Raw genomic sequence first — 115,343 nt, 5'->3', positions numbered from 1 at the left:
GCCATTCGTTTGGTAAGAGTAGTAACCAGTGTGCGTTCATCTTTTTCAGTCCTTTCATTGATTTCGGCAATTAAATCGTCAATCTGATTTAAGCTTGGGCGAACATCAATTTGAGGATCAAGTAGTCCTGTAGGACGAATTACCTGTTCCACCACTACACCTTCGCATTTTTCCAGTTCGTAATCAGCTGGAGTTGCACTCACATATATAGTCTGACTGGTTACTTCTTCGAATTCTTCAAATTTTAAAGGTCTGTTGTCCAATGCTGCAGGCAGTCTAAACCCATATTCCACCAAGTTTATTTTCCTAGAATGATCGCCACCATACATGGCACGAATTTGTGGAATAGTAACATGACTTTCGTCGATTACCATTAGAAAATCATCAGGGAAATAGTCGATTAAGCAGAAAGGACGAGTTCCAGCAGGTCTTCCATCGAAATATCTTGAATAATTCTCGATACCAGAACAGTGTCCGAGTTCTCTGATCATTTCCAGATCGAAGCTTACTTTTTCTTCCAATCGTTTTGCTTCCAAATGCTTCCCAATTTCTTTTAAGAAAGCAACATGAGCAACCATGTCATCCTGAATTTGATGTATGGCCGATTGTACTCTATCTTTACTAGTAACAAATATATTGGCTGGGTAAATGGTAATTCGGTCGTAATCTTCAATTTTTAATCCATTGATGGGATCGAAAGAATAGATTTCATCAATTTCATCATCCCAGAAAATAATTCTGTAGGCAAAATCAGCGTAAGCAGGATAGATATCAACAGTGTCACCTTTTACACGAAAATGTCCACGGTCGAATTCCACTTCGTTTCTTGAGTATAGAGCATCCACAAATGCAAAGAGAAGCTTGTTGCGCGAAATAACCTGACCTTTTTCCAAAACCGTAACATTGTTGTGGAAATCTTCCGGGTTACCAATACCATACAAGCAGGAAACCGAAGAAACTACAATAACATCTTTTCTGCCGGAAAGTAGGGCAGATGTTGCACTAAGTCTTAACTTTTCAATCTCATCATTAATAGAAAGGTCTTTCTCTATATATGTATCCGTTACAGGAAGATAAGCTTCAGGTTGATAATAATCGTAATACGAGACAAAATACTCAACGGCATTATCGGGAAAGAAATTCTTAAACTCTCCATAAAGCTGTGCAGCAAGGGTTTTATTATGACTTAAAACCAAAGTAGGCCTTTGAACTTCTTGAATTACATTTGCCACGGTAAATGTTTTACCCGATCCAGTAACCCCAAGAAGAGTTTGAAATGGAGAACCATCGTTCAGACCATTACTAAGTTCTTCAATCGCCTCAGGCTGATCGCCTGTTGGTTTAAATTTCGATACAATTTTAAAATCCATAACCCTCTTTTTCTATCCTACAAAGCAATGCTAAAATAGAGAAACAATATGAACAAGAAAATGTTTTTGATACAAAAAATGCCAACTATTTTAAATAGTCGGCAATACTTTATATTGAAATAAATCTATTCGGAAATTTTAAAGTAAACTGGAAAATGGTCACTGTATCCTCCATAGTAATTTGGACCACCGTAGGTTCTACTTGGAATAAGCACACCTTTCTTGTTTTTGTAACAAATCCACTCTTCTTTAAAAATCTTTCCTGCATCAAAAGAGGTGTGAAGATTGTTTTTTGCATTCAACAATGAGTTTGAAACAATTAAATTATCAAGCATGTTCCAATTGCCACGATAATTGTATGTTCCTTCTCCTTTTGCATCCATGTTATAAACAAGGTTGTATAAATATGAAGGATTTGATGAGTTTTGATTGTTGCCTGCATTTAACGTTTGGCTAACAGATTTATTAGTTGGTTCATCGTTAAAGTCACCCATGATGATGATGTTTGCAGTAGGATTTTTAGATTGAATCCCATCAACAGCACTTTTCAATTGTTCGGCAACAAATACTCTGTTCTTTTCCGATTTTTCCAAACCGCCTCGTCTCGAAGGCCAATGGTTTACAAAAACATGAACCGTATCTGTACCAATAATACCTTTTACATATAAAATATCACGAGTTTTGTAATTCGGTTCCCAAGGAAACTGAATGCCAATTGCTTCATGCTTTAGGTATTTAAAATCTTCTTTCTTGTAGATAAGAGCACAATCAATACCTCTTTTATCAGGACTTTCGCTATGTGCAATTCCGTAATTTCCTTCAAATAAAGTCTCTTGTTTGCAAAGATCTTCAATTACTTTTTTGTTTTCAATTTCGCATAAACCGATGATGCTAGGTAAACGTAATGTATCAATTGAAGAAAGAACCAAAGCTAATTTTTCCAATTTATCTTGATATCGTTCTCCATTGAACTTTAATTTTCCTTCAGGAGTAAAATCATCATCCCATTTATCAGGGTGATTAATGGTGTCGAATAGGTTCTCAACATTGTAAAATGCAATAGTGTATTCCTTTGTTTGTTGGCTACACGAAGTAATTACGAATGCAGCAGAAATGAATAAGAGTAATTTTCTGAACATGATTTAGTGTTATTGATTTAGTAATATGGAGTTACATCGGTAACCATCATTCCTGCTGTTTCAGCGGCCTGAATACCTAACAAACCATCCTCAAATACCTGGCAGAATTTAGGATCTACTCCCATTAACTCGGCACATTTCAAAAAGGTTTCTGGCTCTGGCTTATGATTGTTTACATCATCAGCACTAACCAAAATTGGAATGTATTTATCCAAACCAAGAATTTCCATTGTTTCTTGTGCTATATTCCTTTTACCTCCTGTACCTACTGCCATTGGAATCTGATTGTGGTATTTATATACCAAGTCTGTTACAGGTTTAATTTCAGTTATCTTATGCATCTCCCTTGCAAAAAATTCTTCTTTAATAACTGAGAATTCTTGCGGATCAATAGAATGGTTGTATTCTTTATTTAGTTTCTCAATAATTTTAGATGATGGCATTCCAGCACAAGCAGATAACCATTCAAACGAGTATTCAACTCCCATTACTTCTGCGGCTTTTTTCCAAGCCTCAAAATGCAATGGCATTGTATCCGCTAAAGTTCCATCTAAATCAAAAATTAAGGCTTTTGTATCGGTATAAAGTTTTATCGATTTCATATTCATACTCTTAATAGGTTCAACTTCACAATTAATTCGATTCATTATATCATTTGAGTAAATAATTAACAATATTAGTTCAGATCCGATATAAAAGAAAGCGCAAATTATTAATTATTTCTTAATTAATGCCATGCTTAACTTTATAATTTATAAATGCTTTTAGGAATTTTGTGCAGTTTTCTTAAGATGTGAATTATATTGATTGTCTGTTTGTTGAATTCTTTTATTTTTTCTAATTTTCTATCGATTTGTAAAACATTTTGCGAAAGCATACGTTTGAAGTAATGTCTACATTATTAGAATTAAAAGTGAGGTTTATGAAGTTTGTACAAAGAAGTTTGATTCTATTATTTGTTCTATTAAGTGTTTCAGTAAGCGCAAAAAAATTGTCGGAAGCCGAGAAAAGAGCTGACATTATTACCAAGTGGATGACCAAGAAGCTGGAACTAAGTACTGATCAAGTTTTAAAAATTCAAGTTTTAAATTTGGAATGTGAGCAAGAAATAGATCGTCTTACTAATGAAAAGGCTGGTTTTTCATGTATGCAAGCAGTTCGCGATAGTTTGCTTCAAAAAGAGGTTAACTTCAAAGAGATTTTAACAGATACTCAATTGGCCAGTTATAAAAAGTCGAAGTGTGAGTTAAAAGAGAAGCTCAAAAAAATGTTTAAAAGACTCTAACGTTAATAATATAACCCCATTCCCAATCGAAATTCGATTGGTTTTTTTTATCCCAAAACTCTCGTAAAGGAAAAAAAGATAAAAAAATCTGAAATATTTTAGTGTTTGTAACATCCGTTACACTTTTTACATACTCAATGTCGGATATTTGTAATGTCAAAAGGAGATAAAGCATGGCGAAAATAAATTCTTTCACTCCTTTTAGATTTTGTAAATTGATTAAACCAAAAATAAATAACACTAAAAAATACTATTATGAGCATGTTTTGTTATCAATGTCAGGAAGCAGCAAAGGGAACAGGCTGTACAATTAAAGGTGTTTGTGGTAAGACCGATGAGGTTGCAAACATTCAGGATCTACTAATGTATGTAATGAAAGGAATTTCATTGTACAGTGTAAAAGCTCGCGAAGCTGGTGTTGAAAATGAGAAAGTAAACAACTTCATCATGAATGGATTGTTTATGACGATCACTAACGCAAACTTCGATAAAGTAAAATTCGTTGAAGCAATTCGCGAAGGTTTGAAGTTAAGAGAAGAAATTAAAAAGCAAGCTGAAGAAGCTGGTGTTTCTTTTGGCGATCTTCATCACTCTGCAACTTGGTTTGCTGATTCAGAAAATGATTTTGATGCAAAAGCTCGTGTAGTTGGTATTTTAGCTACGGAAAACGAAGATGTACGTTCATTGCGTGAGCTTTTAATTTATGGTGTAAAAGGTTTGGCTGCTTATACTGAGCATGCTTATAACTTAGGTTTCGAAAAAGATGAATTGTATGCTTTCATGCAAGAAGCATTGGTTGCTACAACTGATGATACTCTTTCTGCTGACGATTTAGTAGGATTGGTAATGAAGTGTGGTGCTAATGGTGTAACTGCAATGGCTACTTTGGACGAAGCAAATACATCTGCTTACGGTAATCCAGAAGTAACTGAAGTTAATATTGGTGTTAGCAACAAGCCAGGTATCTTGATTTCAGGTCACGACTTGAAAGATATGGAAGAGTTGTTGAAGCAAACTGAAGGAACAGGTGTTGATGTTTACACTCACTCAGAAATGTTGCCAGCAAACTACTATCCAGCCTTTAAAAAGTATGAGCACTTTGTAGGTAACTACGGTAATGCATGGTGGAAGCAGAACGAAGAGTTCGAAACTTTCAACGGACCAATCTTGTTTACTACCAACTGTATCGTTCCTCCTAAAGCGAACTCAACTTACCAGGATAAAGTATTTACTACAGGTTCATCAGGATTCCCAGGATTTAAGCACATCGTTGCTGATGAAAATGGAAAGAAAGATTTCTCAGAAATTATTGAATTAGCAAAAACTTGTGCTGCTCCAACCGAGATTGAAAAAGGTAAAATCGTTGGTGGATTCGCTCACAACCAGGTAATGCAAGTTGCTGATAAAGTTGTTGACGCTGTAAAATCAGGTGCTATCCGTAAGTTCTTCGTAATGGCAGGTTGCGACGGTAGAATGAAAGGTCGTGATTATTACACAGAATTCGCTGCTAAGTTGCCACAAGATACTGTAATCTTAACAGCAGGTTGTGCTAAGTATCGTTACAACAAGCTTGAGTTAGGTGATATTGGAGGTATTCCACGTGTATTGGATGCAGGTCAGTGTAACGACTCTTACTCATTGGCAGTTATCGCTTTGAAATTGAAAGAAGTATTTGAGTTGAACGATATCAACGACCTTCCAATTGCTTACAACATTGCATGGTACGAACAAAAAGCAGTTATCGTATTGCTAGCTCTTCTTCACCTAGGTGTTAAGAACATCCACTTAGGACCTACATTGCCAGCATTCTTATCTCCAAACGTAGCAAACGTATTGGTAGAAACATTCGGAATTGGCGGAATTGGTACTGTTGATGAAGACATGAAAATGTTCTTGAACTAGTATATAACTAATAAATTTGCGCCCTGAGTGAAGTATGATTCGAGGGAGTTTGTACAGGGCGCAATTTCACTTACCTGTATAGGTTTAGTTTAATTTTAGGGTTAAAAGAAAACACTGTCTGATAGAAACACTTTCCGTTCTTTCAGGCAGTTTTTTTATGTTGTTATCTTTACGATATGGCTAAAAGCAAAACAATACAGTTTCTTAAAAAATATCACAAGTGGCCATCATTGGTGCTTACTCTGTTTATTATCCTGTTTTCCATTTCTGGGATTATCATGAACCATCGGGCTTTGTTTTCTTTCTGCGAAGTAAACCGAAAGTATCTTGGCTCAGAATATCAGTACAAGAACTGGAACAAAGCCGCTGTAAAATCAGTAGTTCATTTAAATAATGAGACTTCTCTGATTTATGGGAACATTGGAGTGTGGCAAAGTACCGATAGTTTAAAAAGTTTTACTGATTTTAATATTGGATTGCCTGAAGGAGTTGATAACCGAAAGGTTGAAAAGATAATTGAAACCCAGAAAGGAGAATTGTTTGCAGGTACTTTATTTGGCTTATATCAATACCAAAATAAGGAATGGAATAAGCTTGAACTTCCGGTGAAGGAGGAGAGAATTGTAGATTTTATGGAGATTGGAGAAGGTCTTTATATCCTGACCAGAAGCAATCTTCTTAAAAAAGTAGATGATACTTTCGAAACTGTAAACATTCCAGCCAGTACAGATTACGATGGCAAAGCAAGCCTGTTTAAAACCCTATGGGAAATTCACAGTGGCGAGGCTTTTGGCATATTGGGAAAGTTGTTTGTTGATTTTATTGGCTTGATATTTCTCTTCCTATGCTTTAGTGGTTTGGTTTATTTCTTTTTTCCTGATTGGATCAAACGTGTCAAGAAAAGGGGAGGAGTGGCAAAAAGAAAGATCAGCTTTTTAAAATTCAACTTGAAGTGGCACAACCATTTTGGGAATTGGTTAATTATATTTCTCATTTTAACCACCCTTACTGGAATGTTTCTTCGCCCTCCACTGTTAATTGCCATTGCCCATAGTCGTGTGGATAAGATTCCATTTACTCACCTCGATAATCCAAACCCCTGGTACGATCAGTTGCGAAGAGTTCTTTACGATGAGGACTTGAACAGGGTGATGCTGGCAACCAACGAAGGCATTTATTATAGCGATAACCTGTTTGAAACAGCTCCCGAAAGATTTGAGCATCAACCTCCGGTTTCGATAATGGGCGTAAATGTGCTCGAAAAGGCAGGTGAAGACCAATATTTGGTAGGTTCATTTAGTGGTATTTTTTATTGGATGCCCGAAAAAAATATGATCTTCGATTACATTACCAAACGCCCACATGTGCCAGTTCGCAGAATGGGACCACCCATTGCCGCACATCCTATTGCCGGCTATTTAAAAGATAAGGAAGGACGAGAAATTCTTTTCGATTACAATTTGGGTGCAGGTAACTTAAGTGATGATACCGGATTTGTAAGTATGCCAGCTGAAATACAGGAAAGCCCAATGTCTTTATGGAATCTATGTCTTGAGATTCACACTGGGCGCATTTACCAATACATATTTGGTAAAATGTACATCCTTTTTATTCCAATTGCAGGCCTAACAATTCTATGGATTCTAATTGTGGGATATCTGTTGTTTAGAAAGCAAAGAAAAGTTAAGACTTCGAAAACGAAATAGAAGTCAAGTGCCTTATATGCTAATAATGAGGTGTAATTAGAAAGTAATAAGTTGTTGGCTAGGTACTCAATGCAATTCCATTTTGCTACTAATTTATCTATAAATACCTTTTTTATGGACAATTTTTAAAGTGTAAAAACTCAATTTCATCGCAATAAAAAGGTCTTTGTCGAATTTTTATGAATCATTAGAGATAAGAAGATTGTTCTCGCTTAACATTATATATATTTGTCTTCACTCAAATGGTATCATAATACAATTACTTAAATTTTAGATGAATGGAATTAACTATTGAGAATTTAACAAAGACCTACAGTAATGGTGTTAAGGCATTAAATAATGTTAATATTAAAATAGGCACTGGAATGTTCGGTCTGCTAGGACCAAACGGAGCAGGAAAGTCTACATTAATGCGTACAATTGCTACTCTTCAAGAGGGTGATGGCGGACGTATTTTGTTTGATGGTACAGATATCATGGAAAACAAAATGGTGTTGCGTAATGCACTGGGATATTTGCCACAAACCTTTGGAGTTTATCCTAAAATGTCGGCTGAAGATTTATTGATGCACTTTGCCGAATTGAAAGGGATATCAAATAAACAAGAGCGTAAAGAGATTGTTAATGCAGTTCTTGAACAAACCAATTTGACAGAAGCAAGAAAGAAAAATGTTGCAGGTTATTCAGGAGGTATGAAACAACGTTTCGGTATTGCTCAACTTTTGCTTAACAACCCGAAACTGATTATTGTAGATGAGCCAACTGCGGGACTAGATCCGGCTGAGCGTAGTCGATTCTTGAACGTATTGCGCGAGATTGGCACCAACCATATTGTTATTTTTTCAACGCACATTGTAGAGGACGTAAAGGAATTGTGTACCGATATGGCCATTATGAATGGCGGAACCATTCTAACGCATAAAACACCAAAGCAATCGGTAGAAGAGTTGCAAGGTAAAATGTGGACCAAATGTATTGAGCGTTCTGCTTTAAACGAGCACAAGGAGAAATATGATATTCTTTCCAGTCGATTCAACGATGACAACAGTATGAATATAAATGTATATTCAGAAACGCAGCCCGACGAATTGTTTACACCAAAAGAAGCGGATCTTGAAGATGTATATTTTGTTACACTTAAAGCATCGAATTAATCATGAGCAAGTTTAATACATTATTTAAGTTTGAGCTAAAATACTGGCTCAAAAATCCTGCTACATACATCTATTCAGCGGTGCTTTTGGTTATTTCAACCTTGGTTATGGCTGGTAGTTTAGGGGTATTCGATTCTAATACAGCAAGTGTAGCATCGGTTCGTTTGGCCAATTCGCCTATTGCCTTGTTCAATAGTTTTGGTATTCTTACTTTGGGCTATTTTCTATTGCCTTCCATTGTTGGAGGTTCTGTGAATAGAGATTTTAGTTCCGAAATGCACTCTATTTTATATTCTTATCCATTTAAGAAATCGGAATACATTCCAGCTAAATTTCTAAGTTCAATTGTTGTTACTTTGGTAATTTTCTTAATATTTGGCTTGGGCTTTATGATTGCGCCATTATTGCCAGGGGTTAATGCTGAATTGCTTGGGCCATTTAGACCAATGGCATTTTTGCAGATATATGGTATGGTAATCTTGCCTAACATTCTTCTTTTTGGAGCCATTGTGTTTAGTGTAATTACTTTCACAAGAAACTTAGGTGCAGGTTTCATTACCATGATTATTCTGTTTTTTGTGCAAGCCATGGCCGATAATTACATGAGTCAGTTGGACAGTAAAACATTGGCTGCACTTTTAGATCCATTTGGAGCATCAGCCATTCAGAATGCAACTGAATATTGGAATGTAGCTGAACGAAATACGAATTTGCTACCAATGGGAGGCTTGGTTCTAATCAACAGAATCATTTGGATATCGGTATCATTATTGATTTTCTCGCTTACCTATTATAAGTTTCAGTTTACTCAAAATGCCTTGAGTTTCCGTTGGTTCTCTAAAAAGAGTGCAGTAGTTACAAAAGATAATTTCAACAACCTAAGAGATATCAATCTTCCGAAAGTAAACATCGACAATAGTTTCAGCTGGAATATCAAGTTGATGTGGAGCATCTCGAAAATGAATTTTAAATTCATTATTAAATCGGTGCCTTTTATGGTTATGGTGGCAGTAGGAATATTGTTCATGGTAATTGGTCACAATACTACGATGAATCTATTTGGAACAACTACCTATTCTACTACCTGGAAAATGTTGTTGATTCCAAGTTCAATGTTCAGACTGTTTATCCTATTGATTACCTTTTTGTATTCGGGAATGTTGGTGCAGCGCGAGCGCAGAGCAAAGATATTTGAACTGGTAGATGTTACACATACGCCAAACTGGGTTCAATATTTCTCTAAATTTATTGCCTTAATCAAGATGCAAGTGGTATTGCTATTTGTAGTGATGGTAACTTGTATTGTAATTCAGCTTTCAGAGGGGTATTACGATATTGAACCAATCCACTACCTAACTGAGCTCTTCCTGTTTATGCTTCCATCTTATATTGTATGGGCAGGATTATCCTTATTTGTTCAGTCGCTGTTTGCAAACTTCTACATTGGCTTTTTTGTTCTATTCATCTTCTCGATTATCAGTCCTTTTGTATCGAAAATTGGAATTGAGCAAAACATATTCAAATTCAATGCAGGACCATCTGTCAACTATTCCGATATGGATGGATATGGCAGGGGAGTAGCGGCCTTTATGTTTTACCGACTTTACTGGTTACTATTCTCTTCATCTTTATTGATTTTAGGTTTGGCCATTTGGCGTCGAGGTGTTAGAGAAACCGTTAAGATTCGTTTCAGAAGAGCAAAGGAGAACTTAAGTCGTGGGCTCTATGTTTCATTGGCAGTTTGTGTTATAGGATTCATCTCTATTGGATCGTACATTTATTGGTTCGATAATGTTTTTAACGAATACAAATCGGCTAAACAAAGCGAGTTGGATAGAGTAGAGTATGAGAAAACTTATTCGAAATATTACAACATTCCTCAGCCTCGTATTGTGGATGCCAAGATTGATGTTGATTTATTCCCTGAAACCAACGATTTAAAAGTTAAAGGGGATTATATCGTGAAGAATAAGAGCAATGAGCCTATTGACTCTATTCATATCAATTACCAATACAAGAATACTGCTGTTAGCTTTTCACGAAAGGCTGAGTTGATGAGTAAGGATACCGTATTCCAATACAATATTTATAAGTTAGAAAAGCCTTTAATGCCGGGAGATTCTATGCAAATGCATTTTACATTGAGCAATCAAGAGAATCACTTCCTAGAGTACAATTCTCCTGTAATTGGTAATGGAACTTTCTTTAATAATGGTAGTTTCCCAAGCTTTGGTTATTCTCGCTCGGGTGAGTTAACTGATAATACGGTGCGTAAGAAATACGACTTGCCAAAACGTGATAGAATGGCAGCTCCTACCGATACTTCGGCATTAGGAAACACTTACATTTCGGAATGTGCCGATTGGGTGAATTTTGAAACAACAGTAAGTACATCTGCTGATCAGATTGCAATTGCTCCGGGCTATTTGCAAGACAAGAGAGTAGAAGGCGATAGAGCTTATTACCATTACAAAATGGATGCTCCAATTCTGAATTTCTACTCATGGGTGTCGGGGAAATATGAAGTGTATACCGATAAGTATAAGGATATCAATATTGAAATCTATTATCACAAAGGTCACGATTACAATATTGCCGATATGGTTGAAGCGGTGAAAGCTTCGCTTAAATATTATGGCGAAAACTATTCACCTTACCAGCACAAGCAGGTTCGTATTATCGAATTCCCTAGAACTTACGGAACATTTGCTCAGTCGTTCCCAAATACAATTCCATTTTCGGAAGCCATTGGTTTCATTGCAAAAGAGGATAAGTCGAAAGAGGGAGCCGTGAATTATGCATACCATGTTACCGCTCACGAAATGGCACATCAGTGGTGGGCACACCAGGTAATTGGTGCAAATGTTCAGGGAGCTACTTTAATGTCGGAAAGTTTGTCGGAATACTCGGCAATTAAGGTCTTAGAGCAGAAATATCCTAAGAACAAAATCCGCAAGTTCATGAAAGAAGAGCTGAATGGATATTTGAGAGGAAGAGGTTCTGAACAGGTAAAAGAACAGCCTTTAATGTATAACGAAAATCAACAATACATTCACTACAATAAGGGTGCAATTGCCATGTATGCCATTTCCGATTATATGGGAGAAAACAACTTGAATCAAGCGCTTAGCGAGTATGTTAGCGATGTGGCTTTCCAGGAGCCTCCATACACTACATCTCTTGAGTTTGTTGATTTAATGAAAGAACACATGCCTGACAGTATGGACTATGTGATTACCGATATGCTTGAAACCATTACTCTTTTCGATAATAAAGTAGATAGTGCTTACGTATCGAAAACCAAAGATGGAAAGTATAAGGTCGATTTTGTTGTTGAGGCTCAGAAGTACAGGGTGATCAACAGCAAGAACGAAGAAAATAAAGAGCTTTCGAGTGACGATTCATCGGTTACCATCTCCATTAATACTAAGCAAAGAGAGGATGATAAGCAATATATCGATATGAATGATTGGATAGATCTTGCCATTTTTGTTGAAGACGAAAACAATGAAGAACAAGAGATTTTATTCAAGAAAGTTCATATTACTGCGAAAGAAAATAAATTCTCGTTTATTGTAGATAAGAAGCCACATAGTGTTGGTATTGATCCTTATCACAAATTAATCGACAGAAAAACAGCAGATAATACCGAGAAACTTAAGGAGAAGAAAGAGAATTCTACTACCAAAGACCAATCGGTATCATAGGCTGTAAAAAATAAAGTGTTTAAAGGCTATCTCGTAATGGGATAGCTTTTTTTGACTCTATACGATGGTCTTTTATATTATCTAAATGATATTTACTTTGTTCGAGGTGGGCATTGGAAGGTCAAGCTTCTTATGCACAGAAAACTTTTTAGTAAGACGGGGAAGCTGAGAACTTGTTCGAAGATCACCCCGCCGCACTTAAAGTTTTCACGTATAAGTGGTTTGAGCTTACGCGCCCTAGATTTTTTGCTTACTTTTTTATCAATGAAAAAAGTAAGAGCCATGCGGCTCGAGCAAAGTGAAATTAATGTTAGGAATGATGCGATGATTCATTTTATGAATCGATTAGATAAGTAATAAATATCTCTTTGTAATTTCTAAGACCTCTACTTTAAGAAATCATTCAATATTTAACGAAAGTGCGTATCTTTGTCAGGTTCTTAAAATAGTACCATATGTTTAACTTTGAAGAGATAAATCTTGACCGCATTGTAGTTCACAATGTTGGAAATAAACACCTTGAGGAGGATCTAAAGCTTTCTAAATCGGAAATTGATATTGATGATGATGATGTTAGAGATGTACTGCTAAAGTATTTTCTTACAGCCTTTAACAAGGAGGAATTCTACCATTTCCAAAACGAGGCTGGCTTAAACATGAACGAAGTGTATTGCTATGCTTCAGAGTTTTTTGAGAACAACGAGAGTTTCTACGATCAATCAACCAATATTGCGGTACATTTGTACGAAAAATCGAACCACCCCAATATTAAAGGAGGTGAGTTTTACCTGGTTGCCTTTTCGGGATGTGTGGTAGATGGTGAAGTTTGCAATGCATTGGGGATTTTCAAATCGGAAAACAAAGACACTTTCTTAAAGGTGTACCAAAAGAATGAAAACTTTGAGCTGGGCTGTGAAAATGGCATTAACATCAAGAAGTTGGATAAAGGTTGCCTGATTTTTAATACCGAAAAAGAGAAAGGTTATAAGGTTTGTATTGTCGATAAGACCAATCCAAACAAAGATGCTTTGTACTGGAAGGAAGATTTCCTGGATTTGAAACTTCGTGAGGATAATTTTTACCATACTCAGAATTACCTTGATATGTGTAAAGGCTTTATTGGCGATGTTTACAACGATGAGAATGAGGTTGCCAAGGCAGATCAGATTGATTTGATGAACAAGTCGATCAACTTTTTTAAGGACAAGAAAGAGTTTAACGAAGATTTGTTCAAACAAGAAGTAATTGAAGAACCTGAGGTTGCCAATGCTTTCGATGAGTACAAAGAATATTATCAGAACGAGCGAGGAACTTCTGTTGAATCGGATTTTGACATTAGTAATGATGCCGTTAAAGGAGAGCAGCGCCACTTTAAGCATGTGCTAAAGCTGGATAAGAACTTCCATGTGTACATTCACGGTCAGCGCAAGTTTATTGAGAAGGGTTACGATGCAGCTCGTGATTTAAGCTACTATAAACTCTTCTTCCGCGAAGAGAACTAGGTAAAGACGCAAGGCTTTGCGTCTGGATGTGAAAATAAATTGTTTGATGTAACAATTTAAAAGATATAATTAGAAGCTTTCTCCTACGGGGGAAAGCTTTTTAATTTACATGTTACTTTCCCAAGTCAATGCGTAATTCCTATGCGACGCATATATACCACATTGAACATTGTTGTTAAAATTCTAAAGTTCATTGCTCTACCTCTTTAATCTACTCATACTCTTATACTACTTGTAGCTGCAAGTTTAAGCAGTGCTGACGCTAGTTTATGAATTGTTGCTGGTACTTTAAGGCATTCCAAAGGCGCGGAATGATAGAATAGGGGTGACAAGTCTTTGGCTAAAGCCGGAACGTCATTGGCTAAGGCCGGAATGACATTGGCTAAGGTCGGAATGACATTGGCTAAGGTCGGAAAGACATTGGCTAAGGCCGGAACGTCATTGGCTAAGGTCGGAAAGACATTGGCTAAGAACGACAAGCCTTTGGCTAAGAACGACAAGCCTTTGGCTAAGACCAACAAGAGATAGAAAATGAAATACTTACTTCACATGTACCTTGTACCCAAGTGCTGGTACTCCATTAAAGTAAATTACCAGTTCATCACGTCCTTTTGCATTCGGATAAATGGTAAAGCCTAAGGTGTCAGCTTTGGAAACAGACTTTACTTTTTGTCCATACTTCTCTTTCTTAAAATGGTAGGCCACTTCGGTATTAGGTGGTACATTTTGCAAAAGAAATTGAAGACCAGAAGATTTTACAATGCTTACCATTCCTTTTTGTGGGGAAATTAGCTTAATATTTCTACCTAAAAAGGCTTTAAAAGGCATGGCTTGAGCCGCAAATTCGGCCTTGCTTTTTATCTTGCTGGCGAGAAGCCATTTGTTGTCGTCGGGCAGATGTTTCATGGCAAACTCATCGGGATCAGAGGCAAAGTAAGCCGATGAAAATTCCTTGTTGAATTTCATTTTTGAATAATCTACCCATCCGGCAGCCCAGGTAGCATCAATCAATTGCCAGCTTTTATTTATTTTTACTGCATTCCATGCGTGATTCGATGGTAAGTTTTCTCGACCTATCTCGGAAATCATTCTACGAGCAGTACCCGAAACAATTTCGCATTCCATATTCATGTGGCGACACAAGTTCTGAAATAGGGTAGAGTATCCTTCGCACAAAGCCTTGCGCCTTTTTAAAGTTTTTAGGGCCAAATCTGCTCGGAACTGTTTCTTTTTGGCTTCCAGCTCTTCTTGTGAGCGATAGGAAAAGCGCACTCTTTGAGGTTTTCCCAAAGCTTTGGTATCATAAGCAACATGCAATGCAATCCAGGTATAGGCGGCTCTTGCTTTCTCCAAATCTGTCGAAAAATCGCGTGTAATTTTAAGAGCAAGCTCCTCGGTAGAAGAAAAGTTAGCAGGATATCCTCCCACTACCTGATCGACTCTGCTTAAGTTTTGCGCATTTGCCGAAGCAAGTGAAAAGAATAGGATTAAGCCGAGTATGTATTTGTATAATCTCATATTTTTCTGCTTTCTGTTTAAAAATATGAAAAAAGATTACAAGAATTGGGCCCGAAAAAGTTAAAAAATAAAAAAGCCCACGCTCACGGAAGCTTGAGTATGGGCCTTTCGAGTAATATACTTAGAAGTATAATCTTTAATATCTTATCTTAAGTGATCTACTACCTTCATAATTGGTTGAAGAACTGATTCTCCTAGTAAAATACTACGGTCTGGTGACCAACCACATTCAGGTTCTGGTAAATCATTATTGTCCTTAAATGGCATTTCGATTGTCAAAGATAAACATTTAAATCGTTCCCCAATGTGTTTTGAGCAGATTGCTAAGTTTCCTTTGCCAGGTTCGTTCTTAGGATAGCCGTGAGTGTCTTGAAAATCAGGACAGGTAGCCATCCAAGTGTCGATGAAATTTTCTGTTAAATTTTTTAATCTTTCATCAAAAGAAGGAATTCCTTCAATACCAGAAATAAAGTTGTAAGGCAATGCTTCATCTCCATGGATGTCAAGATTCAAATCGCAACCATACTCATCCATTAAGTTACGGACATGGAATACCTCTGGACTGTCTTCGATGCTAGGCTCTGCCCACTCGCGGTTGTAGTTGAATCCTTTGGTGTTTACACGAAGGTTACCGGCAATACTACCGTCGATATTCATGTTAGGAACAATGTAGAAAACCGCTTTGTTTAGCAATGTTCTGGCAACAGCATCATCTTCATCCAATAACTTGCCCAATAATCCTTGCATGAACCATTCAGCCATACTTTCACCTGGATGCTGACGAGCAATTACCCAAATTTTCTTTTTGTTCTCATCTGGCTCACCAACAATTAGCATATCGATGTCTTTGCCTTCAACAGTTTTACCAATTGATACCAATTCGCATTCCTGCGACATTTGTGCGTTGTGAACCAAATCCAAATGTTGCTCATAAGTGTAAGGAGCAAAGTAAGCATAGTAAACCGAGTTGAATTCAGGCGTATGCTCAATTGTTAACTCTTTGCCATTGTAAAAAGTAGGAACTCTAAACCAGTACTCACGATCGTAAGAAGCAACCGCATAGTATTCCTGATATCCTTCAGGATAAGAAGCTTCGCTTGCATTCTGAATTGTCATTTTTACAGCTTGTTCCTGCATTCCTGATAAACGGAAATGGAACCACTGGAAATGCTCTGAGTTTGTATCGTTTGGAATTCGCAACTGAATGTTTTGTGGATCAAGAGCTTCAATTACCTCTATTTTGCCACTATCGAAATTCGATGAGATGTTCATGTGTGTAAGTTTAAAATTGTGTGATTCAAATATAACAATTATCAATTAGCAGTGAACAGTTATCAGTGAACAATTAACAATTCATAATGAGCAGTAAACAGAGAACTGTATCTAAATGAAGTATAAAGGTGATTTACATGCTATCAAAGATGGCATTGTTCGTACTCCGAACTTTAAATCATAGTACAAAAACAGAAGAATTCATCGAAGTTGAGTTCTTTTCTCCTTGAGGAGAAAGATAGAATGAGGTGGTTTAACGCGGAAATGAAGTATCAAGATGATTTACATGATACTAAAGATAAGTTGTTAGAATTATAACTTATCCCAATTGTGTATTTAAGGTGTGAAATATAAATCCAAGGGAATGCTTTATATTTTCCAATATTGTATGTAATTGGTGTAGAGACAGCATTAATGCTTTCTTTGCGAATGTTATAAAAAGATGTAATAATAGAAACTATTACAAATCATTTATTTTTCTTTTATTTTTGCGAACTTAGCATGTATAATCAAACCCTAAGCAATGATAAACTTTTTGCGATTAAAAAACATTCGTTCTAAAACAATAAGAATATTCCTGATTTCTGTGATGTTGATCTTGATTGTAGCAGGAGTCATTCTTTTTAACCTTTACACAAGAATTTTCTCACAAAATATTGACTTAAAAGGAGAGGCTACTGCGTATTTGTATATCCCAAGTTCGGCAAAGCAAGAACAGGTAATTGCTTTATTGGAAGAGCAGGGGTGGTTGAAAAATTCAAGCTCTTTGGAATGGGTAATGAACAAGAAGAATTTTTCGCATCACATTCATGCTGGTCGATTTTTGATTAAGGATAAAATGAGCAATAACGACTTGGTAAATTTGCTAAGATCAGGAGTGCAGGCTCCAATTCAATTGACCTTTAACAACACCAGAACCCTTGAGGATTTTGCAGGGAAAATAGCTAGGCAAATCGAGGCCGATTCCATTAGTTTGTTAACCGCTTTACGCGATGAAAAACTGATTGCAAAATATGGCTTTAAACCAGAAACTGTAATTGGCATGTTCATTCCAAATACTTACCAATTGTATTGGAATACCAATACCAATGCCTTTTTGGACAGGATGTACAAAGAGTATTCAAGATTCTGGAACGCCGATAGATTAAAGAAGGCTGAAAAGATTGGATTGTCGCCAGTTGAGATCAGCACTTTGGCTTCCATTGTTGATGAGGAAACCATTAAAAAAGATGAGAAGGCTCGTGTTGCCGGGGTGTATATGAACCGACTAAAGAGGAAAATAAAGCTGGATGCTGATCCGACTTTGAAATTTGCTTTGGGTGATTTTAGCATCAAAAGAGTACTGAACAAGCACAAAAGAATAGATTCTCCTTACAATACTTATAAGTACAGAGGATTACCTCCGGGACCAATCCGTCAATCTTCCATTTCGGGCTTAAATGCGGTTCTGAACTACGAAAAGCACAGGTATATTTATTTCTGCGCCAATCCTGACTTTTCAGGATATCATGTATTCGCACGCACACTTCGCGAACACAATCGCAACGCCAGAAAATATCAGAATGAATTGAATCGAAGAAGGATAATGAAATAGGGAATAAAAGTAAAGCCAAGGCATTGCCTTGGCTCTAACTATTATATTTTTATGTGAGAAGGATATTTTCTATATCGCATTCACTTCCATTTCCAACTTCACACCAAATTTAAACATTACCGATTTACGGATGTCATTGGCTAGTTTTAGGATGTCGTTGCCATTGGCATTGCCATAGTTTACCAGTACCAAAGCCTGATCTTTGTGAACTCCTGCATCGCCAAAGCGTTTGCCTTTCCAATCGCATTGTTCAATTAACCAACCGGCAGCCAGTTTGGTTTCCATATCGTTTACTTCATAGCTTGGCATGTTCTCGTATTGCGACTTTAGTTTGTCGGCTTTCTCCTTATCAACAATCGGATTTTTGAAGAAGCTACCAGCATTACCCAACTCTTCAGGATCGGGCAATTTACTTTCACGGATCTTAATAATTACCTCGCGAATGTTTTTCAGATTTACTTCGTTATATGCTTCCAGTTCTTTTTGTATTGCACCGTAATGGATTTTGAAATCAGCTTTCTTTTTTAATCGGAACTGAACATGAGTAATGATGAAAAGGTTCTTGTATTCGTTCTTGAACACAGAATTGCGGTAATCGAACTCACAGTGCGCATTACTAAAGATTACTGCATCTTTGGTTTCGATAGAGATGGCTTCCACATTCTCGATAACCTCTCTTACCTCAACACCATAAGCTCCGATATTCTGAACTGGAGAAGCACCAATCTTACCTGGAATTAAAGATAGATTCTCGATACCATAAAGATTGTTATCAACTGCCCATCCAACAAATTCATCCCACTCTTCGTTACAACCTACGCGCAACAGTACAGAGTCTTCATCTTCATCAAGCAATTCAATGCCTGTAATATTTGGATGAAGTACCAATCCATCAAAGTCTTCGGTAAAGAGAAGATTGCTACCGCCACCTAAAATGATATATTCGGTATCTATAATATCATTCTTCTGAAGGAAATCCTGTATTTCTTCTTCGGTTTCGAATTCAAAGAAATATTTGGCCTTTGCCTCAATGCCGAATGTATTGTGTTTTTTTAGAGAGTAATTTTCTAATAGTTGAGCCATTATTTTTAGCTGTTAGCTGTCAGCTGTCAGCTGTTAGCTGTGACTTTATAAGTCAATAGCTAAATGCTAATTGCCAAGAGCTTGATTATTGTAATAATATAATGCTACTTAATTAGCACTTAGTTCATTTTTCAATAATTCTACAAAACCTAGAATGTCTTCTTGAGTTGTATCGAAAGAACATAGCCAACGAACTTCACCTGCATGCTCATCCCAAATCCAGAAGAAATATTCTTCTTGCAGCTTTTCAATTTTATCTTTAGGAATCAAGGCCCAAATACCATTGGTCTGTACTTCTTGCGTAATGGTAACCTGTGGAATTTTTTCCACTTCATCTTTAAGAAGTTTGGCCATTGCATTGGCATGACGAGCTGTCTTTAACCAAAGTTCATTGGTAAGCATAGCATCGAATTGCGCTCCAATGTATCTCATTTTAGAGCAAAGCTGCATGCTTTGTTTGCGAATGTATTTGGCATTTTTCGATAATTCAGGATTGAAGAAAACCACAGCTTCGCCAAGCATCATTCCGTTTTTGGTACCTCCAAAACTTAGAACATCAATTCCCGCATTGGTAGTGATTTCTTTTACATCTACATCCAAACTAACAACAGCATTTGCCAAACGAGCACCATCCATATGAACATACATATCATGTTTGTGGGCCAAATCGCAAATAGCTTTCACCTCTTCAGGAGTGTAAACAGTTCCCAACTCGGTACATTGAGTAATTGAAATTACTTTTGGTTGAGAGTGATGTTCGAAACCAAAACCGTGCAACTGTGGTTTGATTAATTCCGGAGTCAATTTTCCGTTTGGAGTATCGATAGGAATAACTTTACAGCCTGTAAATTTATCAGGAGCACCACATTCATCAACTTGGATATGTGCAGTCGCCGGACAAAGAATAGAGTGGTAGGATTGCGTTAAAACAGATAAACCAATTACATTGGCTCCTGTACCGTTGAATGCGAAATAAACGTCAATATTCTCACCAAATAATTGTTTGAATTTCTCAATGGCCGAAGCAGTATAGTGATCGCCACCATATGCCATTACATGTCCTTGGTTCGCTTCGTTTATAGCTTCTAAAACTTCAGGCAGAACACCAGAAAAGTTATCGCTTGCAAATCCTCTCTTGTTCATTTTGTTTGTCTTTTGATTGAAAACGTAAAAGTAAGTTTTCTTCTCAAAAACATCATTCAAAAAAGATAAAAAGTGGGACTATTTGTTTAGGAGCTTTTTGATTTTATCGATGAGCAACATGCTCTTGTGAGATTGACTTTCCCCCTGATCCATAAATTGGATTTTGCCTTCCTTATCCAGTAAGAATACATAGCACAACTTCTTGTCTTCTACTCCAAAGTAGTTGTAATAATCGGAAAGCGGACCGTAGTAGGTCATCACATTTTTGTGCATAGAAGGAACAATTCCCCTTCTCATGCCATTGTCAATGTAATTGGAAATCCACGAATAGAACTTACTAATCATTGGGATTTCAATGAATCGGAAATCATCGTACATGCTGAACTCCTTCATAACTGGTTTGGTCCAGGTATCAATTTGTGGCTGGGTTCCTCTTTTAAAAGCAACAATTAATAAAGAAACTTTTCCCCTACAATGATCAGGTAAACTAATTTCCTTAGATGAAAGCAGTTCACCATGCATGGTAGGGAATTCATCTCCAATTTCAAGTTTCTTTACAGTTTGGGCACTCAGGTTTGAGCACATAAAAGCAAAGAAGAATAAGGTTGATAATGTGAATTTTAGCATAAAATCGGATTAGCTATAATAATCTTGCAATAGTTTCATGGTGTTATCAAGACATTTTTCATGATCTATTTTAGGATCATCTTTCAAGTAAGTTTTAACAGCCTTAACCAGATCAACTATTAAATCATATTCCTTACTTTTCTTCATAAAGTTCTCAGGTTTACCAATGTAATTCCCAGGGCTATCTTCTACAATAGGAGCAACGTTAACCCACTTTTTAGTAATTGTAAAAGTAATTTTTGCTTTTGGCTCGATATCAGAACTACCAAGAACAACATCTCCATCACGATTTAATCTCCAAAAATAATCTTTGGTATTTTTAAGTAATTTGTCAAGCATAAGTAAAAGTATTAAGAGATTCTACATAAAAATAGTTGAGACTTTTTTAATTTATAAAAATTATAGAACTTTTGCCCCTCAATTGATATTTAATTTTTCAATAAATGATTCGAGATATTTCAAGCGGTAGGTTAATGGTTGTGTCTGATTTACATGGTAACGGGTACGATTTCAGACAGGTACTAAAAACATTTCAGAAACTTAAAAAGAAAGGAAAAGCTGATTTGTTGGTATTTTTAGGAGATTTGGTTCATGCATATCCCGGAAAGCAAAAGGATGAATCGCTTGAGATGATTGAAGAATTAATGGACTTAAATGCCAATCAACCCGAAAGTGATGTGATATGCTTGCTTGGGAACCATGAGTTTGTTCACATTTACCACATTCCATTGGCGAAAGGTCCTTTGGAGTTTACTTCTTGGTTTGAATATCGAATTCAGAAATGCAGAGAGGTGGTTATGCAATTCTTTATGAATATGCCATTGATGTTGCGCACACAGGGAGGTGTTTTAATCAACCACACGGGAGCTTCGAATCGTTATGGAGCAGATGAGAAATTCGATTTGGATTACTTGAAGAATTTCAATCATCAAGATGAGTTTACAAAGCATATTGAGAACATTAAAAAATATGATCCTCAGATTGGTTCAGATTTTATGAACACTGAAAAAGGAGATTATTTGTGGGATATTTTAATGAATGGCAACGAAAAACAGTTTGGAGATCAATACCACAAATATGTTGACGAGCTGCTAGAGTTGGCAAGTTCGGATCGTAAGGATCAACCTTTAAACAGTTTGGTTTGTGGACATATTGCCGCTGAATATGGTGCAGAATTGGTTGGAGAAAATCATGTGCGTGTTTGCACGAGTGCTGGCGCTTTAGGCGACTTGGAAAAGAAGTTTTTGTTGATAGACGCTTCAAAAAAGTATGAGAATGCAGCAGAATTAATAGAATACAGTAGGGATCTGTATTAAGAAAAGCATACAAAAAAGGAGGAAATTAATTCCTCCTTTTTTGATATCTATTGTTCCTCGATAGGAGCAGTTTGTTCTAATGTGAATTGTGTTTCTTTTACATCTTCAGAATTCGTTCCGATGAATAATTTGAAATCACCTTTTTCCACTCCATAAGACATGTCTTTTCTATAAAAAGCCAAATCTTCCGGAGTAATTGTGAATTCTAATTCTACACTTTCTCCTTTAGGGATAAATACTTTTTGGAACCCTTTCAATTCTTTTACAGGACGAGTTACGCTTCCAACCAAATCGCGGATATAAAGCTGAACGATTTCTTCACCATCGAAATTACCTGTGTTGCGAACTGTAATTTTAGCCTTAATGTTTTCGTTAACACTCATGCTGGTTTTATCAAGACTAATTTCTGAGTACTCGAAGCTGGTGTATGATAAACCGTAACCGAAAGGATACAATGGAGTATTTGGACTATCTAAGTATTTTGATCGGTACTTGTCATTTGCATCGTATGGACGTCCTGTGTTTTTCATGTTATAGAAAATTGGAATCTGTCCAACATTTCTTGGGAATGTTACAGTCAGTTTTGCCGATGGATTGTAATCACCAAAAAGAACATCTGCAATTGCTGGTCCTGCCTGAACACCAAGGTGCCATGTTTCCAAAATTGCAGGTACGTTAGCAGCTTCCCAGTCAATTGTTAATGGACGACCATTCATCATTACCATTACTACAGGTTTACCAGTTTTAACGATTTCTTTAACTAATTCTGGTTGTACTCCAGGAAGTTCAAGATTGGTTCTACTGGCAGCCTCTCCACTTAAATGTTGAGGTTCTCCTACAACCAAAACAACAACATCAGCTTTATTAGCAGTAGCAATAGCTTCTTCAAATCCTGATTTGTCATCGCCTAAGAATTCACATCCTTTAGCATACAATATTTCAGTATTTGGTGAAACTGCATTTTTGATTCCTTCCATTACAGGAACTGATTTTTCCCACTTTCCTGCACCAGACCATGTTCCAACCAAATCTCTTTTGTTGTGTACTAATGGACCAATAACAGCAAGTTTGTCTACGTTTTTATCCAAAGGAAGAATTTGATCATCGTTCTTAAGAAGAACAATACTTCTTTTAGCCATCTCTCTTGATGCAGTAAGAAACTCAGGTTTCATAAGTGTTTTCTTAGCTCTTTCTGCATTGCTGTAACGGAAAGGATCATCAAACAGTCCTAACTTGTATTTCATTTTCAGGATATCCTTAACTGCTTTGTTAATTCGGGTTTCCAATACTTTTCCTTCCTTAACAGATTGAGGCAAGTGATCATTGAAAATACCACTTTGCATATCCATATCTACACCAGCATTGATAGCTACTTCACCAGCTTCTTTGTCATCTTTTACATTACCATGCTTGGTCATTTCCATAATAGAAGTGTAATCGGTAACAACAAATCCGTCGAACTTCCATTTCTTTCTTAAAATGTCATCCAGCAAGTATTTACTACCAGTACAAGGAGTACCATCCAATTCGTTAAAGGATGTCATGAATGTAGCAACACCAGCATTAATGGCAGCCTTAAATGGAGGAAGGTAGGTGCTCCAAAGTTCACGATTCGAAATGTCTACCGTGTGGTAATCACGACCAGCCTGTGCAACTCCATATGCAGCATAGTGTTTTGCACATGCTAAAATGGTATTGTTTTTATACAATTCATCTCCCTGAAATCCTTTGATTCTTGCTTTTGCTATTACGCTGCCCAGATAAACATCTTCTCCTGCACCTTCTGCAACACGACCCCATCTTGGATCACGAGCAATATCGATCATTGGGGCAAAAGTCCAATGCAAACCTTCAGAAGAAGCTTCTATTGCAGCAACTCTTGCAGCTTTTTCAAGCCATTCCAAATCCCACGAACATGATTCTGCCAATGGAATTGGAAATGTTGTCCAGTGTCCGTGTACTACATCGTAACCAAATAACAATGGAATACCCAGACGAGTATTTTCAAGGTTTTCTTTTTGTAAGCGGTAAGTAAAATCAGCACTATATGCATTGAAAATAGATCCAACTTTTCCTTTATTTACATCTTCTATGTAATTATTGTTGGTAATTGGTCCTGTAATATCCCAGTTGCTTGAGAAAAGAGTAAGCTGTCCAAGTTTTTCCTCAAGTGTCATGATATTGATAAGAGAATCCACGAACTGATCCATTTTTTGAAGATCTGGTGGCGTAATCTTATTCTTTTTTTTAGCATGACCTATATTAAGTCCACTTACTAATAATACCGTTATAATAAGTATTGATTTAAATCGCATTTTTATTGATGTTATTTCGTTTCAAGATTAACTGAAACAGTAAATTATATGTAATAATCTGCAAGAGCAATTGTATCCTGTTTGAAGGATTCAATGGCTGTCGAGAATGAGCAAATACATCCTTAAATGTTAGTGTCAATTAAGGAATAGATTTGACAATTTTTATTGAGTTAATTCCAAACCAGCCTTTTCAAGTGCGGTTGAAATCTCGTTGTTTTTCATGAAGTTTTTCCAAATTAATCCGCTTCGGTAATTTTCAATCATTACAACTATAGGTCCCTGATCAATGGCCAAATAGGATTTGGCTATCCAACCTTCATGAAAATTGAAGGCATCTTTAAAACCATACTTTCCAAAAAGATTATAGTTTGAAAGATCGTAATACATATGGCGAATTGCCTTTATTGATAACTCAGGAGTGTAAACAATAGAAGACAAGGCTGCTGTAGGACTGATTGTTCCATTATCGTTTCCTGGCGCATGGGCCATGTATCCAAACGGATCGTCGCTAGCCGTTAATCCCCAGCAATTTTCGCCATAGTATGAATATTTACTTTTTTGATTTATACACCACTCTCGGTTTAGTAATGTATGCTGTTTATTTCTGTCGAAATAAGATTGATATCCGGCCAAACTGATATGTTCATCTCTGATGTGAGGTGTCAACCCCAGATATGAGTAATGAGTGAAAAACAGTGGACCTCCGCGATCATTTCTTTTCTTAGGATCCAATTGTTTAATGTATTCTGAACCTATCCAGCCATTTTTATAAACAATTGGATCAATACCATGCGTTGGCGATGCCAATGCAAGGATATAGGTAATCATTGTTTCATTAAATGATCGAATTGGTAGGTTCATTTCAAATTCATAGTTTGGTGACCAGTGCCACAAAAGATGATCATCAGTTGGTGCATACCAATCCCATTCTACCTCTTCCCATAAACGGGTAATGGTGTTTCTAAGACTCTTTTCGTTTTCTGATTCTGAATTAAAATATTCTCTGGCTGTAAGAAGCCCTTGAATTAGAAATGAGGTTTCAACTAAATCACCTCCGTTGTCTTTTTGAGAAAAAGGAATGGTTTTTCCAGTACTTCCATTCAACCAATGTGCCCATGCTCCATGATAGCGAGTTGCTTTGTTTTCCAAAAAATCAGTAATCTTCATAATTCGATTTAAACCTTCTTCTCTGGTAATGTAATTTCGCTCGATACCAACTATAATAGCCATTACACCAAATCCAGTTCCTCCAGTTGTTACTGTGTCAATAGAGCCGTTGCTTCTTTCCCTTATCATTCCTGATTCAGGATGAGCAAAACCCCAGAAATAATCGAATGATTTTTCACTCACCAAATCCAATAATTCCTGATCTGATAATTGAGTGTTTTTATCGTCTTCTGGTTCTGGTAAATATTCATTAGAAGAACTACTGGAACAGCCGATAAGAAGCGATAAAATTAATGGTAAATATATTTTTAAACGATATAGCATGCCTGAGTAAATTGCTTGTAAATCCTTCGGGACAATGATCTGCCCCGAAGAAAAAATGAATGAAATTAATAACCTGGATTCTGAGTTAGAATACCACCACTAAGTTCGATTTGTGTTTGTGGAATAGGGAATACCTCATGTTTTCCGTCAACAAAGCTTTTGCCATGTGCTCTAAGAACTTCTCCAGCTCTTCCCTGACGAACAAGGTCGAAGAATCTATCATGCTCCATAGCCAATTCAATTCTTCTTTCATGCCAGATCTTTTCTTTTAGATTATCGCTGGTAGCATCAGTCAAACCTACTCTGTTTCTCACCTGATTCAAAGAAGTTAGTGCATTTGCTGTTTGTCCCAATTCGTTGGCAGCTTCTGCATTAATTAATAATACTTCTGCATATCTGAAAATACGTATGTTCTTATTCGACTCCCAATCGTTCCCATTGAAGGTTTCCATTGTTTTACTGATGTATGCCTTTTCGTTGTATCTTGGATTTGGAGTTGATGCGTTAATTTCAACACCATCCCACATTGTTTCACCAGGGAAAATGATCGTTGCATCTTTACGCGGATCAGCAGCTTCATAAGTATCTTCAAGATCTTTACTCGGAGTATTAAATCCCCATCCTAATTGACCTCTTACTCCTTGATGAGCAACATATCCTTGAATACCTTTATTAGGAGTAGTGCCTGATGCTTGAACCTCAAAAATGGATTCTGATGAGTTTTCTCCGCTTTCTCTCCATATTTGAGCGTAATCAGCTACTAAAGAATATTCTCCTGACTGAATGACTTCATTTGTTAATTTAAATGCTTCATCCCAGTTTTTCTGGTACATGTATACTTTAGCTAGGAAAGTTTTAGCAGCACCTTTTGTTGCTCTTCCCAAATCAGAAGAATTCATTGCACTTCTTTCCTGAAGATTTTCAATTCCAAATTGTAAATCGGAAATAATCAACTTGTATATATCTTCTTTAGAAGCTCTTGTTCTTCCATTTGTAATGTCTTCTGCATTTGCAGGATCAGGAATTTTGTCGATTTTTGGTACACCACCAAAACATCTAACAAGGTTCCAATAATAATATGCTCTTAAAAATTTAGCTTCACCTTCAAGTCTTTTTTTCAAAACATCTTCAATCTCCAATCCAGGAATGATATCTAAAGCTTGGTTGGCAAAAGAAATTCCTCTGTAGTTTGCCACCCAAATTTCGTTGAATGAAACGCTTGAAGCAGAAAAAGTGAAGTTATCTAATTCATGCTTGTCAGCTCCTGTATCTCCAGGATCACTACCCTTATCGGCATCATCAGAAGTTATACTGGATACGCCATTCCATGAAAATGAATGTTGATCCCATTGCAATAGGTTATTATAAACAGCATTTACGACTTCTGTAGCTGCGTCAGTAGATGATGAGAAGTAGTCTTCCGGAGTCTGGGTAACTTGTGGATCAATTTCTAAAAAATCATCACTACATGAAGTGTGAAAAAGTCCAGAAGCAACAAGTAATACCGCAGACAATATATATGTTCCTTTAAGGTTCATGTGTCTTAAATTTATTTGTTTCATAATTAGAATGTAATGTTCAATCCCATAAGGTATGTAGCCGATGCAGGGTGTGCATTCAACTCAATACCTGAGTTAAGAGCTCCTCCAGGAAGTTCAGGAGTATAGCCACTGTAATCTTGCCAGATTTTTGGATTGCTTGCAGACAAATACCATCTTACTTTTTCAAATCCAATTGCACTTAACCATTCTTTAGGGAATGTATATCCTAGAGTTATATTGTTGATTTTAAAATAAGAACCTGATTCAACATAGTAAGATGATGCAATAGGTACATTATTAGAAGCTCTTGGAGTTGTGTTTGATAGATTTGTAGGAGTCCAACGGTCGACTAGAGAAGCTTCGATGTTTTCATTTCCGAAACGCTGTGCTTTTTTACCATTGTACACCTTGTTTCCTGAATTACCATAAAAATCGATGCTGAAATCGAAGTTTTTATAGTTTACACCTGCATTGATACCATAGTATAATTTTGGTTGGTAAGATCCTTTGTAAACTCGGTCATCATCATTCAATACACCATCGTTATTGGTATCCTTGTATTTGAAATCACCAGGTTTTGCATTAGCTTGGATTTTTTCACCGTTTGAATTTGTATAAGCATCAATCTCAGCTTGATTTTGGAAGATGCCATCAGTTTGGTATACCCAAAAACTTCCGATTTCTTCACCTTCTTCTGTGCGAGTTGTTACCTGACCATTTTCAAGACTTCCACTTACAATCGGAAGACCTCCATTTACATTTTCAATTTTATTGATGTTATGAGTCATGTTTACCCCAACAGAAAAACTTAAGTCATCATTAATTTTTTCTCTCCAGTTTAGAGCTACCTCAAAACCTTCATTACGAACATCTACTTTATTGGTAAGGAATTCAGTATCACCAAAAATAGCATCAAGTGGAGCATTGATTAGTGCATCAGAAGTTAATTTATTGTAATAATCGATTTCCCCTGTAAGTTTGTTGTTTAGGATAGAGAACTCTAATCCAAGATCGTACTCTTCAGTTACTTCCCATTTTAAGTTAGGATCTTTAATATCTCTAACGATGGTACCTGGAACTACCGCTTGATCTGGACCCAATACGTAATTCAAGTTAGGAGCCATTGTTCTAATAAAAGCTGATGAGGAGATGTTATCATTTCCCAATTTACCCCAACTAGCTCTTAATTTTAAGTTGTCTAACCATGAAAAATTGTCCATGAATGCTTCCTCAGAAATTCTCCAACCCAATCCTATTGATGGGAATGTACCCCATCGTTGATCTTTTGATATTTTTGAAGATCCGTCTCTTCTGATTGTAGCAGTCAGTAAATACTTATTTGCATAAGCATAATTTAATCGTCCAATGTAGGAATTACGACTAAATTTGTCCCCACCATTACCATTGGTCATCGAAGATTCAGAACCTGCATCAAGATACCAGTAATCTTCATCGTTAGGAACATCTTGACGAGAGCCATTTAACCAATTGGTCTTCGTTTTTTCAGCAGTTACACCAGCCATTACTTTGAAGTCATGATCTTCGTTTAGCTTGAATTCATAGCTTAAGATATTATCCCAAATCCATGACTCAGAATCGTTTTTACCAATTGAAAGAGAAGATTTTTCATTTTTCTGATTGGCATTAACGTTGTAAACTGGATTGTATACTTTTCCTTGATTGTAGCTAGCATCTACACCAAAACTTGATTTAAATTTCAGGTTTTTAATCACTTCCAATTCAGCAAATACAGTTCCCTGAATACGAGTTCCCCAGCTACGATCGTTATTGTAATCTAAAGTGGCAACCGGGTTACCAACATTATTTTTTATTGTAGAACCGTAGTTTCCGTCTGTATCTTTAACCTGAACAGTTGGTGCTGCGCGATAAGCAGTTGTAAATGTGCTGTAAGGAGCATTGTCTGATTTGAATCTTGAAATGCTAATATTGTTGCCTACTTTAATTGCATCGTTAATTTGATAGGTGTTGTTTAAGCGAAGAGATAGTCTTTCATAGTCATTGGTTTTAAGAATACCTTCATCTTTCATGTATCCAAGACTGAAGAAGTAGGTGTTTTTCTCACCACCACCACTAACTGATAAATTGTGATCCTGAGTAAAGCTAGTTCTTGTAATTTCATCAAGCCAATTGGTATTGTGTTGCAAGTTTGCAAGATCATATGGAGCTTCTTGATTGTCGTAGGCTGCAGCTTCGTTTGAATATTCTGCAAACAATTGGCTGTCGGCCATATCTACTTCATTGATCATTTGGTGAAACCCAACTTTTGTATTGTAGTTGACTTTCATTTTGCCTTTTTTACCTGATTTTGTTGTGATAATAATTACACCATTTGCACCTCTAACACCATAAATTGCAGCAGATGAAGCATCTTTTAAAACATCTACAGAAAGAATATCGTCTTGATTAATGTTGCGAACATCGCCCGTTATTACTCCATCTACAACATATAAAGGATCTGCTCCTGCTAACATGGTACCAACACCTCTGATTCGAACCATTGGTGCAGCACCTGGAGCACCTGATGATACGATTTGTACACCGGCAAGTTTACCCTGAATGGCTTGAATTGGTGATGCAGATGAGGTGTTTTCAAGATCATCGCTTTTTACACCAACAATAGAACCTGTGATATCGCTTTTTGTTTGAATACCATAACCAACCACAACAACTTCTTCAAGTCCAGTAGTTGATTCTTTAAGAACTACATTAACAACAGATTGGTTGTTGAGAGTAATTTCTTGAGATTCCATTCCAATAAAACTAAAAACTAATATGTCATTAGCGCTTGCTGAAATATTATAGTTTCCATCAATATCTGTGACAGTACCATCTGATGTTCCTTTTATAAGAATACTTACTCCAGGAATACCAAATCCGTCGGATTGGTTAGTTACTTTCCCTGTAATTTTCAGATTTTGGGCATATCCCAAAGTGCTGAAAAGGGCAAGTAGAATGATAAGAATATTTTTTTTCATAGGTCTAAATTAAATTACATATCGAAGGATTTCTAGAAGCTCCCTTTGCAATGACATCGATTTCGAAGCAATGGAAAATTAAAGAGTCCTTTTCAAATTCATTTGTAGATATAGTCAGCTGAACTTTTTCCAATACAAATATCATAGCTCTATATCGTCAAAAAAAATAATGATCCAATACTTTACTACATCATTCAAGATGAAATAGTGGTGTATGGTTTGTGATGCCCAATAATATTGAGATGTAGGATGGTAATACGTTTGCATTGTTTTGGTATGTTTTTTATCGTGTTGTGGTAATGTTGTGGTAAATTATTACATTTGAGCACTGATTTTTAAGGAGGAAATTCATTTGCTGAACAACTCGCAAATACATTAGCTTAAAGATTCCTAATTATTATGAAATGAATATTTGGTATAAAAGAGATAGTGAAATGAAGAAAAATATCTGGCATAGAGTTCTGTTGTTTTCAATTCTTTTTCTCCTGTTTAAATCTGCTATGGCAGAAACATTAGATGGGAAGAATCTTTTATTACCTCATGTGGAAAATTTTCAGAAGGGAGATTATGGAGGAGCTAACCAAAATTGGGATGCTGCTCAAGCAAAAAATGGGGTTCTTTATTTCGCAAATTCAAGTGGGCTGTTGGAGTATGATGGGGAGTCGTGGCAGTTGTTCGAATTGCCAGGAAAACAGATTGTAAGGTCGGTTGCTGTAGATTCTTCGGGAAAGGTATTTGTTGGAGCTCACGAAGAATTTGGTTTTTGGCAATACAATGCCGAAGGACAGTTTGAATACCATTCTTTGGTACACTTGTTCGAATCAGAAGAAATAAAGAATCAGGATTTTTGGAAGATCAGAGTTGTAGGTGACAATGTTTATTTTCAATCATTTGCAAGCTTGTATGTTTACGATTATCATGGAATTCAAAAAACATCTGCGCCAAGTAATATTTTTTTCTTCTTTGTATTGGATGAAAGGATTTTGGTGAGTTTGATAGATGGAGGTTTATTTGAGTTAAAGAATGATCAACTTATAGAATTAAAAGGAATCAATCGTAATCTGCGAGGAAATATTTCAATTGTGCTACCATACTCCGAAAACAAACTGTTGATAGGAACAGATTTGGATGGATTGTTTTTATATGATGGTAGTAAAATGGAGGAGTGGTCTACCGAAGTTGGTCGTTTACTTAGGAAGCATCAGCTCAACAGAGGAATTACCGTTGATATCCACAATAGACGTTTGTATGTTGTGGGAACCATTACAAAAGGGGTGTTAATATTTGATTCCAATGGCAATCTGGTTTATCAGCTTTCAAAAAGTTCTGGTTTGTTGAATAATACCGTATTGGGAGTATTGGCTGACAAGCATCAGAACTTATGGATTAGTCTTGATAAAGGAATTGCAAATATTCATTTAAACTCACCTTTTGAATATTATGAAGATCGTAGAGGAGATATTGGAACATCATATGCTGCAGCGGTATATTCCGGGAGATTGTATTTAGGAACCAATCATGGATTGTTTGTGGCAAACTGGGATAAGGATGAACATCAGTTATTAAGTGATTTTGAATTTGTAAAAGGTACAGAAGGACAGGTGTGGAGCCTACAGGAAATTGATGGACAATTGCTATGTGGACATAATAAGGGAACATTTCGTATTAGCATTAATGACATTGATAAAATTTCGGATGTCTCCGGTGGTTGGGTGATAAAAAGAGCTGGTCCTGAACTGTTGATTCAGGGTACATATATTGGTTTGGCGGTTTATAAAAAGGTTAATGGTCTTTGGATTTATTCTCATAATATATCAGGTTTTACTGAACCAACGGAATATTTGGAGATTGATTATAAGGGAAATATATGGGCCAGTCATGCTTATAAAGGATTGTATCGTCTTAAGGTTGACTCGAAATATGAGAGAGTTACGGAAGTTAGGTTATTTTCTCAGCAAGATGGTTTACAATCTGATTACAATATAAATGTGTTTGAAGTTGATGAACAGATTGTAATAGCTTCTGGAGAAAACTTATTGTCCTTTAATTATTTGACAAAGCAGTTAGAAGAATTTCAATATTTGAACGAGCAACTTAAAGAATTTAAGGCATCACACAAAATTATAGGTTCGGGTGAAGGCCAGTATTGGTTTTTTAAGGATGATAAAGTAGCTCGAGTACAATTCAAGAATGGAAAAGTAGATAAATTGGATGCTTCTGAATTTCTGTTTTTTAAGGGGGAGAATCTAAGTGGTTATGAAAATATTAAAAAGCTTGATGATGGTTACTATATGGTTTGCTTGGATGATGGCTTTGCTTTATTTAAACAATCCATGTTGTATGATAGAACTAAAATTGAAGAACAGAAGGTAATGTTGCGCGAAGTAATAAGTACTTCTCATTTATTAAATGCTAGAAATAATATTCGCCTGGACACCACACCTGAAGTTCCTCAGCGAATGAATAGCCTGGAATTTAAGTTTGCATTGCCAGATTACCGATATGGTAATGTTAAGTATCAGTGGAAATTAGATGGATATGAAACGTTTTGGTCACCTCCGTCTATAAGCAATAAAGTGAAATATAATCAGATTCCTTATGGAACCTACACCTTTCAATTAAGAGCGGTAGATGATTATGGCAACTTTTCAAAAACAATTGAATATACTTTTAAAATATTGCCTCCATGGTATTTGTCAAGGTTTGCGATATTGGCTTATATTGTTTTGATTCTAGCACTTTGGTATGTGTTGAGGTTATTCTATAAAAGAAAGTTGGAGCGACAAAAAGAGAAATACTTTCAAAAACTTCAGGCAGAGAACCAAAAGCATATTATCAAACTAAAGAATGAGCATTTACAGGCCGAAATTCAAAATAAATCGAAGGAATTGGCCAGCTATACCATGTTGGTAACCAAAAAGAATGAGCTTTTAAATGATTTAAAATTAAGATTAAAAATCCTTGACGAACATGTTGTAGCTAAAAATGCTCGCAAAGAACTGACATCCATCAATAAATTGATTCAAGGAAACATTTCTAGCGAAGATGATTGGAGAATTTTCAATGAGAACTTTGATAAGGCAAACGATGTTTTTAATCAGATTTTGAAGAGCAGATATAAGGATTTAACACCAAATGATTTGCGTTTTTGTGCTCTTTTAAGGCTGAATATGACTTCAAAAGAAATTGCTTCGTTGTTGAATATTTCGGAAAGGAGCGTTGAAGTAAAACGTTATCGTCTCCGAAAAAAGCTAAGCTTGAATAACAAACAAAACTTGGTTTCCTTTTTAATGGACTTGAATTAAATTTTATCTATTAGATGTAGCTACTCTGAATTTCAGATTTCTTCTCTTTAGGCGATTTACCTGTAAAGGCCTTAAATTGCTTATTGAAATATGATGGACTATTAAATCCACATTCATAGGCGATTTGTGATACACTAAGCTTCCCCTCTGCCAATAGTTTTTGAGCATAGTTAATGCGCATTTCATTCAAAAACTCAGAGAAAGTTTTTTGTGTTTTACTTTTAAAGAACCTGCAAAAAGCTGTTTTACTCATATTGGCAATTTTTGCAGCCTCTTCAAGATCAATCTTTTGTTGAAAGTTTTCACTTACGTATTCGTAAATCTTGTATAGCTTTTGGTTGCTACTTTGTTTAAATGATTCAACAAAACTATCTGATGCCAAATACTCCAAATCCTCCGATTGGGCAATAAGTTGTAAGATCTGTAATAGAACAATTATTCTTTGGGAATAATCTGAAGTATGAAGGTTTTTTAGGTGTTGAATAATTTTGTACTTGGTACTTCCTTCAATTCGAATGCCTTTAAATGAGTTAATCAACATCTCTTTGATTCTTCTCATCTCAGGCAAAAGGAAGAATTCTTTGCCAAAACTATCTTCTTTGAAATGCACCACCCATGCAATCACTCTTTCTTCTGATTCTTTGCTATAAAACAAATCATCGTTTTTCATGATATGAGGGGTATTGGGGCCGATAAATATCATATCTCCATCATTGAAATGGTCGATACAATCCCCAACTACTAGGGTTCCATGACTCTTTTCAATAAAGATCAATTCAAATTCAGGATGGTAATGCCAAGGCACCTCAATGTGTGGTAATACATCAATTTTTGAACGGAATGAATGTTCCCTTTTGACCGAAATTTCTTCTAAAACCAACGACATACTTGTAATATTTTATCAGTTATTGTCTAAGATACTTCTGTAATCTGCTAATATAGTTTTAATCTAAGTATTGAACCTACTAATGATACTTATTTCCCTAATGGTAATAATGTATTAGCTGATATGAAGGTGATGTATGGTGTGAATGCAAATATAGTACAATTAAATGGTAAAATAGTAAAATGAACTTATTCTAAAATCAAAGAGATTTGTCTTCCAAATAACTCAAACGATTGAATTTATAAGATTATGGTATCGATAAGTACAAATGTTAGTTCTGGAAATACCGGAGCTAAAAGCGGAATGAATTACAAGGGTGCATTGGCATTACTAACTTCATTATTTTTCATGTGGGGATTTTTGACCTGTATGAATGACATTCTAATTCCTCATTTAAAAGGATTATTTGATTTATCGATTACACAAGCAATGCTTGTGCAGTTTACATTTTTTGGTGCTTACTTTTTAATGTCGTTGCCAGCAGGTTGGATCATTGGAAAGATTGGTTATAAAATGGGAATTGTAACAGGATTAACAATTGCAGGTATTGGTGCGGCAATGTTTTTCCCTGCTGCTAATTTCTTATCCTATGGGTTCTTTTTGTTTGCACTATTTGTTCTTGCATCGGGTATTGTTGTGTTGCAGGTAGCTGCGAATCCTTATGTAGCAGAATTGGGTACGCCAGAAACTGCATCAAGTAGATTGAATCTAACTCAAGGGTTTAATGCATTGGGAACTACTGTTGCTCCAATATTTGGCGCTTGGTTAATTCTTGATAACACTGCAACGGATAATGTAGGAAAGGCAGAAGCAGTGCAAATGCCATATGTAGGGTTGGCGTTGGCTTTAATCTTAATTGCAGTAATTTTTGCATTTGTAAAGCTTCCTAAAATTCAGGATGCGGAAGAAGAAAAGGCTGAAGGATCAGCTTGGAAGTTTCGTCATTTGGTTTTAGGAGCAATAGGAATATTCACATATGTTGGAGCCGAGGTTGCAATCGGTAGTGCTTTGGTGATGTACTTTGGTGATGAGGGCTTACATTTATTTGGTGAAGCCGAAGCAGCCACATATGTTTCTGTATTTTGGGGAGGTGCAATGGTAGGCCGATTTATTGGTTCTGTAGTAATGCAAAAAATATCTGCAGCTAAAGTGTTGGCATTTAATTCGGTTATGGTTGTAGCTCTGATTTTAATCAGTATAATGACAACTGGATACGTTGCACTATGGAGTATTGTATTGGTTGGATTATTCAACTCAATCATGTTCCCAACCATTTTTACCTTAGCAATTGATGGTTTAGGAAAACATACCAGTCAGGGATCAGGTATTCTATGTCTTGCCATTGTAGGTGGAGCAGTTGTTCCTATGATCATGGGAGTTTTGGCAGATAGCTTTGGCTTGGCTAATTCTTTTGTAGTAGCAATTTTGTGTTATGCCTATATATTGTATTACGCATTAAAAGGACACAAGCATTAGGATATTTAATAAATAGAGGAGAAGTATTGATATGATGGAAGTTGCTTTAGGAATAGATATAGGAGGAACCAATACTGTTTTTGGTTGTATTGATAGTGAAGGGAACTGTTTGGTTTCAGGTAGTATCCCAACACAACAGCATGATGATATTAATAAATATCTGGATGATTTATTCGAGCTTGTTGATGTAAAGTTGAAGGAGTACGGGGGAGTTTTAAATATCATTGGCGTTGGTATTGGTGCACCTAATGCAAGTTATTATACAGGTACCATCGAGAATGCTCCAAATTTAAAGTGGAAGGGAAGTGTTCCATTGGTTGAATTGATAAAACAGCGATTGGATGTTCCGGTAATAATTACCAATGATGCCAATGCTGCAGCAATGGGAGAAAAAGTATTTGGTGCAGCAAAAGACATGAACAACTTCATGGTAATAACACTTGGTACTGGATTGGGAAGTGGTATTGTTGTAAATGGAGATTTGCTATACGGACACGATGGTTTTGCAGGAGAAGTTGGTCATATGATTGTTCGCAAGAGCGGACGTGAGTGTGGATGTGGAAGAAAAGGATGTTTGGAAACCTATGTTTCGGCTACAGGAGTAAAACGATCGGTATACAAACTATTGGCAAGACACCTGGGAGATAGTGAACTAAGAGATATTCCTTTTAGCGAGCTAACAGCCAAAATGGTGGCTGAAGCTGCAGGAAGAGGTGATTTGGTTGCGCATGAAACATTCTCATATACGGCGCAAATGTTGGGTGAAGTTTTGGCCAATGTAGTTGCTGTTACCAGTCCAAAAGCAATTTTCTTGTTTGGAGGTCTTGCTAAAGCTGGAGATATTTTGTTTGAACCAGTAAGAGAAACTCTAGAGAAAAATCTAATGCCTATCTATAAAGGAAAAATTCAAGTTCTGCCTTCTGGAATTAAAGATAACGCTGCCGTATTGGGAGCTGCTGCCTTAATTTGGAATAAGAAATAAGAATGGGATTCAATGTTTAAAGTAGTTGCATTTATTGAGTAGTAATGAGTTATTTATAGAATTTTGCAAGTTGAGTTTTTCCCTTTTAGGGAAAATCCCGATAGGGAAAAGGGTGTAATACAACAATTATAATCTATAAAACACCCTTCTGGCTGTCGCCATCTTCCCTAGGAGGGAAGAATTCCTAAATTAGACAGTTTGCAATTTTTTATTCGCTCATATTCTAATTAAAAGATAATCGATTGCCTTCGGAATATTTCGAAGGTATACCCTCCAGCCTGCCTTGTGCAGGCTTTTTTTGTAGAATCCTTTTCTACAAAGTGTGGAATCTTTACCACAGATTTTTGTCCATTGCATTTTCGATATTTTGATGTGCCAAAAAAATGAAAAGAGTTAAAGTGCAAGATTATCAATGGGTAAGTGATTTTTATACTTCCCTTTTGGCATGAAAAATATTTACGGCACAGTATTCTCATATAGTAATTGTGAATTTGAATTGATGTAAACCTGTTTAAAAATTAAGAATTATGAGAAAGTTAGTATTTGCATTATTAGTGTTACCATTTTTTACAGCTTGTAACCAAAAAGAATTAAAACAACTTCGTGAGCAGAATCAGCAGTTGACCGTAATGGCACAAGAGAAAGATTCTACTATTGATGAATTTGTTGAGTCGTTTGATGTTATTGCAGCAAACCTGAATATCATTAAAGAGAAAGAACAGATCATTTCTGTTAATGCCAATGAGAATCCTTCAGTTGGACAGAAAGAACAAATGGTTAATGATTTGAACCTGGTTCGTGAGTTGTTGGAAGAAAACAGAGCTAAAATTGAAAGCCTGGATAAGAAATTGAAGAACAGTTGGTACCAAAACTCGAAACTAAAGAAATTGGTTGCTGGTTTAAAATCACAAGTTGAAGAGAAAGATGCTTCCATCGCAGCATTGTCTGATCAAGTTGCTCAATTGAACGTTGAAGTTGAAAACTTAAATGGACAAGTAACTGAATTGAACGGTACAGTTGTAGCATTGAACACAGAGAACGAAAACAAGGCAAAAATTATTGAAGAGCAAACTACTGACTTGAATACAGCACATTATGTGATTGGCGATATCAAGGAGTTAAAAATGAAACAAGTGGTTACTAGCCAAGGTGGTTTATTGGGAATTGGTGCAACAAACAAATTGAACCAAAAAATCAATCCTGAGAACTTTAACCAGATTGACATTACCCAAACTACAACAATTCCAGTATCAGGTAAAAAAGTTAGCTTGGTAACTTCACACCCAAGTGATTCATACAGACTAGAAGGAACAGAAAAAGAGGTTGAAGCAATTACAATCTTAAATCCTGAAGAATTCTGGAAAGCTTCAAAATACTTAGTTGTTGCAGTGAAATAATACAATACAAACAGAGCTTGTATTCAAAAGCATCCCAGTTTAGGGATGCTTTTTTGTTATGCATAGTTTTGACTTTTACTACTCAAGGCGTTTGGGTAATGCTACCCAAGTTGCTTGAGTAAGCTGCCCAAGTTGTTTGGGTAATACTGCCCAAGTTGCTTGACTAGACTGCTCAAAGTGTTTGGGTAAGCTGCCCAAGTTGTTTGAGCAAATAATTTGTCATCGTACGATCTTTGGCTCCTGTGAATTTGTAGATCACAGGATTGGAGTATAGGATTTATAATCCGATTTATTGAATTGAAAATTCAGAACTCCACGGTCCCTTATTACAAATCAGGTACAGCGATAGATGCCTTTGTTTTACCTAAACACTTTGTTATCGTATATTCTGGAAACTACCAATAATATGATTGCCACGAGTGCCGGAGCGAATTCGCCATCTTGCGCAATAATGTGTGCAAAAAAAGCAAGTACAAAATCGAAGAAAAATCCGGCGTAAGCCCATTCCTTTAATAGTTGCGATTTTTTAGATAGTATGGCAACTAAACCTAACAGTTTGGCTACAGCTAAGGGGTAAATCACAAAAGTTGGGAATCCTAATTTCAGGAAAGTGGCACTCACCATTTCGTAATTCAGAAAATACATACTTGCCGACATTAACATTAAGGCAGTAAGCAATCCGGTTGCAATCCAATAAATAATCTTATTTCGCTTTTCCATTGTGTTTTTATTTTAAATGATTTCAGATAGAAAGGTAGGATAAATGATTTGTTTAAAATGTTAATCAATTATTAAAATGGTACAAGTGTATGTTCTCCGACAATTAAATTTGGTTAATATGTTCTGTATTGTGATAAGCAAATGCCTTATTTAACCGCAAATCTGTTTGATTTTTCGTAAATTAAGAAGACCCCCTTTTTCTTTTGAAATGCAGCAATGCATACTTCTAGTTGGATTTTGTTGTTACGGTTTAAAGTTGTTGGATATGTCCATTTTAAGAAATGAAATAAAGAATAACCTCACTCAATTAAAGGATGAAATAGATCAGATTTTTGCAGGAGGAAGAGATACAGTTCTATCAGAAGTTACGGTAGGGCAAGTTTATGGTGGAATGAGAGGATTAACTGCATTGGTTTGTAATACTTCTTTTGTTGATCCGTACTCGGGTCTTCATGTTGGTAAGTATACGGTTGAGGAACTTGCCGATAGATTTCCTGAAGAGATATTCTTTTTGTTATGTACTGGAAAATTACCTGGACTAGATTTTTTGTCGGAGTTTCGGAATGAGTTGAATGAAAGAGCTGGTGTACCTCAATATACTTGGGACATGTTGAGGGTACTGCCTGAGGATACTCACCCTATGAGCATGTTAAGTTTGGGAATTTTATCGATGGAACAAGAATCGGTATTTAAGAAGAACTATTTAAAAGGCATTGCTAAGGCTGATTATTGGAAATATACTTTAGAGGATGCATTAAATGTAATTGCCAAGTTGCCTGAACTGGCAGCGGGCATTTATAGAATCAGATTTTGCGATGGAAAACTGATTGAACGAGATCCGGAATTGGATTGGGCTGCTAACCTTGCATTAATGCTTGGCTTACCGGATTCGGGTAATGAGTTTGCCAATTTAATGAGACTTTATCTGGTTTTGCATTGCGATCATGAAGGTGGTAATGTGAGTGCTTTTACTTCAAGAGTTGTGAATTCGGCATTGTCTGATTTGTATTATGCGATTTCGGCAGGATTAAATGGCTTGGCTGGTCCGCTTCATGGCTTAGCAAATCAGGAATGCTTACGATTTATATTGGCGATAAAAGAAAAGTATGGCGATGATGTGGATGAAAGCCAGGTAAAACAATTTGTGTTGGATACTTTGGATGGAGGAAAGGTAATCCCTGGTTATGGTCATGCAGTTTTAAGGGTAACCGATCCGAGATTTAAGGAGTTCATGAATTTTGGAAAGCAGCATTGTTCCGATGATGTTTGTTACCAGATTGCTAATAAGCTGTTTCATGTTGTTCCTGATATTCTAAAAACTTATAAAGGAGGAAAGGTTGCTAACCCATGGCCAAATGTGGATGCTGCCTCAGGATCACTATTGTATAAATATGGCTTAAACCAGTTCGATTACTACACGGTTTTATTTGGTGTTTCAAGAGTTTTGGGCTTTTGCGCGCAGAATGTTCTGGCTCAGGGTTTGGGGCAACCCATCATTCGTCCCAAAAGTGTTACCAACAAATGGGTGGCAGAAAAACTAATGGAAAATAAGGTGAATTCTTGAATTGATTTTTGTTTATCGATTTAAGCAGGGCATGCTACCACCGAGAGTCTACTCTTTTTATACACAGATCTGAAATAATTATTTTGATTTGGCAATGCTGAATCATTTAAAGTATTTTCAAATTGAGTGTTTCCCTTTTAGGGAAACTGTCGACAGACTAAAGGGTGAGATAGGACAAATATAATTAAAAATACACCCTTCTTCCTGTCGGGATCTCCCCTAGAAGGGGAGAATTTAGGAATAAACGATTGTATAAATTATTTTCCTTCGAATTATATTCTGGAAAATAAATGTGTATAAAAAATAGATCGAGAGCAGGGGTATGCTCAAATTGAAGATGTTTTTGATATGTAAATGGTATAATTATCTTTGCGGCACAGAAACAGTTTTAATTTGTTTTTAGAGTTTTTTATTGATGAAAAATGAAGGGTAACAAGGCAAGTTTCATAAGAATAGTGGTTCTATTTAAATGGAATTTAACGAAGTTAGGCTTCATTTCTTCATATAAAAAGACTGAAGGATAAATTATAAACGGTTTCTATTAATTAAACCAAAAAGATGATTACTGTAGATTCATTAGCTGTTGAGTTTGGCGGAACAAGCTTGTTTAAAGATATTTCATTTGTAATTAATGAGAAGGATAGAATTGCTCTGATGGGAAAAAATGGGGCAGGGAAATCCACGCTTCTTAAAATTATTGCAGGAGTTGATACACCAACTCGTGGTCGTATTTCAACACCAAAAGATAAGACCATTGCTTACCTTCCTCAGCACTTAATGACATCGAATACCAGAACTGTTTTTGAAGAAACTGCTCAGGCCTTTGCTCACATTTTCGAAATGGAGAAGCAGATTGAGGAGATGAATGCTGAGTTGGCTTCGAGAACTGATTTCGAATCGGAAAGCTATTACAAGCTTATTGAAGATGTATCCACTTTAAGTGAAAAATTCTATTCTATTGAGGAAACCAATTTCGATTCGGAGGTTGAAAAAACGCTAATCGGGCTTGGTTTTGAAAGAGAGGATTTTACTCGTCCAACCAGTGAGTTTAGTGGAGGATGGAGAATGAGAATTGAACTGGCAAAGATTCTTCTGAAAAAGCCTGATTTGATTCTATTGGATGAGCCTACCAACCACCTGGATATTGAATCGATTCAATGGTTGGAAGATTTTCTGATTAATTCGGGAAAAGCGGTTATGGTAATCTCTCACGACCGTGCTTTTGTTGATCGAATTACCTCCAGAACCATTGAGATTACAATGGGCCGTATATACGATTACAAGGCATCTTATTCGGAGTATCTGGAATTAAGAAAGGACAGAAGAGCTCATCAGCAAAAGGCTTACGAAGAGCAACAGAAAATGATTGTTGAGAACAAAGCTTTCATCGAACGCTTTAAGGGAACTTACTCTAAAACACTTCAGGTACAATCGAGGGTTAAAATGTTGGAGAAATTGGAGATTGTTGAAGTTGATGAGGAAGATACATCTGCTTTGCGATTGAAATTTCCACCTTCGCCTCGTTCAGGAAACTATCCTGTAATTATGGAAGAGATGAGCAAGACTTACGATGAGCATTTGGTGTTCGAAAATGTGAACTTCACATTGGAAAGAGGAGAGAAAGTTGCCTTTGTTGGTCGTAATGGTGAAGGGAAATCTACTTTGGTTAAAGCAATCATGCAGGAGATTGATCATGGTGGTACTTTAACATTGGGACACAATGCCATGATTGGTTACTTTGCGCAAAATCAGGCTTCCTTAATGGATGAAGATTTGACCGTATTCCAAACCATCGATCATGTTGCAAAAGGTGATATCAGAACTAAAATCAAAGATATTTTAGGGGCTTTCATGTTTGGGGGCGACAATTCAACCAAAAAGGTAAAGGTGCTTTCGGGAGGAGAAAAAACTCGTTTGGCAATGATTAAATTATTGCTTGAACCAGTGAACTTATTAATTCTAGATGAGCCTACCAACCATTTGGACATGAAGACCAAAGATATTCTAAAAGCCGCATTGAAAGATTTCGATGGAACCTTGATTGTTGTATCTCACGATCGTGATTTCCTTGATGGATTGGTTGACAAGGTTTATGAATTTGGTAACAAGCGTGTGAAAGAACACTTGGGGGATATCAATTCATATCTATCAACCAAGAAAATGGAGAACCTGAGAGAATTAGAGCGTAAAAATTAATTCAACTCCTTTGATTCACTCAGTTTTGTATCAATCACACTAGTAAAAGGAATTGTAAAAAAGAAGGTTGAACCTTTGTTCACTTCTGATTTAAGGTGCATTTTACCTCCAAGTAAGTGCACCAAACCTTTGGTTATGCTTAAGCCAAGTCCATTGCCTTCACGGTATTCGGTATGAGTAACTTGAGCAAACCTTTCAAATATCAACTCAAGTTGATCTTGTGGAATGCCATAACCTGTGTCTTTTACGTAGAATTCTAATTCGGCGTATTTTGTGGTGTAACCAATCTCGATATGACCTTCATCGGTAAACTTTAATGCATTCCCTAACAGGTTATTACATATTTGTGTAAATCTAACTGTATCTGTTGCGATAATATAATCCTTTGATTCATCAGGGATAAATACACGTAGTTCAACAAAGTTTTTGTCTTTTGAAGTTAATACATTTCTAAAGACATTGGCTATTTCATTAATTAGACCATTTACCGAAACACTTTCAAGCGATACACTTAACTGATTAGATTCTATATGTGAAATATCAATAATGTCATCAATAATTCTTAGCAATTGCTCACCTGAGCTATTAATGATTTTTGAATAAAGTTCTTGCTGTTTTGCACTAATATTTGGCGTTGAAATTAAATCGGTAAAGCCAAGAATAGAGTTAAGAGGCGTACGAATTTCATGACTCATATTGGCCAAAAATGCAGTTTTTAATTGGTCACTTTCTTCCGCTTTCTTCTTTGCAATCACCAATTCTTGCTTGGTTTTTCGTAGTTCTGATATATCATGAACAATAGAAAATAGCAGTTTTTTATCATCGATAATTAAGGCTTCGGAATAGACCTCAACATCTCTAATTTCACCACTTGCTAACTTGTGTTTGAAAATATGAACAGAACTTGAAGAAACAGTTGATTTTAGAGCTTTGCTGATGCGATCTTGCGGGAGAGTATTTATATTGCTGATAAGCATTGATGTTAGTTTACTATAATCATAGCCATAAAATTTTATTGCGGCATTGTTAGCATCAGTAATTTGTCCATTTGTTGGATCTATTAGTAGCATTATCGACTGGTTGTTTCTAAAGATAGCTTTGTATCTTTTCTCACTTTCAGATAATTGATAAGTTCTTTTGGAAACAATTTGTTCTAAAGCATCATTAATTTCCTGTAAGGATTTTTCTCTTTTTTCAACCTCTTTTGTATAAAACCTGAATGTTTTAGATAAGTGGTTTTTATAGAAAAGAGCAATTAAAAATGTAATCAGAAGGGTAAGACCTATTAAAACAAGAGTTAAGTTATTTCTTTTATGTCCAAGAATTTCATCATGTTTTAACTCATTTTGAATTAAAGCATCGATATCATTTAAGTATATTCCGCTTGCAATGATCCAATTGTATTTTTTGTAGAGCTTAGCATAGCTTAGTTTTTGTGAAACCTGATCAGATTTAAATTCCTTGAACCAATAGGTGAAGAATAGTTCACCATGCATTTTTACACCTTGCAATTCTTTTAAATATGGAGTGTTGCCCTTTATATCGGTCGTGTTGGTTGAAAGGTATTGACCTTCTGTTTCGGTTAAATTTGGGTGTATTAGGCGAATAGCATAATTGTCTCCACCTTCATAGTCAAGTATTTTATTAATCCAGATGTACCCAGAATTCATTAAAGTATTCTGCCTGATATGATCTTTGATGTGGTCTATTACCAGACTTTTGATATAAACCGTATCTCCAGGATATTTTTTACCAAAAAACTCTTCGATTTGTTTAATTTCTACAATGGTTCTGTCTACTGCAGTTTTTAAATATTCCTTTTTGGCTTTTATGATCTGATTTTCTATCTGTTCAATATGTTCTTGATTTATCTGATTAATCTGACGATTATAAATAAACCAAAATGATATTGTAAAAATTACAATGATGATAATAAGAGAAACAAAGAAGCTCTGGGTGATATCCTTAGGGGCAATATTTGATTTTTTAAATTGGTTCAAAGTATAATGTAATATATCTGTAAGGTGATAGTTGTGTGAATGTTAAGTGAAATTAGTAAATAAAAACCTATTTAACAAATTAGTTTAAAAGCAAAGGCCTTGATACTTTGGTACCAAGGCCTTTGTTATTTTTTAGAGATGGAAATAATTAGAATTTCTCATCGTATTTGGTCCAAAGTCCATCGCCAATTTCCCATGCTTTTTCTACCACTTCTTTACCCATTTGGATACTTCTATTGGTTAAAAACTCCTTGCGTTTTTTCTTACTCATTTTAGCTACCTCTTTGTCGATTGCAGCTTGTTCTTCGAAATATTGTTTCTGTAGAGGAACAAAAACTGTATCAACATCATGTCTCATATCACCCCAGCGTTGTGCTGTTAGAGTACCTAAACGATTGAAAGCCCACCAAGCAGATTTGCGTGTGTAACCTGTTCTGCGAGCTTTTACTTTGTAGGATTCAGCCAAATCGGTAGTTCCTGCATATACAGGAATGTAAATTGATGTAGCAACATTATCCTGTGCCAACCAAACAATTCCACCAACTTCATCAGGCAACCAATCTCTACACTGAATAATGGTTGCATACATGGTATACCAACGCGCAATGGTTCTCTCGCCAAGTTCGCCCCAACCACCGTTAACTCTGAACAAACGGTTCATATCGTAAGGCATGAAAGGATTTGCAAATGGAGAAAGTACTTCTTTACCATCTTTATCTGCTTGCTTAATGTTTTTCACAAAGTTATATGGAGTTCCTTCGTAGTAATCCTTAAAGATTTCTACCAACTCATCCATTGTGATTTTTTCATCTGGTTGAACAGAGAATGGATAATCTTTATCGTTGGCATCTAGCTTTAAAGAAGGAGCAGCCATTGAAAGTACTCTCCATTCTCTTCTGCGAGAAGCTAATGATAGGCGGCTTTTAGGAGCGTAAGCATAGTTCCATTTGAAAACTTCACCCTCTTTCCACCATCCATTTTCTTTGGCAACCGAATAAATGTTTTTCGATGCCATAAAATGCTCTTTATCTTTTAGATTGATTTCTTTAATGGTACTTGCATTAGCGTTTACCGAAATGTGATTGTCAGGTACACGCTGAGCAACCCATACTGCACCTACTTTTCCTTTTCCAGGACCAACAACTTCAAAATGCCAAACCTCTTTTTTATCAGCAATGGTCAAACATTCTCCGTAATCTCTCCAACCATATTTCATTAATAGCTCATCAGCCAATTGAATTGCTTGTCTTGCAGTTGTGCATCTCTCAAGCATTAACTGTTGTAGGCGCTGACAATCGATTAAACACTCTTTCGAGAACAATTCTTCACGTCCACCGAAGGTAGATTCACCAATTGCCAATTGCTTTTCATTGATACAAGGATAAGCTGTATTAAAAAACTGGTAAGTTTTTTCTACTTGGTCGATTTCTCCAATCTTTTTGTGCTGGTAGGTAGGCATTGCCAAACTATCGTATGCTGATCTTTCATACAAAGCAAACTTACTTCCCTTTTTGTGTTTCATAGATGGAGTAACATCCATCCAAGCACGTGTTCTGTGGCTATCATCAGTGTGAGAAGTAATAACCGATCCATCAATTGTAGCCAATTTTCCTACAGTCACAGTTGTACATCCTTCTGGCACTCCATTTTGCCAATCCGATTTGTCTTGTGCCATTGTATTTGCCGAAATCAGCAATACAATAGCTAGAAATAAATTTCTTAAGTAATAATTCATGTTTAGTTAGTTGTGTATTAGTGATCTTGTATTAAAGGATTTAATTTTTTGCTATCCATTTACTGAACCAAGTAGATTCCAGCATCCTCAATTGTAATTAGTTTCTGTTTGTAAAGCAGGCCAATTGCTTTCTTAAAGTTTTTCTTGCTCATTTTGAGTGAGTAGTAAATGTCTTCAGGCGAGCTTTTATCATTTAAAGGAAGGAATCCTTCTTCTTCTTTCAATAAATCAAGTATTTGTTGTCCCGATTTTGGTACTTCGTTGACATAACCTTGTTGTTGAAGGCTAACATCAATCTTGCCATCACGGCGGATTTTCTTAATGTATGCTTTTCTTTGATCACCGATTTTCAGGTGTCCAAAAACTTCGTTTTTGTATACCATTCCCAAGGCATCATCATTAATCAACACCTGGAAACCCAATTCACTTCTTTTTCCTACTAAAATATCTACTTCATCACCTTCTTTATATGATACTTCATTGTCTCGAAGGATTCTTTCAATTTTAGCTGTAGCAACAATTCTACCTGTGGCATTATCCAAATAGATGTATACCAGGTACGAAAGATCAACCTGCATTTTATCTCTTTGTTCGCTAAACGGAACAAGCAGATCTTTGGCCAATCCCCAATCTAAAAATGCACCTACATTGGTTACCGATTTTACTTTAAGAACTGCAAATTCCCCAACAATTGCTTTGGGTTTAAGTGTTGTTGCAATAATTCTATCCTCAGAATCGCGGTAAATAAACACCTTTATCTTATCGTCAATTTGAGTTTTTGGCGGAACATATTGATTAGGAAGCAAGATCAAAGCTTCATCTTCACCTTCTAAAAACACTCCAAAGTCAACCAATTTGGCAACTTTTAATTCTGCATATTGTCCTATAATACTCACAAGCTATATTTTAATCAGTTTCCAATTGATATGGAAAGTTTTGGTTTATCAATTAATGCGTAAAAGTAAGCAACTTTTTACGAATATGCTCGGACTATATCTAAAAGAGAAGATTGAGATAGATTTATTAACTGTAAACCTTTTGTTTAAGCTTCTTTCTATTATTCAGAATAGAAAGAAGTGTATGTTGTAGAGCATGTTTACTGAAATCGATAAAAACGGAATGGGTATTTTTCACCTGCTTTAGGAATGAGTTAAAATAAGAGCTTGATTTGTTGCGTGCTGCTCTCTAAATTACCAAGCTATGCGTTATTATTAGGTTTTAATAAAAAATCAAATTTAAGATTGCAATTTTCGTTATCGATTGCGAATTCTGGCTGGTATTATTAAGGAAAAATATCATCATTTAACATGAGTGTTTATACCCATAAAATCAGGTATTGTAGAACATGCTTGCCTCAATAGAGAATTAATTCCTTATTTAAGAATAGTTTTTATTTTTGATGAGTGATCAAGAAATCGTGGATTTTGAGATCAATGAAATAACTCTCTCTCGAGTTAATTTGATGTAGAAATTCAATAAGTCAGGGTATGAAGACAAGGAAATTATTAGTTAGAGATCTAACATTAAGAGATGGTCAGCAATCTCTTTTTGCGACCAGAATGCCACAGGCAGAGATAGAGAAAGTTTTGCATTTGTATAAAAAAGCAAACTTTTATGCGATGGAAGTATGGGGTGGAGCTGTACCTGATTCTGTAATGCGTTATTTAAATGAGGATCCTTGGTACCGTTTAGAGTCCATTAAGAAAGAGATTGGCGATGTTTCCAAACTTACGGCCTTATCTCGTGGACGCAATCTATTCGGATACAGTCCATATCCTGAATCAGTAATTGAAAAGTTTAATACACAAGCTGTAAAATCAGGATTGGGTATTATGCGTATTTTCGATTGTTTGAACGATATTGAAAATATGAAGTCGACCATTAAGTATGTGAAAGCTGCTGGAGGTATGGCCGATTGTGCAGTATGTTATACTGTAGATTCTAAGTTTCCTGAAAAAGAAGAAGATCGTAATCGACTAACAATTAAGAACCTTCCTGATCAGATCTTTGACCTGGAATACTTTGTGAACTTGGCAAAGAAACTGGAAGAGCTTGGCGCCGATATGATTTCTTTGAAGGATATGGCTGGTTTGGCTTCTCCTTCTCGTGCGGGTCAAATTATTCGTCGATTTAAAGAAGAGTTAAGTATTCCTGTTGATTTCCACTCACACTCGACACCAGGTTATGGTTTAGCCTCGGCTTTAACTGCCATTATTAATGGTGTGGATGTTATCGATACCAACATCATGAACTTTGCTGGTGGATCCGCAGCTCCTGCATACGAGTTGATTTACCTGTTCTGTCAGAAGTTGGGCATTGAATTGGATGGAAATCCTGAGGTAGTGGTTGAAATCAACAAAATTTTGAAAGAGATTCGTGCGAATGCTTTGGCTGAAGTAGATAGCTACAAGCAATTTCCACTTGAATTTGATATTACAAAAGATAAACTTCCTGCTGAGATCGATCAATTATTCAATGAGGCTATAGAATATGCTAAAGCGGATAAAGAGGCTGAGCTCTTGGATGCTTGTCATGCAATTGAAAAATATTTTAATTTCCCAGCTCCTAACGAAATGGTTAAGAAGGCGGAAATTCCTGGCGGTATGTACACAAACATGCTAAACCAGTTGAAGGCTTTAGGTTTGGAAACCCTGCTTGAGAGAGTGTTAGAAGTGGTGCCAGTGGTTCGTTTGGACGCAGGTTGTCCGCCATTGGTAACCCCTTCTTCACAAATTGTAGGCGTACAGGCGGTGAACTGTGTTATCGATGAGAACTCGGGTCGCCCGTTCTATACAAATGTATCCAACCAGTTTTTTAGCTTGGTAAAAGGAGAGTATGGTACTACTCCAATCGAAATTGCTCCTGAGTTTCGTGAAAAGATTACTGGAAAGCCAGAGAGAGAAGATTATGATGTGAGCAATTACCAGGCACCGGAAAATCCAAATTTGCCACAATACGGAAATGTGAAATTGGCTGTAGACGATAAAGAATACATGCTTTTGGAACTGTTCCCATTGGTAGCAAAAGGATATTTGGAAGGTAAGCGCAGGGATGAATTTGAAGCTCAAAGAGTAGAAAATCGCAAGAAAATTGCTGCAGAAAGAGCTGCAATCAAAAGAACTCGCAAATTGAAGATTCGCGACTTGACTTTACGTGATGGTCAGCAATCACTGTTTGCAACTCGTGTGCCACAACACGAAATAGAAAAGGTTCTTCCTTTGTATAAAGATGCTAATTTCTACGCATTAGAGGTTTGGGGAGGTGCAATTCCCGATTCGGTAATGCGTTATCTGAACGAAGATCCATGGCACCGATTGGAATCCATTAAGGAAGTAATTGGTGATGTTTCGCACCTAACAGCTTTGTCGCGTGGTAGAAACTTATTTGGTTACTCGCCTTATCCTGAGTCGGTAATCGAAGGTTTTAACAAGAATGCTGTGAAATCAGGCTTGGGTATCATGCGTATCTTCGACTGTTTGAACGATGTGAAGAACATGGAAACCACCATAAAGTATATGAAAGAGGCAGGAGGTATTGCCGACTGTGCGGTTTGTTATACGGTAGATCCAAAGTTCACCAAAAAGCAAAGATGGAAAGCTCTTTTATCAGGTAAGAAATTACCTAAGAAAATATTCGATGTAAATTATTTTGTGAACAAGGCAAAGCAAATGGAAGCGCTTGGCGCGGATATGATTACCGTGAAAGATATGGCTGGATTGATTCCTCCATCATTATCAGGTAAGATTGTGAAGCGATTGAAACAAGAGCTTAAAGTTCCGGTTGATTTCCACACCCACTGTACTCCAGGCTATGGTTTGGGGGCAGTATTAATGGCCATTGTAAATGGTGTTGATGTGGTGGATACCTGTATGCTTAACTTTGCTGGAGGCCCTGCGGCTCCATCATTCGAAATAATCCAACTTTTTGCCGATAAATTAGGTTTGGATACTGGTGTGAATTTGGATTCTGTTGTAGCCATTAACAAGGAGCTGAAGGGAATCCGTGAAAGAATTGCTGAATTTGATTCTTATAAAATGTTCCCATTAGAGTTCGATATTACTGCTGATTATCTTCCGAAAGAGATTGATGCATTATTCGATAAGGCGATTGAATTGGCTAAAGCCGATAAGGAAGAAGAGTTGTTGGCGGCATGCCATGCAATCGAGAAGTACTTTAACTTCCCTGAACCAAATGAGAAAGTGAAAGCTGCTGAGATTCCAGGAGGGATGTATACCAATATGCTGGCTCAGTTAAAAGCACTTGGTTTGGAAGATTTATTGCCAACCGTATTGGAGAAAGTACCAGAGGTTCGTGTTGCTGCAGGTTGTCCTCCATTGGTAACGCCATCCTCACAAATTGTTGGCGTGCAGGCCGTAAACTATGTATTGGATGTGAACAGCGGCAAAGCTCCATATACTAATGTAAATAATCAATTCTTTAATTTGGTAAAAGGAGAATATGGCGAAACACCAATAGAAATCGATCCGGAATTCCGTCATAAGATCTGTGGACAAAGCGAGGCTTCCGATTATGATGTAAACAAGTATCAGGCTCCTGAGAATCCTGTCTTGCATGAGTTGGGAGGAGTGAAGCTTGCTGAAAATGAGAAAGAAATGTTGTTGTTGGAATTGTTCCCAACTGTAGCAGCTCCCTTCCTAAAGAACAGAAAAGCGGATGCTTATTACGAAAGAGTAGCTACGGAAGAGGCTGAAAATCAAAGAATCATAGAGGAAAAGAAAGCGGCTTATGCTGCAATTCCATTAGAAGAAAAATATGAAATGCTTCTTCGCGGATTGTACAGCTTGGCAGGAGATTCTAAGCAGGCTACAGGAGATATCACTCAACCAAAAGAGAAAGAGTCGAAACTTGATATCAAAACCAAAGAAATGCTTACGGCACAAAAGCCTAAAAATAGACTGGTAGGATAAAGTTTTCTCCATTATATTTTTAACACGCAACTAAAAAGTGCTATTCCTTGTGGAGTAGCACTTTTTGATTTGTCTTTAAATTCTTCTTCAGATAATGCTTTTTTACTACAATTCGTCTGTTTTGGTAAATGTGGTAATGACAAAATGAATAAGTTCTTACTACCACAATTAAAAGTAGTGCCTAGTATATTAAAAAGTTCTACCTACCACATTGTAAAGTTCTAGTAACAACTTTAACAAGTTCTAGTAAGCACTTTGCAAAGTTGTAGTAAGCACTTTGACAAGTTGTAGTAACAAGAATTTGAAGTGATAGTTAAAACAAGAAAAAAACTGCACCTCACTTGGGTACAGTCCTTTGTAATATAATCAAGTTTGTATGGTTAGATTATTCATTCTTCAAAGCATAAACCGGATCTTTCCTTGCGGCATTCCAGGTTTGCCAACTAACTGTGATGATTGCAATAAGAATGGCAATCACTCCGGACAAGGCAAATATCCACCAACTTAAATTGATCTTGTAAGCAAAGCTTTCCAACCAATCAGATGCAGCATAATAGGCAATAGGGCAGGCAATAACAAAGGCTAAAGCAACCCAAATGCTGTATTCACCAATAATTTCTCTCATAATCTCAATTGAACTAGCACCATTTGCTTTTCTAATGCCAATTTCTTTGGTTTTATGCTGTATGCTGTAGGAAGACAAAGCATACATTCCCATTATAGACAATAAAATTGATAGAATTGCGAATAGGGTAAGCGTTCTCATTTCGTTGTATTGATTTCGATATAATTTCGCATAAATGTCATTCAAGAAATCATATTTCATTGGGTAGTTAGGGAATAACTTATTCCACTCCTCATTAAGTTTGTTTAATGCTTCAGCTTTATTTTTAGGATTAAATTTAGCTAAATAAGTACCATTAAAAATTTGTTTTAGGCCAATAACTTCTGCTGTTTCATGAGAAAACATATCAGCGTAATGGAGATCTTTTATGACTGCAACAATTTCTCCTCTTTTAAAAAAATTAGATGCACGGAAATTGAATTTAAATTGTTTACCAATTACATCTTGTGGGTTTTTGAATCCCAATTTTTTAAGAGCAGTCTCATTCAAAATATATTGCTCTTTAAAACTATGATGTATAGGCTCTAACTCAGCCAGTCTTTTATTCGAAATTTCTTCATATGGTATAATTGCAGAACTTTCCCATGCAAAATTAGAACCTTTCTGTAAATTCAAATTACCAGCTAACGGTTGTATTTCGAATAGTTTGAAAAAATCCTGGTCAACGGAGTTGATTGTAATTCGATTCTCAGTTTTTTTTTCGATGCCTTCCATTTCAAAAGAGTATTCAAATTCGCCAGACATTCCTGGAGGCATCATAGTAGCTGAAAAATAATTAATTTCAGGATGCTTTAGTACATTTTCTTTCAGTAAATCAAAGTTTTGGATTGCAGCATAGGGAAAATTTTTAATTGCTATTATAGTTTCCTTATTTTTTCCTGGATGGAAATCTTTCGTAAATGTAATTTGTTTGTGAATTACTATGGTCAAAGTGAGTGCCGCAATTGAAAGTACAAATTGTCCAATTAAAGAAATCACAAACTTTTTCGATCCTTCTTCCTTTTTTTGGCTTAAATTGGCTGTTATATTGTTAGTAATAAGAGGAAGTAAGCCAAGAATTCCAAATCCAATAATAAACCCAATAGCCACATAAAGAAATAAGATAATGTGTTTGGAAATTGAGATTTGAAAATCAATAAAATAATCAAAATGTAGTGTTATAATTGTTCCAATTAAGATAGATGCGATAATCTGTAGTGCCGATTTTTTTAACTGGGAAGAAGATAAATTTATCAAACTAGCACCATTGATAATTTTGATCTTTAAATTGTTCAAATCACTGTGAAGTTGCACACTATTTAGGTTATAGTAATTAATCATAGCAATTAGAAGGATAATTACAGCTCCGAAAATCAATACCCAAAGTGTGTTCATATTTCCATTTGTTCCTAACTCATCTTTTTTGTGACTTTGTAAGTGGATATCTCTTATGTTTATTAATTGAAAAGTTGGTGCCAATTCACCTTCTGCAACATTCTTTTTCCAATATTTGTTTAATGATTTTATGAAATGATTTGGATTTGTTTCATTTTCGAAGTGAAGGTAGGTATATGGATATCCGATAGAATTATTTGATTCTTCAAAATTAATGGATAATAATACATCAGGAGCCATATGAGAATTATCTGGGAATTCATCAAATATTCCAGTTACCGTGAAAGTTTGTCCATTATTGGAATCAAACTCACCTTTGACTTTAACCTCCTTTCCAATAATATCAATATCTCCAAAATATTGTATAGCTGCTGTTTTGCTTAATATAATTTCATATGGATTATTTAACGCGGTTGACCTATTTCCTTTTAAAAGTTTAAAATCAAACAATTCAAAGAATGTATGGTCGGTATAGAAGCTGTTTTCCAAAGAATGAATTTCTTCATTCACTTTCAAGTTTAAGTTGAAAGTGTGTGACAAGTAAGTCATGTTTTTTACTTCAGGGAAGTTGTCCAGTAGGCTTTCCGTATAGTATGAATGGAGACTTGCAGAGTTAACATCATCTATATTTTCCATGAATCCAACTCTCCCAGGTTCATCAATATTTATTCGATATATTTGATCAGCTTTGGAATGAAAATTATCGAAAGACAATTCTTTTATTGTGTAGGCGCTAACAAATAGAACAGAAGCAAAAGCAATTGCAATTCCAATGATATTAATTGTAGCCCATTTACTTTTTTTTGTTAAAATATTCATAGCTACCTTATTAATATTCAATTTGTGCAAATTCTTTTTTCGTACTCTCCATGGTCACTTCACCATCAAATAATCTGATTACTCGATGTGCAAACTCAGCATCTCGTTCCGAGTGGGTTACCATTACGATTGTGGTTCCTTCGGCATTTAATTCGCTTAATAAGTTCATTACTTCAAGACCGGTCTTCGAATCGAGATTACCAGTTGGCTCATCGGCCAATAAAAGTTTTGGGTTGGGTGCAATGGCGCGCGCAATGGCAACTCTTTGTTGTTGTCCTCCTGATAATTGTTGCGGATAGTGGTTTCTTCTGTGGCCTATCTTCATTCTGTCTAGCATTTCCAGGACACGCTTTTTCTTCTTGCCTAAATCGTATCGTAAATACTTTAATGGCAATTCTACATTTTTATATACACTCAATTCGTCAATCAAGTTGAACGATTGAAAAACAAAATTGATATTCCCTTTGCGAAATGTATTGCGCTGCTTTTCTTTAAGGCTACTAACCTCATTTTCGCAGAAATAGTATTTGCCATTGGTAGGACTATCCAACATACCCAGAATATTTAAAAGAGTAGATTTACCGCAACCCGATGGTCCCATAATGGCTACGAATTCACCTTCTTTAATTTCCAGATTTACTTTATTCAAGGCAGTGGTTTCTACCTCTTCAGTTTGAAATACTTTGCTTAGGTTTTCTACTTTGATCATTTTGTTTTATTAAAGATTCGTAAGTTATATAATTATTATTGTCATGCATAGAAGAATAGTAGCTCTTCCAACTGTAATAGTATTACTATAGTTGTGCCATTGATTCTAATTGTTAGTTTTAGAGTTAGTTGTGCAATGAAAGTGTTTTAGCAAGGAACTTCTAGCTGTAAAAAAACTTTATTCTTACTGTATAGTTTCTTTACATTTCGTTGAGTGGTTGATTCCATTTCTTTACTTTTGGTATACTAAACTCGAAAATGTATGCCCCCAGGAAATATTTTAATTGTAGACGATCACAAGCGCGTAAGAATTTCTCTTCAAATGCTATTGCAAGATGAGTTCGATACGGTTAACGTACTTTCAAATCCAAAAAGTTTACTTAGCGAGTTGCAGCACAATTCATACGACATTGTTCTTTTGGATATGAACTTTTCCGCTGGAGTGAATACAGGAAACGAAGGCTTGTTTTGGATGAATGAGATCCTAAAATATGATCCTGATTTGGCAGTGGTGTTGCTAACTGCCTACGGTGATGTTGAATTGGCAGTAACAGCCATAAAACAGGGAGCCACTGATTTTGTATTGAAGCCATGGGATAATAACAAGCTGATATCTACTTTAAAATCAGCTTTAAGCTTAAGGTTATCGAAAAAGAAGATACAAAAGCTGGAAACCGATAAGCAAGACTTAACCAGAGAGTTGAACCAAAACAAGTCTGAAATGATTGGTAGATCAAGTGTTATGATGAATCTGCGAAAGCTCCTGCAAAAAGTAGCCATTACCGATGCCAATGTTTTGGTTTTGGGGGAACATGGAACAGGAAAGGAGTTGATTGCACGAGAAATACATCAGCAATCCAAAAGAAGCAATAAGCCTATGGTTTCGGTGGATATGGGGGCCATGAGTGAATCGCTTTTCGAAAGTGAATTGTTTGGTCACGTGAAGGGAGCATTTACCGATGCCCGGGAAGACAGGCAGGGAAGGTTCGAATTGGCTTCGGGAGGAACCATTTTTCTGGATGAGATCGGAAACCTATCGCTTGCCATGCAGGCCAAATTGTTGTCGGTGCTTCAAAATAGGGAGGTAATTCGTGTTGGCGATCATCAAAGCAGGAGGATAGATATTCGCTTGGTATGTGCTACCAATAAAAACCTTCAAGAAATGGTTGCAGAAGGAACTTTCCGCGAAGATTTGCTTTATCGCATCAATACCATTCAGGTTGATGTGCCCGCTTTGCGAGATCGCGCCAGTGATATTGTGCTGCTTGCTGAATATTTTCTGATGAAGTATGCAAACAAATACGATAAAAGGCCATTGACTTATACTGATGAGGTATTGGTAAAGCTACAGAATTACCCTTGGCCGGGAAATGTTCGCGAGTTACAGCATGCTGTAGAAAAGGCAGTAATTCTTTCGGAGGGAGATAGAATTGCCAGCGAAGATTTTCTTCTTAAACAGAATGAAGCACAAGCAACCAATCTGCCACCTCAGAGCTTTATGGAGATGGAAAAGCAAATGATTCTTACCGCCATGGAACGCCACGATGGAAACCTAACACATATGGCTCGCGAGCTCGGCGTTACCCGCCCAACTCTTTATCACAAAATCAAGAAGTATGATTTATAAAAGCCTCTTTATTCAAGTTCTGATTCGACTCAGTAGTATTCTCTTGTTGAGTTTTCTTATGGGATGGATAATTTGGGCTACCGCTTATCCTTATATGGCCTTATTGGTTTTAATGCTCGTTTTGTGGTTAAGTTACCGTTTGGTTCATTATCTGAATACAACCAATCGTTTGTTGTCACAATTTTTCCTGTCAGTAAAGAATGAGGATTCTGCATTAAGCTTTCCTAAGAATATATCAGGCAAGTCCTTCGATGAATTACGACTGGGAATGCAGGAAGTAAATCTCATCATTAGAGATTTACGCCTAAAGGCACAAAAAAAAGAGATGATAAGCGATGCCATTATTGAGCATGCAGCAGTAGGTTTGCTATCCTTTGACGAGAATGGTTTGGTGGAGTGTATAAACCATAGAGGGCGTGAATTATTGGGTATACATAACCTCTACAACATTAAGGCATTGAAAAAAAACGATGCAGACTTGTTTGACCTGTTTGAGATAATGAAGGCTGGGGATACTCGTGTCTATCATTTGCAAGGGAATGGTGTAAGTAAATACTTGCTAATTTCTTGTACTACAATTAAGCAAGAGGGAAAGGAACTAAAACTATTATCCTTTACGGATATTAAAAATGAGATGGATGCGCAGGAGTTGGAATCCTGGCAGAAGTTGATTAATGTGCTTACTCACGAGATCATGAATTCAGTATCGCCATTGACCTGCTTATCCGAAAAACTGGAAAGCAATTACCAGCAAATTGAGACTGGTACAGTTCTTACCGAATCGGTTCTTACCAAAACACGCAACGGACTGCAGGTAATCAAAGAGCAAGGACAGGGACTGATGTATTTTGTAGAGGCTTATCGTGAGCTTTCGCGTATACCAAAACCTAATCCGCAAGCCATTTCGGTATCTCATCTGTTTATGCATTTGCAAGATTTGTTGCACATGTATTCCAATGATCAAATTCAGTATCATTTCAACATCAGTCCCAAAGACCTACAATTCTATGCCGATGAGGCTCTTGTGAAACAGGTGTTAATCAACCTGGTAAAGAATGCGCGTCAGGCCATTCACAGTAATGGGGAAATACACCTAAAGGCAGAGGATAAACAAAATGGCAATGTAGAAATCAGTATTACCGATACTGGTTGTGGTATCTCTGGCGAGGATATGAAAAATGTATTCATCCCATTCTTTACCACCAAAGAGGAAGGATCAGGAATCGGCTTAAGCCTTGCGCGCCAAATTATGCGTTTACACCATGGTCATATTTCGGTGGAATCGGAAGAGGGAAAGGGTACAAAGGTTAAGCTGGTTTTTCAGCATAGCTGTTGATCGTGGAGCCTTAATAAATGACTATCATATTATTTAGAATATGATTACTTTAGTAGAAGAACCCAAAACTACTTAAATATGAGCACGAAAGAAATTAGTCTCTTGCTTTATCCCAACAATATCAGTAATCAGAAAAACGATTATTACGCTCAGGTAAGGTATGTAGGTACCATCACCAATAATGATATTGCCGATTTGATGATTGCCGAAGGATCGGAATATCATAAAGAGAGTATTATAGACATTCTCACCCGATGTGATAGAATCAAAATGGAGAAGTTAGCGGAGGGCTATAAAATAAATACCGAATTATTTCAATCTCACTTAAGTGTTAAAGGCCATTTTAATGCTAGTTCTGGATCTGTTGATCCTGATGAACATCAGGTTAAACTCAAGTTTTCGGCCACCAAAAGAATGCGAGAGCTACTTACAAAATCTAAATTTCGAATTCTTGGCTTGGCCAACACCAAGCCCATAATAGGAAGAGTTATCGATTTAACCACCCAATCGGAAAATAAGCTGATTACGCCAGGACAAGTGCTGCAAATCGAAGGCAAACGTCTTAAAATTATAGGCGATGATCCGGGTGTAGGTGTATATCTGATTGACCAAAAAAGCAATGAAAGAATTAAATGCAAGCAGGAAATAGGTAACGAACCGCAAAAGCTATTGATATTATTGCCCAATTTGCAGTCAGGGAAATACTTGCTTGAAGTATGTACCCAGTTTGCAATGAATCGAAAATTGGTAAATACTACTCTAAGTGCAAGCTTTCACCTGCCTCTGTATGTGAAATAGCAATGAACCATGCTTAGCCACATGCCCGAAGATATAGGGCACACCCTTCTAAGGGTGTGTATACATACCATTAAAAGGGTGCTACCCCACACCCTCTAAAGGGTGTGCATACCATATACGTAGCAAGGGAATTGTGTCATTGGTAAAGAGGGAGCTGTTATTGAAAGGAGGAGTATGGGGAATTGAGCCAACAGGCGAGCTTTATCACCTCGCAATTAAGATCCCTTAAGGATTTTTAACCAATTTTATATCTTATTTCGTCAAACTATTGGATTGAAGCTAAAACATATACGCTATTTAAACCGTATTTAGATAGACAGCAATCCTTTTTATTCAGCTTTAAACCAAATACCATGTTATACAAAAAATTGAAATGTATTATTGGTAGGTGTTATTTGATACTTGCCATATTGGTTGGCACAGCCATAATTACAAGTGCGCAGGAACAATTTATACAAGATTCCATCCCATATGATGATGTACGTGTTGATGAACCAGATCAAATTCAGAAGCAAGAAAAACAGAAAAAGAACGGTATTCCCATTGGTTTGTTTGCCTATAACAAATGGGTGGACTTAAACGAAAATGATATTGTAGAGAAGAATGAGTTTTTTGGCTTGGGAAAGCAATCTTATGCCAAAGGGGAATCGATTAGTGCTTCTTTGTACGATCCGGCGATAAAAGAAGGTACAAACCTAAAACTTAGAATTTGGGATACCAGCGGAAATTTAATTCGAACGGTTCGTAAAAATTATACCACAAAACCTTTGTTCACTTACTCAAACTTCGATGCATTTTTACCAGTGGGAGAGTACATAATGACCATTAATCCAGCAGAATCTGGAAAAACATATCAGATTGACTTTCTGATAAAGGAACCAAATGGCAATGCTTTCGCAAAGATCAGGAAAAAATTACTTCCCGAGAGTTTTCATCTATTTAAGGAATGGATTGATGAGGATGGAGATATGAAACTGGATAGTGCAGAAGTGATTGGTTTGGATCAGACACGGTTTGATCTTGGGAAAGTTGATTTTCAGGTTGGACTAAATCTTCCTATGAACAACAAACAAGTGGTTTATCAGATTTGGAATTCTACCTATGATATGATTGCAATGAACATTTCAAGAATGGATAGTTTACAGCACTACACCATGAAAGAAGATACAATAAATTCAGGCAATCAATTCTTGAGAGTATTAAAAGATGTGCCGGAAGGGGAATATATGATTACAGCTTCTTTGGATATGAAAGATCCAATACAATATCGAATTTTGGTGCAAATAGGCGATTCTGCGGCTAATATTGTTAAGACCGATGAGGCTATGGCAGCTCAAGCTGATGAAACACCAGAATTGGAAGAGGTAACCGAAGAAATTCCAGAAACACCTGCCATGGCGATGAATATAAGTGAGAATGTAGAGAATTTGGCTCCAGAGTTTTCCAAAGGACAGGAGGGGTTCTTCTTTTTTACAGGCTTTATTGACTTGAATGAAAACAACAAGCAGGAGAGAGAAGAATTTATGGGAGCCGATCAGGAGTATTATTATTCAGAGTCGGAGAATGTGTTTGTTCAGTTTCATTTAAAGCAGTTTGTCAATAGTGAATTGAATCTGAAAATTTTTGATACAGAAGATCAGCTGGTTCGTGAACAAATTGGGAATTATACCGAGTCTCCTTTTGTATTTAAAGTATCTATGCCCGATGAGCCTTTAATTCCTGGCGAATACAAGCTTATTATGCAACCAGCAGGTTCTGAAATAAAATACCGATTAGAACTTACAATTAAATAATTTCACGCTTATAATATTTAAAAACTCCCACTTGGCATTGTTGCTAAGTGGGAGTTTTACTTGATCTATAAACTATAAAGAAAACTTAATTACTGTTTCATCACTTTTTTAGCTAGTCTCGAACCATCTTCCATTTCAAAAATGAATAAGTACATACCACTGGCTAAGTTGCTAAGATTTATTTCTTCCGATCTGTTTGGAGTGCCAATTGTTCTTAGCATACTACCATTTAAACTATAAATCTTGATTTGATTTACCCCTTTTAAATTCGATAGGTATAGAATGTCTTTAACAGGATTTGGATACAACTTAAGCTCTTTCTCCAGTACGTCATCTATTCCTGTAGTAAAAGCGATCATTTCAGTATAGTTACTATACACCTTATCACCTGTAAGTAGTTCTCCTGTTGTGGCTACAGGTGTAACTGAAAATCGGATGTATTTTCCACCATCAGCATTAAGCAATGTGTAATTTAAGCTTGTAGCACCCGAGATCTCACTTTCATTTGTTCCTTGAGTATTATCAGATCTGTACCATTGGAAAATTGAAGCGCCTTCCGTATCATTTTCAGGATCACTATATTCATAACTTGCAGTAAGCTCTTCTCCCTCGGTAAGAGTTCCGGTAATTTGTACATTGCTCGCAACAGGTGCATTTACCAATGAAACAACCATATCAGTATAAGAAGAATAAACAGTTTTACCCTCGAGTAATTCGCCAGTTTGAGCAATAGGAGTTACCGAGAATCTAATGTACTTATCTCGATCATCACCTGTAAGCTGATAAGTCGTATTTGTAGCACCACTAATGCTTATTTCATTTTTACCATTGGTATCTTCAGCTCTGTACCATCTGTAAACCGATGTTCCTTCCAAGTCATTATTGGCATCAGAATAGGTATATGATGCAGTTAGAGTTTCATTCTCTTTAGCTATTCCAGCAATGTTAACATTACTGGCAATAGGAGCTGAAATAACATTAGATTGTGTTAGTTGCTTTGTGGTGTAAATATGATATTCACCTGGTTTAAGAGTAATGTTGGCATCGGCATCCGTTACATTAATCTCCTCACCAGAGAAATAATCATACCATGTTCCTGTTTTACTGAAGTTAGCAGAAATACTACCTTCTTTTATATCAAAATTACCGATGATACGAACATCCATATCGGTATGATTGATTTCAATTCGTTTTAAAGCTTGTGATGTGATTAAATTGAAATCATCAGATTCGAAAGCAGGCTCTTCCTTTTTAATCTTTGACAAGGCAGCAAATACCTGGTACACTTTTTTACGATTTGGATCATCCTGATATTCCCATTTTACCGGTTTTTTCCCAGTTCTTCCACCTTCATTTATAGAGATATCATAACCAAGTTCACCAAATTGCCAAATCATTTTTGGTCCAGGTATAGTTAGGAAGAAAGCTGCAGCGGTTTCAATTCTTGAAAGGCCGGTATTTAGACTTCTTACATTGTAACCATCTAGTGATCTACCTTCAGTAAGGTTGCTATACATCATTCGTTCTTCATCGTGACTTTCCATATAACTAACTAGTTTAGGACCGTCCCAATCTCTACTTTTCCAAGATGTCCAATTAAAATTGGAGCTATTACCAATTGTGGCTGCACGATAGTCATGATTGGCATTTCCCCAAAGTAGGATACCATGAGCAGCAAGTTCTTTCTCTTCCGTGTTATCTGAAAGGTGTTCAAAAATTACTACTGCGTCTGATTTTACATTCCAGATTTCAGTAGACATTCTTTTTAGGTTTGCTATGCGGGCAGCATCGTATTGTCCTCCCCAAGGATCAGAGGAAGCACTATGTCTTTTGTTTGAGAACCCTTTGGTGAAATCGAAGCGGAAACCATCAATGTGGTATTCTTCCATCCAGTATGTGTTAATTCTATCAACTAAATCTTTTGTTGCTTGACTCTCGTGATTTAAATCATATCCCCAATGAGCATCTGTGTTTTCAAAGTTGTGTTCTTGATTATACCATGGATTATCAGCAGTTGGTTTGCTACCATCAAAGTACATGCGCAAGAATGGTGATTGCCCGTAGGTATGGTTCAAAACCATATCCATTAATACAGCAATTCCTCTTTTGTGACACTCATTGATAAAGGCTTTATAATCGTTTTTAGTACCATAAGCTTTATCCGGAGCAAAATAGAAAGATGGATTGTAACCCCATGAGTCATTCCCTTCAAATTCATTGAATGGCATTAGTTCGATTGCATTTACACCTAATCTTTCCAAATAATCCAGGGTGTCAGTTACTGTCTTGATATTACCAGCTGCAGTAAAATCTCTAACATGAAGCTCATAAACTACCAAATCTTCTTTTTTAGGCATTGTAAAACCATTGTCAGTCCAGCTAAATGCAGTTTGTGCAGTTTGGAATACACTGGCGATTTCTGTTGTTTTTCCTTCAGGATAATCGATTAAATTTGGATAAGTATCGTCGTTTATGTACTGGTCATTCCATGGATCGGAAAGTTTATCTGCATAGGGATCTGCAATTTTTATGTCCCCATCGATAAGATATTGGTAAATGTATTCTTTGCCAGCTTGAAGATTGTTAATGGTTACCCAAAAGTTGTCACCATCCTTCTTCATTTGGTACATGTTGTCCAGTTTCCAGTCAGAGAAGTCTCCAATTACATACACATACTCCTTATGAGGCGCATATAGTACAAGTGTTAAAGAAGTGTCGTCGGTATAATTGATACCCGCAACTACATTGGCCGGCATGCTTTCATTTACTACATCACCGCGAACAAAGAAATTAACTGTGGCTCTTACTTCTTCTGTACCATCGGTTGCAACAGCTACCAATTCATGATTCCCGGCAACATCTGTGTTTATGATTTTACTAATTTCAGTTTCTGTGGTAGTTTCATTCTCAACACCATCAAGAAATAGAGTTAGATTAGTACTTGCATTTGATTGTATTGTTACCTGTAAATCTTCATTTTTCTCAATGACTTTATTGTTGGCAGGAGAGGAGAAGCTAACGTTTAAGCCACCTTCGCTTACATCAGCAAAGATATCTGTTCCGCCATCACCTTTTCCTTCTTTCGAATTATCAGAAGAACGGAATACGAAAGCCATTTTTAATATTTTCTCTCCGTCAGCAACGCCGTAGTACTCGCGAATGCTTGGAGTTATTTTTAATTCCCACTTGTTGTTTCCAAGTGAGGTCAATTTGTATTTGGCACTGTTGTCGCCCCAAGTTGGTGCATATTTCCAATCAGTGTCGTTTGAACTATTTTCGGTAATTACACCAGTGTGAGCATATACATCACCTGTGTAATCCTTTAATCCTCCGGTTCCCAATGAAGCATCAAAAGTAATGGTCACTTCATCACTTTCGGTAGGAAAGGCGGGAGAGGTTGTGATAATTTGAGCCTGACCAATGAATGACATTAGCAGGAAAATAAAGGTAAGATATGTGTAAAGTTTCTTCATAGTCAGAACTTTCTATTGATTGAATTCCGTTTGGTTTCAGTATAAAAAAATGCAATTAGCAACCAGGAGAGTTACCAATTGCATTTAATTATTTGAAGCAGGGTAGCCTCTTGACTACCCTACATGCTTATAGTTTTATTAAGGAGTTGTGATCGAACCAGCTCCAGTTAAGAAGTTAAGAGATATATTGTCACCAGCAGTAACATTTACTCTATCTTGATCGCCACCAGTTCCTCTGAATTCAATTTTGTCATTAAGAACAATGAATTCAGCTTGCCACCAGTCACAGTTTAATGTAGGTGCATCAACATATATTCTTAATTCGCCATCGTTAGGAACACCATCAAATTTGATCACTTGGTTGGTATTGTCAACGGTGAATAGATCTGCAGGATCTCCACCATCCCATCCACCAAATACATTACCCATACCGTAAACTTTAGGTTCGGCAATTTCGATAGTGTTATTTGCTAAGTCAACAACAACCATATAATATCCGGCTGTAGCAGGAACAGGGATGTCAGTACCACCTTTTGCGTAAACACCATTGGTTGCATCACCATCTCTACCAAAGTCTCCACCTGACCATGCAGCTTGAGGAGCACACTTAAAGTTTCCTGAACCTTTCATCCAAACAATTTTCCAGAACAATTCAGGATGACTGTGAACAGGTACAAATTGTAGTTCGTTTTTCCAATTCCAGTCTTCGTCATCAGGACCAACACCATTACCAGTCATGTATAGTTCAGTAGGATAAACAGGCTTGGCAACAATTGTGAAAGTACCTGCGTTTAGATCAACAGTAATGGTATATTCAGCGTCACCACCGTCGAAAGTAATGTTACCATTAGCAGTTTTTGGACCTAAGATACCAGTGTTACCATTTTCCTGAATATTACCCCAATCAAGGTCGCCCCAGCTTTGTTGGCCGATAAACTTGAACTGAGCACCATCTTTTATTGCTTTCTCAATAGTATAAACACCTTCGCTTACTTTAGTGAATGCAACAGCATTATCAGCATCCCAAGTTGGATCTGTAGCATTGTAATCACCAACAAGGTAAAGATTGTCGTAATCAAAACCATAAGTAGCAGAACCTACTACATGTGAAGTAATGTTTAATGTACTTGATACGAAATCAGCTTCAACTTTATACCAGCCAGTTTCTCCGTTAAACTTGAAGTTTCCAGCATCGTCACCAGCACCTTCAATATTATCAGATAAAGTAGCGAATTTACCAAAGTTGTAGTCGTAACCACCTTCGCCTTGTTGCTCCGAGAATTTAAATGTACCATCTTTGGTAAGTTTCAGATATTTAATGAAAACATCATCAGAACCATGTGCTTTCAATGCCCCGGCTAAATCAGCAGCAGCGGTTGCACCTCCGTAAATGTATAATTCAGCAGGAATTGGTACATCAAGGTATGGAGTTACTTTCATAGAAACTGCATTCGAGTACAAGCTATTTAGATCTTCATTTGCAAAAGCTCTAATTCTTGCTTCTAATTCTACTTGCTTCGCAGGAGGATATCTTCCTGAAATCAATTCATTAAGACCTCCTACCTTAATTGCAGTTGTTGTTTCTGAAATTCTATCGAACTCCAAAGGGTTTGCAAATTCATTACCCACAGTATCAATCTGAACGTAATACCTCACTCCAATAGGATCTGCGAAAGTAGATTCAGACCAGGTAAGTTCAACAATGGTTTCACCTTCGTTCTTTTTCATAAGAACCAGGTCAATTTCTTCAGTTAGTTCATTAAGTACTGGTGCTGTACCTTGAACTGGTTCTGTTACATTCGGCGTGTCAAAATCATCGTCGCAGGCAACGAATAGAACCGCCAAAAGTGATATAAATAAATATTTTAAATTTTTCATGCTTATTCAATTTTACCGGTTTGATTAATAAAGTCAAGCACAATAGTTTGCTCACCTGCATTCATATTAAATCTTTCTTGATCATCCCCATCTTCTCTGTATTCAATTTTACCATCAAGGAAAATGAATTCAGCATGCCACCAGTCTCCAGAAGAGATATATGGATGAGTTACATGAAGTCTAAGTTCGCCTCCCAAAAAGTTTTTGCTTAGTTCCATTGTTTTGTTTTCAGCATTTAGCTGGAATTTGTTTTCTTCAATAACAGAACTTGTTGGCCAAGCATCAACATTTGGACCTGTAATGTATATGCTAGCAGGTTCAATAATAAGGGTGTTGGTTGCTAGGTTAACACCTACGGTATAGTACCCTGCTGTTCCCGGAACTGGGATATCCTCACCTCTATTATCAACTGTACCTAAAGTATATTCACCGTTTACAGGATCTCCAATTTTTCCAATTACACCTTTATAGTTTTCATCAGAACAAAGCTTAAAGCTACCTGTTGCTTCCATCCAAACTATAGTCCAAGAATCATCTGGTTCACTATGAATTCTATTGAATTTAAGCTTGTTGTTTTGTGCTACACGACCTACACCATCCCCAAATAGATAGAAAGTATTAGGCGCAAACAAAATATCTAAGTATGGAGTAGTTGCAAAGCTAACAGGTTCTGAATAAAGAGTGTCAACTCCTGCCAAAGAATAAGTCATAACTCTCGCAGAAACATTTGCTTCTACATCTACAGGTAATAAAAGAGATTCAGTAAGAAGCTCATTTAATGCTCCAACAGTGAAAGTGAATGCATCATCAGAAGCGTTAACATCAAAAGTAACAGGATTTGTAAAATCACTAGTTGCAGCAAATTGAAGCTGATGAGTTGTAACAATATCCACACCGTATGATGCTGGAGTATAAGTTATTTTAATTGATTCAGCTTTAATATCCTTAGAAATGTTCAAGGTAGAACCGAAACCTGTGATGTTACTGGCAGACTCATAATTTGAATCATTTAATTTGATAATATCATCGTCATCGCAAGAAAAAAAGCTTACTGCGAGAAGTAATATTAGTATGTATTTTATATTCTTCATAACGTATTTTTTAATCTATTAATAACCTGAGATATTCGACAGATTTGGATTTGCATTGATATCTGACGATGGAATTGGAAATACATTATATTTTTCATCAGTAGATGTCCCATCAGCAACGGCACCTTTCCATGGCCAATTATAAGTTCCTCCTGTTAGTTTTCCATATCTAATTAGGTCGGTTCTTCTATGGCACTCCCAATATAGTTCTCGTCCTCTTTCATCAAGTATAAAATCCAGGTCTAAATCGGCTTCGGTGATGTTACCAGATGCGTCGCCATATGCTCTTTCTCTAAGTTCGTTGATGTAATCAACTGAAGCAGATGTAGTACCACCTTGACCTCCACGAAGTACTGCTTCAGCATATACCAAGTAGAAATCAGCTAGTCTGTACAATGGGAAATCAGTATCAGGGAATGATAAATTTGACCCTACAGCACCAGTTGAAGTTATATTTCTAAACTTACGCAATGCATATCCATCTCTAAAGTTAAAAATGTCTCCGATTTCAAGATTTTGTCCTTCAGTAAAGAACAAGCCACGAGAATCGGTGCCAGTAGCATCTGGGAAAAGATTTACAAATGCTGAAGTGGTTCTGTTACCTCCCCAACCACCATCAATACCAGACTCGCTTGCTGGCATATCACCTCCAACAGTTGAGTGAATAATAAAAGTCATACCACCCCATGTTTGAGAGTTGTTACCGTCTGATGTGATAGGGAAAATAATTTCATTAGTTCTTAGGTGATTATCAGCTAAAAATAAATTCTCATAATCAGCTTCTAATGAATAGCTATCAATGATTTTGTTAGAATAAGTAATGGCTTCAGTATACTTAGGAGTATTAATGTAAACTTCTGCATTCAAATATAATTTAGCCAGAATTGCCCATGCTAAACCTTTGTCTGCTCTACCATACTCATTGGTCCCTGGATCCATTAGGTCATTTTCTATAGTAGTAAGTTCTGATTCTACATAATCAAAAAGTTGCTGTTGCGTAGCCATTTCTGGGAAGAAAAATGATCCAACACGATCTTTTTCGGTTACAAAAGGACCACGACCAAACATATCTAGCATATGGTAATAGCTTAAAGCTCTTAATACTCTAGCTTCATTTCTAAATGCATCAAATTCTGAATTTCCTTCAGTTAGTTGAATCAGATTGTTACAATAGGCAATTTCAAGATTAATACGATAATACATTGCAGTAACAAATTCATTGTTACTATTCCAGTCTTGATCATGTAAATCTCTTAAATTACCATCGTTCCAAGCACAAATAGCTTCGTCTGTTGGTAGCTCTTGGTGATTCCATAATAATCTTAAATATGAAGAAAAACCACCATTGATACTGCTAATATCCTGATCTGCATCAACACCTGATTGACCACCTAGAATTAAACCTGCATAACATTTAGCCAAAAGTTGTTTATATGATTCAGCATCGGTCAACACCTTTTCAGCAGTTGCTAGGTCCTCACTACGAGGAGTTGTGTTCAAATCATCTTCACACGACACACATGCAAATAATAATGCAAATGCTATCATGATATAATTTGTTTTAAAATATTTTTTATTCATAACTAATAACATTTATCAATTAAAATTTCAGATTCAATCCAAACAAGAATGTTCTTGGTCTTGGATATACGTCGTTATCAATCCCTCCGTTAACCTCAGGATCTAATCCGCTGTAGTCTGTAATAACAAATGCATTCTGAACAGAAGCGTATGCTCTGGCATTAACATCGAAACCTAGAAGAGGTTTTAATAGTTTTGTGAAGTTATAACCAAGAGTAATATTATCTATTCTAAAGAAAGATGCATCTTCTAGGAAATAATCAGAGTATTGTTGTGCAGTTTCGAATTGCGATTTGTTAATTTCTGTAGGAAGGTTTGTTAGGTATTCATTTACTGTCATTTCCTGGTATCTACCACCTACAATTACATTATTGTAAATTTGTCCACCAATTCCAATTCTACCATTAAATCCGAAATCAAAATCTTTGTATTTTAGATAAGATGAGAACCCCATATTGTAATCCTGAGCAGGATCTTCAGCATAGTATTTATCGTCATCATTTATCAGACCATCTTCATTTCTATCAACGTAAAGACCTTCAATTGGTTTTCCGTTTGCATCATAAACTTGCTCGTAAACATAGAATGTATTTAGAGGATGTCCAACAGAGTGAATTTGGATATTATTACCTACTCCTACACCACTAATTCCACCAGTTTCTACACCTGCATATGTAGGGTCGTCATAGTTTGTTAAACTAGTGATTTCGTTTTTGTTGTAAGCTAGGTTAAATCCAACCTCCCAAAATAAATCCTCTTTATTCATTACGATACCGTTGATGGTGAATTCGAAACCATTGTTTTCCAAATCACCAACATTTGTTGTTAACAGGTCGATAAAGTTTGTACCTGCAGGTACAGGGATTGTATTTAGTAGATCTTTAGTTTTACGCTTGTAAACGTCAAATGTACCATTAATTCTGTTATTGAGGAATCCAAAGTCAATACCAGCATTATATGTGGTAGTTTCTTCCCACTTAATAGCTTCATCGTATCCGTTTGGTCTAATCAAATTATAGAATTGATCTCCAAACTGGTATCTGGTTTGCGAATCACTAATTTGGTAAACTCCTAAATAAGGGAAATCTCCACCAATATCTTGCTGTCCAGTAATACCGTATCCTAAACGAACTTTAATGCTACTAATAGCCTCAATGTTCTTAATAAATTCTTCTTCACTTAATCTCCATGCAAAAGCAGCTGAAGGGAAGGTACCCCAACGATTATCTTCATGGAATCTTGAAGAACCGTCTCTACGAACAGTAGCTGTAAGAATATACTTGTCCATAAAGTTGTAGTTAACTCTACCAAAGTACGAAATTAAGTTGTTTTGTGGTTCTCTAACAGGATCTAATCTTGTGCTACCATCTCTAAGATCTTCAATACCTGTAGATTTAGCCCAAAACTCTTGCCACTCGTAACCAGCCATTACATCAATTTTACTGTTAATTGATGGCAAATCTTTATTATAAGTTAGATAAAGATCTAAAAGCTTATTTTTCTTTTCTTGTGTGTAATTTCTTTCAACAACATCCAGATTACCTCTTACCCAAGATGCTTCACGATCAGTAATTGTGTATCCTTCACTATCAGAATAGTCATATCCTAATTTTACACTAGCTTGTAAATCAGGGAAGAAGTGTAACTTATAATCAGCTTGGAAATCAGCGATAAATCTTGATACATCTGATTCGTCGCGTCTTTGTTGTAGCTGAGCAACAGGGTTACGAGTTGCGTTTACATTTCTTGAACCATCACTCATCAACCAGGTTGTATAACCACCGTAAATACCACTATTGTTGAAAACAGGTTTGGTAGGATCAAAACGTAATGCACTTCCAATAGCACCTCGATCTGCAAAACGGTTATCAATGGACATGTATTTTAAACCAGCATTAAGTTTTAAGTGATCTTCAAAAAACTTTGGATTAAGGTTTAATGTACCTGTTGTTCTTTGCATTTCTGAAGTTTGCAATATACCTTTTTGGTCAGTATAACCAATTGATGCACGGTAAGGAATGTTTTTAATAGAACCTGTAATACCTACATTGTGCTCGTGGCCAGATGCATCACGATAAATTTCATCTTGCCAATCAGTTGAAGCATTGCCAAGTAAATCAGGATTTACTGAAGAATTTGTAAGTGCTCTCTCATTGACAAGAGCTCTAAATTCACTAGCATTTAAAACATCAATGGTTTCTTTAATCTTTCCAAAAGAAAATTTAGCATCATAAGTTACTTGAATATCTTGTCCAGCTTTTCCTTTCTTGGTGGTAATAAGAATTACACCGTTGGAAGCTCTGGAACCATAAATTGCTGTAGCAGAAGCATCTTTTAAAACTGTAAATGTTTCAATATCATTTGGATTTAATGAACTTAAAACATTGCTCATTCCATCAATAGCTCTGTTGTCCAATGGAATACCATCAACAACGATTAATGGATCGTTACTAGCCGACATGGAAGATCCTCCACGAATACGAATTGTAGAAGCCGAACCAGGTGCCCCTCCGTCACTTACAATCTGTACACCAGCAACTTTACCTACGATTAAATCTTGAGGAGAACTTGTTGAACCTTGATTAAAATCATCAGAATTTACTGAAAAAACAGCTCCTGTTGCATCATCTTTTCTGACCTGACCATAACCAATGACCACAACTTCGGAAAGGTTTTCGGTTTCAACACCAAGAATGACATTAATCTGAGATTGCTCTCCAACCAAAATTTCTTGTGTTTTATATCCTACAAATGAAAATACAAGTGTAGAATTAGCATCGACATTAAGCATATATTTTCCGTCAATGTCAGTTGTAGTACCTATTGTGGTACCTTTAACTACAACGGAAACCCCAGGTATACCCATGCCATCGTTTGCATCGGTAACAGTACCATTAACTGCTTTTTCTTGTGCTTGCAAAACGGTAAATGAAAAAACCGTAACAAGCATGAGAAGCAGTTTTCTTAGCATACTAATGTTAAGTTCCATAAATAGAAATTTAAGATAAATTAGAAATTAGTTAATAGATAAGATATACTTTAAATACTTAAAGAAATATGAACTCAAGTTTCCGACCCTTTAGCTTCCTTCTTTGGCATTTAAAATTATCTAAATCTTAAGTTAGCCTTAATTTTTTCTATTACCAAAGATACGTAATGACAAAAGCAAGTTTTTAAGCCATTGATGTTTAAGTGCAAATAAATCATCGCAATCGTTGCCGCAAACGTTTGATATATAATTATCTTGATATATTAATCTAGGGGAGAATTATTATGTGATAATCAAACGGTATTGTTTAAATTTTCCTATATTTACAGATGCTACAGTAATTTTGATTGGATTAATTCTAGTGTGTTCTTAATGCTTTGATAACATTAGAGTTGTGTGATCAATCTGATTTATTAAATCTCTATTAAATCTCTATGAGAAGCGGACAAGTAACAATTAAAGATATTGCAAAAGAATTAGGCATTTCTGCCTCTACTGTTTCACGAGCATTAAAAGATCATCCTGATATCAGTGCAAAAACAAAGGAAGCTGTAAATGAGTTAGCAAAGAAATGGCATTATAAGCCTAATGCGGTTGCTCTTAGTCTAAGGCATAGCAAATCGAATGTTATTGGAGTTATTATTCCCGAGATTGTTCATCATTTCTTTTCATCTGTAATTAGTGGAATTGAAAAAATTGCACATGAGGCTGGGTATAATGTTATGATGTTTCAGTCGAATGAGTCTTATGAGAGGGAAATGGCCAATGTGCAGGCCTTGTTGTCGAGTAGGGTAGATGGTGTATTAGTGTCCATGTCTAAAGAAACAAGTGATTTTAGTCATTTTAAAGAATTAAGAGATAATGGTATTCCTGTAGTTTTCTTCGATAGAGTTTGCAATGAGCTCTCTTCTGATAACGTAATTGTTGATGACTTTGCGGGTGCTTTTACAGCAGTAGAGCATCTTATAAATACCGGATGTAAAAGAATTGCTCATTTGTCGGCACCACAACATATGCTTCTCGGACAAAATCGTCAGAAAGGTTATAGGCAGGCTTTGCTGAAACACAAACTTCCAATTGATGATGAATTAATTATTAAATGCGATAGTTTTGAGGAAGCATTGGAGAAAACTCCGGATTTACTGAAACTTCCACAACCACCTGATGCCATATTTGCAGTTAATGAGCTTACAGCAGCAGGAGCATTATCAGTTGTAAAGAAAACAGGATTTAAAGTTCCTGAAGATATATCTATTATCGGATTTACCGATGGGGTTGTTTCTAGAACTTCAGATCCGGCTTTAACTACATTGGAACAACATGGATATGAGGTTGGATTAAGAGCAAGTGAATTACTTGTTGGAAGAATTAATGAAGGAGATATGGACTATGAGCCTGTAACCAAAGTTGTAAAGACCAATTTGATTGTTAGAGGATCTACTAAAAACTGACAATTGATGTTATAATATTGTAAAGAGTTGATTTTTTCAACTCTTTTTTTATTTCGATAAGTTGGAATATTGGCTCTTAATAGAATAAAATGCAAAAAAAATAAAATTCGTTGCAATCGTTTGAAATAGGTTGTAGGGCTTGTTTTTACTGGGATGTGGAGAAATTGAAGTGCAAAACTTTTTGACAGATTACTTACTTTTCCGTACTTTTGACCTCAGAGGGAAACCTCTTTTCCGACTTAATTAAAATATACTTCCTTATAAATATGATCTCATTTCCGGGTAACTGAAGGAAATGAATATGGTCTTGTCCATTTTTTCGATTTTGGTAAAAGTTAGTTGGTCTTAGTTGTATTGAAATATTCAATACTGTGGATCATGATTTATTCCTTTGTTTCTATTATCCGTACTGTTGTGATATAAACTGTTGTTATAATGTAACAGTTTAAATTGAAATCAAACTTCTAAAAAAAGAAAGAAGAATTAATATCGATCAGATGAAGAAACAACCTCGTTTAAGCTTTTGGCAAATCTGGAACCTGAGCTTCGGATTTTTAGGTGTTCAGTTTGGTTTTGCATTGCAAAATGCAAATGCCAGTAGAATATTAACAAGTTTAGGTGCAGATCCACATGAACTGTCGTTTTTTTGGTTGGTGGCACCAATTATGGGATTGGTGGTTCAGCCAGTAGTAGGAGCTGCAAGCGATAAAACCTGGAACCGTTTGGGACGAAGATCTCCATATATTTTATTTGGAGCAATCGTTTCGATGTTGGCGATGTTTTTAATGCCAAACGCTCCAATGTTTGTAAAGGCAGGTGGTGCCTTGGTATTTGGTGTTGTTATGCTTGCCCTAATGGATGGATCTTTTAATGTAACCTTCCAGCCATTTAGAGCATTAGTTGCTGATATGACACCTGAAGAACAGCGTAATGTTGGTTATTCGGTTCAAAGTTTCTTAATTAATGTGGGAGCTGTAATTGGATCGGCTTTGCCATTTATTATGACTGCAGCAGGTATATCGAATGAGTCATCAGGAGGTCATGTTGCACCTTCGGTTATCTGGTCGTTTTATATTGGAGGTTCACTTCTTTTAATTAGTGTATTAGTAACAGTATTTAAAACAAAGGAATATCCGCCAGAAGAATTTGAAGCTTATAACGACATTACAGAAGAAGATAAGGAAACGAAAGAGAGTTTTTGGAACTTATTGGTAAATATGCCAAAAACAATGAAACAATTATCAATCGTGCAATTGTTTTCGTGGTTCCCTCTTTTCTTGTTATGGGTTTATTCAACTACAGCAATTTCTCAGCACTATTTTGGTGTACCTATTGATTTTAACGCAGAAACAGAAACCAATAAGCAAATCCTTGATGCTTTTAATGAAGCAGGTAACTGGGTAGGTATCTGTTTTGCTGTGTACAGTTTAGTAGCAGCACTGTTTTCTATTGTAATGCCTAAGCTTATCAGCTTAACCAGTAGAAAAACAGTTTATGCAGGAGCTTTAATTATGGGAGGTTTAGGTTTTATATCTACTATGATGTTTAACGACCAATACATGTTGTTAATTTCTATGATAGGTGTAGGTATTGCCTGGGCTGGTATTTTGGCTATGCCATATACAATTCTATCGGGAGCATTACCTGCTAAGAGAATGGGTATTTATATGGGACTTTTCAACCTAACCGTAGTTGTACCTCAAATTTTAAGTGGTGTATTCGGTGGGCCAATACTTCGAACTTTTTTTAACGGCAACGGAATTAACATTCTGGTACTTGCCGGTGTTATCATGATTTTAGGAGCAATATCTGTATTCTTTGTGAAAGAATCAGATAAATAATAAACAATTTATAGAACTGATGGGAAAGATTAGTGCATGCATCTTCGATTTAGATGGTGTGGTTGTTGATACGGCAAAGTATCATTACATCGCATGGAAAAGTTTAGCAAATGAATTGGGATTCGATTTTACTGAAGAGGATAATGAAAGATTGAAAGGCGTGAGCCGAATGAGATCATTAGATATCCTTTTAGAAATTGGTGGAGTTGAATTGGATGATAAAACGAAACTTGAACTGGCTGATAAGAAAAATAAAAACTATGTGGAGTACATTTTAAAAATGACTCCTGATGAAATACTTCCAGGTGTAAAAGATTTCTTTAATGAGCTTAAAGAGCAGGGGATAAAAATTGCTTTAGGTTCTGCCAGTAAAAACGCTATGACCATTTTAAATCAGTTAGAACTTACTGATTATTTTGATGCAGTTGTTGATGGAACACATGTTAGCAATGCAAAACCAGATCCTGAAGTATTCTTAAAAGGAGCTGAGTTGTTAGGAGTTTCTCCATCGGAATGTATTGTTTTTGAAGACGCCGAAGCAGGTGTTGAAGCTGCTATAAATGGTAACATGAAATGTGTAGGTATCGGATCACCTGATGTTTTGGGAAAAGCAAATATTGTTGTTCCTGGATTTGTAGGTTTTTCAATGGCTCAATTAAACTTTTAACGATAAACAATTAATGCTTAGCAGTAATTGTTTAAAAGTTAACTGCTAAAGGCTAACTAAAAGAAAATCAGAAAATGAACGAGTATTTAAAGCATGATGAGTGGTGTATAATTGAGGAAGGCTTTAATCCTGAAAATCACCGATCATCTGAAAGTATATTTAGTTTGGGTAATGGTAACATGGGGCAGAGAGCCATGTTCGAAGAGCATTATTCAGGTGAAACATTACAAGGAACTTATGTAGCTGGAGTATACTATCCTGACAAAACCAGAGTAGGATGGTGGAAAAACGGTTACCCAGAATATTTTGCTAAGGTATTAAATGCGCCAAATTGGATTGGTATCGATGTAAAGATTAATGGTGAAATGCTTGACCTTGCTAAGTGTGAAGTGAGTGACTTTGTTCGCACATTGAACATGAAGGAAGGTGTTTTAGAGCGTAGTTTTGTTGCTACACTAGCCAATGGAAACAAGGTAAAGGTAGAAGCTAAAAGATTCTTAAGTATTGTAACTTCAGAAGTAGGAGTTATTCGTTACTCAGTTACTCCATTAAATTTTGATGGAAAAATTGGCTTTACACCATATATTGATGCTGACGTTACCAACGAAGACTCGAACTACGACGAGCAATTTTGGAATGTACTTCAGGCTAAATCAATGAAAGGCGAAGCTTACATTACTGCAGCAACTAAAAAACTTGATTTTCATGTTTGCATGAGCATGAAATATGATGTATTAAAGGATGGTCAGAAAGTGGAATTAAACCCTGCTTTAACTGAAGATGCAAAATACGTTGCTAATGCAGTAGAAGTTGAAGTTGAGCAAGATGAAGAGATTTCAATTTACAAGTACGCAGCTGTACTAAGCTCATTAAATCACAGCAAAACTGATATCGCATCAGATGCTCTTTCTGTAGTAGAGGCTGCTAAAGCTAAAGGTTATGGTGCTTTATTGGAAGAACATGTTAATGCATGGGCTGACAAGTGGGATCATAGTGATATTGTAATTGAAGGTGATATTGCTGCTCAGCAAGCCATTCGATTCAATATTTTCCAAATGAATCAAACTTATACTGGTGAAGATGAAAGACTAAATATTGGTCCTAAAGGTTTTACTGGTGAGAAATATGGTGGATCTACTTACTGGGATACTGAAGCTTACTGTGTTCCATTCTATTTGAGTACTTCTAAACCTGAGGTTACTCGTAATCTATTGATCTATCGTCATAAGCAATTGCAAAAAGCCATTGAAAATGCAGAGAAACTAGGTTTCACAAACGGTGCTGCATTGTATCCAATGGTAACAATGAATGGTGAAGAGTGTCACAACGAGTGGGAGATTACTTTTGAAGAAATCCACCGTAATGGAGCAATCGCTTTTGCCATTTATAACTATATCCGCCATACAGGCGATAAAAAATATTTAGAAGAATATGGATTAGATGTGTTGATTGGAATTTCAAGATTCTGGGCTCAGCGTGTATCCTATTCTCAAGCTAAGAAAAAATACGTAATGTTAGGGGTTACAGGTCCTAACGAATACGAAAATAATATCAACAACAACTGGTACACAAGTACAATTGCAACTTGGTGTATGAAGTATTCACAAGAGGCAATGGCTCATGTGAAGGAAACCAATCCAGCACGTTTCGAAGAAATTATGAAGAACTTGAACTTCGATTTCGAAAATGAAACTGCGAAATGGAGTGATATTGTTGAAAATATGTACTATCCTGTTGATGAGGAAACTGGAGTTTATTTACAGCAAGATGGATATATGGACAAAGAGCAGATTTTGGCTTCAGAGCTAGATCCAGCAATTCGTCCAATTAACCAGCACTGGTCATGGGATAGAATTTTACGTTCTTGTTTTATTAAACAAGCTGATGTATTGCAAGGAATTTACTTGTTCGAGGATCAGTATGATATGGAAACGATTCGTAAGAACTACGATTTCTATGAACCAAGAACAGTTCATGAGTCATCATTGTCGCCATGTATTCACTCTATTTTGGCAGCAAAAATTGGAGATGAAGAAAGAGCTTACAATTTGTACTTAAGAACATCTCGTTTGGATTTGGATGATTACAACAAAGAGGTACACGAAGGACTTCACATTACAAGTATGGCAGGAACATGGATGTCGATTGTAGAAGGTTTCGGTGGAATGAGAGTTGTAAATGGTAGCCTTGTATTTAATCCAATGCTTCCTAAAGTTTGGAAATCTTACTCATTTAAAGTTCGTTTCAGAGGCAACTTGTTAAATGTAAGAGTTTCAGAAGATGGAGTAGGTGTTATCAATGAAGAAGGAGAAACAATCAATATCTTCGTTAAAGATGACGAATACAAAGTTGAAAAAGAAAGTAGTTTAGTGGTAGAACACGCTTAATTAATAGTTTTGGCAATTCAGGGTAGTAGTTTAAACTACTATCCTGAATTTTAACATTTGTAATCATTTACAATGAGCACAGTAAAAAGATCATTCTTTCTGATTTTATTCTTTTCTATTTTGAGTCTGACATCTTTTGCGGCAAAATCAAAAATAGAAAGACTTGAACCTGGTTTTTGGTGGGTTGGAATGGAAAATCCAAACCTTCAATTGTTAATCTATGGTCATGGAATTGGAGATTATAAAGTATCACTTAATTATCCTGGTGTTGATGTAAAAGCGGTTAGAAATGTTGAGAACAATAACTATTTGTTTGTTGATTTATTGATTGACAAATCTGCGAAAGCAGGAATGTTTGAGATTAAATTGACCAATTCGAAAGGTAAAGAATTGGTCTATCTGTATGAGCTGAAGGAGAGAAGAAAGGATTCTGCTAACAGAAGTGGATTTAACTCATCAGATGTGATTTATTTATTGATGCCGGATCGTTTTGCCAATGGCAATTCCGAAAACGATTCAGTAGATGTTTTGGTGGAAAAAGTAGATCGAGCCAATTTTGATGGTCGTCATGGTGGTGATATTGAAGGAATTATTAATCAGCTTGACTATTTACAAGATTTAGGAATTACTGCTTTATGGAGTACTCCTTTATTGGAAGATAACGAAGAAAGAGGTTCCTACCACACTTATGCAATTTCCGATTACTACAATATTGATGCAAGATATGGAGGGAATGAAGCCTATCTTGAATTATCAAAAGAATGTAAGAAGAGAGGTATTAAACTAATCAAAGATATGGTGTTCAACCATTGTGCAAGTGCGCATTGGTGGATGAATGATCTTCCTCAGGAAGATTGGGTGCATCAGCACGATAATTACATGAATTCCAATCACAGAAAGTCTACACTACTTGATCCTCATGCTTCAAGTGTAGATAAAATCCAATTTTCTGATGGTTGGTTTGATAAAAGTATGCCAGACTTAAATCAGCAGAATGAGCTGTTGATGACCTATTTGATTCAGAATAGTATTTGGTGGGTGGAATATGCCGACTTAGATGGAATAAGAATGGATACGCATCCGTACAACGATCCGCAGGGAATGTCCAAATGGGGAAAGGCTCTATTGACTGAGTATCCTCATTTGAATATTGTCGGTGAGACTTGGTACAAAAATGCGGCAGACATTGCCTATTGGCAGAAAGATGCTTTAAACTCTGATACTTATAATTCCTATTTGCCATGTGTAATGGATTTTCAACTGTTCTTCGCAATGGAAAAGGCGTTTCTAGAACCGCAAGAGTGGGAAAATGGACTTGTTCGTTTGTATAAGAGTCTTGCAGCTGATTACCTATATAAGGATTTGAACAATATCCTGATCTTTTCAGAGAATCATGATACCCAAAGAATCATGTCAACACTGGAAGGGGACTTGGACAAATTTAAACTGATGAACACTTTTCTGATGACTACCCGAGGAATTCCGCAGATTTATGCAGGAATAGAAATCTTAATGGAAGGAAAGAAGAGTGATGGAGATGGTAAAATGAGAATTGATTTCCCTGGTGGTTGGGAAGGCGATGAAAGAAACGCTTTTGCTGCAGAAGGAAGAACCGCTAAAGAAAATGAGGCATTCAATTTCCTACGTAAGTTACTTCAATGGCGTAAAGTTAATCCTGTAATCCATTTGGGTAAACTAACTCATTATATACCTGAAAATGATGTTTACGTTTATTTCAGATCCAATAAAGAAAAAACGGTGATGGTAGTCATTAATAATGGAAGTAAAGATCAAGAATTGAGTTTGAATCGTTTTTCAGAGAGTATAAAAGAGTTTACAAAAGCTTATGATATTTTGAGTGAACAGAACATTCAATTTTCAGATGGAAAATTGGAAGTGAAAGGAAACTCGTCAATGATATTGGAATTAAAATAGAAAAAATAGACTGAGGGCATTTTGAGAAAGAGTATGGGATTATTACAAGGTTTTAGATTGAGATTATTGGTTTTTGTAGCATTAATAGCTGCATCGACTGCGGTTTTTGCACAAAATAGTGCGAGAGAATTTGTTTCATCTCAATTAAAAGGAAAGGTTTTAGAGGTTAAAACCAATGATGGGAAGTATGAAATTCAATTTTACAATGAGAACATTGTAGAAACTGCATTCATACCGAATGGGGAAAAGAAAGGTGTTTCACATGCAGTAGTGTTGAAGCCTAATGTTGATGGTCTTAGCTTGGTTGAGAAGAATGGTACTATAGCGTACATGTCAAAAGGACTTGCAGTGGAGATATCAAAGTCACCATTTTCGATTCAATATTTGTACAAAGGGAAGAATCTAATTTCAGAAAAAGAAGGATATACCAAGACTGATAGTACCGAGAACATCGACTTTACACTTGAAAAAGATGAAGTATTGTTTGGTGGTGGTGCACGTGTTTTAGGTATGAACCGTAGAGGAAATCGTCTTCAATTGTACAATCGTGCACATTACGGATATGGAACGCATTCAGAATTGATGAATTACACCATGCCAGTTGCTATTTCTTCTAAGAAATATGCAATACATTTCGACAATGCTCCGATTGGCTTTTTGGATTTGGATAGTAAAAAGGACAACATACTTCGTTATGAAACCATTAGTGGTAGAAAAGTATACCAAGTTGTTGCTACCGATACCTGGGAAGATTTTACTTACCAATTTACAGAGCTTACCGGTCGTCAGCCAATGTTGCCACGCTGGGCATTTGGGAACTTTTCAAGTCGATTTGGATATCACTCGCAAAAAGAAACTGTTGAAACCATTGATTATTTCTTGAAAGATTCGATTCCGGTTGATGCAATTATCCTGGATTTGTACTGGTTTGGAAAAACCGTTAAGGATGAAATGGGAAATCTTGCATTTGACCGAGATTCATTCCCAAATCCTGAGAAAATGATCTCTGATTTGAATGATAGAGGTGTTAAAACAATTCTGATAACAGAGCCATTTATTTTAACGACTTCGAATCGTTGGGACGAGGCTGTTCGTGAAGGAGTTTTAGGTCTGGATTCATTAGGAAATCCATACAAGTATGATTTCTTTTTCGGGAATACAGGATTGGTTGATGTATTTAAACCAAAGGCAATTGATTGGTTCTGGAATATCTACAAAGGATTAACCAATAAAGGTGTTGCTGGTTGGTGGGGAGACCTTGGAGAACCTGAAGTACATCCTGCTGAATTGCTACATGTAAATGGTACTGCTGATGAAGTTCACAATATCTATGGTCATTACTGGGCCAAATTGGTTTATGATGGATATAAAAGAGATTTCCCGGAACAAAGACCATTTATTTTGATGCGAGCCGGAGCTGTAGGTTCTCAGCGATATGGTATGGTGCCATGGACAGGAGATGTAAGCAGAAGTTGGGGAGGTTTGAAACCACAAACCGAAATTTCTCTACAAATGGGGATGCAAGGTATTTCGTATATGCACTCTGATTTGGGAGGTTTTGCCGGAGCTAATTTGGATGATGAATTGTATACTCGTTGGTTACAATATGGCGTGTTTCAGCCAATATTCCGTCCGCATGCGCAAGAGGATGTTGCTTCTGAACCAGTTTTCCGTGAGGCAGGAACTAAAGCTTTGGCTAAAAAGTCAATTGAGTTAAGATACAAATTGATGCCATACATTTATACCATGGCTTTTGAAAACCATCAGTCGGGCTTGCCTTTAATGCGACCATTGTTCTTTGATGAAGAAGACAATAAGGATATACTACACATTTCAGATACCTATTTATGGGGAGATGCATTTTTAGTTTCTACTGTAACCGATGCTGGATTGAAGAAGAAAGAGGTATACATGCCAAAGAATTCTGTTTGGTTCGATTTTGTTAGCGATAAAAAGTACGATGGTGGTAAAGCTTATACGATCAAAACCAAAAAAGAAAACATTCCGGTTTTTGTTCGTGGAGGATCATTTATTCCTATGATTCAAGGAATGAAAAACACCATTGGCTATTCTCTTAAAGATATGGATTTGCACTATTACCATGCTACATCGGTTAGTGAAAGTGAAGGCAAATTGTATAACGATGATGGAGAAACTCCTGCTGCTTACGAAAAAGGTGAATATGAACTGTTAAGATTTAATTCAGCTTATAATTCAGGCAAACTAAGCATTAGTTTAGCTAGTGAAACAGGAGATCATTATAAAGCCATTGATAAAAAGATTTCCCATATTATACACAACATTGAAAAGCATCCTAAGAAAGTTAGCATTGATGGTAAGAAAGTTGACTTCACTTGGGATGATAAATCAAATACTCTTCGTTTTGTTGGAGAGCTTAAAACAGAGAAAAAACAAACCATTACCATAAAATTAGCGAAATAATGAAAGTTAAATTATTCAGCATTTTTGCAAGTGTACTAGTATTGTTATCAGCTTGTGCTAAAGTTGATCAAAAAGTAGAAAAAGAAGATACTCCATTTGTTTGGGAGGGTGCGAATCTTTATTTCTTGTTGACCGATCGTTTTAACAATGGTACAACAGATAATGATGTGAATTTTGAGAGAAATTTGCCAACAGGTAAATTACGAGGTTTCGAAGGTGGTGATATCAAAGGAATTACTCAGAAAATAAAAGAAGGGTATTTTAATCAGTTAGGAATTAATGCCATTTGGTTTACTCCGGTTACAGAGCAAATTCATGGAGCAGTTGATGAAGGTACAGGAAATACTTATGGTTTTCATGGTTACTGGGCAAAGGATTGGACAGCTTTAGATCCAAACTTTGGAAGCATGGAAGACCTAAAAGACTTGGTTGAAACAGCTCATGCCAATGGGATTAGAGTGGTTATGGATGCTGTGATCAATCATACAGGTCCGGTTACTGAGAAAGATCCTGTTTGGGAAAACGATTGGGTAAGAACAAGTCCACAATGTACTTACGATAGCTACAAAAATACTATTGAGTGTACATTGGTGAAAAATCTTCCGGATATTAAGACCGAGAGTAATAAAGAAGTAGAACTTCCTGAGAGTTTGGTTCAAAAATGGAAAGCTGAAGGAAGATATGAGCAAGAGGTGAAGGAGTTGGATGAATTCTTTGCTCGTACAGGATATCCACGTACCCCAAAGAACTATATCATCAAATGGTTGTGCGATTACATCATCGAATTTGGGATTGATGGTTATCGTGTAGATACAGTGAAGCATACCGAAGAGTCGGTTTGGGCTGATTTTCGCAAAGAGTGTGAATATGCCTTTGAACTTTATAAGAAAAATAATCCAGACAAGGTGTTGGATGATAATGAATTTTATACCGTTGGAGAGGTTTACAATTACAATATCAGCAATAAGTTTGCTTTCGACTTTGGAGATAAAAAAGTGAACTATTATGCCAATGGTTTTACCGATCTGATCAACTTTGAATTCAAGTACAATGCTCAATCATCATACGAAGAATTATTCTCTATGTATTCAGATATCCTTCATGGAGATTTGAAAGGATATGGTGTATTGAACTACTTGACATCTCATGATGATGGTTCTCCATTTGATCAGAAAAGAGAAAGAACCTTTGAAGCAGGAACAAAATTGTTGTTATCTCCAGGTACATCTCAGGTGTATTATGGCGATGAATCGGCCCGTTCTTTAGAGATTGAAGGAACTGTGGGTGATGCTACACTAAGATCATTCATGAACTGGGATGAAATCGAAAATAATGCTGAAACGCAAGCAATTTTAAGTCACTGGCAAAAATTGGGACAATTCCGTGCTAATCATCCTGCTGTGGGAGCTGGTGTTCATAAAATGATATCAGAAAACCCATATGTATTCCGCAGATCATTTGAAAAAGGAAAGTACCATGATCAGGTATTTGTTGCTTTGGATTTGGATAAGGGATTAAAAGAACTTCCTGTTGCAGAATTGGAGAATGGAACAAAGTTAAGAGATGCATACTCTGGAAAGGAAACAGAAGTTAAGAATGGAAAAGTAAGCATTGACACTGAGTTTGACATTTTATTACTAGAGTTGATATAGAAAAGGACATCATAATAACTAATCAAATTATTGAAATGAGAAGAGTATTTCAAACAGTTTTAAGTTTATTGTTGGTTGTAGGAACTTTGGCATCATGCCAGAATAAACCAGCAGCAAATAAAGTAGCAGAGGAAAAGAAGGCGGAAAAACCTGTTGAGTGGAGTAGAAATGCTAACATCTATGAGGTAAACATTCGTCAGTACACTCCAGAAGGTACTATTAATGCTTTTGTTGAGCACATGCCACGTTTAAAAGAAATGGGAGTTGATATTCTGTGGTTGATGCCTATCTATCCTATCTCTGAGAAAAATCGTAAAGGTAGCATGGGATCTTACTATGCTGTTAAGGATTATCAGGCAGTAAATCCTGAATTCGGAACAATGGAAGATTTAAAAAACCTTGTAAATAAGGCTCACGAAATGGGAATGAAAGTAATCCTAGACTGGGTGGCAAATCACACAGGATGGGATAACGTAGTAATGGCTGAGCATAAAGATTGGTATACTCAGAATGAGAAAGGTGAGATTGTAATTCCTGAAGGAACAGACTGGAGCGATACTGCTGACTTGAACTATGAGAACCAAGAGATGCGCAAGTACATGATCGAATCTTTGAAGTACTGGATTATCAACGCAGATGTTGATGGATACCGTTGTGATGTTGCAGGTATGGTTCCAACTGAATTCTGGGAAAAAGCACGTGTTGAATTGGATGCTGTTAAGCCGGTATTTATGTTGGCAGAAGATGGTGGTCATGAACTTTTAGAGAACGCTTTCGATATGGGTTATGGTTGGGATTTCCACCACATCATGAACGAAGTTGCTAAAGGTGAAAAAACAGCTAACGATATGGAAGCATTTTTCCACAAAATTGACACTGTATTTCCAGCTGATTCATACATCATGAACTTTACTACCAACCACGATGAAAACTCATGGAATGGTACTACCGAAGAGAGAATGGGTGAAGGTGCGAAAGCTTTTGCCGTATTAACTTTCACTATGCCAGGAATGCCATTGATTTATAGTGGTCAGGAAGCTGGTTTGAACAAGCGTTTGAAATTCTTCGAGAAAGATGAAATTGATTGGTCAGATTTAAGCATGACTGAATTCTATAAGCCATTAATTGCTTTAAAGAAAAATAACAAAGCACTTCAGAATGGTGTGAAAGGTGGCAAGTTTGTTCGTATTCCATCTGATCAGAATGAGAAGATCTTAGCATTCACTCGTGAGGCAGAAGGTGATAAGGTAGTTGTGATCTTGAATCTAAGCAAGGATGCTGTAAAGGCAACTTTAAACCTGGATGCAAATGCAGGAAATTTTGCATGTTACAAAGATGGTAACAGACACGATTTAGCTGCTAAACTTGAGGTTGAATTAAAACCTTGGGAATACAGAGTATATGTAAAGTAAACTAGATTTCCGAATTTCGGAAACCGATATCCCAATGATAGCCGCTCTTTTTAGGGCGGCTTTCTTATTTTAAGAAGGAGGAAGGCTAAGTCATAAGGTTTTTAATTAGTAATGGTTTTATCTAATAAAAATGCAGACAAGTCCAGTTTTATAATACAAACTGTATGGTTTCGAAATAGGTTCAATATTATCTGCCTATTTTCCATTCAGTCGGCATTCTGAGGAGATAAATTGCTTGTACGATCTGCCAGTCCAATACTATTATTAGCCATTCCCGCACTATTTCCTGATAAGCCTACCATACGATCTATTGATCCCGACTTATTTTCTAAGATATTAAGCTTACGATTTGTTAAGTCAGGCTTATTTCTTGCCATACCCATCGGGTTTGTTAACTCCTAAGGCGGGGTTGTTAGGAAATAGCACGGGGACGGCAGGTTCTAAGGCGGGATCAGCAACTCATAAGGTGGGGTTGGCAGATCGTAAGGCAAGATTGTTAATTCGTAAGGCGGGGTTGTCAGGAAATAGCACGGGGACGGCAGGTTCTAAGGTGGGGTTGTCAGGAAATAGCACGGGGTTGGCAGATCCTAAGGCAGGAATGTCAACTCGTAAGTCTGAGTTGTCAGAAAGTAACACGGGCATGTCAGATCGTAAGCGATGTACTTTGGTTCATAGTTTACCTAAGGCACATTAGCGGAGATGGCAAATTAAAATTTATAGAATAGATTTTTGCTCGAGTACACTAATCACCATGCCTTTGTAATTGCGCCCAATTGGTATAAGTTTTCCTGCAATTTCGATATTGCTGGAAGTGTAACTTTGTATTTTGTTGATGGATGCAATAAACGATCGATGTATTCTTAAAAAGGATGATTCCGGCAGTTTCTCCTCAATATTACTGATGGTATTTAGCGTTACAATTTCTTGCCCATTTTCCATGTAAATGGAAACATAGTTACGCAAACTTTCGATGTACTGTATTTCGTGTAGAAATACTTTCACCATTCGTTTCTCTGATTTTACAAAGATAAATGGTTGTTCAGAGCTGATTTCTTCTTTCTTCTCAGGAATTTGGAATTGAGGTTGATTCAGTTTAAAGTACCTGTTAATCGCCTTAATAAACCTCTCAAAAGGAATGGGTTTAATTAGATAATCCAAGGCTTCCAGTTCGTAACTTTCCAAAGCAAACTCCGAATAGGCAGTGGTGAAAATTACACTGGGCGGGTTGGATAGATTTCTTAACAATTGAATGCCTGTGAGTCCTGGCATCTGGATATCCAGAAATAGCAAGTCGATTTGTTTCGAATTTAAAACCGATAAAGCTTCAACTGCACTCTTGCATTTTCCTTCCAGCTGTAAATAGTCAATTCTGTTGATGTATTCTTCAATCACATCAATGGCCAAATCTTCATCATCAACAATTAAACACTTAATTTTCATTGCAATTTTAAGTTTAAATAAATAGAATACGAATCTTCATTATCGGTTATTTTTAGCTCGTATTTCTCGGCGTATAATAAAGATAATCTCCTTTTTACATTCTGCAAACCGATTCCACCAATTATAGGTTCCTGATCGGAGCTCGACTGTGGAATACTATTTTCAATATTCAATTTGAGTTCATTGTTTTTGATCCCGATATCAATTGTAATCCATGCATTGCCATCAAAACCTTTGGTGCTGTGCTTAAAGCTGTTTTCTATAAATGGAAGAATCAACATGGGAGCAATTTGATTGGAACTGATATCTCCCCAAAGGTTAAAACTTAAATCAATACGATCGCCATAACGGATTTTTTCAAGTTCCAGGTAACTTTTTATGCTGTCAATTTCTTTCTGAAAATCAACTCTTTTCGAGTTGGTTTCATACAACATGTATCGCAGGAGTTCTGATAATTTTAGAATTACATCCAATGATTGATCAGACTTCTTTAAGATTAAAGAATACAAGCTATTTAAGGTGTTGAATAGGAAATGGGGTTGAACCTGGTTTTTAAGAAATACCAATTCGGCTTCCAATTTTTCCCTTACCAAAAGTTGTTCGTTTTGCTTAACTTTATTGACATGATCTACCAGCTTTAGAATAAAAGGAATGGCAATTACAGTTCCTAAATTAATTGAACTTCGTATTACCTGTACATAGCTGAAAAGTGGCTGCATTTCAAATTCTGTCAGGTAGTATTTTAGAATAATATAATTGTCGGTAAAACGTGTTGTAAATGCAACAACAATTATGGAAATTCCGAAGAGTAAAATGAAGCTTCCAATTTTTCTCTTGTATAGGAATTTTGGAAACAGGTAATAAATAACCCAATACACCAAAGCAATTTTTGCCGGAAGGTTTACAAGTTCAACCATCATGGTTTTCTCGAAATTCATATCGTAGCTACCCCAGGTAACCGCAAAGAAAAGCAGATAGAATATCCAATAACTAATGTGTTGAACCCATTTGTTGTTAAGGATTTTGGCAAAATTGTTTTTCCCAGGACTTATTATTTGCATGTTGAGTGTTTGCTTTAGATATCAATTCCTTGCTAGTTTACCTCATTTTTAAATACAAAACAAGTTTGACTTGTTTCGAGTAGGTGTTTATGGACGAAATACAGTAATTCCCTCCCGAAAGGTATACAATGCAGGACAAATTCCAATATAAAGTAAGTCTTGTAATCCATACTTTGCTATTGGTATTCTGTTAAAATAATTTGCTATCTTATAGAGACTTCCATTACTTAGGATGTGAATTCATACGAATACTGAAGACGAAGTAATCTAAAATAGATTCCATGAAGTACAATAGACTATTTCTTTGCATTCTGATCGCTTTTTTTGCCATAGGATGTAAGCAAAAATCAACAAGTAAAATAAGTTATGAGCGGCCGAACATTATTTTTATCATGAGTGATGATCATGCCTACCAGGCAATCGGAGCATATGGTTCAAAAATGAATGAGACGCCTAATATCGATAGACTGGCAAATGAAGGAATGCGCTTTGACAAAGCTTTTGTAACTAACTCTATCTGTTCACCAAGTAGAGCTGTTGTTCTTACCGGAAAGCACAGTCACTTAAATGGTGTGCGAGATAATATTAATGTATTTGATAGCACCCAGCAAACGTATCCAAAGTTATTACAAAAGGCAGGTTATGAAACTGCTGTTATCGGGAAATGGCATTTAAAATCTCAACCAACAGGTTTTGATTACTGGAAAGTACTCCCAGATCAAGGGCATTATTACAATCCTGATTTTAGAACACCCGAAGGAATAGTACAGGAACAAGGCTATGTTACCGATATTATTACTGATATGGCATTGGAGTGGTTGGATGTAAAACGTGATAAAGCCAAGCCTTTTATGATGATGTATCACCATAAGGCACCGCATCGCGAATGGTTACCAGCTATGGAACATCTGACTGATTTTAAGGCTGATTTAATAGCCGAACCAGAATCCTTATTTGATGACTATAAGGGAAGAGGTCGTGCGGCCAAAGAGGCTGAAATGAAAATTTCTGATCATATGGGATTAAGTAATGACAATAAGATGGATCCTAAAATCGTGAAAAGTCTGGGCTTCGAGCAATTCATGGGTTGGTACGAAGGAGCTTATCGAAATAACTTGGCTCGAATGACTGAAAAAGAAAAAGCAGCCTGGAACAAAGTCTACGGACCAATCAATCGTGATTTTGAAAAGAATACCCCAAGAGGAAAAGATTTGATTCGTTGGAAGTATCAAAGATATATGCAGGATTATTTGGCTTGTATAAAATCGGTAGATGAAAATATTGGACGAGTATTGGATTACCTTGAAGAGAGAGGATTGGCTGAAAATACGATTGTTGTGTATACATCGGATCAAGGTTTTTATTTGGGAGAACATGGCTGGTTTGATAAGCGATTTATGTACGAAGAATCCTTTAGAACGCCGCTCTTAGTTCGTTGGCCAAGAATGATTAAATCAGGAACAGTGAATTCAGATTTGGTTCAGAACTTAGATTTTGCTGAAACTTTTCTTGATGCTGCAGGAGTTGAAATTCCAAAGGATATGCAAGGTAAAAGCATGTTGCCATTGTTTGAAGGAAACAATCAAAATTGGCGCGATGCAGTTTATTATCACTACTGGGAATATCCGGGAATTCATGCTGTGAAAAGACACTACGGGCTACGAACCAAAACTCACAAGCTGATTCACTTCTATTACGATATCGATGAATGGGAATTATACGATTTGGAGAAGGATCCTAATGAGATGATGAATCTGATTGATGATCCGTCCTATGAGTTGGTGAAACAAGATTTGATAAAAAAGTTAGAGAATCTAAGAAAGCAATATCATGATACAGATTCTTTGAATCAGGCAATTTTAAAATCGGATTTAAACAGATAGGAAATGAATAGTAGTATAATAAAATACACATTAAGTGTGTTGATTTTAATCAGCTCTAATCTTTTTGCTCAGCAAAACACCTTTGAAAATCCAATACTTAAAGGAGGATATCCTGATCCATCCATTTGCAGAGTAGGTGACGATTATTATATGGTGAACTCTACATTTGAGTATTTTCCAGCTTTACCAATTCATCACAGTAAAGATTTGGTGAATTGGGAATTGATAGGCTATGGATTACATAGAGAAAACCAGTGTAATGGAGCTGTAAATTTGGTAGATGTAAATTCCAATGGAGGTATTCATGCACCAACCATTCGATATCATGAAGGTACTTTTTACATTATCACTACCAATGTGTATTATGACCCTAATAAAAAAGAGAATCCTACCGATTTTGTGAACTTTATCATTACTGCGAAATCACCTGAGGGACCTTGGTCTGAACCTCATGTTTTGGAAGGGGCTCCAGGAATTGATCCTGATATATTCTTCGACGAAGATGGCAAAGTGTGGTATGTGGGAACTCATTCACCTGAAAATCCAAATTTCGATGGAGAAGGAGAGATCTGGTTGCAGGAAATTGATTTGGAGAACTGGAAGTTAACAGGCGAAAGAAATTACCTGTGGAGAGGTGCCTGTGGTGGTGTTTGGGTAGAAGGCCCACACATGTACAAGCATGATGGAAGATATTACCTGATGGTTGCCGAAGGAGGTACCAGCTTTAATCATGCTGTAATGATAGCCGTGAGTGATGATATTAAAGGACCATACTTTTCGAACCCTCGCAATCCAATTCTATCGACAAGACATTTGACATATGACTTTTGGGTAAATAGTACCGGACATGCCGACTTGATTCAATTAGAAGATGGACGTTGGTATATGGTAGCTTTGGGAATTCGTGGTGATGTTGATCGCCGTTCAAACATGGGACGTGAAAGTCACTTGATACCTGTGCAATGGGAAAGAGAACCATTCGAGTGGCAGGAAATTAAATATGATTGGCCAGTATGTGCACCTCAAACAGGAAGAGTGGAACGTCTAAACCCTGTACCATTTGAAGGAACTAAACAAATCCGTAAAGAAGAATTTAAAGATGAATTCGATAGTGATGTTCTTAACCTGGAATGGAACTTCAGAAGAGTTCCTATGCCGAATACTTATTCGTTAAGCAAGCGAGAAGGACATTTAAGGTTGTTTGCTAATCCTAATGTGATAAAAGAACGAGGCAGAGCCAGCTTAATGGGATTTCGACAAAAAGAAAGTTTGTACGACTATGAAGTGAAAATGAACTTCAAGTCGAAACAGAAGAATGTGGAGGCAGGTATCAGTCTGTTCCAAAAGGATGATAATTATATCAATATGACTGTTCAAAGAGCAGCCAAGGGATATACTCTAAAACTGAGTTTAAAGGCTCACGACAAAGAGCAAAATGTAATTGCTAATGATGAACTTGAATTGTACAAAGGAGAGATCATTTTAAGAGTGAAGGCAGATAAAGAGCAATATCACTTTGAGTATTCATTGGACAATGGAAATGAGTTTAAGAGACTAACATCTATCAAAAACAATTACATTATTAGTAGAGGTTATACTGGTGCTTATTTAGGTATGTATTGTACTTCTAACGGCAAGAAAAGTAATGCTTATGTCGATTTTGATTGGGTGAAATGTAATTATGAAACGTTAAAATAAAACACGATATGAAAAGATTATTATTAGCAATAGTTACTGTGTTGTTTTTAGGAAACATCACTGCATTTGCAAAAAATAAGATTGATCACTTAGAGCCTGCATTCTGGTGGGTTGGAATGAAGAGTCCAAAACTACAATTGTTGGTTCATGGAGAGAACATTTCAGATTTGAAACCAGAATTGAATTATGCTGGCGTAAGTATTGACAAGGTAAGTAGAGTATCGAACCCAAATTATTTATTTGTTGATTTATTAATCGAAAAAGACACAAAAGCTGGTGAATTTGATATTCTTTTTAAGAAAGGAAAGAAAACAGCAGTAAGCTACAAATACCAGCTTTTAGAGAGGGAAGAAGGTTCGGCTGAACGAATTGGTTTTACCCCGAAAGATGTAATGTACCTAATTACTCCGGATCGATTTGTTAATGGTAATGCGGAAAATGATAATGTTGCTGGTTTAAAGGAACAGGTTGATAGAAGTGATTCCAATGGACGCCATGGTGGAGATATTCAGGGAATGATCAATAGCCTTGATTACATTGCAGATATGGGATTTACTGCGATTTGGGTGAATCCATTGTTGGAAAATGATCAGGAAAAATATTCTTACCATGGATATTCAACTACCGATTACTACAAAATTGATGGACGATATGGATCGAATGAGGAATATCAGAAGTTATCTCGTTTGGCAAAGGAAAAAGGAGTTGGTTTAATTATGGATGTGATTCTAAATCATTGTGGATCGGAACACTGGTGGATGAAAGATGTGCCTTCTGTAGATTGGATAAACAACAAAGGGGAGTTTATGCAATGTACCCACAAGCGATCAACAATACAGGATTCTTACGCATCTAAAGAGGATTTGAAACAATTTGCTGATGGATGGTTTGTAAAAACAATGCCTGATTTGAATCAAAGAAATGAGTTCATGGCAACTTACCTAATTCAGAATGCAATTTGGTGGATTGAGTATGCAGGTCTTTCGGGAATTCGTGTTGATACTTACCCATATTCGGATGCAGAATTTTTAGCAGAATGGACTGGAAGAGTAATGGAAGAGTATCCAAACTTCAACATTGTGGGTGAGGAGTGGAGTACGAACCCTGCAATTGTATCTTATTGGCAAAAAGGAAAAGTAAATCATGATGGTTATAGATCTAATTTGCCAAGTTTAATGGATTTTCCATTGCAAAATGCCATGGTGGAAGCATTGACCAAAGAAGAAACCTGGGGTACAGGTTGGATTAAGCTGTATGAAATGTTGGCAAATGACTTCTTGTATTTTGATCCGGGTAACCTGGTAATATTCCCAGATAATCATGATATGGCTCGTATTTTTGATCAGGTAGAAAGAGATTACGATTTGTATAAAATGGCAATTGTATACACACTTACCATGCGTGGAATTCCACAAATTTATTACGGAACTGAAATATTAGCCAAGAGCGATGCAGGAGGCGATCATGGAAAACTACGAACTGATTTTCCAGGCGGATGGGAAGGCGATCAAATCAATGCCTTTACTGGTGAAGGATTAAGTGATCAGGAAAAAGATGCGCAAGCATTTATGAAGAGAATACTGAACTGGAGAAAGACAAGTGATGTAATTCATAACGGCAAATTGATGCATTATGCTCCTGAACTTGGGATTTACTCTTACTTCAGATACTCTGATGCAGGAAAAGTAATGGTGATATTAAACAAGAATAAGGAAGCGGCTCAAATTAAAACAGCCAGATACCACGAAATGTTGAATGGTAATGAAACTGGAAAAGATATCATTTCTGGAAAGACCTATAGTTTGAATGGAAGCTTTGAGGTTCCGGCAAGATCGGCCTTGATATTAGAGATAAATTAGAAATAGAGTTAGTATAAAGAATCCTCTGGCAGTTTTGTTAGGGGATTTTTTTTAGATTCCAATGTGTAATATTTTTTAATTTTGGCTGTTTAATAAACCAAACCCACATAAAATATTGCTTGTATGCACCATTCATTTCAATTGGATCTCAACCCTTTTTCGTTAATCGATATTCTGACAACATCCATGACTTTTATGTTGGGTGTATTGTTTTTATTGGCAAAATCGGAGAATAAAAGAGCCAATGTATATTTGGCAGCAATGCTTTGGTGTTTGGGTTGTGAGGTATTGGATGTGCTAACAGAATCCATAGTCGATGAGAATATCATTCTTATTCAAACTTCATTGTTTACCATTCCTTTTTTATTGCTGTACATTCATCAGACCATGAACAGTGCCATTAAAGTTTGGTATGTATTTCTATTTGGAGCAGGAATCATTCAGAACTTGCTATTTTACCTGGGAGTAGATGTGCATGAATTAATCTATATCGAGTATCTATTTAATCTTAGTATTTTATTCTTGATTTTATCAGTCATCCGCAAACATCGCGAAATGGTTAACAATTTCTACTCTGATTTGGAGTACAAATCCTTGCATTGGATAAAGGCAATTGTTTATGTCTTTTTTACTTTTCATGTACTTTGGATCTTGGAAGATATTGTAGCAATTCAAAATGAATTAATAACAGATTACTTTGCGATCATATCAAGTATCTTAACTTTCTTCATGGTGTTTTGGATTGGACACAATGGATTTTCACAATCAGAAACTTTTAAGCAGAGGTTGTTTTTCAGAGATGAAAAAGAGAGTCATGAAGATGATGAAGAAGTAGAGGATACAGAAAAGTTAAAAGCAGACCAAACGGAGTATGACAATTTGTGTCAACATATCAAGGAGCAAAAGCTGTTTGCCAATCCCAAACTAAATTTAAGAGTGTTGTCTGAATCGGTAAAAATGAACGAAAAAGAGATCTCACGTTTGATAAATCAGCAGTCCAATCAGAATTTTTACCAGTTTATCAACCATTTTAGGATAGAAGAGTTCAAACTCCTTCTGAACTCACCAAAAGCATCGCAATTGACTTTATTAGGACTAGCTGAAGAAGCTGGATTTAATTCAAAATCTACATTTTACAAGACGTTTAAATCACAAGAGGGAATTACTCCTAAGCAGTACGAAATGCTCCTAAAAAAGTCCGAATAGACGCAACGGGATACTTTTGATTTCATAAATTTTAAAAATGAGCGTTCATTTGATAACCGATTTTTCAGATCGGTGTGAAGTTTAATTTAAAAATGAAATTTATGAAGCAGTTTATTTCGATGGTAGTATTAGGAGCGGTTTTGTTAGCAACGGCATGTATATCTTGTTCAAGTGATGATGACGATATCAAGACCAATACAGTTGAGGAAGGAAATGATATCAATTTTAAGATTGTAGCGAACAACGATAAAGGATTTTCCGGACTCAATCGAAAAGTTGAGGTTTTTGGGATTCCTATTTATGCTGTACCTAATGTGAAAGATTCGAAACTATTGCATGCAGCAAATGTAATGGCTCAGTATTTGGATAACGACGAGGATGGAAAGGTTGACAATCAACAGGTGCTTGATAAAATGAAAGAAAACAAAGCATTTCTATTCATGTGGGCTTCTGAATCGGATATGGAAACCGTAAAAATGCCTGAGGATGCGGCAGGACAAGATTTGGGTAATGACGAAACCAATCCTGATTTTGTGAAGAATGGCAGAAAGGGAGAGTTTGACGCATCATTGGAAGAAGTTTGGCACTTGATCAATTTTGCTGGGCACTGTAAGGTTTATCCTGAGGTTTTTGGTTTGGAAGAAGGCACTGCATTAGCAGAAGCTATGGATGTTGCACGTGGAGGGAAATTCTTGGAAATTCCTCAAAGCTATCCGGAAGGAGCTTGGTATACATACGATGATAAAACTTGTAGCTATGCCGATTGTCAAACCGTAGAGTATTTTTACTGGGCAATGTCTTCTATTTTAGGTGCACAAGAAAATAGATCTGCTGAGATTGGACATGAATGGAAATTGCACACCAAAAAATTGGTAGAAGAAAAAGATCCTGATATTTATTCATTGCTTACCGATCCGAAGTACAAATTTCCTACCGTTTTACCTGACGGAAGCTATAGGAACTAATTTAAAATGAAAATCATCCCAAAGCAAAAATTGTCTTGGGATGATTTATCTCTTTTTACATTATTTCTTATCCTTTTTCCCTTTTGCTTTTTCAGGTTTAGGATCCAACTCCAATTCTTTTGTATTTCGTGGCAAAACTTCTTCGGGGAATGGGAACAGTATGGTTGAGTTTTTCTCCGATGCAATGTTTGCCAAGGTTTGATACAATCTCAATTTAATGGCAGATGGTGATTTATCAATCAATTTCCCTGCAGATAATAGGTTTTCTGCGGCTTCTTCTTCAGCTAAAGCGAGAATGACACGGGCACGGCGAGAACGTTCTGCTTCTGCCTGATTGGCCATCATGCGGCGCATATTCTCTGGCAACTGAATGTCTTTAATTTTTACATCGATAATGATGATTCCCCATTCCTGGGTTTCCTTTTCAACAATGGTTTTGATGTTTTTGCCCATCTCTTCTCGTTTCGACAGAATGGTATCTAACTCTACTTTTCCGCATACATCTCGTAAAGCGGCCTGAGCCAATTGCATAATGGCAAATTTGTATTCTTCCACTTCCAAAACAGCCTTCTCGGGATCATCTATTTTAAAGAAAACAACTCCATCAATGCTACAAGGAACATTATCTTCGGTCATTACCTCCTGCGAATCAATATTGATGGTAATCACACGTATATCAACAATATTAACCGTTTCTACAATGGGAATGATCCATCGGAATCCTGGATTAAGGATCTTAATGTACTTTCCGAATCGGAATTTTAAGGCTCTTTTGTATTCGAAAATAATTCTGACGCCTGCAAAAAAGAATACTACAACTGCCGAAAATAAAATCAGTAAAATGTCCATGAGAAATGTTTTTAAAGTTGAATGGGTGAGTAGAAGCATGGTTCAGAAGTGCTCTAAAGAATGGTATTATTCAATGCGGATCGGCCTTTTAATAAATTTACGAAATAATACCGATTAGCATTTAAGGCTATTTAGGATTTTTTTGTAGGAAACTCTTTCAATTACTTCAAGTTAACAAAGTGAGGTGTAAATGACATCTACTTTGTTCGAATAGGTTTTGTGGGCATTGGAAGGTCAAGCTGCTTATACACAGAAAACTTTCTAGTAAGACGGGGAAGCTGAGAACTTGTTCGAAGATCACCCCGCCGCACTTAAAGGTTTCACGTATAGGTGGTTTGAGCTTACACGCCCTAGATTCTTTGCTTACTTTCTCATCGAAGGAGAAAGTAAGAGCCATGCGGCTTTAGCAAAGCTAATAGGAATGATTCTTGATATTTAATAGGTGTAAATTATTACAAAAGTTTATGAGAATCATAAGATTACATTTGGTAAGCAATTTTTTGTTTCGTAGCTTCAGATTAAATTATTGTAATGCAGGATCATGAAAAATCTACAAAAAGTAATAGAACATTACATTCAGGCCTATAATCAGTTCGATATTGAAGGAATGCTCATGGATTTACACGAAGATGTAGTTTTTGAGAACATTTCAGAAGGGATTTTGACCTTGCGAACAGAAGGAATCGATGAATTTCATACTCAGGCTGAAAAAGCCATGAATTGTTTTAACCAGCGAGAACAAGTTATCAAGAATTGGGACATTCAACTGGATAAAGTGGTGATTGATATTGAGTATAAGGCCACTTTAGCCACCGATCTTCCCAATGGAATGAAGCAAGGTGATATCCTACAGATTTTTGGAAAATCTGAGTTTGTTTTCGAAGAGGATAAAATTATTCGGATTGTAGATAAAGCATAAAGAGTTGGATCAAAACGAGTAGATTTGTAGCCTGCTTATTTCAAATTATTCAAATCAATGACTTCTTATTCATATCGTCCTAATTCTCCATTGAATCAATATGTTGATTTAATTTGGGTGGGTAAAGCTTCCAATCTTCAATTGGAGGCCAGTCATCATGCGGCAATGTTTACCGAATTGATCTTCAACTATGGAGATACTTTCCAGGTGGAAGGACAGAATATTGAGAATTATGTAGGTACGAATAATCATCAAATTATATCAGGCTTAAAAACAGAACCTTTTCAGACCAAAGTATCGGGTGTTTACGGAAATGTAGGATTAATTCTGAAGCCATTTTGTTACGGAATGCTCATCGAGAAGTTTGGAAGCAAGGCCATGGAGCAGATTTCTGAAATTCTGTACAACCATTTGTTTGCAGTAAATGAACCCAACTATCAACTTGTAGAACAAAAACTCTTGCCTCTTTTTCGAAACAAAGCAATTGATGCTGATTTGGTGAAGTTTGAAAACTATCTGTCAAGCAATGTTTTGAGCAAAGGATCACTCGGCGATTTTAATCTCTCCATTTCGATCTCACAGAAAAGTTTTATTCAAAAGTTCAAAAAGAATTACCTGTTAACACCCGGCGAATATGTAAAATTAAAGCAGGTGAATCATGCTATTCATTTGTTGCAGAACAACAATGCCGAAAAGTTGATTCAGATTGGTTTGGATGCAGGTTTCTACGATCAGTCACATTTTATTAGGGTATTCAAAAAGTTCTGTGGCTTAAGTCCAAAGCAATTCGTAAAATCCTTGAAAAAGGAATAGGGTAAATTTTGTACAATTTTTTCATTTAGATTAGTGAGACTTTTGCAGTGAATTTTAAAACAAATACAAAATGAAGCAGAACCTGGTTTTTATAGCACAAAGTTTAGATGGATACATTGCAGATCGCAACGGAGGTTTAGGATGGTTAGAGATGATACCAAATCCTGAGAAATTGGATATGGGGTATATGTCTACCATAGAAAGGATAGATGCCTTGCTTATGGGGCGAAACACATTCGATACGGTGTGTAGTTTTGGAATTGATTGGCCTTACACAAAGCCGGTTTTTGTAATCTCTAACTCGATGAGCGAAGTACCGGAAAAGTACAAGGGCAAAATTGAATTGGTAAAAGGAAGCCTGTCGGAAATTCTTGAAAGCATTCATGCAAAAGGCTATGAAAGCTTATACATAGATGGAGGAAAAACCATTCAATCTTTCTTAAAAGAGGATTTAATTGATGAGCTGATTGTAACTACGATTCCAATTCTCTTAGGCGAGGGAACTTCTCTGTTTGGAAACCTGCCAAAGGAACAAGAGTATGAGCTTGTAGAATCGAAAGTTTACCTCGACCAGGTTGTACAAAGCGCTTACAAACGCAAAAAATAATTTATCAATTTCCAATTGCATCTTTTGTCTATCCATTCCGACATATATCATAGGATATGAGAATAAACTCCTATCAAAATCATTAAAATGGATAGACGAAAAGCATTAAAAATGGCGGCAGGAGCTGCATTGGGAGGTAGTATTGGTTTTTGGGGAATTCAAAAACTATCGGAACCTGATTATTTAAGTGAGCAAGAGGCCAAACCACTAACTCCTGTTGCCAATGAAATGGATTGGAAATACCACAGCTTGGATCCTCAAGTTACTGCAGAATTGGCTTATCAGAAATACAAAGATGGTGGCTGTATGTACTCCTGTTTTTTGAGTATTATCAAGCAATTGGCTGACGCTTATGGCGAACCGTACGCATCTTTTCCCTTGCATAGCATGAGATACGGACATGGAGGAATTAGTGGTTATGGTAGCATTTGTGGAACACTAAATGGAGCAGCGGCGGCAATATCTTTATTTGTTCCCGAAAAGGAGAATCGAGATAAGATGATTACTGGCCTGTTTCGATGGTACGAGAAGCAATTTCTGCCGGTGTTTATTCCCAAAGCCCCCCTTGTAGATGCGGATATTGTATTGTCGCAAGCCAATTCTGTATTGTGCCATGCTTCGGTTACCAACTGGACAAAGGTTTCGGGGATTAAGGTAAGCGACAAAGTGAGAATTGAAAGATGCAGAAGGCTAACGGCCGATGTGGCAGAAAAAACGGTAGACATACTGAACCAATTTTTCGAGGGAGATTATATGGCTGCCGATCCTCATAATGCAACTACAAGAACTTGCTTAACTTGTCATGGTAGCCATGGAAAGCTCGATAATACCAGTGGCGATATGAACTGTACCTCTTGTCATAGCAAATCCGTTGCTCATCGTGTTTTTGCGAAGCCGCATTATAAGGTGATGAAATAAAACAAGACTTAATTCGTGCTTTTAAAGCCGAAAAACAGAAGCTTCGCCGCCTATTTTCAGGTTGGCGTAGCTTTGTGTTTATTTAATAATGGCAAAGTCTGCACAAAAGCTTGATATCTAAATTTTAGCTTGGTATCTTACAGATTAATAAACAAAAGTAAGACTATGCCTTTATTTAAATCATCACTTGAAAAAAGATTGTGGCTATACGTACTGTTGGTATGGCTAGCCATTTTAACCAGTTTGATTTTTGGATTTCCTTTGCTACAAAAGCTAGGCGCCGAAAATATGGAGGCTCTTATTTTTATTCTGTGCATGATTATTATTGGGACTACAGTTATTTTGCACACCTTTCGCCGAGCCAAAGACAAGAACGATACCGTTACCGTACTTGGTATTTTGGCAGTATTCATGATGTTATTCCTTCGCCTCGGATTGGCCGAGCGTTCTCACCTGATAGAATATTCGGTGCTTACCGTTTTTATACATCGTGCCATGCTCGAACGATACAAGGACAAGTACAAAGGCTTTACAATTGCACTATTAACATTGCTGCTTTCCTTTTTAATTGGAGTGTTCGACGAATGTGTGCAGGTGTTTATTCCACGCCGCGTGTTCGATATGGCCGATTTTCTTTTTAATGGTTTGGCTGCGGGTATGGCCATTGGTGCCAGCTTGCTGTGGCAATGGATCAGAAAGAAAACGGCTTTGCGTCAATCTCGACGGAAACGTTAATAGGTTTTTCTCCATCTTATTTCTCGAATTATTCTTTTGTTAAGCGAGGTTTGTTTTGTAGATTTGGTTGACAAACATAAGCTATTGCTCTTATCATGACATATCGGTGGGGTAAGAGCAATATTGATGTTATACACAAGTTAGGTGCAATTTTAGAGACAACAACGAACTCAAATAATTTTAAGAAGTGAATAACTATTATGACATAAAGGAATGGACTAATAAACCACTAAAGTTTTACGAATTCTATATTGATAAGAATAAATCTAAAAAAACAACAACTAGAATCTCTCCCATTACCATAAATGCTGTTAAGATTTATTCATTACTCAAACAAATGGTATCAAAACATCCAAATGGACTTTATACCCAGTTACAACAAGGACAACCTTTGGATAATATGATTTGGTGGGATTTTGTTTTAGAATCGGAACTTGGATTTATTCATATTTGGAGAACTTCTTCTATTGTAGAAGCAATGCACTCAGTAACAATTCCAGAGTTTGATTTAAATAAATTCCTTCAAATAAACATTGCGAAATATGCAAAAGAAATAGAAGAAGCAAAAAGCAGTTTTGACAAACATACTGTTTACATTAATCATTATCGAAGCTATAAAGAATGTGTAAATTACTTATGGAGTGAAATCGAAAAATTAAATCTAGAAATCCCCAAATGCCCTAGGATTCATGTAATGAATCAATCTGAAATAGAAGCTTATACTGATAATGCACAAAGGTTTATAGGTCAGAGTGTGAAATTTCATACACTTGGAAAGTCAATGCTTTTGAATGCTGCATTCCAAATTGAATCATTTTTAAATCTTATAATCAGAATTGGAGTAACAGAGGATTTAAAAAAGTATCCAGATGTGCTAAATAAACACTTGAAATCTTCTTTTTCTGATAAACTCAAGAATTTAAAATTCTATTCAGTATTATTTAGTCAGGACATAAATTTAGAAAGTAAAGAAATAAAAGATTCACAAGAACTTATGACCATACGAAACAAATATGTTCATTTTGACGAATCTTCTAGGCATAACAAAATTGGTGAAGTATTTTACGATGATGATTTTCCTTTAATGGAAGTAACCAAGTTTACTCCAGCAATTGAATCGGCTCTACAAACATATTATAACCCATCAATTGAGGTTGTGGAAAAATCCTATAAGACAGCACAATACTTTTCTTTGTATGTGTTACGTTTAGTAAAAGAGGAATATAGAGAATCAATAGAAAATTTAATGAGTAAGAATCCAATAAGCTACAACGAAAATAGAAAGGTTTATTCTTCTATTTATAACGAGAGAGCGGTTGATTTTTACCTTTCAATTAAAGAAGAGAATAAAAAAAGCACCTAATATTTTGTATAAGTGATGGCAGGAGATGTGGTAAATATCAAGGTTTGTAGTCCACTCAAACTGCGTAGCGATTTTACAGAAAAATGCCATGCAATCTGCCACTACTCATACAATTTACCGTTAGCGAGCATAACAAAATGAAAAACATAAAAAGAGACTTATTCCCGATATTTATTGGATTGACATTTTGTCTTTCGATTCTTTTAGAAGAATACTTATTTAAGGAACTCTGGATTTTTGGAACTCTAATAACTGGATTTTTAGTAATAGGTTTTATAATAGTCTTAATCTACTCCATTATAAAAAAAAGAAAAAGGCTTATTCTTATAAATTGTATTTTCATTCTAATTGCAAGTTCAAGTTCAATAGTCAATTGGGAAATTTTTAAAAGTAAAAAGCAGCTTGAAGCAATATTAATAGATGATCTTAGTTCATTGACTTTAATTTTAAGAGAAAATAAGGTTTTTGAAGTTCAACCAAACACATGGATGGGACCAACCGATAGCTTTAAAGGCAATTATAAAATCCAAGGCAATAGAATTATATTCATAGATGAACCATACGATTCTGATTTCATTCCAGACACCGTATTAATATATCAGGATAAAATTTTATTAAAAGGAACTGAGCAAAAACCAGACACTTCATTTGCTAATTATTTTCAAATTAGAATGAACGAATTGAACAATGACGCTCGCTAACAAAAATTAAAATTCTAGGGCGGTGATGCCCTACTAGATAATGCAGCAAAAACAATAAACGAAAGCGGTGCTCGATAAGGCGGCAATTATAAATTGCCCTCAAATTTTAGCAAAACCGCTAGTCGAAATTATGAGAACCAAGAAAGCAAAGCTATACGACGCACAAATTGATAGAGAAATAGAAAAAGCAGTTACTCGATTCTCTGAGCATCTTATGTCGAACTCAAAGTGGGTTAGACTAATAGATAAACTTGTAGATAATGCTGAAAAGATAAAGAAGATTGAATTTAAAAAAGTTCAACTTGATAAGATTGGCGAATTGTACTTAGAAGAAGATACAACCTTTGGTTTTGATTATTGGCAAAATGGATTTGAAGGACATAACTCTCTCGGTGGGTGGTTGACATTTAAAGAAATAGAGTACTTAATTTTCCCAAGAATCGTTGACAAGGAATCCGAAATAAAGCAGGATTTGGATGAAATCATTAAGCTTATAAATAGTGTAGGACAATTTGCCCTTGACATTGATGACGAAAAAGTAAAGTTGATTTGCTACAAATAAAAAGTGAACGATTAGATAGAATATTGCAATTATGCACCCCGCTGGTGCGCGATTTTATCGCGTTCCATTGGTAAAGGTTAACCACACGAGTGGACTATTGCGGCAGCGGGGAACTAAAGAATAATCAAATGAATAATTACCTGAATCGAATTTTCTGTAGAGAGAAGCTTACCTTTTTATTGAGCAAGAAAGAGAAGAATAACATCAGTAAGAGATTACAAAAAATAATAGCCACAAAAGGATATGGTGTTAACCTGACTGGAAAAATTAAGGATGAAAATAATTTTAAACTCTCAGATAAAATAACAATTGGCGTTTATATCCAAGGTGGTGGTGACCCTGCAGTTTTAAGAGGGAAATTCACTGAGGAATCTGGAAATATTCTTCTGACAATAAAGGTCTATGGTCACTTCGCATTCATTTTTGGATCTATTTTGATACCTATTTTTCTAATAGCAACTATAATTTCGAATTATTCAGAACTTAAAGTTGAAGCATATTTCAGTTTCGCTTTTGTTCTTGCTTTTGCATTTATAATGAACATAGCAGGTAACTTCTTCAAAAATCGATTACTCAAAAAGACTTTAAAAGAACTAAAACTAAAAGAATAACAGGAAGTGTTGTGTTTCTATTTAAAACTTCTTGTAACTTGATGTGCTAGTGTTATTCATTGCCATTTTTATTGTAAACATCATGTTATTAAAAATGAAACAAGCCTTAATTTTACTTCTACTATTCGCAGTACACGGTGATTTATATTCTCAGTATTTCGAGAAATCGAAAATGGATTGGTGGGATAATAATAATGCAGATTCGATTGAGAACAATTGGCTTAAAAGAAAACATCTAATTAAACTTGAAAAGGATAGTTTCTATTTTCATTATCCAGATACTCTGACTTTAATTGAAAAAGGGAAATTTATATTTCCCCGAAAACACTACCTCTCTGTTAGAGATTATGAGGATTCGTACTTGTCGGATTTAGAGCTGACGATCATGTCTCGAACGCTTGCTAAGCAAGGAATGAGGCGACTTTATGAGATAGATGGGGATTTTGTTCGGTTATTATCGTTCAAGGAAAAAAATCCAATTGTCACAGACTACTTTTTCAATTCCGACTCGCTTACTTATACCATCACAAATGGCTTCTCGTGGACACATGGAGATGTTATAGATTCTGGTGGAGTAATTATTTCCACAGAGAAAACAAAACGCATTTATAATGAACTGCACACATGGATTGACAATGATTGGCAAATATATCGGAGTAGTGAGTTAACGGATTTTATAATCGAATTTAAACTGGAAAACGAATATGGTCTCATAAAGCTGAGTCGCCTTGATTATAAAAACAAGATGAATAGACCATATATCAAACTAATTAAAGAATTTGAAAAAATCATTGGAATGCCTTTACTTGAGAAAAGAAACTAAAGCTAGTAAGCATTAAATAGTCATTACCATGAAAACAGCAATCAAAATATTCGGAATCCTATTGATATTGGCAGGAGTATCGCTGATTTTTGCTCCTGAAATCATCTTTGACTTTTTGGATAGCAATAAGGAGGAGTTTTGGGTTTATGTTGTTGCCATAGCGGTGCGCTTTGTTTTAGGTGCCATATTAATTCTATCGGCCAAGCAATCGAAACATCCGCTTGCCAATAGAATAATAGGCAGCATGTTTGTGCTGGCTGCACTCATCTTTTTGTTTATTGGCCAACAAAACTTGCAAGAATTCATTGCAAAGGTGCTGTATGTATTTGCTCCATTTGCATCATTGGTAGGATTGGTGAGCATTGCCTTTGGCAGCTTTTTTATTTATTCCTTTTCTGGGCGAAGTGTTAAAAGGTAAGTGCACTTGTGCAACTTTTCAAAAAGTTGGGTTTTGGCATTTGGAAAAAGTACTTCGAGCCAAATTTTCAGTAAATTTCCCTTGGCAATTGTTCGACTTTTACAGAAAAAACTTTTTTTCCGTCGGCAATTCAACTTTTTTTTCAAAAAGTTGGTTTTTGGCAATTGGAAAAAGTACTTCAGGCCAAATTTTCAGTCAATTTCCCTTGGCAATTGTTCAACTTTTACAGAAAAAGCTTTTTTGTCGCCTACAATTCAACTTTTTTTTCAAAAAGTTGGTTTTTGGCATTTGGAAAAAGTACTTCTGGCCAAAATTTCACTCTATTTCTCTCGGCAATTAGTCCACTTTTTCAAATAATACTTTTTTTCAGTACACCATTCTATTTTTTTTCAAAAGTTCGTATTGTGGAAGTCTGCAATGGCACAATTCATAGCATTTTTTAATACCAGTGAGTTCGAATAATTATTCATAAAATATAAGTGTAGGTAAGGTGTTTGTTGATCGATAGGAGTGTCAAGTTATCGTAATTCAATTTTAAAACAATTATGGATTAGTTTTAATAATGTGAGTTAATATTAAAGAAATGAGGATTTAATATTGGAGTGTTTTGCAAAAATAAATGTTAAAATACTTGCTTTATGTTGTTATCTGTTTTAAATTCAAATATCGTTTAACCCTAAAAAACTCTATTTAAATGAACAAAATTAATTCAAAAGCCAACACCAAAGAAACTCTTGAAATTTGTAAAGCCATTGTTGATTTAAAGGCAATTTACCCAATTGACGAAGATGCATACTTCACACTAACCTATACAAAACTGAGTGAATTTACTTCTCATTTAATTGATAAGTTTAATGAAGGCAATCTAAAAAGCGTGTTAAAAGGAAAAGATGATATGCGAGATACTGATGTTCGTGCTATCTTTTACGAAGTGGAGGCCAAATGTAACCGTCGTCCAAGTGCTCAACAAGCCAGTGCATTAATTATTAGTGATGCTTTGGAAAGATATGGAATTCATATCATAAACAATAGTTACATGAATGAAAGTGCACATATAAGAGGGATTTTAAGTGATCTGAAATCTCCTGCAATGGCCGAAGATATACAGGCAATTCCTGATTTGCCTGAATTGATCTCCAATCTTGAGCAATCACAAAAAGCATTCGACGTATCGAATGCAGAATGGCGTGATTTATTGGATCAACGTAATGCAACCAGAACGGCAACTGAACTATCAGCCGAGTGTAAAAACATTGTGAATGGTGAACTGGTTGGTTACCTAAATGCAATGAGAACAGCCAACCCTGATAAGTACAAGGTATTTGCCGATAAAATGGAATCAATCATCAATCAAGGCAATAATAAAATTCGCGACCGTATGGCTGCATATAAACGCAATAAAGAAGAAGCTGTAGAAGAAAACAACTAGAGTATATTCTCAATATTACATTCAACTAAACAAAAGCCTTCATCTGTAATGGATGAAGGTTTTTTAATGAAATTGGTTAAGAAATAAAATCAGCAAGCATATACCTCTCCTTGTGAGTTTTTTGCATAAAAAAAGATGAAAAGCTTAACATTCTTCTGTTTGTTAATACTTTAATTTAAGTGTAAATACATATAAAAAATTCTTGTTAGATTCAATTTATAATCATAACTTAGATATACGTTCCACCACTTAAATGTTATTTATGACTACATTCAATTTAAATCTTTTCGAATCTCATTCAGAGGTAAGCCTGCTACAAAATCCTCAATTATCACTACTGGCGAAAATCAAAATCATTACTCCAAGGGAGTTTCTAACTTATTTTTTAACCCACATTTCATAGCAAAATGGCAATTCTAGAAAATGTTGTTGACGGTGAAAGAATTGTTCTTTTTTGCCAACACAGTATTGGACGCGACTATCACAATCGATGTGTAATAAGGGAACGAGATGTATCCAGAAATCATGCAATTATTCATTGGGAGAATGGAAATTGGTTTTTAACCGATACCAGTAGCAATGGTACACTCCTGAATCAAAGCATGCTTGCTCACACCTGTGAAAAACTAAAGCAAAACGATATAATTCAATTTTCGATTTTTAAACGCAGCCAATGGAAATTGATTGATGATAGTCCTCCTTGTAGTTTTTTGGAGGCTAAAGATTTGCCTTATTCCTTTATCGAGTTGAAAGATGGACTTATTCTGCTGGAAAATGATGAGGCTGTACTACTGTTCCGAAACTCAAATTTAGATTGGGTGCTTGAGGAACGGCATGGCGATAGAATAATGATTGATGGGGAAACCTGTACCATAGGCAATGTAGAATATGTTTTTGTTGAAAATGAAAATCTGGAATGTACCAGCCGAAAACTCGATTTTATTGAAGAGGCCTGCTTAAAATTGCAATTAAGTAGCGACGAGGAGGAGGTGTCTGCAAAAATTCACATCAATGATTTGCAGCTTGATTTGGGCACACGTTCGTATAATTTGTTGCTGTTGCACTTGGTTCGAGTGAAACAAGAAGATAGGGAATATGGCTTGAATGAAGAGGCTAGCGGATGGGTGGAATGTCAAGATGTTGCTCAGGCATTAAGCAAAGAAGTTCTTAAAGAAGTAGATGATTATTATATCAATAATTTAATTTGCCGACTTCGAAAGACACTGATGAAATTGAAACCCTACGGACATTTGCTTATGAATGTGGTGGAACGTAAGAGGGGAAAGTTACGATGCGGACTGTCAAAGTTTGAAATTGCAAAAAGTCAGATTCTAACTGTTGAGAAAGAGTAGTTACAGAATCATCCATCATGAATAATTCGGACAATTATCCACAGCTTCAAGCTCTCCAAAAACAATATGGTATTCTCGAGAAAATAGGAGAGGGAGGATGTGGATGTATTTTTAAGGCAGAACAATTAAGTACAGGGCAATTGGTTGCCATTAAAATCTCTAAGAATGATCGGTCCTGGGGTAAAGATTTAGCCAAGCGAGTGTGTCAACAGTTCGTAAGAGAGGTGAATATTTGTGCTCGAATCAATCATCCCAACATCATACAATTAATCGATGCGGGATTCTTATCGAAGTTTGAACCTTTTGCGGTTTTCGAATACATACCTGGCGAAACATTAAAAAAATACATTTTGCGAAATAGGTACTTGTCTTATACCGATATGGCAAATATCATGGGACAGGTGTTGCAAGCATTGGTTCACGCGCATGAAAATGGAGTGTTACATGGCGATTTAAAACCCAATAACATCATGATTAATCATTATGGCGACAAGCAACATGTTAAAGTACTTGATTTAGGAACGGGATATTTTATTGGTAAGGATACAAATAGTATAAAAGGAATAAACGCTGATAAAAATGTACCTTTTGTGTCGCCTCAATACAATGCACCAGAACAGTTAAGGGGAAATCCTCCATCAAGTAAATCCGATTTGTATTCCTGGGGCCTAATTGTGTTAGAGTGTATCACCGGACAAGCTGTTGTTTCGGGTCAATCGATGAGCACAGTGTTTGAACAGCAATTAAATACCAAAGATGTTGAATTGCCCGATAATCTAAAATATCACGATTTGGGACAGCTCCTGCAACAAGTACTAAAAAAGGATTGGAGTGAACGGTACGGTGATACAAAGGAATTGTTGAGGGAGTTTACTAAGCTCGATTTTGCAGACTTGCGAAACTGTTCGGTAATCGACCATGAAATTGGGAATTTGAATTTAGACCACACTATTGTATCTATTATTACATAAAAAAATCATATATCATTTTATAAATATTTTACTTTTCCATTAATTTAATGTGTAATCTTGGATTAAGAGGTGAATATCTATGATGAACAACTGATATATTGTGATATATTTTTATCCAATTAAATTTTAGACATTTGATTTGAGATTATGAAACAACACATTCGATAAGGTAGCTGCGGTGTTGTGAAATTTTCTTAGGCGATTTCCGAAAAGCCTATTTTAAATAGAGTAGGAACAAAAATTAAATAACGATGGCTAAAATAAATTGGATTAATGGAGGTTTAATTGAATTGAAGCAAGGCGATACCGCTACTTGCGCTGGTAATTTGAATTATGGACAACTTTACTGCTTGTTCTTTTACAACGCTGCTGGAAATGACACTCCAACTCCTGTACATATTGTAGGAACACAGGGTCAAGCACCTGCTATTGTAAATGTTCCAGGTACAACACAAAATCAAGGTTTAGCTGCTCTTTGTTTTGTTGACGGAAGTGAGACAAATACAATTTCAGCATCAGTTCTTAACGGAACACCAGGGGCAAAAATTCAAGCCTTTATTGGTAGTGTAAAAATGCCTCTTGATACCCAAGGTATTAACAACAAGCAAATTCCAATGAACGGACAGGTACAGTCGTTTGACAAGTTTACACGTTATTATGGTGTGCCAGAATCGCATTGGTATTCAGGAAGAATTCAAAGTAACATTAACCAATTTATTTCTGTACAATTTGCAGAGAGAAGAGCTACTGTATATGTGGTAAACAAGCTTGTAAATCCTAGCTATAACATTGGTTATTATGGAAATGCTAAGAGTTTGGTTAATATTCAGGAATCACAAACTCAGTATATCGACTTCAGTATGCAAGGCGACGGACAGCAGTTTGTATGGATTAATGCAGATAGCGTTCAAAACAGCGATTCAGCTAGTATTGTACTACAATCACTTATGGGAATTTACAATGAGAATATTACCCAGCAAGCAGATGCATTAGCTAACCATGTTTAGTTAATTGTCGATAATATAATTCAACTGAGCGTTTCACTTTTGTGAAGCGCTCAGTTTTTTTAGTTGTAACCGTTGGGTAGTTGTAAAAACTATAAGCTTATTTTAGTCAATCTTAGCTAGCAAAAACTCATATTTGTTTATATTCAGGATTCTTAAGGTGACTTGTCAAATCATCTTATCTTTGTATTGAATTTAAAGTTTGAATATGGATATTTGGAACATGATAGAATTGGCAGGAATAGGCTTTGGCTTTATCATCCTGATCTTACTTTTGCGAATGAGCAGAGGTGTAAAAAGATACCTGCCGCTAATGCTATTTGTGTTCATCCTGATTTTCGATCTGTTTTCCGAATTTGCAATTGATACCAAACTGATTCGCAAAATTCCGCATTTGCTCTACATTTCGGAACCTTTTCAGATGCTTAGCGGCTTGCTCATATTTTTGTATGTTCGCAATATTGAAAAACAGCGATTCTACTTGCAAAAAACAGACTGGTTCTTTTTGATTCCTTTTGGCATTAGTCTATTAAACTACATGCCTTACTATTTTATGAGTTCATTGGAAAAACTGGTAGACCTGAAAATGTTTGGTGGTTTACAGGTGGATGTTCTCGAAAACATTTGGGAGTGGAATCTTCTGGTAATGGTAAATGTTGGCTTTTTATGGGCTGCATTGGTTGAATTGGGAAAATACAACCGTAAGGTGAAAGAACAATGTTCCGATGTGCAACAGCTTGATTTGCATTTAACTCAAAATCTGATAAAGGCTTGTATGCTTACCTATTTGGTAATGATTTTGGTGGTTTACTTCACCTATTTCGGATTTCCATATTACGATCAGCTGTTTACAGCTTTGGAATTGTTGAGCATTGCCCTATTGTTCTTCATTGGTTACGATGCCATTGTTTCTGGGCGTCACATTCAGAAAATTCAGAAAGAATGGGCGCAATTTCCGGTCTCAGAGGTTAGTATTGATGGTCATGTGGTGAAATATGCCAAAACCGGCTTAGATGAGGACAGTTCTGAAAAGCTTAAAGAAAAGTTGGAACATTACATGATAGAGCATAAACCATATCTTCAGCCGCAAATTAAGATTAAAGATTTGGCCGACATGATGGGAGAGGCCTCACATCAAATTTCGCAAGTTATTAATGAATCCTTCCGACAAAACTTCTACGAGTTTGTAAATATGTACCGTGTAAACGAGGCCAAACTGCTATTAAAAAATCCTGAATTTAAAAACTACACCCTTACGGCAATTGGTTTCGAAGTGGGATTCAATTCCAAGTCGGCTTTTTACAATGCATTCAAAAAACACACAGGAACCACACCTGCTAAGTTTCAATAAAGTTCCAAGTCACAAGTATAAAGTCACAAGTATAAAGTATAAAGCCAGCTCGCTGGTCCCGGTCCTTCGGGATATAAAGTTGCGAGAGTAGTATTGAGTTCCGAACTTTGCATACTCATTACTCATTACTCATTACTCATTACTCATTACTCATTACTCATTACTCATTACTCATTACTCATTACTCATTACTCATTGCTCATTGTTAGTGGTTTGATCGGTCTTTCCTTCTAAGTCTACACTCCTAAAACCTGCATAAAAAGTCCTTCCTTCTCAACCGACACTTTCATGCGCTTTCAGATCTATAGGTTTGTCATCGATTAACAATTAAAACTGAAAAGCGATGAAAAAATATTCTTATTTACTAGTTCTATTACTAACTGTCCAGTTGGCATTGGGATGTAATTCAGATGGCCACGATATGAATAGTGGCAACTACGATTACGATGTTGTAATTGTTGGGGGAGGTTTTAGTGGATTGACTGCAGCTTATTACTTAAAGAATAAAAATGTATTGGTTCTCGAAAAAGAGAAGGTTCCGGGAGGTAGATGTATTTCGGGACATTGGAATGGATTTCATTATCCAAAGGGAACCGAATACATTGGGAAACCTGATGGTGTACTAAAGAAAGTTCTCAATAAACTTGGCATAAAAGCAAAACAAATTCCTGCTCCTACCGATGGGATTGCCTATAAGGGACAATTCTATTTTGGAAATGAACTGCTCGATTTTCTGAGCATGGAGGAGAAACAACAGCATTACAAACTGATGTTGCATTTGCAGCGCTTGAATGATGATGATATCGAAGATGTGATATTTGATGATCAGGAATACCTAATGGACTACGAAAAGCTGGATCAGATATCGGTGAAAGATTGGATGAGCAAACAAGGCTATTCTGAACTTCTACAGAAGTTTGTAGACATTGAAAATAGAGGTTTGTTTGGAACCGATAATGCCAACTACTCCATGTTTTTCAATATTCCTGAAATGGCATTTGATTTGCCTACGGTTGAATCGATCAACGAGAGTGAGGTATACTCTTTTGAAGAGGGAATGTATAGTGTAGTACAGGTGCTCGCAAAGAAATTGGGAAATAGTGTTGTTAACGGCGCATATGTACAACAGGTTGATGTGAATGAAGATTCTACTGTAAAAGTGCAATATGTGAAGGATGGTGTAAGTCATGAGGTACGTGCCAGATCGGTAATAATGGCTACTCCAGCACCTGTAACAGCAAATTTATTAGGCGATGATTTTGCAGAAGAGCTGAAAGAAACATTGCAAAAGATTCAGTATTCGCAATATGCTACCATTAACTTCTTCACCAAGAAAAGAATGCTGAAAGAAACCTGGTCGGTATCTTGTATCGATGAAGGACAGGTGGTTACACTTTACGATGCTACAAGACCACAGGTAAGCAACGATTATACAGGGAAGTCCATTCTTTCGGTTTATATGGCACCAGAGTCGGCTTACGACCATAATTTCAATAAGCAAAGTGATGCGGTTTTGTTGGCCAATGCCTATCAAACACTGGTGAAACATTATCCAAATTTTAAGCAGGAGGTAATTGACTATGATATCAATAGGTTTGAGTATGCCTTTCCAATTTTTTCACCTTTATATGCTCCAAAACTGGATTTGCTATTGAAGCATCCTGACACAAAAGGTCCGGTGTTTCTGGCAGGCGACTATATGGTTTACGCCACGGTTGATGGGGCTTTAACCTCAGCTATAAATGCGGCTAAGAATGTGAAAAAATATTTGAAGCAATGATGAAAGTATTATTTCCTTCTATGCCCGAGTTTTCAAAAGAGATTGTAAATACGGGCAGACAGCTTGAGATGGATATTGCCCGTGGGCTAGCGGTTTTCTTTATGGTGTTGGTACATGTACAAATGTCATTCTCAAAAGAGGATATTGTAGAATCAGGATTTGGTGGGTTGATTGACTTTTTGGGAGGTGTGCCTGCCGCCCCTGTTTTCATGTTTTTAATGGGATTGGGATTTCTTTACACAAAGAATGATAATCCTGGAATATTTTTTAAAAGAGGATTGTATATTCTTTTGGCTGGATATGTTTTGAACTTTTTTAGAGAAAGTTTACCCGAATTGATAGATTACTTCACACTTGGAACAAAAGAGAGCTTGGAGGCAGCCATTGAAGGATTCATTGATGTGGATATTTTGCAATTTGCCGGATTGGCCATGATATTTTTTGCTTTGTATACATGGATGAGCCTAAAGTGGTATATGGTTCTTTACTTTGCACTCATTTTTGCCTCAATGAATTATTCCTTGCAAAGCATTCAAACCGAAGATTATCTGTGGTCGGCAATTACAGGGCTGTTTTGGGGATCGAGTGAGTATTCCGAATTTCCTTTTCTTAGCTGGATATTTTATCCCATCACGGGTTATGTGTTTGCTCAATTACTGATTCGATGTACCGATAAGAAAACTTTTTACAAGTGGCTTTTTCTTGTTTCTTTACTAGCTACAGTGGCTGGTGTTCTCTTTTTCGCAGGTGTGCTGGGGATGGGATTAGGCATGGAAACAGAATTGGCCTATTATCATCACGATTTTGCGGCAAATCTAGTATTTCTCCTATTTGTTTTGACTTGGATAAGTATGTTGTTTCTATTGATGAGAATATTACCCGAATTTGTGGTAAATCAATTCAAGAGATGGAGTAAAAATGTAACCGAGATCTATTTTATTCACTGGGTTTTGATAGGCTGGCTACAATGGTATGTCTATCCTGAAACTTATGATATTGTAGTATTTGTAATACTTTCCGTAATCATTTTTCTTGTTGCCGATGGATTTTCTCACCTATTGGCTAAGAGACAAATTAAATTGATATAATAAGACCTGTCAGGTTTTTGACACCTGACAGGTCTTTAAGCTATTAGCTTCACTAACTAATTATATCAATTACAGCTAAAACATCTTTACTCCTGAATACTCCATGGTTTCTCCTTTTCCAAAACCAAAGCTAAGTCCTAACACAACAATTCTTCCGCTGCGCTGATGTTCGTTGTAGGTATAAAAACTTGTACTTTTCGATTCATATTTGCGCTTTCGTGAATTGAAAATGTCTTTCACACTTAGATTAACCACAGCCTTTCCTTTCATGAATTTTTTGCGAATGCCAAAATCGGAATAACTCGAGGCCTTGTAATATCCTTGAAGACTTTCTGATTTTGAACGGTATCTGAATTTATATTCCGCATCAATATGGTATGGCAATTTGAATTTGGCAGTTAAACGAGTAGACCATGAATTGTTGTTGAAATCGAAGTTTTGATCTTCGTAATTCCCTGTCCTTTTGTAGTACATGAAATTCCCTTCAGCCAAGATCGAGAACCATTTCAATGGATCTACTTTACTGTTGATTTCTATTCCCGTATTTTGGCTTTTTCCAACATTTGCCGGCATACTTGTGGTAACGTTATCCTTAATGAAATAAACATCATCTACCACATCTGTTGTTTCGCGATAAAAAAGTGAAGCATTTACCGAACCCGACTTAAAAGTAGAGATAGCGGTTAATTCAAAAGAATCACTTAAACTAGGTTTCAGATTTGGATTTCCTTTGCTGACATTAAAAGGATCGCGATAGGAAATGAATGGATTCAAATCCCACATGTGTGGTCGTCTGATTCTTTTGGAGTAACCTGCTTGCACAGAAAACTGATCGCTAAACTTGTAAGAAGTATGAAAACTAGGAAATAATTTGGTATCATTATTTGAATTCTTTTCCTTGTTGTTAACCAACTCACTCTTTCTATATTCATGTTCAGCTCTTAGGCCGGCTTTAAATCCAATTTTTTCTCCTTCGTAAGCGTATGTACTATATAAGGCTGATATGGATTGATCGTAATGAAATTCATTACTTAAATTGGGATTTATCACCCAATCGTTACCATCATTATCTTGTTGTTCTATGCTATTCTCATTCTTGTTGATGTCCATTTTAGCACCGCTTTCCCAGGTAATTTTCTTCGAGAAAGGATGGGTGTAATCCGCTTGGAAACTGTATTCAACATCTGAAAAATCATTCAGAATTTTCT

At 36.3% G+C, this 115,343-nt stretch carries 82 protein-coding genes (2 of these 82 only partly in view); 52 read left to right on the top strand and 30 right to left on the bottom strand.

Annotated features, from left to right (window positions below; all coding sequences use genetic code 11):
- The 3 genes from uvrB to DF185_RS11575 all read right to left on the bottom strand — a co-directional run.
- A protein-coding gene (gene uvrB / locus DF185_RS11585; RefSeq protein ID WP_110360908.1) for an excinuclease ABC subunit UvrB crosses the window boundary here: on the bottom strand, positions 1–1,370 show its 5' portion. 646 nt of this gene lie to the left of the window's left edge; 1,370 of the gene's 2,016 nt are visible here — the first part of the coding sequence; its start codon is at positions 1,368–1,370; its stop codon lies beyond the left edge, outside the window.
- Between the two features lie 125 nt (positions 1,371–1,495).
- On the bottom strand, positions 1,496–2,509 hold the full coding sequence (locus DF185_RS11580) for an endonuclease/exonuclease/phosphatase family protein (protein ID WP_110360907.1): 1,014 nt from the start codon (positions 2,507–2,509) through the stop codon (positions 1,496–1,498).
- 17 nt (positions 2,510–2,526) lie between these two features.
- Positions 2,527–3,111: an HAD family hydrolase gene (locus DF185_RS11575; protein ID WP_165836016.1), complete on the bottom strand. Its 585-nt coding sequence runs from the start codon at positions 3,109–3,111 to the stop codon at positions 2,527–2,529.
- A gap of 320 nt (positions 3,112–3,431) precedes the next feature.
- Between DF185_RS11575 and DF185_RS11570 the strand changes: the two genes are divergently transcribed.
- From DF185_RS11570 to DF185_RS23595, 7 genes are all read left to right on the top strand, one after another.
- The gene (locus DF185_RS11570; protein ID WP_133250026.1) at positions 3,432–3,794 is read left to right on the top strand and encodes a hypothetical protein; all 363 of its coding nucleotides are present in this window, start codon (positions 3,432–3,434) and stop codon (positions 3,792–3,794) included.
- A gap of 255 nt (positions 3,795–4,049) precedes the next feature.
- Positions 4,050–5,696 (top strand): hydroxylamine reductase, encoded by a 1,647-nt coding sequence (gene hcp / locus DF185_RS11560; protein WP_110360903.1) that lies wholly within the window; start codon positions 4,050–4,052, stop codon positions 5,694–5,696.
- Positions 5,697–5,872: 176 nt separating this feature from the next.
- Positions 5,873–7,402 carry a PepSY-associated TM helix domain-containing protein gene (locus DF185_RS11555; RefSeq protein WP_110360902.1) on the top strand — a complete coding sequence of 510 codons (1,530 nt, stop codon included), beginning with the start codon at positions 5,873–5,875 and terminating at the stop codon, positions 7,400–7,402.
- Between the two features lie 278 nt (positions 7,403–7,680).
- Positions 7,681–8,556, top strand: a complete 876-nt coding sequence (locus tag DF185_RS11550) for an ABC transporter ATP-binding protein (RefSeq protein WP_110360901.1) — start codon at positions 7,681–7,683, stop codon at positions 8,554–8,556.
- A 2-nt stretch (positions 8,557–8,558) separates the two neighbouring features.
- Positions 8,559–12,263 (top strand): ABC transporter permease/M1 family aminopeptidase, encoded by a 3,705-nt coding sequence (locus tag DF185_RS11545; protein ID WP_110360900.1) that lies wholly within the window; start codon positions 8,559–8,561, stop codon positions 12,261–12,263.
- A gap of 455 nt (positions 12,264–12,718) precedes the next feature.
- Positions 12,719–13,765 carry a nucleoid-associated protein gene (locus DF185_RS11540; protein WP_110360899.1) on the top strand — a complete coding sequence of 349 codons (1,047 nt, stop codon included), beginning with the start codon at positions 12,719–12,721 and terminating at the stop codon, positions 13,763–13,765.
- Positions 13,766–14,122: 357 nt separating this feature from the next.
- Positions 14,123–14,293, top strand: a complete 171-nt coding sequence (locus tag DF185_RS23595) for a hypothetical protein (protein WP_165836015.1) — start codon at positions 14,123–14,125, stop codon at positions 14,291–14,293.
- Between the two features lie 12 nt (positions 14,294–14,305).
- Here DF185_RS23595 and DF185_RS11535 read toward each other — a convergent pair whose 3' ends face one another.
- Both DF185_RS11535 and DF185_RS11530 read right to left on the bottom strand, forming a co-directional pair.
- Positions 14,306–15,283: a transglutaminase domain-containing protein gene (locus DF185_RS11535; RefSeq protein WP_110360898.1), complete on the bottom strand. Its 978-nt coding sequence runs from the start codon at positions 15,281–15,283 to the stop codon at positions 14,306–14,308.
- A 144-nt stretch (positions 15,284–15,427) separates the two neighbouring features.
- Positions 15,428–16,555 carry a M14 family metallopeptidase gene (locus DF185_RS11530; protein ID WP_110360897.1) on the bottom strand — a complete coding sequence of 376 codons (1,128 nt, stop codon included), beginning with the start codon at positions 16,553–16,555 and terminating at the stop codon, positions 15,428–15,430.
- Positions 16,556–17,078: 523 nt separating this feature from the next.
- On the opposite strand from DF185_RS11530, the gene mltG reads away from it, so the two are divergent.
- Positions 17,079–18,149: an endolytic transglycosylase MltG gene (gene mltG / locus DF185_RS11525; protein ID WP_110360896.1), complete on the top strand. Its 1,071-nt coding sequence runs from the start codon at positions 17,079–17,081 to the stop codon at positions 18,147–18,149.
- Between the two features lie 69 nt (positions 18,150–18,218).
- Here mltG and murB read toward each other — a convergent pair whose 3' ends face one another.
- The 4 genes from murB to DF185_RS11505 form a co-directional block, all read right to left on the bottom strand.
- Complete coding sequence (gene murB / locus DF185_RS11520; RefSeq protein WP_110360895.1) at positions 18,219–19,232, bottom strand: UDP-N-acetylmuramate dehydrogenase; 1,014 nt, start codon at positions 19,230–19,232, stop codon at positions 18,219–18,221.
- Between the two features lie 108 nt (positions 19,233–19,340).
- The gene (locus DF185_RS11515) at positions 19,341–20,375 is read right to left on the bottom strand and encodes a threonine aldolase family protein (RefSeq protein ID WP_110360957.1); all 1,035 of its coding nucleotides are present in this window, start codon (positions 20,373–20,375) and stop codon (positions 19,341–19,343) included.
- Positions 20,376–20,453: 78 nt separating this feature from the next.
- Positions 20,454–21,002, bottom strand: a complete 549-nt coding sequence (locus tag DF185_RS11510; RefSeq protein ID WP_110360894.1) for a hypothetical protein — start codon at positions 21,000–21,002, stop codon at positions 20,454–20,456.
- 9 nt (positions 21,003–21,011) lie between these two features.
- Positions 21,012–21,341 carry a hypothetical protein gene (locus DF185_RS11505; protein ID WP_110360893.1) on the bottom strand — a complete coding sequence of 110 codons (330 nt, stop codon included), beginning with the start codon at positions 21,339–21,341 and terminating at the stop codon, positions 21,012–21,014.
- A gap of 104 nt (positions 21,342–21,445) precedes the next feature.
- Between DF185_RS11505 and DF185_RS11500 the strand changes: the two genes are divergently transcribed.
- Positions 21,446–22,318 (top strand): metallophosphoesterase family protein, encoded by an 873-nt coding sequence (locus DF185_RS11500; protein WP_110360892.1) that lies wholly within the window; start codon positions 21,446–21,448, stop codon positions 22,316–22,318.
- Positions 22,319–22,365: 47 nt separating this feature from the next.
- Here the strand turns inward: DF185_RS11500 and bglX are convergent, their stop codons facing one another.
- From bglX to DF185_RS11480, 4 genes are all read right to left on the bottom strand, one after another.
- The gene (gene bglX, locus DF185_RS11495; RefSeq protein WP_110360891.1) at positions 22,366–24,633 is read right to left on the bottom strand and encodes a beta-glucosidase BglX; all 2,268 of its coding nucleotides are present in this window, start codon (positions 24,631–24,633) and stop codon (positions 22,366–22,368) included.
- A gap of 162 nt (positions 24,634–24,795) precedes the next feature.
- Complete coding sequence (locus tag DF185_RS11490) at positions 24,796–26,124, bottom strand: glucoamylase family protein (protein ID WP_110360890.1); 1,329 nt, start codon at positions 26,122–26,124, stop codon at positions 24,796–24,798.
- Positions 26,125–26,189: 65 nt separating this feature from the next.
- Entirely contained in the window at positions 26,190–27,686 is a 1,497-nt protein-coding gene (locus DF185_RS11485; RefSeq protein WP_207784633.1) for a RagB/SusD family nutrient uptake outer membrane protein, read from the bottom strand.
- 2 nt (positions 27,687–27,688) lie between these two features.
- The gene (locus tag DF185_RS11480) at positions 27,689–30,661 is read right to left on the bottom strand and encodes a SusC/RagA family TonB-linked outer membrane protein (RefSeq protein ID WP_110360889.1); all 2,973 of its coding nucleotides are present in this window, start codon (positions 30,659–30,661) and stop codon (positions 27,689–27,691) included.
- 434 nt (positions 30,662–31,095) lie between these two features.
- Here DF185_RS11480 and DF185_RS11475 point away from each other — a divergent pair, with 434 nt between their 5' ends.
- The gene (locus tag DF185_RS11475; RefSeq protein WP_165836014.1) at positions 31,096–33,966 is read left to right on the top strand and encodes a LuxR C-terminal-related transcriptional regulator; all 2,871 of its coding nucleotides are present in this window, start codon (positions 31,096–31,098) and stop codon (positions 33,964–33,966) included.
- A gap of 10 nt (positions 33,967–33,976) precedes the next feature.
- Here DF185_RS11475 and DF185_RS11470 read toward each other — a convergent pair whose 3' ends face one another.
- Positions 33,977–34,852 carry an AraC family transcriptional regulator gene (locus tag DF185_RS11470; protein ID WP_110360887.1) on the bottom strand — a complete coding sequence of 292 codons (876 nt, stop codon included), beginning with the start codon at positions 34,850–34,852 and terminating at the stop codon, positions 33,977–33,979.
- A 249-nt stretch (positions 34,853–35,101) separates the two neighbouring features.
- On the opposite strand from DF185_RS11470, the gene DF185_RS11465 reads away from it, so the two are divergent.
- The 3 genes from DF185_RS11465 (at position 35,102) to DF185_RS11455 (ending at position 38,707) form a co-directional block, all read left to right on the top strand.
- Entirely contained in the window at positions 35,102–36,328 is a 1,227-nt protein-coding gene (locus tag DF185_RS11465; RefSeq protein WP_110360886.1) for a sugar MFS transporter, read from the top strand.
- 31 nt (positions 36,329–36,359) lie between these two features.
- Positions 36,360–37,310: an ROK family protein gene (locus DF185_RS11460; protein ID WP_110360885.1), complete on the top strand. Its 951-nt coding sequence runs from the start codon at positions 36,360–36,362 to the stop codon at positions 37,308–37,310.
- A 527-nt stretch (positions 37,311–37,837) separates the two neighbouring features.
- The gene (locus DF185_RS11455) at positions 37,838–38,707 is read left to right on the top strand and encodes a Cbp1 family collagen-binding glycoprotein adhesin (protein ID WP_110360884.1); all 870 of its coding nucleotides are present in this window, start codon (positions 37,838–37,840) and stop codon (positions 38,705–38,707) included.
- 360 nt (positions 38,708–39,067) lie between these two features.
- Here the strand turns inward: DF185_RS11455 and DF185_RS11450 are convergent, their stop codons facing one another.
- A complete protein-coding gene (locus DF185_RS11450) occupies positions 39,068–39,427 on the bottom strand; it encodes a DoxX family protein (protein WP_110360883.1) in 360 nt (119 codons plus the stop codon).
- Between the two features lie 265 nt (positions 39,428–39,692).
- Here DF185_RS11450 and DF185_RS11445 point away from each other — a divergent pair, with 265 nt between their 5' ends.
- Positions 39,693–40,991 carry a citrate (Si)-synthase gene (locus tag DF185_RS11445; RefSeq protein ID WP_165836013.1) on the top strand — a complete coding sequence of 433 codons (1,299 nt, stop codon included), beginning with the start codon at positions 39,693–39,695 and terminating at the stop codon, positions 40,989–40,991.
- A gap of 558 nt (positions 40,992–41,549) precedes the next feature.
- Positions 41,550–43,187, top strand: a complete 1,638-nt coding sequence (locus DF185_RS11440; protein ID WP_110360881.1) for an ABC-F family ATP-binding cassette domain-containing protein — start codon at positions 41,550–41,552, stop codon at positions 43,185–43,187.
- Here the strand turns inward: DF185_RS11440 and DF185_RS11435 are convergent.
- The 3 genes from DF185_RS11435 to DF185_RS11425 form a co-directional block, all read right to left on the bottom strand.
- Positions 43,184–45,187, bottom strand: a complete 2,004-nt coding sequence (locus tag DF185_RS11435) for a sensor histidine kinase (protein ID WP_110360880.1) — start codon at positions 45,185–45,187, stop codon at positions 43,184–43,186. The two genes, DF185_RS11440 and DF185_RS11435, sit on opposite strands and share 4 nt — an antisense overlap.
- Positions 45,188–45,335: 148 nt before the next feature.
- Positions 45,336–46,922: a dipeptidase gene (locus DF185_RS11430; protein ID WP_110360879.1), complete on the bottom strand. Its 1,587-nt coding sequence runs from the start codon at positions 46,920–46,922 to the stop codon at positions 45,336–45,338.
- A 59-nt stretch (positions 46,923–46,981) separates the two neighbouring features.
- Entirely contained in the window at positions 46,982–47,818 is an 837-nt protein-coding gene (locus DF185_RS11425) for a CvfB family protein (protein ID WP_110360878.1), read from the bottom strand.
- 591 nt (positions 47,819–48,409) lie between these two features.
- Here DF185_RS11425 and DF185_RS23765 point away from each other — a divergent pair.
- Positions 48,410–51,850 carry a hydroxymethylglutaryl-CoA lyase-like TIM-barrel protein gene (locus tag DF185_RS23765; RefSeq protein WP_207784632.1) on the top strand — a complete coding sequence of 1,147 codons (3,441 nt, stop codon included), beginning with the start codon at positions 48,410–48,412 and terminating at the stop codon, positions 51,848–51,850.
- A gap of 385 nt (positions 51,851–52,235) precedes the next feature.
- Here the strand turns inward: DF185_RS23765 and DF185_RS11415 are convergent, their stop codons facing one another.
- Together DF185_RS11415 and DF185_RS11410 are read right to left on the bottom strand one after the other, a co-directional pair.
- Positions 52,236–54,668 carry an ABC transporter permease gene (locus tag DF185_RS11415; protein ID WP_133250025.1) on the bottom strand — a complete coding sequence of 811 codons (2,433 nt, stop codon included), beginning with the start codon at positions 54,666–54,668 and terminating at the stop codon, positions 52,236–52,238.
- Positions 54,669–54,678: 10 nt separating this feature from the next.
- Positions 54,679–55,377, bottom strand: a complete 699-nt coding sequence (locus DF185_RS11410) for an ABC transporter ATP-binding protein (RefSeq protein ID WP_110360876.1) — start codon at positions 55,375–55,377, stop codon at positions 54,679–54,681.
- Between the two features lie 261 nt (positions 55,378–55,638).
- Here DF185_RS11410 and DF185_RS11405 point away from each other — a divergent pair, with 261 nt between their 5' ends.
- From DF185_RS11405 to DF185_RS11390, 4 genes are all read left to right on the top strand, one after another.
- Positions 55,639–57,003 carry a sigma-54-dependent transcriptional regulator gene (locus DF185_RS11405; protein WP_110360875.1) on the top strand — a complete coding sequence of 455 codons (1,365 nt, stop codon included), beginning with the start codon at positions 55,639–55,641 and terminating at the stop codon, positions 57,001–57,003.
- Positions 56,993–58,339 (top strand): sensor histidine kinase, encoded by a 1,347-nt coding sequence (locus DF185_RS11400; protein WP_110360874.1) that lies wholly within the window; start codon positions 56,993–56,995, stop codon positions 58,337–58,339. The genes DF185_RS11405 and DF185_RS11400 overlap by 11 nt, the downstream gene beginning before the upstream one ends.
- A gap of 78 nt (positions 58,340–58,417) precedes the next feature.
- Entirely contained in the window at positions 58,418–59,137 is a 720-nt protein-coding gene (locus DF185_RS11395; protein WP_110360873.1) for a DNA-binding domain-containing protein, read from the top strand.
- A 353-nt stretch (positions 59,138–59,490) separates the two neighbouring features.
- On the top strand, positions 59,491–60,930 hold the full coding sequence (locus DF185_RS11390) for a hypothetical protein (protein WP_110360872.1): 1,440 nt from the start codon (positions 59,491–59,493) through the stop codon (positions 60,928–60,930).
- An 89-nt stretch (positions 60,931–61,019) separates the two neighbouring features.
- On the opposite strand, the gene DF185_RS11385 is transcribed toward DF185_RS11390, so the two are convergent.
- The 5 genes from DF185_RS11385 to DF185_RS11365 all read right to left on the bottom strand — a co-directional run bounded on the left by DF185_RS11385 (position 61,020) and on the right by DF185_RS11365 (position 71,942).
- Positions 61,020–64,403: an alpha-amylase family glycosyl hydrolase gene (locus DF185_RS11385; RefSeq protein ID WP_110360871.1), complete on the bottom strand. Its 3,384-nt coding sequence runs from the start codon at positions 64,401–64,403 to the stop codon at positions 61,020–61,022.
- A 138-nt stretch (positions 64,404–64,541) separates the two neighbouring features.
- A complete protein-coding gene (locus DF185_RS11380) occupies positions 64,542–66,281 on the bottom strand; it encodes a SusF/SusE family carbohydrate-binding protein (protein ID WP_110360870.1) in 1,740 nt (579 codons plus the stop codon).
- Positions 66,282–66,283: 2 nt separating this feature from the next.
- Positions 66,284–67,372: a SusF/SusE family carbohydrate-binding protein gene (locus DF185_RS11375; protein ID WP_110360869.1), complete on the bottom strand. Its 1,089-nt coding sequence runs from the start codon at positions 67,370–67,372 to the stop codon at positions 66,284–66,286.
- 18 nt (positions 67,373–67,390) lie between these two features.
- Positions 67,391–68,953, bottom strand: coding sequence for a RagB/SusD family nutrient uptake outer membrane protein (locus DF185_RS11370; protein WP_110360868.1), 1,563 nt, complete (start codon positions 68,951–68,953; stop codon positions 67,391–67,393).
- Positions 68,954–68,972: 19 nt separating this feature from the next.
- Entirely contained in the window at positions 68,973–71,942 is a 2,970-nt protein-coding gene (locus DF185_RS11365; protein WP_110360867.1) for a SusC/RagA family TonB-linked outer membrane protein, read from the bottom strand.
- 434 nt (positions 71,943–72,376) lie between these two features.
- On the opposite strand from DF185_RS11365, the gene DF185_RS11360 reads away from it, so the two are divergent.
- The 8 genes from DF185_RS11360 (at position 72,377) to DF185_RS11325 (ending at position 85,729) form a co-directional block, all read left to right on the top strand.
- On the top strand, positions 72,377–73,393 hold the full coding sequence (locus DF185_RS11360) for a LacI family DNA-binding transcriptional regulator (RefSeq protein WP_110360866.1): 1,017 nt from the start codon (positions 72,377–72,379) through the stop codon (positions 73,391–73,393).
- Between the two features lie 497 nt (positions 73,394–73,890).
- Positions 73,891–75,234 carry an MFS transporter gene (locus DF185_RS11355; protein WP_110360865.1) on the top strand — a complete coding sequence of 448 codons (1,344 nt, stop codon included), beginning with the start codon at positions 73,891–73,893 and terminating at the stop codon, positions 75,232–75,234.
- A gap of 19 nt (positions 75,235–75,253) precedes the next feature.
- On the top strand, positions 75,254–75,901 hold the full coding sequence (pgmB, locus tag DF185_RS11350) for a beta-phosphoglucomutase (RefSeq protein ID WP_110360864.1): 648 nt from the start codon (positions 75,254–75,256) through the stop codon (positions 75,899–75,901).
- A gap of 74 nt (positions 75,902–75,975) precedes the next feature.
- Positions 75,976–78,288, top strand: coding sequence for a glycoside hydrolase family 65 protein (locus tag DF185_RS11345; protein WP_110360863.1), 2,313 nt, complete (start codon positions 75,976–75,978; stop codon positions 78,286–78,288).
- 72 nt (positions 78,289–78,360) lie between these two features.
- A complete protein-coding gene (locus tag DF185_RS11340) occupies positions 78,361–80,223 on the top strand; it encodes a glycoside hydrolase family 13 protein (RefSeq protein WP_110360862.1) in 1,863 nt (620 codons plus the stop codon).
- Between the two features lie 33 nt (positions 80,224–80,256).
- Positions 80,257–82,665, top strand: a complete 2,409-nt coding sequence (locus DF185_RS11335; RefSeq protein ID WP_110360861.1) for a glycoside hydrolase family 31 protein — start codon at positions 80,257–80,259, stop codon at positions 82,663–82,665.
- On the top strand, positions 82,665–84,317 hold the full coding sequence (locus DF185_RS11330) for an alpha-amylase family glycosyl hydrolase (RefSeq protein WP_110360860.1): 1,653 nt from the start codon (positions 82,665–82,667) through the stop codon (positions 84,315–84,317). The genes DF185_RS11335 and DF185_RS11330 overlap by 1 nt, the downstream gene beginning before the upstream one ends.
- Before the next feature lie 35 nt (positions 84,318–84,352).
- The gene (locus DF185_RS11325; RefSeq protein WP_110360859.1) at positions 84,353–85,729 is read left to right on the top strand and encodes an alpha-amylase family glycosyl hydrolase; all 1,377 of its coding nucleotides are present in this window, start codon (positions 84,353–84,355) and stop codon (positions 85,727–85,729) included.
- 206 nt (positions 85,730–85,935) lie between these two features.
- Here DF185_RS11325 and DF185_RS23590 read toward each other — a convergent pair whose 3' ends face one another.
- Positions 85,936–86,106 (bottom strand): hypothetical protein, encoded by a 171-nt coding sequence (locus DF185_RS23590; RefSeq protein WP_165836012.1) that lies wholly within the window; start codon positions 86,104–86,106, stop codon positions 85,936–85,938.
- On the opposite strand from DF185_RS23590, the gene DF185_RS11320 reads away from it, so the two are divergent.
- Positions 86,100–86,423 carry a hypothetical protein gene (locus tag DF185_RS11320; RefSeq protein ID WP_133250024.1) on the top strand — a complete coding sequence of 108 codons (324 nt, stop codon included), beginning with the start codon at positions 86,100–86,102 and terminating at the stop codon, positions 86,421–86,423. The two genes, DF185_RS23590 and DF185_RS11320, sit on opposite strands and share 7 nt — an antisense overlap.
- A gap of 20 nt (positions 86,424–86,443) precedes the next feature.
- Here DF185_RS11320 and DF185_RS11315 read toward each other — a convergent pair whose 3' ends face one another.
- Together DF185_RS11315 and DF185_RS11310 are read right to left on the bottom strand one after the other, a co-directional pair.
- Entirely contained in the window at positions 86,444–87,169 is a 726-nt protein-coding gene (locus DF185_RS11315) for a LytR/AlgR family response regulator transcription factor (RefSeq protein ID WP_110360857.1), read from the bottom strand.
- Complete coding sequence (locus tag DF185_RS11310) at positions 87,166–88,230, bottom strand: sensor histidine kinase (RefSeq protein WP_110360856.1); 1,065 nt, start codon at positions 88,228–88,230, stop codon at positions 87,166–87,168. The genes DF185_RS11315 and DF185_RS11310 overlap by 4 nt, the downstream gene beginning before the upstream one ends.
- A 281-nt stretch (positions 88,231–88,511) precedes the next feature.
- Here DF185_RS11310 and DF185_RS11305 point away from each other — a divergent pair, with 281 nt between their 5' ends.
- The 5 genes from DF185_RS11305 to DF185_RS11285 all read left to right on the top strand — a co-directional run bounded on the left by DF185_RS11305 (position 88,512) and on the right by DF185_RS11285 (position 95,841).
- Entirely contained in the window at positions 88,512–90,113 is a 1,602-nt protein-coding gene (locus DF185_RS11305; RefSeq protein ID WP_110360855.1) for a sulfatase family protein, read from the top strand.
- A gap of 3 nt (positions 90,114–90,116) precedes the next feature.
- On the top strand, positions 90,117–91,811 hold the full coding sequence (locus tag DF185_RS11300; RefSeq protein ID WP_110360854.1) for a glycoside hydrolase family 43 protein: 1,695 nt from the start codon (positions 90,117–90,119) through the stop codon (positions 91,809–91,811).
- A gap of 8 nt (positions 91,812–91,819) precedes the next feature.
- Positions 91,820–93,670, top strand: a complete 1,851-nt coding sequence (locus DF185_RS11295) for a glycoside hydrolase family 13 protein (protein WP_110360853.1) — start codon at positions 91,820–91,822, stop codon at positions 93,668–93,670.
- A 123-nt stretch (positions 93,671–93,793) separates the two neighbouring features.
- Complete coding sequence (locus DF185_RS11290; protein ID WP_110360852.1) at positions 93,794–94,876, top strand: helix-turn-helix domain-containing protein; 1,083 nt, start codon at positions 93,794–93,796, stop codon at positions 94,874–94,876.
- Positions 94,877–94,977: 101 nt separating this feature from the next.
- A complete protein-coding gene (locus DF185_RS11285) occupies positions 94,978–95,841 on the top strand; it encodes a hypothetical protein (RefSeq protein WP_133250023.1) in 864 nt (287 codons plus the stop codon).
- 60 nt (positions 95,842–95,901) lie between these two features.
- Here the strand turns inward: DF185_RS11285 and DF185_RS11280 are convergent, their stop codons facing one another.
- Complete coding sequence (locus tag DF185_RS11280) at positions 95,902–96,690, bottom strand: SPFH domain-containing protein (RefSeq protein ID WP_110360850.1); 789 nt, start codon at positions 96,688–96,690, stop codon at positions 95,902–95,904.
- A 541-nt stretch (positions 96,691–97,231) separates the two neighbouring features.
- On the opposite strand from DF185_RS11280, the gene DF185_RS11275 reads away from it, so the two are divergent.
- The 18 genes from DF185_RS11275 to DF185_RS11185 all read left to right on the top strand — a co-directional run bounded on the left by DF185_RS11275 (position 97,232) and on the right by DF185_RS11185 (position 114,135).
- A complete protein-coding gene (locus DF185_RS11275; protein ID WP_110360849.1) occupies positions 97,232–97,609 on the top strand; it encodes a nuclear transport factor 2 family protein in 378 nt (125 codons plus the stop codon).
- 57 nt (positions 97,610–97,666) lie between these two features.
- Positions 97,667–98,422 (top strand): helix-turn-helix domain-containing protein, encoded by a 756-nt coding sequence (locus DF185_RS11270; RefSeq protein ID WP_110360848.1) that lies wholly within the window; start codon positions 97,667–97,669, stop codon positions 98,420–98,422.
- Between the two features lie 70 nt (positions 98,423–98,492).
- Complete coding sequence (locus tag DF185_RS11265; protein WP_110360847.1) at positions 98,493–99,029, top strand: dihydrofolate reductase family protein; 537 nt, start codon at positions 98,493–98,495, stop codon at positions 99,027–99,029.
- A gap of 87 nt (positions 99,030–99,116) precedes the next feature.
- The gene (locus DF185_RS11260; RefSeq protein ID WP_110360846.1) at positions 99,117–99,947 is read left to right on the top strand and encodes a C-GCAxxG-C-C family (seleno)protein; all 831 of its coding nucleotides are present in this window, start codon (positions 99,117–99,119) and stop codon (positions 99,945–99,947) included.
- 165 nt (positions 99,948–100,112) lie between these two features.
- Positions 100,113–100,682: a VanZ family protein gene (locus tag DF185_RS11255; RefSeq protein WP_110360845.1), complete on the top strand. Its 570-nt coding sequence runs from the start codon at positions 100,113–100,115 to the stop codon at positions 100,680–100,682.
- Positions 100,683–100,869: 187 nt separating this feature from the next.
- Positions 100,870–102,045, top strand: coding sequence for a hypothetical protein (locus DF185_RS11250; RefSeq protein ID WP_110360844.1), 1,176 nt, complete (start codon positions 100,870–100,872; stop codon positions 102,043–102,045).
- Between the two features lie 137 nt (positions 102,046–102,182).
- Positions 102,183–102,746 carry a hypothetical protein gene (locus DF185_RS11245; RefSeq protein ID WP_133250022.1) on the top strand — a complete coding sequence of 188 codons (564 nt, stop codon included), beginning with the start codon at positions 102,183–102,185 and terminating at the stop codon, positions 102,744–102,746.
- 130 nt (positions 102,747–102,876) lie between these two features.
- Positions 102,877–103,308, top strand: a complete 432-nt coding sequence (locus tag DF185_RS11240; RefSeq protein WP_110360842.1) for a hypothetical protein — start codon at positions 102,877–102,879, stop codon at positions 103,306–103,308.
- Positions 103,309–103,436: 128 nt separating this feature from the next.
- Positions 103,437–103,919 carry a hypothetical protein gene (locus DF185_RS11235; protein WP_110360841.1) on the top strand — a complete coding sequence of 161 codons (483 nt, stop codon included), beginning with the start codon at positions 103,437–103,439 and terminating at the stop codon, positions 103,917–103,919.
- 94 nt (positions 103,920–104,013) lie between these two features.
- Positions 104,014–104,742, top strand: coding sequence for a hypothetical protein (locus DF185_RS11230; protein ID WP_133250021.1), 729 nt, complete (start codon positions 104,014–104,016; stop codon positions 104,740–104,742).
- 28 nt (positions 104,743–104,770) lie between these two features.
- On the top strand, positions 104,771–105,160 hold the full coding sequence (locus tag DF185_RS11225) for a hypothetical protein (RefSeq protein WP_110360839.1): 390 nt from the start codon (positions 104,771–104,773) through the stop codon (positions 105,158–105,160).
- A gap of 694 nt (positions 105,161–105,854) precedes the next feature.
- Positions 105,855–106,589, top strand: a complete 735-nt coding sequence (locus DF185_RS11215) for a DUF6261 family protein (RefSeq protein ID WP_110360837.1) — start codon at positions 105,855–105,857, stop codon at positions 106,587–106,589.
- Positions 106,590–106,996: 407 nt separating this feature from the next.
- Entirely contained in the window at positions 106,997–107,941 is a 945-nt protein-coding gene (locus tag DF185_RS11210) for an FHA domain-containing protein (RefSeq protein WP_110360836.1), read from the top strand.
- 17 nt (positions 107,942–107,958) lie between these two features.
- Positions 107,959–108,912 (top strand): protein kinase domain-containing protein, encoded by a 954-nt coding sequence (locus DF185_RS11205; RefSeq protein ID WP_110360835.1) that lies wholly within the window; start codon positions 107,959–107,961, stop codon positions 108,910–108,912.
- A 251-nt stretch (positions 108,913–109,163) separates the two neighbouring features.
- Positions 109,164–109,919 (top strand): hypothetical protein, encoded by a 756-nt coding sequence (locus DF185_RS11200; protein ID WP_110360834.1) that lies wholly within the window; start codon positions 109,164–109,166, stop codon positions 109,917–109,919.
- Between the two features lie 205 nt (positions 109,920–110,124).
- Positions 110,125–111,267 carry a helix-turn-helix domain-containing protein gene (locus DF185_RS11195; RefSeq protein WP_110360833.1) on the top strand — a complete coding sequence of 381 codons (1,143 nt, stop codon included), beginning with the start codon at positions 110,125–110,127 and terminating at the stop codon, positions 111,265–111,267.
- A gap of 343 nt (positions 111,268–111,610) precedes the next feature.
- On the top strand, positions 111,611–113,047 hold the full coding sequence (locus DF185_RS11190) for a flavin monoamine oxidase family protein (protein ID WP_110360832.1): 1,437 nt from the start codon (positions 111,611–111,613) through the stop codon (positions 113,045–113,047).
- Positions 113,044–114,135 (top strand): acyltransferase family protein, encoded by a 1,092-nt coding sequence (locus tag DF185_RS11185; RefSeq protein WP_110360831.1) that lies wholly within the window; start codon positions 113,044–113,046, stop codon positions 114,133–114,135. Before DF185_RS11190 ends, DF185_RS11185 begins: the two co-directional genes overlap by 4 nt.
- 75 nt (positions 114,136–114,210) lie before the next feature.
- Here the strand turns inward: DF185_RS11185 and DF185_RS11180 are convergent, their stop codons facing one another.
- Positions 114,211–115,343: the 3' portion of a TonB-dependent receptor gene (locus DF185_RS11180; protein ID WP_110360830.1), read on the bottom strand. The gene runs 1,252 nt beyond the window's last position; 1,133 of the gene's 2,385 nt are visible here — the last part of the coding sequence; its start codon lies off the right edge, out of view — the gene reads right to left on this strand; the stop codon is at positions 114,211–114,213.

The organism is Marinifilum breve, from assembly GCF_003202155.1.
GTDB classification, from domain to species: Bacteria; Bacteroidota; Bacteroidia; order Bacteroidales; family Marinifilaceae; genus Marinifilum; species Marinifilum breve.
This window is presented reverse-complemented; position numbering and strand designations above follow the sequence as displayed.

Excerpts from the sequence above, each read along its gene's own strand:
- DF185_RS11465 (WP_110360886.1), top strand. The coding sequence starts at position 35,102 with ATGGTATCGATAAGTACAAATGTTAGTTCTGGAAATACCGGAGCTAAA.
- DF185_RS11185 (WP_110360831.1), top strand. The coding sequence starts at position 113,044 with ATGATGAAAGTATTATTTCCTTCTATGCCCGAGTTTTCAAAAGAGATT.
- DF185_RS11570 (WP_133250026.1), top strand. The coding sequence starts at position 3,432 with ATGAAGTTTGTACAAAGAAGTTTGATTCTATTATTTGTTCTATTAAGT.
- DF185_RS11475 (WP_165836014.1), top strand. The coding sequence starts at position 31,096 with ATGAAGAAAAATATCTGGCATAGAGTTCTGTTGTTTTCAATTCTTTTT.
- DF185_RS11295 (WP_110360853.1), top strand. The coding sequence starts at position 91,820 with ATGAAAAGATTATTATTAGCAATAGTTACTGTGTTGTTTTTAGGAAAC.
- DF185_RS23590 (WP_165836012.1), bottom strand. The coding sequence starts at position 86,106 with ATGGCAAGAAATAAGCCTGACTTAACAAATCGTAAGCTTAATATCTTA.
- DF185_RS11215 (WP_110360837.1), top strand. The coding sequence starts at position 105,855 with ATGAACAAAATTAATTCAAAAGCCAACACCAAAGAAACTCTTGAAATT.
- DF185_RS11310 (WP_110360856.1), bottom strand. The coding sequence starts at position 88,230 with ATGCAAATAATAAGTCCTGGGAAAAACAATTTTGCCAAAATCCTTAAC.
- DF185_RS11530 (WP_110360897.1), bottom strand. The coding sequence starts at position 16,555 with ATGAACATCTCATCGAATTTCGATAGTGGCAAAATAGAGGTAATTGAA.
- DF185_RS11290 (WP_110360852.1), top strand. The coding sequence starts at position 93,794 with ATGCACCATTCATTTCAATTGGATCTCAACCCTTTTTCGTTAATCGAT.
- DF185_RS11575 (WP_165836016.1), bottom strand. The coding sequence starts at position 3,111 with ATGAAATCGATAAAACTTTATACCGATACAAAAGCCTTAATTTTTGAT.
- DF185_RS11190 (WP_110360832.1), top strand. The coding sequence starts at position 111,611 with ATGAAAAAATATTCTTATTTACTAGTTCTATTACTAACTGTCCAGTTG.
- DF185_RS11415 (WP_133250025.1), bottom strand. The coding sequence starts at position 54,668 with ATGAATATTTTAACAAAAAAAAGTAAATGGGCTACAATTAATATCATT.
- DF185_RS11210 (WP_110360836.1), top strand. The coding sequence starts at position 106,997 with ATGGCAATTCTAGAAAATGTTGTTGACGGTGAAAGAATTGTTCTTTTT.
- DF185_RS11205 (WP_110360835.1), top strand. The coding sequence starts at position 107,959 with ATGAATAATTCGGACAATTATCCACAGCTTCAAGCTCTCCAAAAACAA.
- DF185_RS11325 (WP_110360859.1), top strand. The coding sequence starts at position 84,353 with ATGAGAAGAGTATTTCAAACAGTTTTAAGTTTATTGTTGGTTGTAGGA.
- DF185_RS11505 (WP_110360893.1), bottom strand. The coding sequence starts at position 21,341 with ATGCTTGACAAATTACTTAAAAATACCAAAGATTATTTTTGGAGATTA.
- DF185_RS11355 (WP_110360865.1), top strand. The coding sequence starts at position 73,891 with ATGAAGAAACAACCTCGTTTAAGCTTTTGGCAAATCTGGAACCTGAGC.
- DF185_RS11260 (WP_110360846.1), top strand. The coding sequence starts at position 99,117 with ATGGATAGACGAAAAGCATTAAAAATGGCGGCAGGAGCTGCATTGGGA.
- DF185_RS11280 (WP_110360850.1), bottom strand. The coding sequence starts at position 96,690 with ATGGACATTTTACTGATTTTATTTTCGGCAGTTGTAGTATTCTTTTTT.
- DF185_RS11395 (WP_110360873.1), top strand. The coding sequence starts at position 58,418 with ATGAGCACGAAAGAAATTAGTCTCTTGCTTTATCCCAACAATATCAGT.
- mltG (WP_110360896.1), top strand. The coding sequence starts at position 17,079 with ATGATAAACTTTTTGCGATTAAAAAACATTCGTTCTAAAACAATAAGA.
- DF185_RS11540 (WP_110360899.1), top strand. The coding sequence starts at position 12,719 with ATGTTTAACTTTGAAGAGATAAATCTTGACCGCATTGTAGTTCACAAT.
- DF185_RS11430 (WP_110360879.1), bottom strand. The coding sequence starts at position 46,922 with ATGAATTATTACTTAAGAAATTTATTTCTAGCTATTGTATTGCTGATT.
- DF185_RS11470 (WP_110360887.1), bottom strand. The coding sequence starts at position 34,852 with ATGTCGTTGGTTTTAGAAGAAATTTCGGTCAAAAGGGAACATTCATTC.
- DF185_RS11365 (WP_110360867.1), bottom strand. The coding sequence starts at position 71,942 with ATGGAACTTAACATTAGTATGCTAAGAAAACTGCTTCTCATGCTTGTT.
- DF185_RS11390 (WP_110360872.1), top strand. The coding sequence starts at position 59,491 with ATGTTATACAAAAAATTGAAATGTATTATTGGTAGGTGTTATTTGATA.
- DF185_RS11195 (WP_110360833.1), top strand. The coding sequence starts at position 110,125 with ATGGATATTTGGAACATGATAGAATTGGCAGGAATAGGCTTTGGCTTT.
- DF185_RS11200 (WP_110360834.1), top strand. The coding sequence starts at position 109,164 with ATGGCTAAAATAAATTGGATTAATGGAGGTTTAATTGAATTGAAGCAA.
- DF185_RS11400 (WP_110360874.1), top strand. The coding sequence starts at position 56,993 with ATGATTTATAAAAGCCTCTTTATTCAAGTTCTGATTCGACTCAGTAGT.
- DF185_RS11510 (WP_110360894.1), bottom strand. The coding sequence starts at position 21,002 with ATGCTAAAATTCACATTATCAACCTTATTCTTCTTTGCTTTTATGTGC.
- DF185_RS11235 (WP_110360841.1), top strand. The coding sequence starts at position 103,437 with ATGAATAATTACCTGAATCGAATTTTCTGTAGAGAGAAGCTTACCTTT.
- DF185_RS11380 (WP_110360870.1), bottom strand. The coding sequence starts at position 66,281 with ATGAAAAATTTAAAATATTTATTTATATCACTTTTGGCGGTTCTATTC.
- DF185_RS11555 (WP_110360902.1), top strand. The coding sequence starts at position 5,873 with ATGGCTAAAAGCAAAACAATACAGTTTCTTAAAAAATATCACAAGTGG.
- DF185_RS11550 (WP_110360901.1), top strand. The coding sequence starts at position 7,681 with ATGGAATTAACTATTGAGAATTTAACAAAGACCTACAGTAATGGTGTT.
- DF185_RS11270 (WP_110360848.1), top strand. The coding sequence starts at position 97,667 with ATGACTTCTTATTCATATCGTCCTAATTCTCCATTGAATCAATATGTT.
- DF185_RS11375 (WP_110360869.1), bottom strand. The coding sequence starts at position 67,372 with ATGAAGAATATAAAATACATACTAATATTACTTCTCGCAGTAAGCTTT.
- DF185_RS11255 (WP_110360845.1), top strand. The coding sequence starts at position 100,113 with ATGCCTTTATTTAAATCATCACTTGAAAAAAGATTGTGGCTATACGTA.
- pgmB (WP_110360864.1), top strand. The coding sequence starts at position 75,254 with ATGGGAAAGATTAGTGCATGCATCTTCGATTTAGATGGTGTGGTTGTT.
- DF185_RS11240 (WP_110360842.1), top strand. The coding sequence starts at position 102,877 with ATGAGAACCAAGAAAGCAAAGCTATACGACGCACAAATTGATAGAGAA.
- DF185_RS11315 (WP_110360857.1), bottom strand. The coding sequence starts at position 87,169 with ATGAAAATTAAGTGTTTAATTGTTGATGATGAAGATTTGGCCATTGAT.
- DF185_RS23765 (WP_207784632.1), top strand. The coding sequence starts at position 48,410 with ATGAAGACAAGGAAATTATTAGTTAGAGATCTAACATTAAGAGATGGT.
- DF185_RS11455 (WP_110360884.1), top strand. The coding sequence starts at position 37,838 with ATGAGAAAGTTAGTATTTGCATTATTAGTGTTACCATTTTTTACAGCT.
- DF185_RS11580 (WP_110360907.1), bottom strand. The coding sequence starts at position 2,509 with ATGTTCAGAAAATTACTCTTATTCATTTCTGCTGCATTCGTAATTACT.
- DF185_RS11460 (WP_110360885.1), top strand. The coding sequence starts at position 36,360 with ATGATGGAAGTTGCTTTAGGAATAGATATAGGAGGAACCAATACTGTT.
- DF185_RS11440 (WP_110360881.1), top strand. The coding sequence starts at position 41,550 with ATGATTACTGTAGATTCATTAGCTGTTGAGTTTGGCGGAACAAGCTTG.
- DF185_RS11360 (WP_110360866.1), top strand. The coding sequence starts at position 72,377 with ATGAGAAGCGGACAAGTAACAATTAAAGATATTGCAAAAGAATTAGGC.
- DF185_RS11345 (WP_110360863.1), top strand. The coding sequence starts at position 75,976 with ATGAACGAGTATTTAAAGCATGATGAGTGGTGTATAATTGAGGAAGGC.
- DF185_RS11370 (WP_110360868.1), bottom strand. The coding sequence starts at position 68,953 with ATGAATAAAAAATATTTTAAAACAAATTATATCATGATAGCATTTGCA.
- DF185_RS11300 (WP_110360854.1), top strand. The coding sequence starts at position 90,117 with ATGAATAGTAGTATAATAAAATACACATTAAGTGTGTTGATTTTAATC.
- DF185_RS11450 (WP_110360883.1), bottom strand. The coding sequence starts at position 39,427 with ATGGAAAAGCGAAATAAGATTATTTATTGGATTGCAACCGGATTGCTT.
- DF185_RS11330 (WP_110360860.1), top strand. The coding sequence starts at position 82,665 with ATGAAAGTTAAATTATTCAGCATTTTTGCAAGTGTACTAGTATTGTTA.
- DF185_RS11225 (WP_110360839.1), top strand. The coding sequence starts at position 104,771 with ATGAAAACAGCAATCAAAATATTCGGAATCCTATTGATATTGGCAGGA.
- hcp (WP_110360903.1), top strand. The coding sequence starts at position 4,050 with ATGAGCATGTTTTGTTATCAATGTCAGGAAGCAGCAAAGGGAACAGGC.
- DF185_RS11480 (WP_110360889.1), bottom strand. The coding sequence starts at position 30,661 with ATGAAAAAAAATATTCTTATCATTCTACTTGCCCTTTTCAGCACTTTG.
- DF185_RS11410 (WP_110360876.1), bottom strand. The coding sequence starts at position 55,377 with ATGATCAAAGTAGAAAACCTAAGCAAAGTATTTCAAACTGAAGAGGTA.
- DF185_RS11335 (WP_110360861.1), top strand. The coding sequence starts at position 80,257 with ATGGGATTATTACAAGGTTTTAGATTGAGATTATTGGTTTTTGTAGCA.
- DF185_RS11545 (WP_110360900.1), top strand. The coding sequence starts at position 8,559 with ATGAGCAAGTTTAATACATTATTTAAGTTTGAGCTAAAATACTGGCTC.
- DF185_RS11385 (WP_110360871.1), bottom strand. The coding sequence starts at position 64,403 with ATGAAGAAACTTTACACATATCTTACCTTTATTTTCCTGCTAATGTCA.
- DF185_RS11265 (WP_110360847.1), top strand. The coding sequence starts at position 98,493 with ATGAAGCAGAACCTGGTTTTTATAGCACAAAGTTTAGATGGATACATT.
- DF185_RS11275 (WP_110360849.1), top strand. The coding sequence starts at position 97,232 with ATGAAAAATCTACAAAAAGTAATAGAACATTACATTCAGGCCTATAAT.
- bglX (WP_110360891.1), bottom strand. The coding sequence starts at position 24,633 with ATGCGATTTAAATCAATACTTATTATAACGGTATTATTAGTAAGTGGA.
- DF185_RS11340 (WP_110360862.1), top strand. The coding sequence starts at position 78,361 with ATGAGCACAGTAAAAAGATCATTCTTTCTGATTTTATTCTTTTCTATT.
- DF185_RS11515 (WP_110360957.1), bottom strand. The coding sequence starts at position 20,375 with ATGAACAAGAGAGGATTTGCAAGCGATAACTTTTCTGGTGTTCTGCCT.
- DF185_RS11245 (WP_133250022.1), top strand. The coding sequence starts at position 102,183 with ATGAAAAACATAAAAAGAGACTTATTCCCGATATTTATTGGATTGACA.
- DF185_RS11500 (WP_110360892.1), top strand. The coding sequence starts at position 21,446 with ATGATTCGAGATATTTCAAGCGGTAGGTTAATGGTTGTGTCTGATTTA.
- DF185_RS11535 (WP_110360898.1), bottom strand. The coding sequence starts at position 15,283 with ATGAGATTATACAAATACATACTCGGCTTAATCCTATTCTTTTCACTT.
- DF185_RS11485 (WP_207784633.1), bottom strand. The coding sequence starts at position 27,686 with ATGAAACAAATAAATTTAAGACACATGAACCTTAAAGGAACATATATA.
- DF185_RS11305 (WP_110360855.1), top strand. The coding sequence starts at position 88,512 with ATGAAGTACAATAGACTATTTCTTTGCATTCTGATCGCTTTTTTTGCC.
- murB (WP_110360895.1), bottom strand. The coding sequence starts at position 19,232 with ATGGCTCAACTATTAGAAAATTACTCTCTAAAAAAACACAATACATTC.
- DF185_RS11230 (WP_133250021.1), top strand. The coding sequence starts at position 104,014 with ATGAAACAAGCCTTAATTTTACTTCTACTATTCGCAGTACACGGTGAT.
- DF185_RS11445 (WP_165836013.1), top strand. The coding sequence starts at position 39,693 with ATGTCCATTTTAAGAAATGAAATAAAGAATAACCTCACTCAATTAAAG.
- DF185_RS11490 (WP_110360890.1), bottom strand. The coding sequence starts at position 26,124 with ATGCTATATCGTTTAAAAATATATTTACCATTAATTTTATCGCTTCTT.
- DF185_RS11285 (WP_133250023.1), top strand. The coding sequence starts at position 94,978 with ATGAAGCAGTTTATTTCGATGGTAGTATTAGGAGCGGTTTTGTTAGCA.
- DF185_RS11405 (WP_110360875.1), top strand. The coding sequence starts at position 55,639 with ATGCCCCCAGGAAATATTTTAATTGTAGACGATCACAAGCGCGTAAGA.